Annotated in this window: 114 protein-coding genes, 1 tRNA gene and 1 riboswitch (2 of these 116 running past the window's edge); of the genes, 72 read left to right on the plus strand and 43 right to left on the minus strand. The window is 71.1% G+C overall.

What is annotated here, in order from left to right; all coding sequences use genetic code 11:
• The 10 genes from siaA to otnI form a co-directional block, all read left to right on the plus strand.
• A protein-coding gene (gene siaA, locus LOC65_RS04125) for a biofilm regulation protein phosphatase SiaA (protein ID WP_009858047.1) crosses the window boundary here: on the plus strand, positions 1–824 show its 3' portion. The gene continues 1,168 nt to the left of window position 1, outside the view; the window shows 824 of its 1,992 coding nt (coding positions 1,169–1,992); its start codon lies off the left edge, out of view; it ends in the stop codon at positions 822–824.
• A gap of 11 nt (positions 825–835) precedes the next feature.
• Entirely contained in the window at positions 836–1,378 is a 543-nt protein-coding gene (gene siaB, locus LOC65_RS04130; RefSeq protein ID WP_009858046.1) for a biofilm regulation protein kinase SiaB, read from the plus strand.
• Positions 1,379–1,394: 16 nt separating this feature from the next.
• Entirely contained in the window at positions 1,395–1,778 is a 384-nt protein-coding gene (gene siaC / locus LOC65_RS04135; RefSeq protein WP_009858045.1) for a biofilm regulation phosphoprotein SiaC, read from the plus strand.
• Positions 1,765–2,562: a biofilm regulation diguanylate cyclase SiaD gene (gene siaD, locus LOC65_RS04140; protein WP_009858044.1), complete on the plus strand. Its 798-nt coding sequence runs from the start codon at positions 1,765–1,767 to the stop codon at positions 2,560–2,562. Before siaC ends, siaD begins: the two co-directional genes overlap by 14 nt.
• A 108-nt stretch (positions 2,563–2,670) precedes the next feature.
• Positions 2,671–3,444, plus strand: a complete 774-nt coding sequence (locus LOC65_RS04145; RefSeq protein WP_230246741.1) for a FadR/GntR family transcriptional regulator — start codon at positions 2,671–2,673, stop codon at positions 3,442–3,444.
• 308 nt (positions 3,445–3,752) lie between these two features.
• On the plus strand, positions 3,753–5,117 hold the full coding sequence (locus LOC65_RS04150; protein WP_230246742.1) for a GntP family transporter: 1,365 nt from the start codon (positions 3,753–3,755) through the stop codon (positions 5,115–5,117).
• 59 nt (positions 5,118–5,176) lie between these two features.
• Positions 5,177–6,079: an L-threonate dehydrogenase gene (gene ltnD, locus LOC65_RS04155; RefSeq protein WP_230246743.1), complete on the plus strand. Its 903-nt coding sequence runs from the start codon at positions 5,177–5,179 to the stop codon at positions 6,077–6,079.
• Positions 6,076–7,350: a 3-oxo-tetronate kinase gene (gene otnK / locus LOC65_RS04160; protein ID WP_230246744.1), complete on the plus strand. Its 1,275-nt coding sequence runs from the start codon at positions 6,076–6,078 to the stop codon at positions 7,348–7,350. Before ltnD ends, otnK begins: the two co-directional genes overlap by 4 nt.
• A gap of 5 nt (positions 7,351–7,355) precedes the next feature.
• Complete coding sequence (locus LOC65_RS04165; RefSeq protein WP_230246745.1) at positions 7,356–8,039, plus strand: aldolase; 684 nt, start codon at positions 7,356–7,358, stop codon at positions 8,037–8,039.
• Between the two features lie 33 nt (positions 8,040–8,072).
• On the plus strand, positions 8,073–8,873 hold the full coding sequence (gene otnI / locus LOC65_RS04170; RefSeq protein ID WP_230246746.1) for a 2-oxo-tetronate isomerase: 801 nt from the start codon (positions 8,073–8,075) through the stop codon (positions 8,871–8,873).
• A 40-nt stretch (positions 8,874–8,913) separates the two neighbouring features.
• Here the strand turns inward: otnI and LOC65_RS04175 are convergent, their stop codons facing one another.
• The 5 genes from LOC65_RS04175 to LOC65_RS04195 form a co-directional block, all read right to left on the minus strand.
• On the minus strand, positions 8,914–10,155 hold the full coding sequence (locus tag LOC65_RS04175; RefSeq protein WP_230246747.1) for a glycerophosphodiester phosphodiesterase family protein: 1,242 nt from the start codon (positions 10,153–10,155) through the stop codon (positions 8,914–8,916).
• Positions 10,156–10,252: 97 nt separating this feature from the next.
• Complete coding sequence (gene mutL / locus LOC65_RS04180; RefSeq protein WP_230246748.1) at positions 10,253–12,151, minus strand: DNA mismatch repair endonuclease MutL; 1,899 nt, start codon at positions 12,149–12,151, stop codon at positions 10,253–10,255.
• Positions 12,148–12,609, minus strand: a complete 462-nt coding sequence (locus tag LOC65_RS04185; protein WP_009857666.1) for a hypothetical protein — start codon at positions 12,607–12,609, stop codon at positions 12,148–12,150. Before LOC65_RS04185 ends, mutL begins: the two co-directional genes overlap by 4 nt.
• Positions 12,610–12,759: 150 nt before the next feature.
• Positions 12,760–13,101: a hypothetical protein gene (locus LOC65_RS04190; protein WP_009857667.1), complete on the minus strand. Its 342-nt coding sequence runs from the start codon at positions 13,099–13,101 to the stop codon at positions 12,760–12,762.
• Positions 13,102–13,106: 5 nt separating this feature from the next.
• Entirely contained in the window at positions 13,107–14,903 is a 1,797-nt protein-coding gene (locus LOC65_RS04195) for an ATP-binding protein (protein ID WP_164962761.1), read from the minus strand.
• A gap of 39 nt (positions 14,904–14,942) precedes the next feature.
• Here LOC65_RS04195 and LOC65_RS04200 point away from each other — a divergent pair, with 39 nt between their 5' ends.
• Positions 14,943–15,593: a DedA family protein gene (locus tag LOC65_RS04200; RefSeq protein ID WP_009857669.1), complete on the plus strand. Its 651-nt coding sequence runs from the start codon at positions 14,943–14,945 to the stop codon at positions 15,591–15,593.
• A gap of 1 nt (position 15,594) precedes the next feature.
• Here LOC65_RS04200 and LOC65_RS04205 read toward each other — a convergent pair whose 3' ends face one another.
• Both LOC65_RS04205 and tsaE read right to left on the minus strand, forming a co-directional pair.
• Positions 15,595–16,941 carry an N-acetylmuramoyl-L-alanine amidase gene (locus LOC65_RS04205; RefSeq protein ID WP_009857670.1) on the minus strand — a complete coding sequence of 449 codons (1,347 nt, stop codon included), beginning with the start codon at positions 16,939–16,941 and terminating at the stop codon, positions 15,595–15,597.
• Complete coding sequence (gene tsaE / locus LOC65_RS04210; RefSeq protein WP_009857671.1) at positions 16,938–17,468, minus strand: tRNA (adenosine(37)-N6)-threonylcarbamoyltransferase complex ATPase subunit type 1 TsaE; 531 nt, start codon at positions 17,466–17,468, stop codon at positions 16,938–16,940. Before tsaE ends, LOC65_RS04205 begins: the two co-directional genes overlap by 4 nt.
• On the opposite strand from tsaE, the gene queG reads away from it, so the two are divergent.
• A complete protein-coding gene (gene queG, locus LOC65_RS04215; protein ID WP_230246749.1) occupies positions 17,406–18,566 on the plus strand; it encodes a tRNA epoxyqueuosine(34) reductase QueG in 1,161 nt (386 codons plus the stop codon). The genes tsaE and queG overlap by 63 nt on opposite strands.
• Here the strand turns inward: queG and LOC65_RS04220 are convergent.
• The gene (locus tag LOC65_RS04220) at positions 18,479–19,381 is read right to left on the minus strand and encodes an AEC family transporter (RefSeq protein ID WP_164962759.1); all 903 of its coding nucleotides are present in this window, start codon (positions 19,379–19,381) and stop codon (positions 18,479–18,481) included. The genes queG and LOC65_RS04220 overlap by 88 nt on opposite strands.
• A gap of 84 nt (positions 19,382–19,465) precedes the next feature.
• Here LOC65_RS04220 and LOC65_RS04225 point away from each other — a divergent pair, with 84 nt between their 5' ends.
• Genes LOC65_RS04225 through xerD form a run of 3 tightly spaced genes read left to right on the plus strand, consistent with a single transcriptional unit; the run spans position 19,466 to position 22,019 of the window.
• The gene (locus LOC65_RS04225; RefSeq protein WP_009857674.1) at positions 19,466–20,062 is read left to right on the plus strand and encodes a chalcone isomerase family protein; all 597 of its coding nucleotides are present in this window, start codon (positions 19,466–19,468) and stop codon (positions 20,060–20,062) included.
• A 59-nt stretch (positions 20,063–20,121) separates the two neighbouring features.
• Positions 20,122–21,090 carry a tripartite tricarboxylate transporter substrate binding protein BugE gene (locus LOC65_RS04230; RefSeq protein WP_230246750.1) on the plus strand — a complete coding sequence of 323 codons (969 nt, stop codon included), beginning with the start codon at positions 20,122–20,124 and terminating at the stop codon, positions 21,088–21,090.
• Positions 21,087–22,019 (plus strand): site-specific tyrosine recombinase XerD, encoded by a 933-nt coding sequence (gene xerD / locus LOC65_RS04235; protein WP_009857676.1) that lies wholly within the window; start codon positions 21,087–21,089, stop codon positions 22,017–22,019. The genes LOC65_RS04230 and xerD overlap by 4 nt, the downstream gene beginning before the upstream one ends.
• A 3-nt stretch (positions 22,020–22,022) precedes the next feature.
• Here the strand turns inward: xerD and LOC65_RS04240 are convergent, their stop codons facing one another.
• Complete coding sequence (locus tag LOC65_RS04240; protein WP_009857677.1) at positions 22,023–22,490, minus strand: Lrp/AsnC family transcriptional regulator; 468 nt, start codon at positions 22,488–22,490, stop codon at positions 22,023–22,025.
• 106 nt (positions 22,491–22,596) lie between these two features.
• Between LOC65_RS04240 and rocD the strand changes: the two genes are divergently transcribed.
• On the plus strand, positions 22,597–23,829 hold the full coding sequence (gene rocD, locus LOC65_RS04245) for an ornithine--oxo-acid transaminase (protein ID WP_230246751.1): 1,233 nt from the start codon (positions 22,597–22,599) through the stop codon (positions 23,827–23,829).
• A gap of 94 nt (positions 23,830–23,923) precedes the next feature.
• Here rocD and LOC65_RS04250 read toward each other — a convergent pair whose 3' ends face one another.
• A complete protein-coding gene (locus LOC65_RS04250; RefSeq protein ID WP_009857679.1) occupies positions 23,924–24,877 on the minus strand; it encodes a porin in 954 nt (317 codons plus the stop codon).
• Positions 24,878–25,073: 196 nt separating this feature from the next.
• Here LOC65_RS04250 and LOC65_RS04255 point away from each other — a divergent pair, with 196 nt between their 5' ends.
• Positions 25,074–25,673, plus strand: coding sequence for a MarC family protein (locus LOC65_RS04255; protein ID WP_029718905.1), 600 nt, complete (start codon positions 25,074–25,076; stop codon positions 25,671–25,673).
• A gap of 63 nt (positions 25,674–25,736) precedes the next feature.
• Here the strand turns inward: LOC65_RS04255 and LOC65_RS04260 are convergent, their stop codons facing one another.
• The 3 genes from LOC65_RS04260 to LOC65_RS04270 all read right to left on the minus strand — a co-directional run bounded on the left by LOC65_RS04260 (position 25,737) and on the right by LOC65_RS04270 (position 28,937).
• A complete protein-coding gene (locus LOC65_RS04260; RefSeq protein ID WP_009857681.1) occupies positions 25,737–26,489 on the minus strand; it encodes an amino acid ABC transporter permease in 753 nt (250 codons plus the stop codon).
• 12 nt (positions 26,490–26,501) lie between these two features.
• The gene (locus LOC65_RS04265) at positions 26,502–27,359 is read right to left on the minus strand and encodes a basic amino acid ABC transporter substrate-binding protein (RefSeq protein ID WP_230246752.1); all 858 of its coding nucleotides are present in this window, start codon (positions 27,357–27,359) and stop codon (positions 26,502–26,504) included.
• An 81-nt stretch (positions 27,360–27,440) separates the two neighbouring features.
• On the minus strand, positions 27,441–28,937 hold the full coding sequence (locus LOC65_RS04270) for a M81 family metallopeptidase (RefSeq protein WP_230246753.1): 1,497 nt from the start codon (positions 28,935–28,937) through the stop codon (positions 27,441–27,443).
• Positions 28,938–29,033: 96 nt separating this feature from the next.
• On the opposite strand from LOC65_RS04270, the gene LOC65_RS04275 reads away from it, so the two are divergent.
• Both LOC65_RS04275 and LOC65_RS04280 read left to right on the plus strand, forming a co-directional pair.
• Entirely contained in the window at positions 29,034–29,558 is a 525-nt protein-coding gene (locus LOC65_RS04275; protein ID WP_009857684.1) for a gamma carbonic anhydrase family protein, read from the plus strand.
• Positions 29,558–30,514 (plus strand): Hsp33 family molecular chaperone HslO, encoded by a 957-nt coding sequence (locus LOC65_RS04280; RefSeq protein WP_230246754.1) that lies wholly within the window; start codon positions 29,558–29,560, stop codon positions 30,512–30,514. Before LOC65_RS04275 ends, LOC65_RS04280 begins: the two co-directional genes overlap by 1 nt.
• A 9-nt stretch (positions 30,515–30,523) precedes the next feature.
• Here LOC65_RS04280 and LOC65_RS04285 read toward each other — a convergent pair whose 3' ends face one another.
• The 7 genes from LOC65_RS04285 to LOC65_RS04315 are packed head-to-tail and all read right to left on the minus strand — an operon-like array spanning position 30,524 to position 36,268.
• Positions 30,524–31,189 (minus strand): AAA family ATPase, encoded by a 666-nt coding sequence (locus LOC65_RS04285; protein WP_009857686.1) that lies wholly within the window; start codon positions 31,187–31,189, stop codon positions 30,524–30,526.
• Complete coding sequence (gene pnuC, locus LOC65_RS04290) at positions 31,179–31,820, minus strand: nicotinamide riboside transporter PnuC (protein ID WP_230246755.1); 642 nt, start codon at positions 31,818–31,820, stop codon at positions 31,179–31,181. The genes LOC65_RS04285 and pnuC overlap by 11 nt, the downstream gene beginning before the upstream one ends.
• Before the next feature lie 13 nt (positions 31,821–31,833).
• Positions 31,834–32,112 (minus strand): cell division protein FtsB, encoded by a 279-nt coding sequence (ftsB, locus tag LOC65_RS04295; RefSeq protein ID WP_009857688.1) that lies wholly within the window; start codon positions 32,110–32,112, stop codon positions 31,834–31,836.
• A gap of 4 nt (positions 32,113–32,116) precedes the next feature.
• Entirely contained in the window at positions 32,117–33,400 is a 1,284-nt protein-coding gene (gene eno / locus LOC65_RS04300) for a phosphopyruvate hydratase (RefSeq protein WP_164962751.1), read from the minus strand.
• Positions 33,401–33,435: 35 nt separating this feature from the next.
• Positions 33,436–33,744 carry a DUF1330 domain-containing protein gene (locus LOC65_RS04305; RefSeq protein WP_164962750.1) on the minus strand — a complete coding sequence of 103 codons (309 nt, stop codon included), beginning with the start codon at positions 33,742–33,744 and terminating at the stop codon, positions 33,436–33,438.
• Between the two features lie 8 nt (positions 33,745–33,752).
• The gene (kdsA, locus tag LOC65_RS04310) at positions 33,753–34,610 is read right to left on the minus strand and encodes a 3-deoxy-8-phosphooctulonate synthase (protein WP_230246756.1); all 858 of its coding nucleotides are present in this window, start codon (positions 34,608–34,610) and stop codon (positions 33,753–33,755) included.
• Positions 34,607–36,268 carry a CTP synthase gene (locus LOC65_RS04315; protein ID WP_009857692.1) on the minus strand — a complete coding sequence of 554 codons (1,662 nt, stop codon included), beginning with the start codon at positions 36,266–36,268 and terminating at the stop codon, positions 34,607–34,609. The genes kdsA and LOC65_RS04315 overlap by 4 nt, the downstream gene beginning before the upstream one ends.
• 132 nt (positions 36,269–36,400) lie before the next feature.
• Positions 36,401–36,653: riboswitch (cobalamin riboswitch) on the plus strand.
• A 152-nt stretch (positions 36,654–36,805) separates the two neighbouring features.
• Between LOC65_RS04315 and LOC65_RS04320 the strand changes: the two genes are divergently transcribed.
• The 10 genes from LOC65_RS04320 to LOC65_RS04365 all read left to right on the plus strand — a co-directional run bounded on the left by LOC65_RS04320 (position 36,806) and on the right by LOC65_RS04365 (position 46,068).
• Positions 36,806–38,656, plus strand: a complete 1,851-nt coding sequence (locus tag LOC65_RS04320; protein WP_230246757.1) for a TonB-dependent siderophore receptor — start codon at positions 36,806–36,808, stop codon at positions 38,654–38,656.
• 22 nt (positions 38,657–38,678) lie between these two features.
• The gene (locus LOC65_RS04325) at positions 38,679–39,227 is read left to right on the plus strand and encodes a bifunctional adenosylcobinamide kinase/adenosylcobinamide-phosphate guanylyltransferase (RefSeq protein ID WP_230246758.1); all 549 of its coding nucleotides are present in this window, start codon (positions 38,679–38,681) and stop codon (positions 39,225–39,227) included.
• Positions 39,224–40,087 (plus strand): ABC transporter substrate-binding protein, encoded by an 864-nt coding sequence (locus LOC65_RS04330; protein WP_009857695.1) that lies wholly within the window; start codon positions 39,224–39,226, stop codon positions 40,085–40,087. The genes LOC65_RS04325 and LOC65_RS04330 overlap by 4 nt, the downstream gene beginning before the upstream one ends.
• A complete protein-coding gene (locus LOC65_RS04335; RefSeq protein WP_230246759.1) occupies positions 40,084–41,109 on the plus strand; it encodes an iron ABC transporter permease in 1,026 nt (341 codons plus the stop codon). Before LOC65_RS04330 ends, LOC65_RS04335 begins: the two co-directional genes overlap by 4 nt.
• Entirely contained in the window at positions 41,106–41,864 is a 759-nt protein-coding gene (locus LOC65_RS04340) for an ABC transporter ATP-binding protein (protein WP_009857697.1), read from the plus strand. The genes LOC65_RS04335 and LOC65_RS04340 overlap by 4 nt, the downstream gene beginning before the upstream one ends.
• 10 nt (positions 41,865–41,874) lie before the next feature.
• Positions 41,875–43,347 carry a cobyric acid synthase gene (locus tag LOC65_RS04345; RefSeq protein ID WP_230246760.1) on the plus strand — a complete coding sequence of 491 codons (1,473 nt, stop codon included), beginning with the start codon at positions 41,875–41,877 and terminating at the stop codon, positions 43,345–43,347.
• A gap of 129 nt (positions 43,348–43,476) precedes the next feature.
• Positions 43,477–44,505 (plus strand): nicotinate-nucleotide--dimethylbenzimidazole phosphoribosyltransferase, encoded by a 1,029-nt coding sequence (gene cobT, locus LOC65_RS04350; protein WP_230246761.1) that lies wholly within the window; start codon positions 43,477–43,479, stop codon positions 44,503–44,505.
• Entirely contained in the window at positions 44,495–45,280 is a 786-nt protein-coding gene (locus LOC65_RS04355; protein WP_009857700.1) for an adenosylcobinamide-GDP ribazoletransferase, read from the plus strand. The genes cobT and LOC65_RS04355 overlap by 11 nt, the downstream gene beginning before the upstream one ends.
• Complete coding sequence (locus tag LOC65_RS04360) at positions 45,273–45,809, plus strand: histidine phosphatase family protein (protein WP_029718903.1); 537 nt, start codon at positions 45,273–45,275, stop codon at positions 45,807–45,809. Before LOC65_RS04355 ends, LOC65_RS04360 begins: the two co-directional genes overlap by 8 nt.
• Positions 45,810–45,918: 109 nt before the next feature.
• Entirely contained in the window at positions 45,919–46,068 is a 150-nt protein-coding gene (locus tag LOC65_RS04365; RefSeq protein ID WP_009857702.1) for a hypothetical protein, read from the plus strand.
• A gap of 5 nt (positions 46,069–46,073) precedes the next feature.
• Here LOC65_RS04365 and LOC65_RS04370 read toward each other — a convergent pair whose 3' ends face one another.
• The 5 genes from LOC65_RS04370 to LOC65_RS04390 all read right to left on the minus strand — a co-directional run bounded on the left by LOC65_RS04370 (position 46,074) and on the right by LOC65_RS04390 (position 52,529).
• Complete coding sequence (locus LOC65_RS04370) at positions 46,074–46,469, minus strand: PPC domain-containing DNA-binding protein (RefSeq protein WP_230246762.1); 396 nt, start codon at positions 46,467–46,469, stop codon at positions 46,074–46,076.
• Complete coding sequence (locus tag LOC65_RS04375; RefSeq protein ID WP_230246763.1) at positions 46,466–47,281, minus strand: alpha/beta fold hydrolase; 816 nt, start codon at positions 47,279–47,281, stop codon at positions 46,466–46,468. Before LOC65_RS04375 ends, LOC65_RS04370 begins: the two co-directional genes overlap by 4 nt.
• 474 nt (positions 47,282–47,755) lie before the next feature.
• The gene (locus tag LOC65_RS04380) at positions 47,756–48,580 is read right to left on the minus strand and encodes a proteasome-type protease (RefSeq protein WP_164962741.1); all 825 of its coding nucleotides are present in this window, start codon (positions 48,578–48,580) and stop codon (positions 47,756–47,758) included.
• Positions 48,581–48,867: 287 nt separating this feature from the next.
• Positions 48,868–51,465: a DNA mismatch repair protein MutS gene (gene mutS, locus LOC65_RS04385; RefSeq protein ID WP_230246764.1), complete on the minus strand. Its 2,598-nt coding sequence runs from the start codon at positions 51,463–51,465 to the stop codon at positions 48,868–48,870.
• A gap of 95 nt (positions 51,466–51,560) precedes the next feature.
• Positions 51,561–52,529: an inositol monophosphatase family protein gene (locus tag LOC65_RS04390; protein WP_009857707.1), complete on the minus strand. Its 969-nt coding sequence runs from the start codon at positions 52,527–52,529 to the stop codon at positions 51,561–51,563.
• 113 nt (positions 52,530–52,642) lie between these two features.
• On the opposite strand from LOC65_RS04390, the gene LOC65_RS04395 reads away from it, so the two are divergent.
• Positions 52,643–53,365, plus strand: a complete 723-nt coding sequence (locus LOC65_RS04395) for an RNA methyltransferase (protein ID WP_230246765.1) — start codon at positions 52,643–52,645, stop codon at positions 53,363–53,365.
• Positions 53,366–53,384: 19 nt separating this feature from the next.
• The gene (gene cysE / locus LOC65_RS04400) at positions 53,385–54,164 is read left to right on the plus strand and encodes a serine O-acetyltransferase (RefSeq protein ID WP_009857709.1); all 780 of its coding nucleotides are present in this window, start codon (positions 53,385–53,387) and stop codon (positions 54,162–54,164) included.
• 176 nt (positions 54,165–54,340) lie between these two features.
• On the opposite strand, the gene mog is transcribed toward cysE, so the two are convergent.
• Complete coding sequence (gene mog / locus LOC65_RS04405; protein WP_230246766.1) at positions 54,341–54,934, minus strand: molybdopterin adenylyltransferase; 594 nt, start codon at positions 54,932–54,934, stop codon at positions 54,341–54,343.
• Positions 54,931–55,488 (minus strand): ribosome biogenesis factor YjgA, encoded by a 558-nt coding sequence (gene yjgA / locus LOC65_RS04410; protein WP_009857711.1) that lies wholly within the window; start codon positions 55,486–55,488, stop codon positions 54,931–54,933. The genes mog and yjgA overlap by 4 nt, the downstream gene beginning before the upstream one ends.
• Before the next feature lie 91 nt (positions 55,489–55,579).
• Here yjgA and pmbA point away from each other — a divergent pair, with 91 nt between their 5' ends.
• Together pmbA and LOC65_RS04420 are read left to right on the plus strand one after the other, a co-directional pair.
• Positions 55,580–56,959 (plus strand): metalloprotease PmbA, encoded by a 1,380-nt coding sequence (pmbA, locus tag LOC65_RS04415; protein ID WP_230246767.1) that lies wholly within the window; start codon positions 55,580–55,582, stop codon positions 56,957–56,959.
• A 125-nt stretch (positions 56,960–57,084) separates the two neighbouring features.
• Complete coding sequence (locus tag LOC65_RS04420; RefSeq protein ID WP_009857713.1) at positions 57,085–58,167, plus strand: TRAP transporter substrate-binding protein; 1,083 nt, start codon at positions 57,085–57,087, stop codon at positions 58,165–58,167.
• A 106-nt stretch (positions 58,168–58,273) separates the two neighbouring features.
• On the opposite strand, the gene LOC65_RS04425 is transcribed toward LOC65_RS04420, so the two are convergent.
• The 6 genes from LOC65_RS04425 to ybiB all read right to left on the minus strand — a co-directional run bounded on the left by LOC65_RS04425 (position 58,274) and on the right by ybiB (position 62,858).
• The gene (locus LOC65_RS04425) at positions 58,274–59,965 is read right to left on the minus strand and encodes a TRAP transporter large permease subunit (RefSeq protein ID WP_050801768.1); all 1,692 of its coding nucleotides are present in this window, start codon (positions 59,963–59,965) and stop codon (positions 58,274–58,276) included.
• Positions 59,965–60,558 (minus strand): TRAP transporter small permease subunit, encoded by a 594-nt coding sequence (locus tag LOC65_RS04430; protein ID WP_009857715.1) that lies wholly within the window; start codon positions 60,556–60,558, stop codon positions 59,965–59,967. Before LOC65_RS04430 ends, LOC65_RS04425 begins: the two co-directional genes overlap by 1 nt.
• Before the next feature lie 94 nt (positions 60,559–60,652).
• A complete protein-coding gene (locus LOC65_RS04435; protein ID WP_029718867.1) occupies positions 60,653–60,997 on the minus strand; it encodes a TIGR01244 family sulfur transferase in 345 nt (114 codons plus the stop codon).
• Between the two features lie 4 nt (positions 60,998–61,001).
• The gene (locus tag LOC65_RS04440) at positions 61,002–61,448 is read right to left on the minus strand and encodes a GatB/YqeY domain-containing protein (protein WP_230246768.1); all 447 of its coding nucleotides are present in this window, start codon (positions 61,446–61,448) and stop codon (positions 61,002–61,004) included.
• An 82-nt stretch (positions 61,449–61,530) separates the two neighbouring features.
• On the minus strand, positions 61,531–61,743 hold the full coding sequence (rpsU, locus tag LOC65_RS04445; RefSeq protein WP_009857718.1) for a 30S ribosomal protein S21: 213 nt from the start codon (positions 61,741–61,743) through the stop codon (positions 61,531–61,533).
• Between the two features lie 155 nt (positions 61,744–61,898).
• Positions 61,899–62,858, minus strand: coding sequence for a DNA-binding protein YbiB (ybiB, locus tag LOC65_RS04450; RefSeq protein WP_230246769.1), 960 nt, complete (start codon positions 62,856–62,858; stop codon positions 61,899–61,901).
• 278 nt (positions 62,859–63,136) lie between these two features.
• Between ybiB and LOC65_RS04455 the strand changes: the two genes are divergently transcribed.
• Positions 63,137–64,135: a sensor domain-containing diguanylate cyclase gene (locus LOC65_RS04455; protein ID WP_009857720.1), complete on the plus strand. Its 999-nt coding sequence runs from the start codon at positions 63,137–63,139 to the stop codon at positions 64,133–64,135.
• Positions 64,136–64,145: 10 nt separating this feature from the next.
• Here LOC65_RS04455 and LOC65_RS04460 read toward each other — a convergent pair whose 3' ends face one another.
• The 8 genes from LOC65_RS04460 to LOC65_RS04495 form a co-directional block, all read right to left on the minus strand.
• Positions 64,146–64,958: a sulfite exporter TauE/SafE family protein gene (locus tag LOC65_RS04460; RefSeq protein ID WP_230246770.1), complete on the minus strand. Its 813-nt coding sequence runs from the start codon at positions 64,956–64,958 to the stop codon at positions 64,146–64,148.
• A 7-nt stretch (positions 64,959–64,965) separates the two neighbouring features.
• Positions 64,966–65,430: an EVE domain-containing protein gene (locus tag LOC65_RS04465; RefSeq protein ID WP_230246771.1), complete on the minus strand. Its 465-nt coding sequence runs from the start codon at positions 65,428–65,430 to the stop codon at positions 64,966–64,968.
• A gap of 269 nt (positions 65,431–65,699) precedes the next feature.
• Positions 65,700–66,044, minus strand: a complete 345-nt coding sequence (locus LOC65_RS04470) for a cell division protein ZapA (RefSeq protein WP_009857723.1) — start codon at positions 66,042–66,044, stop codon at positions 65,700–65,702.
• Positions 66,041–66,274 carry a hypothetical protein gene (locus tag LOC65_RS04475; RefSeq protein WP_009857724.1) on the minus strand — a complete coding sequence of 78 codons (234 nt, stop codon included), beginning with the start codon at positions 66,272–66,274 and terminating at the stop codon, positions 66,041–66,043. The genes LOC65_RS04470 and LOC65_RS04475 overlap by 4 nt, the downstream gene beginning before the upstream one ends.
• Positions 66,275–66,283: 9 nt before the next feature.
• Entirely contained in the window at positions 66,284–66,928 is a 645-nt protein-coding gene (gene nth, locus LOC65_RS04480; RefSeq protein WP_230246772.1) for an endonuclease III, read from the minus strand.
• Positions 66,928–67,587, minus strand: a complete 660-nt coding sequence (gene rsxB / locus LOC65_RS04485) for an electron transport complex subunit RsxB (RefSeq protein WP_230246773.1) — start codon at positions 67,585–67,587, stop codon at positions 66,928–66,930. Before rsxB ends, nth begins: the two co-directional genes overlap by 1 nt.
• Positions 67,588–67,594: 7 nt before the next feature.
• Entirely contained in the window at positions 67,595–68,860 is a 1,266-nt protein-coding gene (locus tag LOC65_RS04490; protein WP_009857727.1) for a polyhydroxyalkanoate depolymerase, read from the minus strand.
• 138 nt (positions 68,861–68,998) lie between these two features.
• Positions 68,999–70,201, minus strand: coding sequence for an amino acid aminotransferase (locus tag LOC65_RS04495; protein WP_230246774.1), 1,203 nt, complete (start codon positions 70,199–70,201; stop codon positions 68,999–69,001).
• 113 nt (positions 70,202–70,314) lie between these two features.
• On the opposite strand from LOC65_RS04495, the gene uvrB reads away from it, so the two are divergent.
• The 35 genes from uvrB to LOC65_RS04670 all read left to right on the plus strand — a co-directional run bounded on the left by uvrB (position 70,315) and on the right by LOC65_RS04670 (position 103,715).
• Positions 70,315–72,426: an excinuclease ABC subunit UvrB gene (gene uvrB, locus LOC65_RS04500; protein WP_164962734.1), complete on the plus strand. Its 2,112-nt coding sequence runs from the start codon at positions 70,315–70,317 to the stop codon at positions 72,424–72,426.
• Entirely contained in the window at positions 72,423–72,914 is a 492-nt protein-coding gene (locus LOC65_RS04505; RefSeq protein WP_230246775.1) for a low molecular weight protein-tyrosine-phosphatase, read from the plus strand. The genes uvrB and LOC65_RS04505 overlap by 4 nt, the downstream gene beginning before the upstream one ends.
• A 115-nt stretch (positions 72,915–73,029) precedes the next feature.
• Positions 73,030–73,563, plus strand: a complete 534-nt coding sequence (gene iscR / locus LOC65_RS04510) for a Fe-S cluster assembly transcriptional regulator IscR (protein ID WP_009857731.1) — start codon at positions 73,030–73,032, stop codon at positions 73,561–73,563.
• A gap of 5 nt (positions 73,564–73,568) precedes the next feature.
• Positions 73,569–74,783 (plus strand): IscS subfamily cysteine desulfurase, encoded by a 1,215-nt coding sequence (locus LOC65_RS04515; RefSeq protein ID WP_009857732.1) that lies wholly within the window; start codon positions 73,569–73,571, stop codon positions 74,781–74,783.
• Positions 74,784–74,807: 24 nt separating this feature from the next.
• Positions 74,808–75,212: a Fe-S cluster assembly scaffold IscU gene (gene iscU / locus LOC65_RS04520; RefSeq protein WP_164962732.1), complete on the plus strand. Its 405-nt coding sequence runs from the start codon at positions 74,808–74,810 to the stop codon at positions 75,210–75,212.
• 7 nt (positions 75,213–75,219) lie between these two features.
• Positions 75,220–75,543: an iron-sulfur cluster assembly protein IscA gene (gene iscA / locus LOC65_RS04525; protein ID WP_009857734.1), complete on the plus strand. Its 324-nt coding sequence runs from the start codon at positions 75,220–75,222 to the stop codon at positions 75,541–75,543.
• A 64-nt stretch (positions 75,544–75,607) separates the two neighbouring features.
• Entirely contained in the window at positions 75,608–76,081 is a 474-nt protein-coding gene (locus LOC65_RS04530; RefSeq protein ID WP_009857735.1) for a GNAT family N-acetyltransferase, read from the plus strand.
• Positions 76,078–76,602 (plus strand): Fe-S protein assembly co-chaperone HscB, encoded by a 525-nt coding sequence (gene hscB, locus LOC65_RS04535; RefSeq protein WP_014427755.1) that lies wholly within the window; start codon positions 76,078–76,080, stop codon positions 76,600–76,602. Before LOC65_RS04530 ends, hscB begins: the two co-directional genes overlap by 4 nt.
• Positions 76,603–76,609: 7 nt before the next feature.
• Positions 76,610–78,469, plus strand: a complete 1,860-nt coding sequence (hscA, locus tag LOC65_RS04540; RefSeq protein ID WP_230246776.1) for a Fe-S protein assembly chaperone HscA — start codon at positions 76,610–76,612, stop codon at positions 78,467–78,469.
• Between the two features lie 179 nt (positions 78,470–78,648).
• A complete protein-coding gene (fdx, locus tag LOC65_RS04545; RefSeq protein WP_009857738.1) occupies positions 78,649–78,987 on the plus strand; it encodes an ISC system 2Fe-2S type ferredoxin in 339 nt (112 codons plus the stop codon).
• Between the two features lie 210 nt (positions 78,988–79,197).
• Complete coding sequence (gene tsaD, locus LOC65_RS04550; RefSeq protein ID WP_230246777.1) at positions 79,198–80,244, plus strand: tRNA (adenosine(37)-N6)-threonylcarbamoyltransferase complex transferase subunit TsaD; 1,047 nt, start codon at positions 79,198–79,200, stop codon at positions 80,242–80,244.
• An 87-nt stretch (positions 80,245–80,331) separates the two neighbouring features.
• Positions 80,332–81,618 (plus strand): branched-chain amino acid ABC transporter substrate-binding protein, encoded by a 1,287-nt coding sequence (locus LOC65_RS04555; RefSeq protein ID WP_164962730.1) that lies wholly within the window; start codon positions 80,332–80,334, stop codon positions 81,616–81,618.
• Positions 81,619–81,631: 13 nt separating this feature from the next.
• Positions 81,632–82,783, plus strand: a complete 1,152-nt coding sequence (locus tag LOC65_RS04560; RefSeq protein ID WP_230246778.1) for a pyridoxal phosphate-dependent aminotransferase — start codon at positions 81,632–81,634, stop codon at positions 82,781–82,783.
• A gap of 141 nt (positions 82,784–82,924) precedes the next feature.
• Positions 82,925–83,194 carry a 30S ribosomal protein S15 gene (gene rpsO / locus LOC65_RS04565; RefSeq protein WP_009857742.1) on the plus strand — a complete coding sequence of 90 codons (270 nt, stop codon included), beginning with the start codon at positions 82,925–82,927 and terminating at the stop codon, positions 83,192–83,194.
• Positions 83,195–83,344: 150 nt separating this feature from the next.
• A complete protein-coding gene (pnp, locus tag LOC65_RS04570; protein ID WP_230246779.1) occupies positions 83,345–85,645 on the plus strand; it encodes a polyribonucleotide nucleotidyltransferase in 2,301 nt (766 codons plus the stop codon).
• Between the two features lie 9 nt (positions 85,646–85,654).
• Positions 85,655–86,641 (plus strand): NAD(P)H-quinone oxidoreductase, encoded by a 987-nt coding sequence (locus tag LOC65_RS04575; protein WP_230246780.1) that lies wholly within the window; start codon positions 85,655–85,657, stop codon positions 86,639–86,641.
• A 23-nt stretch (positions 86,642–86,664) separates the two neighbouring features.
• Positions 86,665–87,405, plus strand: a complete 741-nt coding sequence (gene tpiA / locus LOC65_RS04580; protein WP_009857745.1) for a triose-phosphate isomerase — start codon at positions 86,665–86,667, stop codon at positions 87,403–87,405.
• 20 nt (positions 87,406–87,425) lie between these two features.
• Complete coding sequence (gene secG, locus LOC65_RS04585) at positions 87,426–87,809, plus strand: preprotein translocase subunit SecG (RefSeq protein ID WP_009857746.1); 384 nt, start codon at positions 87,426–87,428, stop codon at positions 87,807–87,809.
• Positions 87,810–87,931: 122 nt separating this feature from the next.
• A tRNA-Leu gene (locus LOC65_RS04590) sits at positions 87,932–88,016 on the plus strand.
• Positions 88,017–88,189: 173 nt separating this feature from the next.
• Positions 88,190–88,549: an NADH-quinone oxidoreductase subunit A gene (locus LOC65_RS04595; RefSeq protein ID WP_230246781.1), complete on the plus strand. Its 360-nt coding sequence runs from the start codon at positions 88,190–88,192 to the stop codon at positions 88,547–88,549.
• A gap of 24 nt (positions 88,550–88,573) precedes the next feature.
• A complete protein-coding gene (locus LOC65_RS04600; protein WP_009857748.1) occupies positions 88,574–89,050 on the plus strand; it encodes an NADH-quinone oxidoreductase subunit B family protein in 477 nt (158 codons plus the stop codon).
• A 16-nt stretch (positions 89,051–89,066) separates the two neighbouring features.
• On the plus strand, positions 89,067–89,666 hold the full coding sequence (locus LOC65_RS04605) for an NADH-quinone oxidoreductase subunit C (RefSeq protein ID WP_230246782.1): 600 nt from the start codon (positions 89,067–89,069) through the stop codon (positions 89,664–89,666).
• A complete protein-coding gene (locus LOC65_RS04610) occupies positions 89,666–90,919 on the plus strand; it encodes an NADH-quinone oxidoreductase subunit D (protein WP_009857750.1) in 1,254 nt (417 codons plus the stop codon). Before LOC65_RS04605 ends, LOC65_RS04610 begins: the two co-directional genes overlap by 1 nt.
• The gene (gene nuoE / locus LOC65_RS04615; protein WP_009857751.1) at positions 90,916–91,401 is read left to right on the plus strand and encodes an NAD(P)H-dependent oxidoreductase subunit E; all 486 of its coding nucleotides are present in this window, start codon (positions 90,916–90,918) and stop codon (positions 91,399–91,401) included. Before LOC65_RS04610 ends, nuoE begins: the two co-directional genes overlap by 4 nt.
• The gene (nuoF, locus tag LOC65_RS04620; protein WP_009857752.1) at positions 91,398–92,744 is read left to right on the plus strand and encodes an NADH-quinone oxidoreductase subunit NuoF; all 1,347 of its coding nucleotides are present in this window, start codon (positions 91,398–91,400) and stop codon (positions 92,742–92,744) included. Before nuoE ends, nuoF begins: the two co-directional genes overlap by 4 nt.
• 7 nt (positions 92,745–92,751) lie before the next feature.
• Positions 92,752–95,076 (plus strand): NADH-quinone oxidoreductase subunit NuoG, encoded by a 2,325-nt coding sequence (nuoG, locus tag LOC65_RS04625; protein WP_009857753.1) that lies wholly within the window; start codon positions 92,752–92,754, stop codon positions 95,074–95,076.
• 2 nt (positions 95,077–95,078) lie between these two features.
• Complete coding sequence (gene nuoH, locus LOC65_RS04630; RefSeq protein WP_009857754.1) at positions 95,079–96,140, plus strand: NADH-quinone oxidoreductase subunit NuoH; 1,062 nt, start codon at positions 95,079–95,081, stop codon at positions 96,138–96,140.
• A gap of 8 nt (positions 96,141–96,148) precedes the next feature.
• A complete protein-coding gene (nuoI, locus tag LOC65_RS04635; RefSeq protein WP_009857755.1) occupies positions 96,149–96,646 on the plus strand; it encodes an NADH-quinone oxidoreductase subunit NuoI in 498 nt (165 codons plus the stop codon).
• 4 nt (positions 96,647–96,650) lie between these two features.
• Positions 96,651–97,283, plus strand: a complete 633-nt coding sequence (locus tag LOC65_RS04640) for an NADH-quinone oxidoreductase subunit J (RefSeq protein WP_009857756.1) — start codon at positions 96,651–96,653, stop codon at positions 97,281–97,283.
• Positions 97,280–97,597 (plus strand): NADH-quinone oxidoreductase subunit NuoK, encoded by a 318-nt coding sequence (gene nuoK / locus LOC65_RS04645; protein WP_009857757.1) that lies wholly within the window; start codon positions 97,280–97,282, stop codon positions 97,595–97,597. The genes LOC65_RS04640 and nuoK overlap by 4 nt, the downstream gene beginning before the upstream one ends.
• Positions 97,598–97,605: 8 nt before the next feature.
• Positions 97,606–99,636, plus strand: a complete 2,031-nt coding sequence (gene nuoL / locus LOC65_RS04650) for an NADH-quinone oxidoreductase subunit L (RefSeq protein ID WP_230246783.1) — start codon at positions 97,606–97,608, stop codon at positions 99,634–99,636.
• Positions 99,637–99,665: 29 nt separating this feature from the next.
• Entirely contained in the window at positions 99,666–101,141 is a 1,476-nt protein-coding gene (locus LOC65_RS04655; protein ID WP_009857759.1) for an NADH-quinone oxidoreductase subunit M, read from the plus strand.
• A gap of 13 nt (positions 101,142–101,154) precedes the next feature.
• Positions 101,155–102,648: an NADH-quinone oxidoreductase subunit NuoN gene (nuoN, locus tag LOC65_RS04660; protein WP_230246784.1), complete on the plus strand. Its 1,494-nt coding sequence runs from the start codon at positions 101,155–101,157 to the stop codon at positions 102,646–102,648.
• A gap of 10 nt (positions 102,649–102,658) precedes the next feature.
• Positions 102,659–103,264: an NUDIX hydrolase gene (locus LOC65_RS04665; RefSeq protein ID WP_230246785.1), complete on the plus strand. Its 606-nt coding sequence runs from the start codon at positions 102,659–102,661 to the stop codon at positions 103,262–103,264.
• Positions 103,265–103,274: 10 nt separating this feature from the next.
• Entirely contained in the window at positions 103,275–103,715 is a 441-nt protein-coding gene (locus LOC65_RS04670) for a DUF1178 family protein (protein ID WP_009857762.1), read from the plus strand.
• An 18-nt stretch (positions 103,716–103,733) separates the two neighbouring features.
• Here LOC65_RS04670 and LOC65_RS04675 read toward each other — a convergent pair whose 3' ends face one another.
• Both LOC65_RS04675 and LOC65_RS04680 read right to left on the minus strand, forming a co-directional pair.
• Positions 103,734–105,140, minus strand: coding sequence for an FAD-binding oxidoreductase (locus tag LOC65_RS04675; protein ID WP_230246786.1), 1,407 nt, complete (start codon positions 105,138–105,140; stop codon positions 103,734–103,736).
• Complete coding sequence (locus LOC65_RS04680; RefSeq protein ID WP_009857764.1) at positions 105,137–105,529, minus strand: DUF2069 domain-containing protein; 393 nt, start codon at positions 105,527–105,529, stop codon at positions 105,137–105,139. Before LOC65_RS04680 ends, LOC65_RS04675 begins: the two co-directional genes overlap by 4 nt.
• An 18-nt stretch (positions 105,530–105,547) precedes the next feature.
• On the opposite strand from LOC65_RS04680, the gene LOC65_RS04685 reads away from it, so the two are divergent.
• The 3 genes from LOC65_RS04685 to LOC65_RS04695 all read left to right on the plus strand — a co-directional run.
• Positions 105,548–106,786, plus strand: a complete 1,239-nt coding sequence (locus LOC65_RS04685; protein ID WP_009857765.1) for a YihY family inner membrane protein — start codon at positions 105,548–105,550, stop codon at positions 106,784–106,786.
• A gap of 103 nt (positions 106,787–106,889) precedes the next feature.
• On the plus strand, positions 106,890–108,404 hold the full coding sequence (locus tag LOC65_RS04690; protein ID WP_230246787.1) for an amidase: 1,515 nt from the start codon (positions 106,890–106,892) through the stop codon (positions 108,402–108,404).
• Between the two features lie 154 nt (positions 108,405–108,558).
• A protein-coding gene (locus LOC65_RS04695) for an ExeM/NucH family extracellular endonuclease (protein ID WP_164962721.1) crosses the window boundary here: on the plus strand, positions 108,559–109,952 show its 5' end (the start). Its footprint extends 1,402 nt past the window's final position; 1,394 of the gene's 2,796 nt are visible here — the first part of the coding sequence; its start codon is at positions 108,559–108,561; its stop codon lies beyond the right edge, outside the window.

A 109,952-nucleotide genomic window follows, 5' to 3' on the forward strand; every position in this document is an offset into this window, starting at 1 on the left:
ACCTGGAGGCCGAGGTCCGCCAGCGCACCGAGGCGCTGGAGGCCGCCAACCGCGACATGCGCGCGGCGCACCAGAAGATCAGCGACTCGATCGACTACGCCAGCCTGATCCAGCGCGCCATCCTGCCGGCGCGCCAGCTCACGCAGCAGCTCGGCGAGCACCACTTCGTGCTCTGGCGCCCGCGCGACGTCGTCGGCGGCGACTTCTACGTCTTCCGCAGCGAGGGCCCGCGCTATCTGGTGGGCGTCGTCGACTGCGCCGGCCACGGCGTGCCCGGCGCGCTGATGACGATGCTGGCGCGTGCGGCGCTGGACCACGCGATGAACCAGACCGGCATCGCCTCGCCGGCCCGGGTGCTGCGCCACACCGACGCGGCGATGCGTGCGATGCTCCAGGACTGCCCGCTGCCGCGCGCCATTGCCACCAACATGGACGCCGGCCTGGTCTTCGTCGACCTGGAGAACCGCCGCATGGTCTATGCCGGAGCCAAGATCCCGCTGTACTGGAGCGATGGCGAGAGCGTCTCCAGCGTGCCGGGCGGGCGCCGCGCGATCGGCGACCGCCGCCAGGGCGAGTACGACGACGTCGAGGTGCCGCTGCTGCCCGGCACCACCTACACGCTGGTCACCGACGGCTACCTCGACCAGGCCGGCGGCGACCACGGCTTCGGCTTCGGCAATGCGCGTTTCGCGCAGCTGCTGCGCGAGGTCGCCGGCCGGCCGCTGCGCGAGCAGGCCGAGGCCCTGGAGCAGGCGCTGGCCGCCTACCAGGGCCCGCACGCCCAGCGCGACGACATCACCCTCCTGTCCTTCCGTTTCGATTGAGCCGCATCCCCATGGAATCCATCGACCTGTTCGGCCTCAGAGAGCACTTCAACCGCAGCCGCATCCTGCTGTGCTTCAACGGCCCGATCTCGCGCAGCTTGATCGAGGAGATCGGCAACGCGCTGAAGAACTACCTGCAGGCCGACCAGGCGCACCCGTCGTCGGCGATGGACGTGTTCGCGGTCTACATCGAGCTGACGCAGAACATCCGCCACTACGCCGCCAGCCGCCAGTACGACGAACTGGCGGGGGCGGCCACCGTCGTCGTCGCGCGCGACGAGAATGGCGGTTACGCCGTGCAGGCCGGCAACCTGGTCGAGCAGGCCGACGGCGAGGCGCTGCTCGAGCGCGTGACGGCGCTGGCGGCGATGGACAAGGCCCAGCTGAAGGCCGCGTACAAGGAACAGCTGCGCCGGCCGCGTGCGGCCGACGCGGTGTCCGGCGCCGGCCTCGGGCTGATCGACGTCGCGCGCAAGTCGGCGGCGCCGCTGGCGGCGTCGCTGTCGCCGGCCGGCGACGGCAAGGCATTCTTCAGCCTGCGGGCGGTGATCTGAAGCAGACGAGACGACGATGAAAGAGCTGCACATCCAGGGGGGCAACTCGACCCCCGAAATCCAGGGCGACTGGGAGCGGGGCGTCCTGGCGATGCGCGGGGACTCCTATCCCGAGAATTCCTTCGAGTTCTTCGGCGAGGTGATCCAGTGGCTCGAGGACTATCTCGGCCAGGACGGCCGGCCGCTGCAGCTGGAGCTGCGCCTGGTCTACATGAACACCAGCTCGGTCAAGGCGATGATGGACATCTTCGACCTGTGCGAGGACGCCTTCGGCAAGGGCCGCGAGGTGCGCGTGAGCTGGTACTACGACCCGCGCAACGACCGCGTCTTCGACCTCGCCGAGGAGTTCCGGGAGGACTGCAGCTTCCCCTTCGAGATCCTGGCCGATGGCGGCGCCTAAGTCCCTGCCGGACGACGTCGTCCTGGTCTCGCGCATCGAGGCCCTGCTGGCCGACCCGGCGCTCGAGCACGACCCGCTGCGCGAGCCGCTGGCGCAGCTGCTGGGCCATTTCCAGACCCAGCGCGAACGGCTGGAGCGCCTGGTGCGCATCTCCGACAGCTACCACCACGTCGCGCGCGAGCAGCGCCTGAGCCTGGTCGAGCAGTACGACAAGCAGGTGCGCCGGCTGGAGAAGCTGGTGCGCATCTCCGACCGCTACCAGAACAGCCTGCGCGACCTGAGCCTGGCGCTGCGCGACGCCGCGATGCGCGACCCGCTGACCGGCCTGGGCAACCGGCGCTTCCTGATGGAGCGGCTGCGCGAGGAAGGCGAGCGCACCCAGCGCCTGGGCCGCGGCTTCGCCGTGGCCATCATGGATGTCGACCACTTCAAGGCGGTCAACGATGCGCACGGCCACGAGACCGGCGACAGCGTGCTGCAGGTCATCGCCCAGGCGGTGGAGTCGGGCGTGCGCCGCTACGACCACTGCGGGCGCTGGGGCGGCGAGGAGTTCCTGATGCTGCTGCCCGAGACGCCGCTGGAGGCGGCGCGCGCCATCGTCGAGCGCATCCGCCAGGCGATCGCCGACATCGACCACGTCGGCGAGGTGCGCGTCTCGCTGACGGCCAGCTTCGGGCTGGCCGAGCACCGTGACGGCGAGGACTTCTCGGCCACCATCAACCGTGCCGACCAGGCGCTCTACGCGGCCAAGGCCGCCGGGCGCAACCGCGTCGAAAGCGCCTGATCCAGCGCCGGGCGGCGCCGGCTGCGCCGCAGACGCTGCGGTACAGTGAGGTTCAGTTCGCAGGCTGCGTCGTGGCCGGCCGCTGCGGCCCACCGAGGCATTCCCTCCATGTCGGTTTCCTTTTCCACGATCAGACCCGGCTTGAGGCTGGCCGACCAGGTCGCCAGCGCGCTCGAGGCCGAGATCCGCTCCGGCGGCCTGGCCGCGGGCCAGAAGCTGCCGACCGAGCAGGCGCTGGTGCAGCAGTTCGGCGTCAGCCGCACCGTCGTGCGCGAGGCCGTGCAGCGGCTGAAGTCGCGTGGCCTCGTCGATTCGCGCCAGGGCAGCGGTGTCTACGTGCTGGCCGCCGGCTGCGAGCCGCTGAGCTTCGACCCGACCGAAGCGGCGTCGCGCGAGGCGGTGCTGCAGATCATCGAGCTGCGCCGCGCGCTCGAGGCCGAGGTCGCCGAACTCGCCGCGCAGCGGCGCACGCCGGCGCAGGCTCGGGCGATCCGCGTGGCGCTGCAGGCCATCGCCGACGCGGTGGCGAGCGGCGGCGACGGCGCCGTCGAGGACGTGCGTTTCCACCGCGCGATCGGCGAGGCCGCCGGCAACCCGTTCCTGATCCGCACGCTGGACTACCTTGCCCAGTTCCTGCAAGGCGTGACGCGCGTGACACGTGCCAACGAATCGCGCCACCGCGAGTTCGCCGAGCAGGTCAAGCAGGAGCACGAGGCGGTCGTGCAGGCCATCGAAGCCGGCGACGCGCCGGCGGCACGCCACGCCGCCGCGCAGCACATGAACAACGCGATGCTGCGACTGCAGCACGCCGATGCCAGCTTCTGGCGGCAGGACGGCGCGCGCCTGGCAGCGGCGCTGGTGCCGACGACGATGCCGGCCTGAGCCGCGCGCCGCGGCGCCGGTGGCCGCCTCGAACGCCGTCCGGCGCGCTGTACCTGCGTGGTTCCCGACGGCCCCGCAGGAGGGCGCCGAGCCCTGGTGGCGCCGGCCGAAGACGGCTTTTTGCACCCGATGAGGGCGGAAGCCGCCGCGGCGGCTTCAAGCCTGTGCTTCCGGGTTAACCCCAGGTTGAAACTTGTCTGAAATTTGTAGGATGACCATATGAACTGATTGGTTCATGGCGCCGGCCCAGACGTCGCAGACGCGGTCGCACCTTCCCCACACTCCAAGCGCCCGAGGAGACAAACCGCATGTCCACCCCCATCCTGCTCGGCATCGGCGCGGCCGGCATCGCCCTGCTGCTGCTGATGATCATCCGCTGGCAGGTCCACGCTTTCGTCGCGATGATGCTGGTCAGCCTGCTCGTCGCCCTGGCCGTCGGCATGCCGATCGGCGACATCATCAGCACGCTGATCGCCGGCATGGGCGGCACGCTGGGCAGCGTCGCGATCCTCGTCGCGCTGGGTGCGATGCTCGGCCGCATGATCGAGGTCTCCGGCGGCGCCGCGAACCTCGCCGGCCGCTTCACGCAGATCCTCGGCCCGAAGCGCGTGCCGGCGGCGCTGACCGCGGCGGCGCTGGTGCTGGCCATCCCCGTCTTCTTCGACGTCGGCTTCATCATCCTGGTGCCCATCGTCTACGGCTTCTGCAAGGCCGCGAAGGTGGACCCGGTGAAGTTCGGCCTGCCGGTGGCCGGCATCATGCTGGCGGTGCACGTCGTCGTGCCGCCGCATCCGGGCATCGTCGGCGGCTCCGCGGTGCTGAGTGCCGACGTCGGCTGGGTCACGATCTTCGGTCTGCTGATCTGCCTGCCGCTGGGCGTGCTGGCGCAGGTCGTCGCCAAGTGGCTCAACCGCCGCCGCTACGAGATGCTGCCGACCACCGCCGAACAGTTCGCCAGGTTCGGCGCCGAAGCCGAACCCGGCACCGCCAAGCTGCATGCCCCGGGCGTCGGTGTCGTGCTGACGCTGATCCTGGTGCCGCTGGCGCTGATCATGATCGGCACCACCGGCGCGACGCTGCTGCCCAAGGGCGACCCGGTGCGCAACGTGCTGGCCTTCATCGGCGCGCCGATCTTCGCGCTGATGGTCGCCATCGGCCTGTCGTTCTGGCTGGTCGCGCGCCGCCTCGGCTGGAGCATGGCGCGCACCAACGAGGTCATGGAGTCCGCGCTGCCGCCGGCGGCGACCGTGATCCTGGTCACCGGCGCCGGCGGCGTGTTCGCCAAGGTGCTGACGGCCAGCGGCATCGGCGCCGCGCTGTCGACCAGCATCGCCGCGGCGCACCTGCCGCTGATCCTCGCCGGCTTCGTCATCTCGCTGGTGCTGCGCGCCGCGCAGGGCTCGGCGACGGTGGCCATCCTCACCACCTGCGGCCTGCTGGCCGAGGCCATCACCGGCGGCGGCTACAGCCCGCTGCAGGTGGCGCTGCTGACGGTGGCCATCGGCTTCGGCGGCCTGGGCCTGTCGCACGTCAACGACTCCGGCTTCTGGATCGTCACGCGCTACCTGGGCCTCTCGGTCGCCGACGGCCTGCGCAGCTGGACGGTGCTGACCACCGTGCTCGGCGTCGCCGGCTTCCTGCTCACCTGCGGCCTGTGGGCGGTGCTGGCCTGAGCCGGTACGCCATCCGCCGCGTTTCGTCCTCACGGACTTCCTGAACGGATCTGACTGCCATGACGACTCGCAATGTCGGCGTGATCGGCCTCGGCGCCATGGGCGTGGGCATCGCCCGGACGCTACGCCGCAACGGTTTCAACGTGCACGTCTGCGACGTGCGTCCCGGCGTCGCCGACGCCTTCGCCCGTGAAGGCGGCGTCGCCGGCGCCAACCCGGCGGCGCTGGCCGCGGCCTGCGACACGCTGGTGTCGGTGGTCGTCAACGCCGCGCAGACCGAGGCCGTGCTGTTCGGCGAAGGCGGCGCCGCCGCGGCGATGCGCCCGGGCTCGACCTTCATCATGTGCTCGACGGTCGACCCGAACTGGTCGATCGCGCTCGAAGCCAGGCTCGAAGCCGCCGGCATCCACTACATCGACGCGCCGATCTCCGGCGGCGCCGCCAAGGCCGCCGCCGGCCAGATGACGATGATGACCTCGGCCAGGCCCGCGGCCTACGCCGCCGCCGGTGCCGTGCTCGACGGCATGGCCGGCAAGGTCTACCGCCTGGGCGACAAGGCCGGCGCCGGCTCCAAGGTGAAGATCATCAACCAGTTGCTGGCCGGCGTGCACATCGCCGCCGCCGCCGAGGCGATGGCGCTGGGCCTGCGCGAAGGCGTCGACGCCGCCGCGATCTACGAGGTCATCACGCACAGCGCCGGCAACAGCTGGATGTTCGAGAACCGCATGGCGCACGTGCTGGCCGGCGACTTCACGCCGCTGTCGGCGGTCGACATCTTCGTCAAGGACCTGGGCCTGGTGCTCGACACGGCGCGTGCGAGCAAGTTCCCGCTGCCGCTGGCGGCCACCGCGCACCAGATGTTCATGCAGGCCTCGACCGCCGGCTTCGCCAACGAAGACGACAGCGCGGTGATCAAGATCTTCCCGGGCATCACGCTGCCGGCGAAGAAGGAGGCGCCGTGAGCACCCGCCTCAAGCTCGGCTGCATCGCCGACGACTCGACCGGCGCCACCGACCTGGCGAACAACCTCGTGCGCGCCGGCATGCGCGTCGTGCAGACGATCGGCGTGCCGCCCGGGCCGCTGGACGCCGACGTCGACGCCGTCGTCGTGGCGCTGAAGTCGCGCACCATCGCGCCCGAGGACGCGGTGGCGCAGTCGGTCGCCGCGCTCACCTGGCTGCAGGCGCAGGGCGCGACGCAGTTCTATTTCAAGTACTGCTCGACCTTCGACAGCACGGCGCGCGGCAACATCGGCCCGGTCACCGAGGCGCTGATGGACGCGCTGGACGTGCCGTTCACGATCGCCACGCCGGCCTTCCCGGAGAACCAGCGCACGGTCTTCAAGGGCCACCTCTTCGTCGGCGACCTGCTGCTCAGCGACAGCGGCATGAAGGACCACCCGCTGACGCCGATGACCGACGCCAACCTCGTGCGTGTGCTGCAGGCGCAGTGCAAGCGCAAGGTCGGGCTGATCGACTACCAGGTGGTGGGGCAGGGCGCCGACGCGGTGCGGGCGCGCATCGCCGAGCTGAAGGCCCAGGGCGTGGCGATCGCCATCGTCGACGCCGTCTCCAACGCCGACCTGCTGCGTTTGGCGCCGGCGCTGGCCGAGCTGCCGCTGCTGACCGCGGGCTCCGGCGTCGCGATCGGTCTGCCGGGCAACCACGGCCTGGCGCCGTCGTCGCGGGCGGCCGAGCTGCCGCCGGCCGAAGGGCTGCAGGCCGTGGTCTCGGGCAGCTGCTCGCTGGCGACCAACCGCCAGGTGCTGGACTTCATCCGTTCGGGCCGGCCGGCGCTGGCGATCGACCCGCTGCGCATCGCCGCCGGCGAGGACGTCGCCACCAAGGCCCTGGCCTGGGCCGGCGAACACCTGGCCAGCGGCCCGGTGCTGGTCTATTCGACCGCCGAACCAGGCGCGGTGCGCGCCATCCAGGCCAGGCTCGGCGTCGAGCAGGCCGGCGGCCTGGTCGAGCAGACGATCGCGCGCATCGCACGGGGCCTGGTCGAGGCCGGCGTGCGCCAGCTCGTCGTCGCCGGCGGCGAGACCTCGGGCGCCTGCGTGCAGGCGCTGGGCATCGCCCAGCTGCGCATCGGCGGCCAGATCGACCCCGGCGTGCCCTGGTGCCACGCGCTCAGCCCGGCGGCGCCCGGCGGCCTGCACCTGGCGCTGAAGTCGGGCAACTTCGGCACCGACGACTTCTTCACCAAGGCCTTCGCGCGATTGCAAGGCTGAGCACGATGGCCACGCCCTTCCTCGACGAAGACCTCGCACGCGCCGAGATCTGCCGCGTCGGCCGCAGCCTGTTCGAGCGCGGCTACGTGCACGCCACGGCCGGCAACATCAGCGTGCGCCTGGCCGACGGCTACCTGATCACGCCGACCGACGCCTGCCTGGGCACGCTGGAGCCGGCGCGGCTGGCGCGGCTGGACGCCGAGGGCCGGCAGACCGGCGGCGACCGCGGCAGCAAGACCATCGTGCTGCACCGGCGCATCTACGCCGCCAGCGAAGCGACGGCGCACCCGGCGCGCTGCATCATCCACACCCACGGCACGCACCTCGTCGCGCGCTCGCTGCAGGCCGAGGGGGAAGCCGAGCTGCTGCCGCCGATCACGCCGTACTTCGTCATGAAGGTGGGCCATGTGCCGCACATCGACTACCAGCGCCCCGGCGCACCCGAGGCCGCCGACGCGGTGGCCGAGGCGATCACGCGCTACGCCGCCGCCGGCCGGCCGATCCGCGCCGTGATGCTGGCCCGGCTGGGCCCCAACGTCTGGCACGACAGCCCGGCCGCGGCGATGGCGGTGCTCGAGGAGCTCGAGGAGACCGCGCGCCTGGCGCTGCTGGTGCCCGAGGCCCTCGCCCGCCCGCTGGACGAGGCCCGCATCCAGACCCTGCGCGACAGCTTCGGCGCCTCCTGGTGAGGCGTCTTCCCTCCTGAACCCCACGAGCCCACCATGCCCCGTTTCGCCGCCAACCTGTCGATGCTCTACAACGAGCACGACTTCCTCGACCGCTTCGCCGCCGCCGCACGCGACGGCTTCAAGGGTGTCGAGTACCTCTTCCCCTACGCGTACACGACCGAACAGCTCGCCGCTCAGCTGAAGGCCCACGGCCTGCAGCAGGTGCTGTTCAACGCGCCTCCCGGCGACTGGGACGCCGGCGAGCGCGGCATCGCCTGCCTGCCCGGGCGCGAAGCCGAGTTCCGCGACGGCATCGCCCAGGCGCTGGCCTACGCGGTGGCGCTCGGCTGCCCGCGCATCCACGTGATGGCCGGCCTGGTGCCGGCCGGCCAGACGCGCGAGGCGCTGCGGGCGACCTACGTCGCCAACGTCGCCTACGCCGCCGCCGAGGCGGCCAAGCTGGGCATCAACGTGCTGATCGAGCCGATCAACGAACGCGACATGCCGGGCTTCTTCCTGAACCGCCAGGACCAGGCCCACGCCATCGTCGCCGAGGTCGGCGCGGCCAACCTGAAGGTGCAGATGGACCTGTACCACTGCCAGATCGTCGAAGGCGACCTGGCGGCCAAGATCCGCCAGTGGCTGCCCACCGGCCAGGTCGGCCACTTCCAGATCGCCGGCGTGCCGACGCGCCACGAGCCGGACGTGGGCGAGATCCACCATCCCTACCTGTTCGCGCTGATCGACGAACTCGGCTGGGACGGCTGGATCGGCTGCGAATACCGCCCGGCCCGCGGCGCGGTGCCGGGCGGCACCTCCGACGGCCTGGGCTGGATGAAGCCTTACCTGGCCTGAAGAGGGCCACGGGCGCCGGCCGCGCCGGCGCCCGCAGGTCTCACTTCATGCAGTTGGCGTAGAAGGCCGGCGTCGCCGGCCAGTCGCTGAAGATGCCGCGGATGCCGACCTCACGCGCCAGCACGTCGAGCACGAGCAACATGTCGCCTTCGCGTTTGATGGCGCTGTCGAAGCTCTGGTAGTAGAAGCCGTTGCCGCCGTCGGCCAGGATGCCCGAGCGCTCCAGCGTCCAGGTGATGATGTCCAGCCCGGCGGCCTTGGCGTCCCGGGCGTACTGCGAGGGCACGATGTTGCCGGCGGCGTCGGTGGTGAGCAGCGCGAAGGTCGGCGGCGCGACGATGTTGATGCCCTGGGCCTTGTAGCCGGCCAGTTCGGCCGCGCTCGGCAGGTCGGCCACGGTCTCGGCGTCGTCCAGGTAGACCGCCTGGCGGCCGTAGGCGGTGTTCTTCACCCAGTACTGCACGTCGGGCAGGTAGAAGGACTGCGGGAACACGCGCGCCGGCGGCACCTTGGCGGCCTTGTACTCGTCGACCAGCTTCTGCGCGTAGGCTTCCTGCGTGAAGCCGTCGAAGGGCATCGCCACCGCCGGGTATTTCAGCTCCGGCGTCATCTTCACGCCCAGCTGCTTGAACAGCTCGATGCTCTCGGCGTGCGTCATCAGCGTGCCGCTGGTCGGGCCCGAATACAGGTCGGTGCGCCAGCCCGGCGTGCCGGCCATGTACTCGGCGACGGTGCGCGCCTTCGGGTTGTAGCCGTCCATCTTGCCGCGCAGCGTCTTGAACTCGGCCAGCGTCAGCTCGCTGGTGCGGCAGCTCGCGCTGGCCGGCGTCAGCAGGTTGCCGGCGCCGTCGAAGGTCGCCGGCGTGAACGGCTTGACGCACTTGGCCGCCAGCGGCGTGGCCAGGATGTTGGTCGTCGTGTGCAGGTCGTCCTGGGCGTGGCGGCAGACGAGCTGCTTGTCCCGCGTGAACACGACGTCGCACTCGACGATGCCGGCGCCGCTGCGCGCGGCGGCGATGTAGCTCTCGCGCGTGTGCTCGGGGAACTGCAGCGCGGCGCCGCGGTGGCCGATCGCGAAGTCGTGGCGCGTGTAGGCCTTGCGGCTGGCGGCGCAGGCCTGCAGCGCGGTCTTCAGCGCGCCGTCGGCCATGTCGTCGACGAGGAAGAAGGGCCGCGGCCCCAGTTGCACCGTCGGCGGGACGACGGCGGACGGTGCGGCCTGGGCGGCCAGCGTGGTGAGGGCCAGCGTGGCGGCGGCCAGCGCGCGGATCGGCGTGTGCATCGGACTCTCTCCTGGGGTGGTCGTTGTCGCCGGCTCCAGGGCCGGCCGGCGCGACGCTAGGGGCCGTGCATGGCGGCGCCGTGACCGGCACAAGTCGTTACCGGCCGCGCAGGAAGAGGGCGTCCAGCTCCTTCATCGTCAGCTGGCGCCAGGTCGGCCGGCCGTGGTTGCAGGTGTCGGCGCGTTCGGTGGCCTCCATCTGGCGCAGCAGCGCGTCCATCTCGGGCAGCGTCAGCCGGCGGTTGGCGCGCACCGCGCCGTGGCAGGCCATCGTCGCCAGCAGCTCGTCGCGCGAACGTTCGACGGCGCGGCTGGCGCCGGTCTGCTCGAACTCGGCGAGCACCGAGCGCGCGAGTTCGGCGACGTCGGCGTCCGGCAGCGCCGCCGGGCGGCTGCGCACGACCAGCGTCGAGGCCGACAGCGGCGCGACGTCCAGGCCCAGCGCCAGCAGTGAATCGCGTTCGGCCTCGGCGGTGGCGACCTCGGCGGCCGTGGCGGCGAAGCTCACCGGCAGCAGCAGCGGCTGCGCCGGCAGCGCCGCCGCCGACGACGCGGCCTGCTTCAGGCGTTCGTAGACGATGCGTTCGTGCGCGGCGTGCATGTCGACGACGACCAGCCCGTGGGCGTTGCGCGCCAGCACGTAGACGCCGCCGACCTGGCCGATCGCTTCGCCCAGCGGGTGCGCGGCCGGGGCTGCCTCGGGCAGCGAGGGCGCCGGGGCCGGGCGTTCGGTCGTCACGGTCTCGGCCGCGGCCGGCGGCCGCAGCGCCGCCCAGGCCTGCAGCCCGCCGCTGCCGACCGGCGTCGTGCGCGGGCCGGGGTCGCGCCAGGCGGCCGGTGCGGGCGACGGCGGCGCCACGTCGCGCGCCACCAGCGGCAGCGGCGGCTGCCAGCTCGGGCGCGGTGGTGCGGTCGGCGGCGCCACGGCCGCCGCGGGTGTGTCGGCGATGTCGGGCCCCGCGGCCGCGGGCTCTGGGCTGGGCTCCGGCACCGCCGCCGCGCGGGTGCCGGCCAGCGTGTCCACCAGCGCACGCTGCACCGCCTGGTGTACCGCACGCCCGTCGCGGAAACGCACCTCGATCTTCGTCGGGTGCACGTTGACGTCGACGAGTTCGGGCTCGATCTGCAGGAACAGCGCGTAGGCCGGCTGCTTGCTGCCGTGCAGCTGGTCCTCGTAGGCGGCGCGCACGGCGTGCGAGACGAGGCGGTCGCGCACGTAGCGGCCGTTGACGAACAGGTACTGCAGGTCGGTGCGGCTGCGCGCCGCCTCGGGCTGGCCGGCGCGGCCCCACAGCTGCAGCGGCCCGGCGGCGGCCTCCAGCGGCCGGCTGGCGGTGATGAAGTCGCGCCCCAGCACGTCGCCCAGGCGCTGCTCGGCACCGGCGGCGCGCCACTGCGCGACGGCGCGGCCTTCGTGCCAGACGGCGAAACCGACGTCGGGCCGCGCCAGCGCGTGGCGGCGCACGGCATTCAGGGCGTGGGCGAGCTCGGTGGCCTCGCTCTTCAGGAACTTGCGCCGCGCCGGCGTCGAGAAGAACAGCTCGTGCACCTCGACCGTCGTGCCCTGGGCGCGTGCCGCCGGTTGCAGCTCGCCGCTGCGTGCGTCGACACGCCAGCCGTGCGCTGCGTCGGCGCTCCGGCTGGTGATCGCCATCTCGGATACCGACGCGATCGCGGCCAGCGCCTCGCCGCGGAAACCCATCGTGCGCACCGACTCCAGCTCGCCCAGCGAGCCGATCTTGCTCGTCGCGTGGCGCTTCAGCGCCAGCGGCAGCTCCTCCATCGGGATGCCGCAGCCGTCGTCCTCGACGACGATGCTGCGCACGCCGCCGGCGGCCAGGCGCACGACGATGGCACGTGCGCCGGCGTCCAGCGCGTTGTCGACCAGCTCGCGCACCACCGAGGCCGGGCGCTCGACGACCTCGCCGGCGGCGATCTGGCTGACGAGTTCGTCGGGCAGTTCGCGGATCGGACGGCGGGCGGGTGGGGCGGTCATCCGCGCGGATTGTAGGCAGCGGCCCCGGCGCGGCCTTCGGGGCGGCAGTCGCGGCGCAGCAGCTTGAGTGCCAGTTCGGCGCGCAGCGCGTCGACGCGGCTGCGGGTGGCGAACACGCTCAGCTCGCGGCCGTCGGCCGCGGTGGCGACGAGCTCGAAGCGCCGGGCGCCGTCGCTGGCGCGCAGCTGGGGGTCGGCGCCGGACAGCGGCAGCACGAAGAGCTCGTCGACACCGAACAGGCGGCGGCGTTCGGCGTGCAGCGTGCAGTCCGGCCGCAGCCGGAAGCGCCAGTCGACCTCCGACGCGGCCGCGGCGGCGGCTTCGTTGAGGGCCTGCAGCCGGCCGGGCTGGTCGAGGCGGATCAGGTCGGGGGTCGGGGCGTCGGTGTTCGGATAGCCGTCGGTGCAGGCGGCGAGGGCCAGGGCCAGCGCGGCGGCGGCCAGGAAACGAGTGCGCATCGGGAGCTGCCGGGCAAGCGGCAGGGCAGGACGTTCGGACGGCCCCGCGAAGGCGGGGCGGCGGCGTCGGTGCAGCGCCAGGGTCGTGCGCGTGTCCGCGCTCGAGCCTGGGGCTGGCGAGCCGGACCCGGCGGCCCCGCTCGCCGCGTCTCAGGCGCGCGGCGGTTTGAAGCGGCTGTCCTGCGGCGCGTCGGGATGGCGCCGGTCCGGTGGCGGCGGGCTGCGCCGGGCGCCCGTGGCCGGCGGCGCCGGCAGCGGCGCGGCGTCGGGCAGCCTGTCGGCCGGCGGCAGTTCGCCGCTCCAGGCCGACTGGGCCGGGGTGTCGTCCAGGTGGTGTTCGGCGACCGTGCCTTCGTCGGGCAGCGCGGCCGGCGCCGCCTGGGTGTCGCCGCCCGGCCCGCCGGCCGCGACGGCGTCGCCCTGCGTCGAGACCCCGGCCCAGGCCAGCGTCAGCACCAGCAGCAGCGCGAGCAGCCGCCGGACCAGCGGCATGCGGCTCACAGCCATTGTTTGAGCAGCGCGCGCAGCTGCTCGCGCGTGTAGGGCTTGGACAGGTGCGCGTCCATGCCGGCGGCCAACGACAGCGCGGCGTCCTCGTCGAAGGCGTTGGCCGTCAGCGCGACGATCGGCACACGCGCCAGCCGCAGCCGCGCCTCACGCTCGCGGATGCGCTGCGTGGCCTCGTAGCCGTCGAGCACCGGCATCTGGATGTCCATCAGCACCAGGTCGAAGTGCTCGCGGTCGATGGTCTCCAGCGCCTGCTGGCCGTCCTCGGCCTCGACGACGTCCAGGCCGCAGCTCTTGAGCATCTCGGCGGCGATCAGGCGATTCACCGGGTTGTCCTCGACCAGCAGCACGCGGCCCTGCAGCGTCGGGGCGGCGTCCAGCGGCATCAGGCCGGAGTCCGGGGCCGCCGCGTTCACGAAACCCGGGTCCGGCCCCGGCGGCAGCGCCAGCGTGAACGAGAAGCGCGAGCCCCGGCCTTCGACGCTGTCGACCGTGATGCGTCCGCCCATCGCGGCGACGATGCGCTGGCTGATCGACAGCCCCAGCCCGGTGCCGCCGTGGCTGCGGCTGCGCGTCGCGTCGACCTGCGAGAAGGGCTGGAACAGCTTGGGCACGGCCTGGGCCGGGATGCCGATGCCGGTGTCCGCGACCTCGAAGCGCACGCCGCACATCCCCGGCGGCGCCGGCGCGCGCGACAGCCGCAGCGTCACGCCGCCGCGTTCGGTGAACTTGATGCCGTTGCCCACGAGGTTCAGCAGCACCTGCTTGAGCCGCGAGGCGTCGCCGACGACGGCGTCGGGCACGTCGGCCTCGATCTGCAGGTCGACCTTCAGCCCGCGCTGCTCGGCGGTGGAGCGCAGCAGCGCCGCGGCCGAGGCCGCGACGGCGTGCATCGACATCGGCGTCGGGTCGAGCTTGAGCTTGCCCGACTCGATCGTCGAATGGTCGAGCACGTCGTCGATGATGCACAGCAGCGACTCGCCGGAGGCCACCGCGGTGCGCACCAGGGCGCGCTGGCGCTTGTCCAGCGGCGTGTCGCGCATCAGGTCGAGCGCGCCGAGGATGCCGTTCATCGGCGTGCGCATCTCGTGGCTCATCGTCGCCAGGAACTGCGACTTGGCGATGCTCGCGGCGTCGGCCGCCTGCTTGGCGCGCTGCAGCGTGGTGTTGACGGCCTCGGCCTCGAGGCCGCGGCGCAGCGACTCGGTGACCGTGGTGCGCAGCTCGCGCGAGGCGTTGAGCATGGCCAGGCCGTACAGCGGCGCGATCGCCGCCAGCGCCGCCGAGCGCACCGGGTCCAGCACCAGGCTGACGACGACGATCGAGCCGACCTGCAGCAGCGTCAGCCAGGTGAACGAACGCCCGGCCATGGCCATGAACTGCGCCGAGTAGGCGATCGAGCCGCAGACCATCACCAGGTACAGCGTGCGTGCGGTCTCGTCGAGCGCCGGATAGACGGTGAAGGTGCAGAGCGCCCACATCAGCCCGACGGCGGCCGCCGAGACGTCGAGCCATTGCACGACGCGGGCCGTCTCGGCGTCGCTGCGCGGCGGCTCGCTGGCGTGGCGCCGCGCCAGCTGCAGGCGCATCAGCGCCGCGACGCCGCCGACGGCCGCCGCCACGCCACCGGCCAGCGGCCGCCCGCCCAGCCAGCCGAGCAGCACGACGAGCGCCATCGCCGCCAGCAGCATCCAGATGCTGCGGGTGGCGTTGCGCAGCGCCGTGTGCAGCAGCCTGCGACGAACGGCGCTGTCGATGTCCGTCGACGGCTGATCCTCGTTACCCATCCGGCAGCGAGCATAACCAGCCGTTGATAATCCGGTGCCATGGAAGTTGTGCAATGGTTGGTCGACTTCATCCTTCACGTCGACGTGCACCTGGCGGCGTTCGTGCAGGCCTACGGAGCGTGGGTGTACGCGCTGCTGTTCGCGATCATCTTCGTGGAGACCGGCGTCGTCGTGATGCCGTTCCTGCCCGGTGACTCGCTGCTGTTCGTCGTCGGCGCCCTCTGCGGCGCCGGGGTCATGAACCTGCCGCTGGCGATGGGGCTGCTGATCGCCGCGGCGGTGCTGGGCAACCAGTGCAACTACACGATCGGCCGCTTCGTCGGGCCGCGGGTCTTCGGCTGGAACGAGTCGCGCTTCTTCAACCGCAGCGCGTTCGACCGCACGCATGCGTTTTACGAACGTTACGGCGGCTTCACGCTGATCGCCGGCCGCTTCATGCCCTTCGTGCGGACCTTCGCGCCCTTCGTCGCCGGCGTGGCGCAGATGTCGCGCAGCAAGTTCACGCTGTTCGACGTCAGCGGCGCGCTGCTGTGGGTCGGCGGGCTGACGACGGCCGGCTACCTGTTCGGCAACCTGCCCTGGGTGAAGGACAACCTCAGCACCATCATCTGGGCGATGATCCTCGTGCCCGGCCTGTTCGTGCTCTACGGCGCCTGGAAGTCGCGGCGCGCCGCGCCCGGCGCCGCCTGAATCAGAGCGAACGCTGCCGCGCCAGCGGCGGGTTCTTCGCGAAGTAGCGGCGGATGCCGGTGGCCAGCGCGTCGACGAGGCGCGCGCGGTAGCCGGCGTCGCGCAGCAGACCTTCCTCCTCCGGGTTCGAGATGAACGCCGTCTCGACCAGGATCGACGGGATGTCGGGGGCCTTCAGCACCGCGAAGCCGGCCTGCTCGACGTCCTTCTTGTGCAGGCGGCCGACGCGGTCCAGCCGCGACAGCACCTCGCGGCCGAGCTTCAGGCTGTCCTTGATCTGCGCCGTCGTGCTCATGTCCAGCAGCGCCTGACGCACCTGGGCGTCGCGCACGGAGGCGACGTTGACGCCGCCGACGCGGTCGGCCGCGTTCTCGCGCTGCGCCATCCAGCGTGCCGCGGTGCTGGACGCGCCCTTGGTCGACAGCGCGAAGACGCTCGCGCCGCGCGCCTCGGGGCGCATGAAGGCGTCGGCATGGATCGAGACGAACAGGTCGGCCTGCACGCGCCGCGCCTTGCGCACGCGCTCGTGCAGCGGCACGAAGAAGTCGGCGTCGCGCGTCATCATCACGCGCATGCCGGGCACGGCGTTGAGCTTGTCGCGCAGCGCCAGGCCGACGGCGAGCACGACGTCCTTCTCGCGCAGCCCGGTCGGGCCGATCGCGCCCGGGTCCTCGCCGCCGTGGCCGGGGTCCAGCGCGACGATGATCAGGCGGTCGACGCGGCGGCGTTCGGCGTCGGTCGGCGGTGCCTCCTTCTCGGGGGCGGGGGTCTGCAGCGGCGGCACCGGCGCCGGCGGCCGGCTCGGCGTCGGCTGCGGCAGGCCGGGTTTGTCGACGCGGGCGATCAGTTCGCCCAACGCGTCTTCCACCGCCTTGGCCGCGTCGCGCTCGGCGGACTCCTTCTCGCGGATCAGCGCCAGCAGCGGGTCGGTCTCGGCCTTGGGGTAGAGGTCGAAGACCAGCCGGTGCTGGTAGGCCGCCACCGGGGCGAGCGTGAACTGCTGCGGCGCCACCGTCTGCTTCAGGTCGAGCACCAGACGCACCACCCGCGCCTGGAACTGGCCGACACGCACGCCGGCGATGTACGGGTCGTCGGGGCGGATCTTGCCGACGATGTCGCGCAGCAGCGGGCTGAGCTCCAGGCCCTCGAGGTCGATGACCAGGCGTTCGGGCGCCTCGGTGACGAAGTGGCGCGCCACCAGCGGGCCGTCGGACTCGATCGTCAGCCGGGTGTAGTCGGCCGCCGGCCAGACGCGCACCGCGACGATGCCGGCGCCCCAGGCGATGCCGGGGGCCGTCAGCAGCAGCACGAGCTGCCCGGCGCCGGCGACCAGGCGGCGGCGCCTCATGCGAGCAGCGCGCGCCCGCGCGCGGTGCAGGCCTCGACGGTGACGAGGCGGCGTTCGTCGTCCTGCGGCGCGATCGCCAGCCGCAGGTCGGGCGGCGGCAGCACCGCACGCGCCTTCTCGGGCCACTCGGCGATCTTCAGCCCGGGGCGGGCGAAGACGTCGCGGAACCCGGCGTCCTCCCACTCGCGCGGGTCGTCGAAGCGGTAGAAGTCGAAGTGCGAGACCGCCAGCCCGTCCGGCAGGACGTAGGGCTCGACGACGGCGTAGGTGGGGCTCTTGATGCGCCCGGCGACGCCCAGCGCACGCAGCAGCTGGCGCACGAAGGTGGTCTTGCCGGCGCCGAGCGGGCCGTCGAGTTCGAGGTAGGCGTCGCGGAGTTCGGGCCGCGCGGCGAGCGCGGCGGCCCAGGCGGCACAAGCGGCCTCGTCGGGCCAGGTGACGAGGCGGCTCTCTAGAATCGTCGGATGCGAACCGAACGACACGTCGACGGGCCCTCCGTGCTCGCACGACTGCGGATCTGGGCGCATGAGGCGGGATTCTCCCAGATCGGCGTGGCCGACATCGACCTGGCCTCGGCCGAGCCGGGCCTGCTGGCCTGGCTGGAGGCCGGCTTCCACGGTTCGATGGCCTACATGGCCGCCCACGGCCTGAAGCGTGCGCGCCCGGCCGAGCTGGTGCCGGGCACGGTGCGCGTGATCACCGCGCGCATGGACTACCTGCCGCGCGACCTGGCCCAGGACTGGCGCGAGGCCGAGCAGCGCCGGCTGGCGGCGCCCGGCGAGGCGGTGATCTCGGTCTACGCCCGCGGCCGCGACTATCACAAGGTGCTGCGCACACGGCTGCAGCGCCTGGCCGACCGGCTGGCGGCCGAGATCGGGCCTTTCGGCCACCGCGTCTTCGTCGATTCGGCGCCGGTGCTGGAGGTCGAGCTCGCCTCGCGCAGCGGCATCGGCTGGCGCGGCAAACACACGCTGACGCTGTCGCGCGACGCCGGCTCCACCTTCTTCCTCGGCGAGATCTACGTCGACCTGGCGCTGCCGGTCACGGCGGCCGAAGCGCCGCACTGCGGCCGCTGCACGGCCTGCCTGGACGCCTGCCCGACGCAGGCCATCGTCGCGCCATGGCGCGTCGACGCGCGGCGCTGCATCAGCTACCTGACGATCGAGACCGACGAGCCGATCCCGGTCGAGCTGCGGCCGGCGCTCGGCCAGCGCGTCTACGGCTGCGACGACTGCCAGACCGCCTGCCCGTGGAACAAGTACGCGCGCCGCGCGGCCGTGCCCGACTTCGACTGGCGTGCCGACCTCGCGGCGCCGACGCTGCTGGCGCTGTGGTCCTGGGGCGAGGCCGAGTTCCTGAGACGCACCGAAGGCAGCCCGATCCGCCGCATCGGCTGGCGACGCTGGCGGCGCAACCTGGCGGTGGCCGCCGGCAACAGCCTGCGCGCCGCCGATGACCCGGCGTTGGCCGCGGCGCTGGCCGCCGGGCGCGACGCCGCCGGCGAACTCGTCGCCGAACACGTCGACTGGGCGCTGGCTCAGCGCAGCGCGGCCAGCGCCGCCAGCGCCAGCGGCAGCCCGGCCATCGCGACCAGCGTCGACAGCGTCACCAGGCCGGCGACGTAGCCGCCGTGCCCGCCCATGCGCGTGGCCAGCACGTAGGCGCTGGACGCGGTGGGCAGCGCGGCGAAGGCGACCACCGTCGCCTGCTGGCCCGGCGGCAGGTCCAGCCCGATGACGATCGCCAGCGCCAGCGCCGGCAGCGCCAGGTGGCGGATCGCCAGCAGCGCGGCAGCCAGCTTCGGCCCTTCGCGCAGGGCGCCGAACTGCAGCCCGGCGCCGACGGCCATCAGGCCGATCGGCACTGCCGCCGAACCGACACGCCCCAGCGCGCCGGTCAGCAGCTCGGGCAGCCGCAATCCCAGCAGGTTGAACACCAGCCCTGAGGCGGTGGCCAGGATCAGCGGGTTGCGCAGCAGCTCGCGTGCGTAGCCGTGGCCGCCGTGGCGTGCCAGCGGCCAGACCGCGGCGATGTTGCACAGCGGCACGCACAGCGAGATCAGCAGCGCCGTCCAGGCCACGCCGTCGGCGCCGGCGATGCGTGCCGCGACCGCCAGGCCGACGTAGGAGTTGAAGCGGAACGCCGTCTGCGCGCCCGAGGCGTGCAGCCGGGCGTCGACGCCCGGCGCATGCGCCAGCGCATAGGCCAGCACGACGCCGGCGGCGACGATGGCCAGCCCGCTGCCGGCCAGCGGCAGCATCGCGCCCAGCGACAGCGGCTCGCGCACGATGCTGCCGAACAGCAGCGCCGGGAACAGCACGTAGTAGACGAGGCGCTCGGCACCGTCCCAGACGCCGCGCCCCAGCGGCGTGTGGCGGCAGATCAGGTAGCCGGCGACGATCAGCAGGAAATCGGGGGCGAGCAGCAGCAGGTCGGGCATCGGAGGCGCAGTGTGCCAGCGCCCCGGTCGGCGGCGGGACTTGCCGCGGCGTTGTACAAAGGGCCGATGATTCCCCGGACGACGATGAACGAACAACGCCGCCTTCTGCTCGCCGCCGCCGCCGCTGGCGGCCTGCTGCTCGTGCGACCGGCGGCTGCGCAGCTGACGATCGCCGGCCAGACCTTCCCGGCGACGATGCACGTCGGCGGGGCCGACCTCGTGCTCAACGGCGTCGGCACGCGTTCGGTGGCCTGGATCGACGGCTATGCCGCGGGGCTCTACCTGAGCCGCCGCGCGAGCACCGTGCCCGAGGTGCTGGCCGCGCCCGGCGCCAAGCGCATCCAGCTGCGCATGCTGCAGACCGCGCCGGCCAAGGAGTTCGTCAAGGCCATCGACAAGGGCTTCCGGCGCAACACGCCGCCGGCCGAGCAGCCGGCGTTGGCCCAGCGCCAGGCGGACTTCAACGCCCAGGTGCTGGCCACCGGCCAGGTCAAGAAGGGCGACGTCGTGAACCTGGACTACCTGCCCGGGCGTGGCCTCGTGTTCTCGATGAACGGCAGAGCCGGGGGGGCCGACCTGCCCGGCGAGGACCTGTACGCCGCGGTGTTGCGGATCTTTCTCGGTGTTCGCCCCGTGGACGAGCGGCTGAAGGCCGGATTGCTCGGACAGCCGCCGCGTTGATCACCCACAATCGGCCGCAGACCCCGTTCCCACCCAACCGACGAATGGAGACTGCCCGCATGAAGAGAAGAACGCTGTCCGCGCTGTTCCTGGCCTGCCTGGCCGCACCGCTGGCTGCCTGGGCCCAGGGCTATCCGGCCAAGCCGGTCAAGCTGGTCGTGCCGTTCGCGCCCGGCGGCACGACGGACATCATCGCGCGCACCGTGGCCGACAAGATCACGCCGGCGCTGGGCCAGACCATGGTCGTCGAGAACAAGGCCGGTGGCGGCGGCATCATCGGCGCCAACGACACCGCGAAGGCCCAGCCCGACGGCTACGCGCTGGGCGTCGCCACCGTGTCCTCGGTGGCCTCGAATCCGGCGATCAACCCGAAGGTGCCGTACAACCCGCTGACCGACTTCACGCCGATCATCAACATCGCGGCCACGCCCAACGTCATCGTCGTGCACCCGAGCTTCCCGGCGCGTGACTACAAGGGATTTCTCGCCGAGCTGAAGAAGAACCCGGGCAAGTACAGCTACTCGAGCTCGGGCACCGGCGGCATCGGCCACCTGCAGACCGAACTGTTCAAGAGCCTTGCCGGCGTCTTCATCACCCACATCCCGTACCGCGGCGCCGGCCCGGCGCTCAACGACACGGTGGCCGGGCAGGTGCAGATCATGTTCGACAACCTGCCGTCGGCGCTGCCGTTCATCAAGGACGGCCGGCTGATCGCGATCGTCGTCGCCGCGCCGCAGCGCCTGGCGGTGCTGCCCAACGTGCCGACCTTCAAGGAAGTCGGCCTGGAGCCGGTGAACCGCATGGCCTTCTACGGCGTCTACGGGCCGAAGAACCTGCCCAAGGACGTCGTCGACAAGATCCACGCCGCGGTGAAGACGACCGTGATGCTGCCCGAGGTGAAGAAGCGCATCGAGGACACCGGCTCGCTGATCGTCGCCAACAGCCCGAAGGAGTTCGGCGATCAGATCAAGGCCGAGTACGAGGTCTACAAGAAGGTCGTGCAGTCGGCCAAGCTGACGCTGGAGTGAGCGCCGAGCCCGTCGACGCGCCGGCCGGTGCCGAGGCGGCCGCCAGTGCCGCCTCGATCGACCGTTTCGTCGACGCGCTGTGGATCGAGGACGGGCTGGCGCCGCTGACGCTGGCCGCCTACCGCCGCGACCTGACGCTGTACGCCGGCTGGCTGGCACGCCGCCACGCCAAGCGCCTGGACGACAGCCGCGAGGCCGACCTGCTGGCCTACATCGCCGAACGACACACGGCGACGCGCGCGACGACGGCCAACCGCCGGCTCACCGTCTTCAAGCGTTACTTCCGCTGGGCGCTGCGCGAGCACCTCGTCGCCGCCGACCCGACGCTGCGCCTGCAGTCGGCGCGCCAGCCGCTGCGGGTGCCCAAGAGCCTGAGCGAGCGCCAGGTCGAGGCGCTGCTGGCCGCGCCCGAGACCGACACCGCGCTCGGCCTGCGCGACCGCGCGATGCTCGAGCTGATGTACGGCAGCGGGCTGCGTGTCAGCGAGCTCGTCGGCCTGAAGAGCGTGCACCTGGGGCTGGCCGAAGGCGTGCTGCGTGTCGTCGGCAAGGGCTCCAAGGAACGCATCGTGCCGTTCGGCGAGGAGGCGCACGGCTGGCTCCAACGCTATCTCGGCGAGGCCCGCGCGGCGATCCTCGGCGGCCAGGCCAGCGACGCGCTCTTCGTCACCGCGCGCGGCGGCGCGATGACGCGCCAGGCCTTCTGGCTGCTGGTCAAGAAGTACGCGCGCGCGGCCGGCATCCTCGTGCCGCTGTCGCCGCACACGCTGCGCCACGCCTTCGCGACCCATCTGCTGAACCACGGCGCCGACCTGCGCGCGGTGCAGATGCTGCTGGGCCACGCCGACATCGGCACGACGACGATCTACACCCACGTCGCGCGCGAGCGGCTGCGCCAGCTGCACGCACGACACCATCCGCGCGGTTGACGTTCAGCCGTCGGTCGGCAGCGGCGCCTGCGGCTTGATCTCCTCCAGGCAGATCATCGAGCGCACGTCGTCGACGCCGGGGATCTGCATCAGCCGGTCGGTCAGGAACTGCGACAGCGCCTTCAGGTCGTGTGCGACGACCTTCAGCAGGTAGTCGCAGTCGCCGCTGACGGTGTGGCACTCGAGGATCTGCGGGAAGTCGCGGATGCGCGCCTCGATGTCGCGCACGCGATCGAAGGCGCCGCCGTGGATGTTCAGGCTGACGAAGGCGGTGACGCCGTAGCCCAGCGCGGCGGCGTCGACACGCGCACCGTAGCCGCGCAGCACGCCGCGTTCCTCCAGCGCGCGCGTGCGCCGCAGGCATTGCGGCGCCGACAGGTGCACGCGGGTGGCGAGCTCGACGTTGGAGACGCGGCCGTCGCGCTGTAGCTCGGCGACGATCTTGCGGTCGATAGCGTCAAGATCGGTCACGGTGCATCCTTTCAGTCGATCTGGAGAAAGAATCTTGCATCGAAACGGCTTTGCCACGCAGCATCTGGAAAGCACATTTCCTCGCTGCCTGGGCACAGTGTGGTGCATGAACGACCGTCTGCACCCCACCGCGATCCGGCCGTCGCCGATCGAACTCGAGGCGCGTTTCGGCGCGCACAACTACCACCCGCTGCCGGTCGTGCTGACGCGCGGCGAGGGCGTCTGGCTGCGCGACACCGAGGGCCGGCGCTATCTGGACATGATGAGCGCGTACTCGGCCGTCAGCTTCGGTCACGGCCATCCGGTGCTGGTGGCGGCGCTCACCGAACAGGCGGCGCGGCTGGCCGTGACCTCGCGCGCGTTTCACAGCGACCGGCTCGGGCCCTTCCTGGAACGCCTGTGCACGCTGACCGGCATGGACCGTGCGCTGCCGATGAACAGCGGCGCCGAGGCCGTCGAGACGGCGCTGAAGGCGGCGCGCAAGTGGGGCTACAAGGTCAAGGGCATCCCGGACGGCCGGGCGCGCATCGTCGTCGCCGCCGGCAACTTTGCCGGTCGCACGACGACCATCGTCGGCTTCTCCAGCGAAGCCCAGTACCGCGACGGCTTCGGCCCGTTCGCGCCGGGTTTCGATACGGTGCCGTTCGGCGACCTCGCGGCGCTGGAGGCGGCGATCGGAGAACACACTTGCGCCGTGCTGCTCGAGCCGATCCAGGGCGAGGCCGGCATCGTCGTGCCGCCACCGGGCTACCTGCGCGCCGCACGCGAGCTCTGCACGCGCCGCAACGTGCTGCTGCTCTGCGACGAGATCCAGACCGGGCTCGGCCGCACCGGCCGGCGCCTGGCGGTCGACCACGAGGACGTCGTGCCCGACGGTCTGACGCTGGGCAAGGCGCTCGGCGGCGGCCTGCTGCCGGTCAGCGCCTTCCTCGCGCGCGAGGACGTGATGGCGCAGTTCACGCCGGGCGACCACGGCAGCACCTTCGGCGGCAACCCGCTGGCTGCGGCGGTCGGGCTGGCGGCGCTGGATCTGCTGGAACGCGAACGGCTGGCCGAACGTGCGGCGGCGATGGGTGAACGCCTGATCGGCGCGCTGCAGGCCCTGGCGCACCCGGCGGTGCGGGAGGTGCGTGGTCGCGGCTTGCTCGTCGGCGTCGAACTCGCGCCCGGTTTCGCCTCGGCGCGTGCCGTCTGCGAAGCGCTGATGGCCCAGGGCGTGCTGACCAAGGACACGCACGGCACCGTCGTGCGGCTGGCGCCACCGCTGGTCATCGATGCGCCGCAGATCGACTTCGCCGTCGCGGCTTTCGCCCGCGCGCTGAAGGCCTGCGGCGGCTGAGTCGGGGGTCTGGCCCGCCGCGGCTGTCACGCCGCGAGCGGGCAAGAAAAAAGCCGGTCTTGCGACCGGCTTTTGACTGACGGTTGGAAACCGATCAGAAGTTGTGGCGGATGCCGACGCCGAACGAGCGCGGATCCTTGCCGAAGTCGACTTCCGTGCCGTAGGCGGCGCCGCTGTCGTTGTTGATGGCGGTGTAGAAGGCGTAGACCTTGGTGCGCTTCGACAGGTTGTAGTTGTAGCCCAGCGTGTACTGGACGGCGCCGCTCTTGCTGACGTCATCCCAGTCGTCGGCCCAGCCGACGTTCACGTGGAACTCGCTGGCACCCAGCGTGTACTGGACCGCGCCACGGATCGAGTTGCGCTTGCCGATGTCCTTGCTGTCGGCCAGCTGGTAGTAGCCGCCCAGGGTGATGGCGCCCAGTTCGTACAGGCCACGCAGCGCGACTTGCTTGTCGCCGTAGTCGTTCTCGTCGTAGCCGGCACCCAGGTGCAGCGGGCCGGCGTCGTAGTTGACGGCGGCTTGCCAGGTCTTGGTGAAGGGCTTGTTGACGTCTTCGTCGGCCGAGTAGGCGAACTCGGCGGTCAGGCCACCGAACGACGGGGTCAGGTAGGCGACCGTGTTCTTCGGCTGGCTGGCAGCGGCGTAGAACGCATCGGCCGAGGTGCCGGTGTCGTGGTTGTGCAGGCTGACGTAGTCGGCCGTGGCGTAGTACGCCGGGCTGGTGATGCGGCCGGCGCGGACGGTACCGTACGGCGTTTCCAGGCCCACGAACGCGTCGCCGGACCAGAACTCGTCGGCGGCGACACCGGTGTCGCTGGCGAAGCGGTGCTCGATCAGGAACAGGGCCTTCAGGCCGCCGCCCAGATCTTCCGTGCCCTTGAAGCCCAGGCGCGAGGCGACGTTGTTCAGAACCGTCTTCGAGTCAGCCGAGTCGATGTTCTTCTGGTTCTCGACCGTCGTGTTCAGGCGGCCGTAGATCGTGACGTTGCTTTGCGCGAACGCGGCCGTCGAGGCCAGGCACGCGAGAGCGATCAGGGTGCGCTTCATAGTCGTTTCGTCCTTTACGTTAGACCCCGAAGCTCTTCATGAAGTCTGTCTCCGGGGTTCGCCGCAAGTCTACGACCCCGCCTCGGGCAAACCCGGTGCACCCCTGTCATATGGCGGCTTCGTGACGCCCGATTGCGGCTTTCGCGCAACAGCGGAGCGCGGCGTGACCGTCTTCGGCGGCGGCGACAATGGCGCCATGGATCACGACTTTCTCTCGGCTTTCGTTCTGCTGCTGCTGGTGCTCGACCCCTTCGGCAGCCTGCCGATCTTCATCTCGGTGTTGCGTGGCGTGGACCCGGCACGCCGCCGTCTCGTCGCCATCCGCGAAGCGACGATCGCCTTCCTGGTGCTCGCGGCCTTCATGGTCGGCGGCCAGGCCTTCCTGTCGCTGATGCGGCTGTCCGAGCGTTCGCTGGAGGTCGCCGGCGGCGTCATCCTGCTGATCATCGCGGTGCGCATGATCTTCGCCACCGGCGGCGAGGTCTACGCGGCCGACGGCCGCGGGCGCGAGCCGTTCATCTTCCCGCTGGCGGTGCCGCTGCTGGCCGGGCCGTCGGCGATGGCCACCGTGCTGCTGCTGGCCTCGCGCCAGCCGGACAACATGGCGCAGTGGTTCGGCGCGCTGACCGCGGCGATGCTGGTCTCGGGCGTCGTGCTGCTGGCTGCCGACCGCATCCGCAACCTGCTCGGCTCGTCGATGGTCGCGGCGATCGAGAAGCTGATGGGCCTGGTGCTGACCGCGGTGGCGATCGAGATGATCCTCGCCGGCCTCAAGCGCTACTTCTTCGAGACCTGAACGCGGGCAGGAAAAAGGCCGGCGGCCCCGAAGGGCGGCCGGCCTGCATGCCGTGACGGCGCGTCAGCGTCCGCGCAGATGCGCGGGGGCTTCCAGGCGCTTGGCCAGCAGCGACAGCGTCAGCGTCAGCACCAGGTACATCGCGGAGATCGCGAGGTAGGGCTCCCAGTAGCGCGAGTACGCCCCGGCCACGGTGCGTGCCGCCAGCGCGAGCTCGGCCAGGCCGATGGCGGACACCAGCGACGAGTCCTTGATCAGCGTGACGCCCTCGTTCACCAGCGCCGGCACCATGCGCCGGAAGGCCTGCGGCAGGACGACGTAGCGCATCGCCTGCGCGTGCGTCAGCCCGACGCTGTAGGCGGCCTGCGTCTGCCCGCGGTGGATCGACAGGATCCCCGCGCGGAAGATCTCGCTGATGTACGCCCCGGCGTTGAGGCTCAGCGCGACGCAGCCGGACAGGAAGGCGCCGTGTTCCTGGCGGAACATGCGTGCCGTCTCGCCCGAGATCAGCAGGCCGTGGTCGGGATGCACCAGCGCCGGCATCAGCGCGAAGTGCACCAGCAGGATCTGCACGAACAGCGGCGTGCCGCGGAAGAACGTGACGTAGGCGAGCGTGATGCCGCGGGCCGCGCGCAACAGCAGGGCCAGCGGACGTGATGTCGGTTGGGGCGCGTCGGCCGAGCTGCTCACCAGCCCGAACAGCACCCCCAGGATCAACCCGGCGCCGATGGCGACCAGCGTGAGCTTGATCGTCATCAGCAGGCCGCTGGCGAACAGCGGCCCGTAGCCGGCGAGGATCTCCCAGCGAAGATCCATCGCCGTCCCGGATCAGTTCGACGCAGCCGACGCCGGCGCTTCAGCCTTGGCCGGCGGCGCGCCGAAGTACTTGGTGTAGATCTGGTCGTAGGTGCCGTCGGCCTTGATGCCGGCGAGACCCTGGTTGATCATCTCGAGCACCGCGGTGTTGCCCTTCTTGACGGCGATGCCGTACTGCTCCGGCGCGAACTCGGTGTCGCTGATGGTCTTGAACTTGGCGCCCGGGTTGTTGGCGACGTGGTGGATCACGACGCCGTTGTCGGCGACGACCGCGTCGACACCGCCCGACTCAAGCTCCTTCAGCGCCAGCGGCGTCGACTCGAAGCGCTTGATGTTCGTGCTGGTCTTGCCCTGCAGCTTGGTGACGGCTTCGTCGCCGGTGGTGCCGGTCTGCACGCCGACCTTCAGCTTCTTCAGGTCGGCGAACTTGGTGACCTTGCTGTTGTCGCGCACGGCGATCAGCTGGGCGGCGTCGAAGTAGGCGTCGCTGAAGTCCAGCGTCTGCTTGCGCTCGTCGGTGATCGTCACCGCCGAGATGACGATGTCGCGGTCACCCTGGCCCAGGGAATTGAAGATGCCTTCCCAGGGGGTGTTGATGAACTTGACCTCGAAGCCGGCCTTGGCGGCGATGGCCTTCAGCACGTCGATGTCGAAGCCGACGATCTCGCCCTTCTCGTCCTGGCTCTCGAACGGAGCGTAGGCGGCGTCGGTGCCGACCGCGTAGACGGTGGGCGCGGGGGCCGGGGCGGGCGCCGAAGCTGCCGGTTCGACGGCAGCCGGCTCCTCCTTCTTGCCGCAGGCGGCGAGCACGATGCCGGCCGCGAGAACCGCGGCCGTCTGCAGGAAGCGACGGGTCGTAATCTGGGTCATGGGGTTGGGACAGGAAGGGTTGAGGCCCGCGAAGTGTACTCGTGGGTCCGCTGCTTTTTTCAGCACGAGGCGCGTGCCAAATCAAGGGCGGCGCGCGATGTCCTGCGGCAGACGGGTCCAGTCGAGCTCGGTCGGATCGGCGGGCATGGGCCCGGGCGCACGAGCGACGACGATGCGCGAGGCGATCGTCGTGAACGCGGCCCGGAAGTGCACCGAGCTCTTCACGACAAGCAGTTTCAGTGCCCGCGGCTCGACACCGAGGAAACGGCACAGCGCCTCGTCGATCAACTGGCCCTTGCCGCTGGTGACGAGCACGCGCACGCCGTCGACGTCCAGGCAGGTGCAGGGGCCCAGGTGCACGGTGTTGCCGGCGGTCATCGGGCCGTGCAGCGCGACCTCGCCGTCGTGCAGCGCGAGCACGGTGGTGCGGACCTGCACCGGCGGCTCGCTGTCGCGCCCGTCGGCGCAGCGCACGCTGCGGCCGAGCGTCAGCTCCAGCCCCGCGCCGACGCCGGCGGCGTGCGCGGCACGCGCCGCCTCGGGGTCGTGCATCAGCCCGAGCGCCACCGCACCGGGATAGCGCCGGCCGGCACCGGCGTCGAGCAGCGCGTGCAGCAGCCCGGTGGTGTTGGCGTCGGCGCCGGCGCCGGGGTTGTCCTGGGTGTCGGCGATGACCACCGGCCGCTCGGCGTGGCGCGCGGCGCGCAGCGCCTCGGCGACGGCCTCGCGGGCATCGGGCAGCTCGACGGCGAACTCCTCGCGCGCGTCGATCAGGTTCTCGGCCAGCGCCATCACGTTGGCCTCGACGGTCTCGGCGTCGCGGCCGTGACCGAAGACCACCGGCCCGCAGTGCGGCACGTCGGCCGCCGGGAAGCCGAAGGCCAGGCCGAGGTGCACGCCGCTCTGCGCCTCCAGCGTCGCCAGGTCGGCCATCACGCCGGCCGCCGGCTCGACCCGCGTGCACTGGGCGTTGATCGGCAGCAGGAACGGCAGGCGGCGGGACCGCGTGACGAAGGCTCCGCCCGAGACGCGTTCGGCCAGCAGCCCCGCGGCGCGCGCGCCGGTCTCGGCCATGTCGACGTGCGGATAGGTGCGGAACACGGTCAGCGCGTCGGCGTGGCGCAGCAGTCGCGCGCCGACGTTGGCGTGCAGGTCCAGGCTGGCGACGATCGGCACTGCCGGGCCGACGACGGCGCGCAGGCGTTCGAGCAGTTCGCCTTCGCAGTCGTCGACGTGCTCGGCGACGGCGGCGCCGTGCAGGTCGAGGTAGACGGCGTCGAAGCCGCCGCCGCGCGCGTCGTCGAGCAGCATGGCGGCCAGACGCTCGAAGGCGTCGTGCGTGACCTGGGCCGACGGCGCCGCGCCGGCCCAGATCGACGGCAGCAGCGTCCAGCCGCGCTCGCGCGCGTCGGCGATGAAGCCGGCCATCGGCAGCGAGGTCGGCGCCAGGCGCTCGAGCATCGCCTCGCCGCGTGTGAACTCGGGGAAGGCGTCGCCGGCCAGGAAGGCCGGCCAGCCGGCCTTCGTCGGCGCGAAGGTGTTGGTCTCGTGCTGGAAACCGGCGACGAGGACCCGCATCAGGCCGTCGCCCGCAGCGTCAGGTCTGCCAAGGCCCCCAAGGTGTCGAGATGCTGCGTCATCCTTAAAATTGTGCCCTTTGCCTGGAGTGCCGCCTTGGCCGTCTACCGCCTCGGGGACGCCGTCCCCCGCATCGATGCGACGGCCTGGGTGGCCGAGACGGCCACCGTGATCGGCCGCGTCGCGCTCGAACCCGGCGCCAGCGTCTGGTACGGCGCCGTGCTGCGCGGCGACAACGACTGGATCACCGTCGGCCGCGACAGCAACGTGCAGGACGGCAGCGTGCTGCACACCGACGCCGGCATCCCGCTGGTGATCGGCGAGCGCGTGACGATCGGCCACAAGGTCGTGCTGCACGGCTGCACGATCGGCGACGGCTCGCTGGTCGGCATGGGCGCGGTGCTGCTCAACGGCGCACGCATCGGGGCCGGCTGCATCGTCGGCGCCGGGGCGCTGGTCACCGAAGGCAAGGAGTTTGCGGACGGCTCGCTGATCGTCGGCGCGCCGGCCAGGGTGGTGCGCACGCTGACGCCGGAACAATCGGCCCGGCTGGCGCTGTCCGCCGCACATTACGTGAACAACGCGGCTCGCCACCGCGACCAACTGGAGCGAATCGGCTGATGTCCGACCTGACCAAATTCCTGTTCGAAGGCCTGCCGGTGCGCGGCATGCTGGTGCGTCTGGGCGAAGGCTGGCGCGAGATGCTGGCGCGGCGCGAAGCCGCCGGCGGCTACCCGCGCCCGGTGCGCGAACTGCTCGGCGAGATGTCGGCCGCGGCGGTGCTGATGCAGGCCAACATCAAGTTCAACGGCGCGCTGGTGCTGCAGATCTCCGGCGACGGGCCGGTCCAGCTGGCGGTGGCCGAGGTGCAGCCCGACCTGGCCTTTCGCGCCACCGCGACGCTGACCGGCGAGGTCGCCGACGACGCCCGCCTGGAGGCACTGGTCAACGTGCACGGCCAGGGCCGCTGCGCGATCACGCTGGACCCCAAGGACCGCCTGCCGGGCCAGCAGCCCTACCAGGGCGTCGTGCCGCTGCACGGCGACCGCCGCGAGCCGCTGCAGAAGGTCTCCGAGGTGCTGGAGCACTACATGCTGCAGTCCGAGCAGCTCGACACCCGCCTCGTGCTCGCCGCCGACGACATGACCGCTGCCGGCCTGCTGATCCAGCGCCTGCCGGTCGAAGGCGAGGGCAATCTCGCCGGCCGCCGCAACGAGGACGACATCGGCCTCAGCGAAGCCTTCGACCGCATCGCGACGCTGGCCGCCACGCTGACGCGCGAGGAACTGCTGACGCTGCCCGCCGAGCGCATCCTGCATCGGCTCTTCTGGGAGGAGACGCTGCGGGTCTTCGAGCCGCTCGCGCCGCGTTTCGCCTGCAGCTGCTCGCGCGAGCGCGTCAGCGAGATGCTGAAGACCCTGGGCCGCGAGGAGAGCGCCTCGCTGATCGAGGAGCGCGGCGAGGTCGAGGTCGGTTGCCAGTTCTGCGGCCAGCACTACCGCTTCGACGCCGTCGACGTCGGCGAGATGTTCACGCCGCAGCGCGACCAGCCGCCGTCCACCGGCACGATGCAGTAGGCGCCGGCCTCAGCCGCGCCGTGCGGCGTGTTCGCAGGCCGGGTCGTCGCAGAGTTCGCAGCGCCAGGGGCGGTCGGCCGCGTCGCGGCCGGCCAGGCGCGTGAACAGGCCGCGGCGCGGCGCGGCACGCTCGCGCAGCAGCGGCGCCAGCGCGTCGAGCGCGTTCTCCAGGCGTTCATCGCCGTCGCCGCAGACCAGCGCCCAGGCGAGGCCGTGGCGCGCCATCAGTTCGCGCAGCGTCGTGTCGACCGGGATCCGCACCTGCGGGCCGTCGCGCTGCAGGCCGTCGGCCACCCAGGGCAGGTCCAGCGCGGTCAGCAGCGTCGCGCCGCAGCGCTCGCGCTGCCAGGCGCAGGCTTCGGCGTCGAGCGTGTCGTCGCCGAACAGCAGCCGGCTGTAGACCGCGGTCATCAGCGGCGTCGTGTCGGCGACAACGACGTCGGCGCCGGCCGCGGCGGCCTCGATCGTGTCGCGCTGGGCGCGTGCGATCGCGGCCTGCTCGTCGGCGCGCGGCGTGCGGCCGCGGGTCTCGCACCAGCTGCGCAGATGCTCGGGCACCCAGGCGCAGACCAGGCCGGTCTCGGCTTCGATGCGTGCGGCCAGCGTCTGCGCCAGCACCGTCTTGCCGGTGCTCTCGGCGCCGACGATGGCGACGATCAGCGTGTCAGCGGCCACGGTGCTCCTGCGCCAGGCGGTGCCAGGCGCGCCAGCCGAAGGCCGCCATCACCGCGAACACCGCGTACAGCAGCACCGTCAGCCACAGCCCCTTGACGGCGAAAAGCACGACGCTGACGACGTTGACCGCGATCCACACCGGCCAGTTCTCGACCAGCTTGCGGCCGAGCAGAAGCTGGCCGGCGACGCTGCCGACGGTGGGCAAGGCGTCCAGCCAGGGCACGTCGCTGTCGGTGGCGTGGTCCAGCAGCAGCGCCAGCGCCGGCCAGGCCAGCGCGGTGGCGAGCAGCGCACGCCGCCGCGCCGCCGGCGTCAGCCGGTGAACGACCAGCGGGCCGCCGTCGTCGCCGCGGCCGCGCAGCCACTGCCACCAGCCCCAGAAGGCCACGGCGATGAAGAAGAACTGCAGCGAGGCTTCGCCGTAGAGGCGGCTGTCGGCGAACAGCAACGCGTACAGCAGCGAGCTGGCGATCGCCAGCGGCCAGGCCAGCGGGTTCACGCGCAGGTTGCACAGCACCATCCAGACGCCGAGCGCGAAGGCCACGACCTCCAGCCACGTCACCGGGCTGCCCAGCAGCGTGAAGGCCACGCGCAGCAGCGGCTGCGCGGGCGCGAGGACCGCTTCGATCACGTCGGGGACCGTCTCAGCGCCGGGGCGGCGCCACCTGCACCAGGATCTCGTCGGGCTTGACCATGCCGAGTTCGGCGCGTGCCTTCTCCTCGACCATCTCCAGCCCTTCCTTCAGGTCGCTGACCTCGGCTTCCAGGCGCGCGTTGCGCTCGCGCGCCTGGTCGTTGGCCGCCTGCTGGGCGGCCAGCTGGGTGCGCAGGCTCATCGTGTAGGGAACGCTCGAGCGGCCGAACCAGAGGTCGGCCTGAACGGCGGCGAGCAGCCCCGCCAGCACGAAACTGAGCCAGCGCAAGGGCTCAGCGCAGGTTGTAGAACGCCGAGCGGCCCGGGTACGAGGCGATCTCGCCGAGGTCTTCCTCGATGCGCAGCAGCTGGTTGTACTTGGCGATGCGGTCGCTGCGCGACATCGAGCCGGTCTTGATCTGGCCGGCGTTGGTGCCCACGGCGATGTCGGCGATCGTCGAGTCCTCGGTCTCGCCCGAACGGTGGCTGATGACGGCGGTGTAGCCCGCGCGCTTGGCCATCTCGATGGCCGAGAAGGTCTCGGTCAGCGTGCCGATCTGGTTGATCTTGATGAGGATGGAGTTGGCGATGCCCTTGCGGATGCCTTCCTCGAGGATCTTGGTGTTGGTGACGAACAGGTCGTCGCCGACGAGCTGCAGCTTGCCGCCCAGACGCTCGGTCAGCAGCTTCCAGCCGTCCCAGTCGCCTTCGTGCATGCCGTCCTCGATCGAGATGATCGGGTACTTGTCGGCCCAGGTGGCGAGCATGTCGGTCCACTCGCCGGCCGACAGCACCAGGCCTTCGCCGTCGAGGTGGTACTTGCCGTCCTTGTAGAACTCGCTGGCGGCGCAGTCCAGGCCCAGCGCGATCTGCTCGCCCGGGGTGTAGCCGGCCTTGTCGATGGCTTCCAGGATGAGCTGGATCGCGGCCTCGTGGTTGGCGACGTTCGGCGCGAAGCCGCCTTCGTCGCCCACCGACGTCGGCATGCCCTTGGCGTCGATGATCTTCTTCAGCGCGTGGAAGACCTCGGCACCGTAGCGGATGGCTTCACGGAAGGTCGGCGCGCCGACCGGCAGGATCATGAACTCCTGCAGGTCGAGGTTGTTGTTGGCGTGGGCGCCGCCGTTGATGACGTTCATCATCGGCACCGGCAGGCTCATGCGGCCCATGCCGCCGAAATAGCGGTACAGCGGCAGGCCCGATTCCTCGGCCGCGGCACGCGCGACGGCCATGCTGACGGCCAGCGTCGCGTTGGCGCCCAGGCGGCCCTTGTTCTCGGTGCCGTCCAGATCGACCAGGGTCTTGTCCAGGAAGGCCTGCTCGCTGGCGTCCAGGCCCAGCACGGCTTCGCTGATCTCGGTGTTGATGTGCTCGACGGCGCGCAGCACGCCCTTGCCGAGGTAGCGACCCTTGTCGCCGTCACGCAGCTCGATCGCCTCGCGGCTGCCGGTGGACGCGCCCGAGGGCACGGCCGCACGGCCCATCGTGCCGCTTTCCAGCAGCACGTCGCACTCGACGGTGGGGTTGCCGCGGCTGTCGAGGATCTCTCGGCCGACGATGTCGACGATCGCACTCATGGGAGCTGCCTTTCTTTTCTGGAGGATCTCTGTGCTCAGACCGGGGCGTCCACGCCTTCGACGAGCACCATGTTGAAGTAGTCGGTGGCGCCCTGACGGTGGGCGCGCGCGGCACGATACATCTGGCCGTCGTAGAAGGCCTTGGCCGCCTCGTAGCTGGGGAAACGCAGCATCGCCACGCGCGCCGGGTTCCAATCGCCCTCGAGGCACTCGTGGCGGCCGCCGCGCACGAGGTATTCGCCCCCGGCGGCCTTCACCGCCGCCGGCGCCTCGGCCATGTACTGCTTGTAGCGCTCGGGGTCGCTGATCTTCATCTCGACCAGCAGGTACGCGGGGGCGGACATGGCCGGGCTCAGCAGCTGAAGTCGTTCTCGAGCAGCGGCTGCTGCTTGACGACGCGGTCGATGGCGACGAGCTGCTCCAGCAGCGCCTTCATGTGCTTCAACGGCACCGCGTTCGGGCCGTCGGACATCGCGTTCGCCGGGTCCGGGTGCGTCTCCATGAAGAGGCCGGCGACACCGACGCCGACCGCCGCGCGCGAGAGCACCGGCACGAACTCGCGCTGGCCGCCCGAGCTGGTGCCCTGGCCGCCGGGCAGCTGCACGCTGTGCGTGGCGTCGAAGACCACCGGCGCGCCGGTCTCGCGCATGATCGCCAGGCTGCGCATGTCCGAGACGAGGTTGTTGTAGCCGAAGCTCGCGCCGCGTTCGCAGACCGTGAACAGGTCCTCGGCCAGGCCCTTCTCGCGCGCCGCGGCGCGGGCCTTGTCGACGACGTTCTTCATGTCGTGCGGGGCGAGGAACTGGCCCTTCTTGATGTTCACCGGCTTGCCGCACTGGGCGACGGCGCGGATGAAATCGGTCTGGCGGCAGAGGAAGGCCGGCGTCTGCAGCATGTCGACGACGGCGGCGACCTGCGGCGCCTCGGCTTCGGTGTGCACGTCGGTCAGCACCGGCACGCCGAGTTCGCGGCGCACCTTGGCCAGGATCTCCAGCCCGCGTTCCATGCCCGGGCCGCGGAAGGAGCTGCCGCTGGAGCGGTTGGCCTTGTCGTAGCTGGACTTGAAGATGAACGGGATGCCCAGCGCCGAGGTGATCTCCTTCAGGCGCCCGGCGACGTCCATCTGGAGCTGCTCGCTCTCGACGACGCAGGGGCCGGAGATCAGGAAGAAGGGCCGGTCGATGCCGACCTCGAAACCGCAGAGCTTCATGCGACTGCCTTTTGCGCGACGCCTTCGCCGCGCCGCGCCTGGTGGTCCAGCGCCGCCTTGACGTAGCTGGAGAACAGCGGGTGCCCGCCCCAGGGCGTGCTCTTGAACTCGGGGTGGAACTGCACGCCCATGAACCACGGGTGGCGGTCCTGCGGCAGCTCGACGATCTCGGTCAGCTGCTCGCGCTGCGTCAGCGCGCTGATGACGAGGCCGGCGGCCTGCAGCCGGTCGAGGTAGTTGACGTTGGCCTCGTAGCGGTGGCGGTGGCGCTCGGTGACGACCGGGCCGTAGATCTGGTAGGCCAGCGTGCCGGGCTTGACGTCCGAGCTCTGCGCGCCCAGGCGCATCGTGCCGCCGAGGTCGGAGCTGGCGCTGCGCTTCTGGATCGAGCCGTCGCGGTCCTGCCACTCCTCGATCAGCGCGATCACCGGGTGCGGCGTCTGCGGCGCGAACTCGGTGCTGTTGGCGTTCTCCAGGCCGGCGACGTGGCGCGCGTACTCGATCGTCGCGACCTGCATGCCCAGGCAGATGCCGAGGTAGGGCAGGCGGTGCTCGCGGGCGAACTTGGCGGCCAGGATCTTGCCCTCGACGCCGCGCTGGCCGAAGCCGCCGGGCACGAGGATCGCGTCGTACTGCGCCAGCTGCGAGACGTTGTGCTCGTCCAGCGTCTCGGCGTCGACGTACTCGATGTCGACCTTGGCGTGGTTGTGGATGCCGGCGTGGCGCAGCGCCTCGTTGAGCGACTTGTACGAGTCCGACAGGTCGGTGTACTTGCCGCACATCGCGATCGTCACGCGGTTCTGCGGGTGCTCGACCTCCTGCACCAGCGTGTCCCAGCGGCGCAGGTCGGCGGGCTTGGTCAGCAGCTGCAGCTTCATGCAGATCAGCTCGTCCAGGCCCTGCTCGTGCAGCACGCGCGGCACCTTGTAGATCGTGTCGACGTCGGGCATCGAGATCACGCCGTGCTGAGGCACGTTCGTGAACAGGCTGATCTTCTCGCGCTCGTCGTCGGGGATGCGGCGGTCGGCGCGGCACAGCAGCGCGTCGGGCTGGATGCCGATCTCGCGCAGCTTCTGCACCGTGTGCTGCGTCGGCTTGGTCTTCAGCTCGCCGGCGGCGGCGATCCACGGCACGTAGGTCAGGTGCACGAAGGCGGTGTTCGCCGGGCCGAGCTTCAGGCTCAGCTGGCGCACGGCCTCCAGGAAGGGCAGCGACTCGATGTCGCCGACCGTGCCGCCGATCTCGACGATCGCGACGTCGACGTCGACGGCCCCGCGGCGCACGTAGTCCTGGATCTCGTTGGTGACGTGCGGGATCACCTGCACCGTCTTGCCGAGATAGTCGCCGCGGCGCTCCTTCTCGAGCACGCTCTTGTAGATCTGCCCGGTCGTGAAGTTGTTCGTGCGCTTCATCCGCGTGGTGATGAAACGCTCGTAGTGGCCGAGGTCGAGGTCGGTCTCGGCGCCGTCATCGGTGACGAACACCTCGCCGTGCTGGAACGGGCTCATCGTGCCCGGGTCGACGTTGAGGTACGGATCCAGCTTGATCAGGGTGACCTTCAGACCTCGCGACTCGAGGATCGCCGCCAGCGAGGCTGCCGCGATCCCCTTGCCGAGGGAGGACACCACGCCGCCGGTGACGAAGACGAACTTGGTCATGTCGCGTGGGGCACATGCGCAAGGCGCTGTGCCCAGGTGGTAAAGCGTGATTATAGGCGGCGCCCCCTGCCGTTCCCCGGTGCGCCGGCGCGCCGCTCGGGCGTGTCGCCGCGCCCCCCGGCGGTGCTAGACTTCGCGCCGCTTGCATCAGGTGCCCTCTTGCACGGCAGGTGTCGGAGGGTTGAACGGGAAGCCGGTGCGCGGCGCGTCCACGATGACGCGCGGCAATTCCGGCGCTGCCCCCGCAACGGTCGGCGAGGTGCGGTCAGCAATGCAGCCACTGGTCCAGCGAGGACTGGGAAGGCGCTGACGGCTTCGGTCCACGGTCAAACCGTCGGACCGGCACTCGCGAGCCCGGATACCGGCCCGATGCCAGGGATGCCGGCGTCGCGGTGGGCGGCGCGCACGAACCCCCGCGGCCCGGAGTCCGTCTTGACGTCCGCCGGCTCGGGTGACATCGGGCGTGCCGCGTTCCAGGACGGCGGCTTGACTCATCGCTGGTCCGCACGGGGTGTGCGGCTGGAGGCCCGCTTGTCCATGTCCTGTTTCGACCGCCGCACCGTCGTCGCGGTCGCCTGTTCGTTTGTCGCCGCCACCGCGGCGGCGCAATCGTCCGAAACCATCGTCGTCACCGGCTCGCGCGAGCCGCTGACCGTCTCGCGGCTGGCCGCCGACGTCGTCGTGATCGACGGCGACACGCTGCGTGCCTCGGGCGCCACGTCGCTGGCCGACCTGCTGCGCGAGCAGGCCGGCGTGCAGCTGTCGCGCAGCGGCGGCCCCGGCGGCGCCACCTCGGTGATGATCCGCGGCGCCTCGGGCAGCCAGACCGTCGTGCTGGTCGATGGCGTGCGCATCGGCTCGGCGACGCTGGCCGACCCGTCGGTGCAGGCGCTGCCGCTGGCGCAGATCGAGCGTGTCGAGGTGCTGCGCGGCCCCGGCTCCAGCCTCTACGGCGCCGACGCCGTCGGGGGTGTCATCAACATCGTCACGCGCCGCGCCGACGCCGGCCTGCGTTTCGACGCCGCCGCCGCGTTCGGCGGCCGCGGCGCACGCGAGCTGTCGGCCGGTGCCAGCGGCAGCTTCGGCGCCTGGGACTTCGCCGCGTCGCTGGCCCGGCAGCACGACGATGGCGACAGCGCGCTGCGCCCCGGCGATCCGTACGGCAACTACAACGCCGACGACGACGGCTACACGCGCGACAGCGGCCAGGCACGCATCGGTTTCACGCCGGCGCCGGGCCACCGCATCGGCCTGTCGCTGCTGCGCAGCCGGCTGGAAACCCAGATCGACAGCACCGAGTACGCGCCGCCGAACTACGCCCCCGACAACACGCCGGACTTCCGCGACCAGCTCGACGTCGACGCCACCGCGCTCGACTGGCGCGGCACGCTCGCGCCGGGCCTGGTTGCGACACTGCGGGTCGACCGCGCGGTCGACGAGTCGCGTAGCGGCGAGGCGGTGGTCTACCGTTACCGCACCACGCGTGACCACGCGCTCGCGCAGTTGGCTTGGGAGACCGGCGTCGCCGGCCAGATCGTCGCCGCCGTCGAGCGTCTGGAAGAAGACGCCAAGACCGACAGCTACCGCGGTGATCGCGACACCGACAGTGCCGTGCTGTCCTGGACGGGCAGCGCCGGCCGTTACTCGTGGCAGGCCGACCTGCGCCGTGACGACAGCTCAGACTACGGCGCCCAAACCACCGGCCGCCTGGGCGGCAGCTTCGCGCTGACGCCCGCCTGGCGCTTGCGTGCGCTGGCCGGCAACAGCTTCCGCGCGCCGTCGTTCAACGACTTGCTGTACCCCGGCTACGGCGTGCCGGGCATCAAGCCGGAACGCGGGCGCAGCGTCGAGTTCGGCGTCGAGTGGGCCGCCGATGGCGACCGCGCCGCCCTGACGGTCTTCCGCAACCGGCTGAAGAACCTGATCGGGCCGGCCAAGGGCAGCCTGTGTCCTGACGACCCCCTCTACGCTTTTGGCTGCGTCGCCAACACTTCCCGCGCCCGTCTGCAGGGCGCGACGCTGTCGGGCGCCAAGGCGCTGGGCGACTGGTCGCTGCGCGCCCAGGTCGACTTCCTCGACGCCAAGAACGAGGACACCGGCGCCCGCCTGACGCGCCGTGCGGCGCACCAGGAGACGCTGGGCCTCGACTGGCGCCACGGCGTCTGGAACGCCGGGGCCAGCGTGCTGCACGTCGGCGCCCGGCCCGACAGCCGCGAACTCGGCGCCGAGACCACGCTGGACCTGAAGGCCGGCTGGCGCTTCGCCAAGGGCTGGACGCTGGAGAGCCGGCTGCTGAACGCGACCGACGAGAACCTCGAGCCCTCGGCCTACTACCGCGGCCCGGCCCGGCAGTTCTGGCTCGGCCTGCGCTACGAAGGCGGCGTCTGACGCCGCACACCCGGGGCGGACGATGCACGAGCTGATCCTCGGCGGCGCCAAGAGCGGCAAGTCGCGCTGCGCCGAAACACGCGCGGCGCACTGGCTCGCGCTGCCGGGGCACGGCGCCGTGCTCGTCGCCACCGCGATGGCCGGCGACGACGAGATGCGCGCACGCATCGAGCGTCACCGCGCCGACCGTGCCGCCCGCGTGCCGGGGCTGGCCACGCGCGAGGAGCCGCGTGCGCTGGCCGCCGTGCTGCGCGAGGAGTCGCTGCCCGGGCGCATGGTCGTCGTCGACTGCCTGACGCTGTGGCTCACCGGCCTGCTGATGCCGCTGGACGGCGCGCCGGTCGACGACCCGGCGGCCGAGGTCAACGCGCTCGTCGACGCGCTGGCCGCCGCGCGCGGCCCGGTGGTGCTCGTGTCCAACGAGATCGGCCTGGGCGTGACGCCGATGTCGCGCCAGGCGCGGCGCTTCGTCGACGAACTCGGCCGGCTGCACCAGCGCGTGGCCGTGGCCAGCACCCGCGTGACGCTGATGGTCGCCGGGCTGGAACTGCCGCTGAAGGGGCCGCGATGAAGCCGGTGCGCCGTCTGCTCCTGCTGCTGGCGCTGTGCGCCGGCGCCGCGACGGCCGCCGAGCCGCCGCGCGACGACCGCGGCGTGGCCTGGCAGGGCGGGCCGCCGCAGCGCATCGTCAGCCTGCTGCCCTCGCTGACCGAGACCGTCTGCGCGCTCGGCGCCTGCGCGCGCCTGGTCGGCGTCGACCGCTATTCCGACTGGCCGGCGCAGGTGAACGCGCTGCCCCGCCTGGGCGGGCTGGACGACGCCAGCGTCGAGCGCATCGTCGCGCTGCGCCCCGAACTCGTGCTCGCCGCGCGTTCGGCGCGGGTTGCCGAACGCCTGGAGGCGCTGGGGCTGAAGGTGATGGTCTTCGACTCGGACTCCCACGCCCAGGTGCGCCACTCGACCGATGCGCTGGCGCGTGTGCTCGGCCAGCCGCAGCGCGCGGCGCAGCTCTGGGCCTCGATCCACCGCGACGAGGCGGCGGCCGCGGCGCGCATCCCGCCGCGGCTGCGCGGGCGCAGCGTCTATTTCGAGGTCGACTCGACGCCGTACGCCGCCGGCCCCGGCTCGTTCATCGGTGAGACGCTGCAGCGCCTGGGGCTGCGCAACGTCGTGCCGGCCGAGTACGGCGCCTTCCCGCGCCTGAACCCCGAGTTCCTCGTGCGCAAGTCGCCGGACCTCGTGATGGCGGAGGATCGTGCGCTCGCGACGATGGCCGAGCGCCCGGGCTGGCACACGCTGCGCGCGCTGAAGGACGGCCAGGCCTGCGGCTTCGAGCGCGAGCGCTACCTGCTGCTGATCCGTCCCGGCCCGCGCATGGGCGAGGCCGCGCTCGCCATCGCCGACTGCCTGGCCGGCCTGCCCGAGAAATGAACCCCGCGCTGGCCCTGGACCTGTCGCGCCGCCGCCGCCTGGTGGCGGGGCTGGCGCTGGCCGCGCTGGCGCTGTCGCTGCTCGGCCTGGCGGTCGGCAGCGAAGGCTGGAGCAGGCACTGGAGCGACGCCGACTCGGCGGTGCCGATGGAGCTGATCGTCGGCCAGATCCGCGCCCCGCGCACCATCGGTGCGCTGCTGGTCGGCGCGCTGCTGGGGCTGGCCGGCGCGATCGCGCAAGGGCTGTTCCGCAACCCGCTGGCCGATCCCTACCTGCTGGGCACCGGCTCGGGAGCCTCGCTGGCGGTGGTCGCGGTGCTCGCCGCCAGCGCCATCGGCGGCCATGCGCTGGCGCTGGGCAGCGTCGAGTGGCTGGCGCGCATCGGCCTCGTCGGCGCCGCCTTCGTCGGCGCGCTCGGCGGCGTGACGCTGACGCTGATGCTCGCCCGCGGCGCGCAGGAGCCGATGCGGCTGCTGCTGTCGGGCGTCGTCGTCGGCGTCGTGCTCGGCGCCGCCAGCGATCTGGTCACGACCTGGGTGCCCGACGCGTTGCGCGGCAAGCAGAGTTTCATGCTCGGCTCGACCGGCTTCCTCGGCTGGCAGAGCGTGGCGCTGCTGGCCGTCGGCCTGGCGCTGGCGCTGCCGCCGGCCTGGCGCCTGGCGCGCGCGCTCGACGCGCTGGGCCTGGGCGAGGAGAGCGCCGCCAGCCTGGGGCTGGCGCTGCCGCGGCTGCGCCTGCTGCTGGTCGTGCTGCTGGCGCTGTGCACCGCGCTGGCGGTGTCGCAGGCCGGGCTGGTCGGTTTCGTCGGCCTGGTCTCGCCGCACCTGGTGCGCCGTTTCGCGCCGGCGCCGCAGCGTTTCATGCTGCCGGCCAGCGCCGCGGCCGGCGGCGTGCTGATGCTCGGCGCCGACGTGCTCGCCCGCGGGCTGATCGCGCCGCAGGAGCTGCCGGTCGGCGTGCTGACCGCGGTGCTCGGCGGCGGCTACCTGCTGTGGCTGCTGCACAAGCGGGGCGTGCGGTGAACCTGATCGCGGCCGACGTCGGCGCGCGGCTGGGCGCGCGCGAGGTGCTGTCCGGTGTCAGCTGCGTGCTGCAGCCCGGCTGGACGACGATCGTCGGCCCCAACGGCGCCGGCAAGTCGACGCTGCTGCGCGTGCTCGCCGGGCTGCTGCCGTACCAGCGTGGCACCGTCGAGCTCGACGGCCGGCCGCTGGGCGACTGGGCGCCGCGTGAACGCGCGCTGCGCCTGGCCTGGCTGGCGCAGGCCGGCGAGGCCAGCGGCGACCTGACGGTGCGCGACACCGTGATGCTCGGCCGGCTGCCGCACCTCGGCCTGCTCGGCACCGCCGGCCCTCGCGACGAGGCCGCCGTCGACGCGGCGATGGATGCCACCGAGTGCCGCGACTGGCAGTTCCGGCGCCTGCAGCAGCTCTCCGGCGGCGAGCGCCAGCGTGTGCTGCTGGCGCGTGCGCTGGCCACCGAGGCGCCGGTGCTGCTGCTCGACGAGCCGACCACGCACCTCGACGCGCCGCACCAGGTGGCGCTCGCAAAGCTGTTCCGCCGGCTCGGAAGCACCCACACGGTGGTCAGCGTGCTGCATGATCTGCCGCTGGCGCTGCACGCCGATCGGCTGCTGGTGCTGTGCGGCGGACGCGTGCTCGCCCACGGCAGCCATGACGACCCGGTCGTGCACGCTGCACTCGTCGACGCCTTCGGCGGCGCGGTGCGCATCGACCGCAGCGGCGCCCGGGCCATGGCGCTGCCAGACCTGGGATAAGCGATTCGTGATGGAAAAGAAGGCTAGGGCGCTGATCGTCTGGGGCACGACCAGCGGTGCCGGGAAAAGCTGGTTGGCCACCGCCTTGTGCCGCTGGGCCGCCCGCCGCGGTGTCGACGTCGCGCCGTTCAAGGCGCAGAACATGAGCAACAACGCGCGTGTCGTGCCGGCGCTGGACGGCGGCTGGGGCGAGATCGGCGCGGCGCAGTACTTCCAGGCGCTGGCCGCCGGGCTGGCGCCGTCGGTCGAGCACAACCCGGTGCTGCTCAAGCCCGAGCGCGACACCGCCAGCCAGGTGCTGCTGCACGGGCGCGTCGAGCCGGGGCTGTCGCGCGCCGGCTGGCGCGAACGCAGCGAGCTGCTGGCCGCGACCGCGCGCGACAGCCTGGAGCGGCTGCAGCGCCGCCACGAGCTGCTGATCATCGAAGGCGCCGGCTCGCCGGCCGAGACCAACCTGGCGCCGCACGACTACGTCAACCTGCAGACCGCGCGCTGGGCCGAGGCGCAGGCGCTGCTGGTCACCGACATCGACCGCGGCGGCGCCTTCGCGCACCTGTTCGGCACCTGGGCACTGCTGCCCGAGGACCTGAAGCCTCAGCTCGCCGGCTTCGTGCTCAACCGCTTCCGCGGCGACCCGTCGCTGCTGGCGCCGGCGCCGCAGCAGCTGGAGGACCGCACCGGCGTGCCGACGCTGGCCGTCGTGCCGATGTGGCGCGACCACGGCCTGCCCGAGGAGGACGGCATGCTGCACGACGCGCCGCAGGGCCGCGGCGCGGCGCGCCGGCGCGTCGCCATCGTCGCCTACCCGCACATCAGCAACCTCGACGAGTTCCAGCCGCTGGCGCGCATCGACGGTCTGCGCCTGCTGTGGGCGCGCGACGCCGCGGCGCTGGAAGGCGTGGACTGCATCATCCTGCCGGGCTCCAAGCAGGTCAGCGGCGATCTGGCCTGGCTGCGCCGGCACGGCCTCGACGCGGCGATCGCCCGCCACGCCGCCGCCGGCGGGCCGGTGCTGGGCGTCTGCGGCGGGCTGCAGATGCTGGGCCAGACGCTGGCCGACCCCGAGGGCCACGACGGCGACGTCGGTTTCTCGGCGCCGGGGCTGGGCCTGCTGCCGCTGGCCACCGGCTTCGTCGCCGACAAGCACGTGCAGCCGGCGCGGGTGCGTTTCGGTGCCGCCGACGGTGCCTGGGGCGCGCTGGCCGGCGTCGATGCCGCCGGCTACGAGATCCACTGCGGCCGCACGGTGGCGCTGTCCGACGCCGCGCGGCCGGTGCTGCACGACCCGGCGGGCCAGCCGATCGGCTGGCAGCGCGGCAACGTGCTGGGCGTCTACGCGCATGGCCTGTTCGAGTCGCCGAACGTGCTGCGGGCGCTGTACGGCGACACCGTGCCGACGCTGCAGAGCGTCTTCGAAGGCCTGGCCGACCACGTCGAGGCGGCGTTCACGCCCGGCACTCTCGAAAGGCTGCTGCTGGGTTGAGATCGGCGGCGCCGTGGCCTCGCAGGGCGGCCGGCGTCGTGTCCACCTGTCCTGTGTCATGCGCGGCGGCGGCCCGATGTCCGCCGGCCGCTGCTTCCATCGTCGTGCCGCCTCGGCGGCCTGTGCTCCATGAACTTCTCCGTCCCCGACTTCCAAGACTCCGAACTCGCCGCGCGCGTGCAGCACCGGCTCGACCAGAAAACCAAGCCGCAGGGCTCGCTCGGCCGCATCGAGACCGTCGCGCTGCAGATGGCGCTGGTGCAGGGCCGCGAGAACCCGCGCCTGGACGCGCCGCAGCTGGTCATCTTCGCCGGTGACCACGGCATCGCCGCGCAGGGCGTGTCTGCCTTCCCGCAGGAAGTGACGGTGCAGATGGTGTACAACATGCTGGCCGGCGGCGCCGCGATCTCGGTGCTGGCGCGCCAGCACGGCCTGGCGCTGACGGTGCTGGACTGCGGCGTGAAGGAGGACTTCGCGCCGGCGCCCGGCCTCGTGGCGTCCAAGTGCTGCCACGGCAGCGCCGACAGCACCGTCGCCCCGGCGCTGACCGAGGCCCAGTGCGAGGCCGCGATCGCCAACGGCGCGGCCTTCGTGCGCGACCTGCCGGGCAACGTGCTGCTGCTCGGCGAGATGGGCATCGCCAACACCTCGCCGGCGGCGCTGCTGATGGCGCGCCTGACCGGGCTGTCGATCGAGCAGTGCGCCGGCCGCGGCACCGGTCTGGACCCGGCCGGCGTCGCCCACAAGCTGGCGGTGCTGCAGCGGGCGCTGGACCGCCACCCCGACGCGACGACGCCGATGGCCGCGCTGGCGGCGCTCGGCGGCCCGGAGATCGCGACCATGGTCGGCGCCGTGCTGCAGGCCGCGGCGCTGCGCCGCCTGATCGTCGTCGACGGCTTCATCACCACCTCGGCGGTGGCGGTGGCCGCGGCGATCGAGCCGCGCATCCTCGGCGCCTGCGTGTTCTCGCACGGCTCGGCCGAGAACGGCCACGGCCGATGGCTGCAGCTGCTGGGCGCGCGCCCGCTGGTCGACCTGGGCCTGCGCCTTGGCGAAGGCTCGGGCGCGGCGCTGGCCTGGCCGCTGATCAAGTCGGCCGAGCTGATCTTGGCCGAGATGGCGAGCTTCGAATCGGCGCAGGTCAGCAGTGCTGCATGAGCTGAGGCTGTTCTTCGTCGCGCTGCAATTCATGACGCGCGTGCCGGTGCCGGCCTGGGTGGGCTGGCGGCCGGAGCTGATGCACGCCAGCTCGCGCTACTACCCGGCCGTCGGCCTGGTGGTCGGCGGCTTCGGCGCCGCGGTGCTGTGGTTCGCGGCGCCGCTGTGGCCGGCGCCGGTGGCCATCGGGCTGTCGATGGCGGCCACCGTCTGGATGACCGGCGCCTTCCACGAGGACGGGCTGGCCGACACCTGCGACGCGCTGGGTGGCGCGGTGAGCCGCGAGAAGGCGCTCACGATCATGAAGGACTCGCGCATCGGCAGCTACGGCGCCTGCGCTCTGGTGGCCGTGCTCGGCCTGAAGGCCGCGGCGCTGCACGGGCTGGCGACACGCGACTTCCTCGCCACGCTGGCCATCCTGCCGCTGGCGCACGCCTGGTCGCGTGCGGTGCCGGTGCTGATGCTGCGCCTGCTGAGCTACGCCGGCGACCTGGAGCACGCCAAGTCCAAGCCGCTGGCGCAGAAGGCGAGCGCCGGCACGCTGTTCGTCGTCGTGGCGTGGTGTGCCGCTGCCGGCGCCGCCGCGGTGCTGTGGCGGCTGGACCTGGCGCACACGACGCTGGCGGCGCTGGTCGTCGGTGCGGTGACGCTGTGGATGGCGCGCTGGCTGGCGCGCCGCCTGGGCGGCTACACCGGCGACACGCTGGGCGCGGCGCAGCAGTTCGCCGAGCTCGGCGTCTACCTCGCCTTCCTGGCGGGCATGCAGCATGGCTGAGCTCTGGGCCTGGCGACATCCGCGTGTGGCCGGCGCCGCCGGCCGCTGCCTGGGCCGCACCGACCTGCCGGTCGACCGGCGCCGCGCCAAACGTCTGGCGCACCGCATCCGCGCCGCGGCGCGCCGCCACGGCCTGCCGCGGGCGGTGACGGTGTCGCCGCTGGCACGCTGCCGCGAGGTCGGCCGCTGGCTGGCGCTCTGGGGCTGGAAGGTCGACGTCGACGCCGGCCTCGCCGAGCTCGACTTCGGCGCCTGGGACGGACAGCGCTGGAGCGACATCGCCTGGCCCGAGGTCGAGGCCTGGCAGAACGACCTGTGGCGCTACGCGCCCGGCGGCGGCGAGACGCTGCAGGCGCTGACGGCGCGGGTGCACGGCTGGGCCGGTGCGGTGCAGGGCGTGCGCCTGGTCGTCGGCCACGCCGGCTGGCTGAACGCGCTGCGCGCCGTGCCGCGCGGCGCCACCGGCTTTGCCGCACGCGACTGGCCGGCGCCGCCGCGCCACGGCGAGTGTGTCGTCTGGCGGGGCTGAAAACGCAGTTCATCGGCCGCGCTGCGCAGTTCGTCGCACGCGGCTCGCGGCGGCCGGGGGCGCTGCCTAGAGTTCACTCCATCGACAACGTCACCCGATGGAGAGCGAAATGAAAGACAGCTTCGTTGCCCGTGCCGCCGCCTTCGGTCTGGCCGCGATGATGACCTTCGGCGTGCTCGGCAGCGTGGACTTCCTGGCCACGCCGCAGACCACCGCCTCGGCCGGCCAGCTGGCCGCCGCGCCGGCGCCGCGCGCCTGAGGCGTTCAGCGCCGCCGCACCACCAGTTCCGCGTAGCCCGTCGCCGTGTCGGGCTCGCGAGAAAACGCCCAGTCGGGCAGCAGCACGAGCAACACCTCGGCCGTCGTCAGCACGATGGCCCCGTAGCCCAGATGGCCGCCGAGCACGCGGCCGGTGGCGTCGCAGACGCTGGCATGCAGGTGCGACGCCCCGGGCGCCACGCTGCCAGCCAGCGTCAGCAGCTCGACGCTGCCTTCGGGCCGCACCGTCGTCTCGGCGCCGGCCAGCCGCAGCACTGCGGGCTGCAGGCTGCCGATGCCCTGCAGCACGAAGCCGGCTTCGGCGCCGTGTTCGGCCAGCGCCGCTTCCAGCGCACGCCGCAGGTCGGCGCCGGGCGGCAGCCGCAGCGGCAGCGTCTTCATGCCGCTTCGGCCGCGGCCAGGCGCGCCAGCACCGCGTCGGCCACGGCCAGCGGCTGCTCCATCGGCACCAGGTGCGTGCCGGCGATCCACTCGACCTGGCCGCGGGTGATCGCGCGTGTCGCCGCCATGCCGACCTGGCGCACTTCCAGCGATTGCGTGCCGCCGATGAAGGCCACCGGGCAGCGCGGCGGATGCCGGTGCACCAGCTCGCCCAGGTGGTGCGGCAGCGTGTTGTAGAAGCGTGTCTCGACGTCGCGGTGGAAGGCCAGGCGCACGCCGCCGGCCGGGTCGGGCTCGGTGCCATGGGCGATGTAGTCGGCCAGCACACGCGGGTCCCAGCGTGCGAACACCGCCTTCTTCGCGAAGTGCTCCAGCGCCGCCTCGGCCGAGGGCCAGTGCTGGCGCCGGGCCTTGGACACCTTGCCGGGCGAGATGCGGCCGATCAGCTTCGTCGCCTTGGCGACCTGCACGCTGTGCGCACGCCAGCCGGCGAGCACCGGCGAGTCGAGCATCACCACCGAGGCGGCGAGCTCGGGCCGCCGGCAGGCCGCCATCAGGCTCAGGTAGCCGCCCAGCGAATGGCCGACGAAGTGCACGCGCCGGCCCGGCGCCGCCTCGTCGACGAAGTCCAGCAGTTGGCGCGCGATGTGCGGCCAGTTGCCGGTGACCGGGTAGCGCGGGTCGTGGCCGACCTTGGGCAGCGCCAGCACCTCGTGCCCGGCGGCGCGCCAGTGCGCGAACAGCACGCCGTAGGTGCCGGCCGGGAAGCCGTTGGCGTGCGAAAAGACGATCGTGGAGTGCTCCGTGGCCATCAGCAGTTCTCGTGGACGGCGAATGATCGTCGACAACCGGGACGCGGAGCACGTCTCCGGCGGGACAGTCGCGATCGCCTGGCTCGGAGCCCCGGGGTCAGGTCTCAGGAGACCTGACCCCGCCTGTCCCGGCTCGTGTCGCCTCTCGGGGACAGGTCGCCATCGGCGACCAGGGGGAGCGGCGTTGTTGACGCGCCTGACCGGGGAGCCCCGGGGTCAGGTCTCAGGAGACCTGACCCCGCCTGTCCCGGCTCGTGTCGCCCCTCGGGGACAGGTCGCCATCGGCGACCAGGGGGCAGCGGCGTTGTTAACGCGCCTGACCGGATCCGGGTCTCCCGGTCCGGTCAGGAAGCCCCCTCGGGGGGCCGAGCCCGGACGTGAGCCGTCCGGTGGACGGCTCACGCCTGTCGAGGGGCGGGGCCACTGGCCCCGCGCGGCCTGCAAGGCGCCGCCAGGCGGCCGGGGGCCCAAGGTTCAGACGATCCTCTCTCCGGGGTGCGTGATTTTCCGCATCGGCTCGTAGCGCGAATGGCGCGCCAGCAGCGGGTGCGCGGTGTCGCCGCCGTCCCAGCGCGGGTCGTCGATCGACTCGAAGACCTCGCGCAGGCGCTGGCCCCAGGTGCTGCGGATCATGCGGAAGTACGGGTTCTGCTCGTCGATGCAGACGTGGTCGCCCGAGGACAGCGCGCCGGCGCGGTAGACCATCAGGTCCAGCGGCAGGCCGACCGAGAGGTTGGACTTCAGCGTCGAGTCCATCGACACCAGCGCGCACTTGGCGGCTTCGTCCAGCGGCGTGGACGGCGTCAGCACGCGGTCGAGGATGGGCTTGCCGTACTTGCTCTCGCCGATCTGGAAGAAGCAGGTCTCGCGCGTGGCCTCGATGAAGTTGCCGGCCGAGTAGACCAGGAACATGCGCATCGCCTCGCCGCCGATCTGGCCGCCGAAGATCATGCTGGTGTTGAAGTCGACACCGGCGGCCTTCAGCGACGGGCCGTCCTGCTGGTAGACGCGGCGCACGGCGGCGCCGAGCACGCGCGTGGCGTCGAACATGCTGCGCGCGTTCCAGATCGTCAGCGGTTCCTCGTCGCCGTTGTCCAGCTTCTCGACCTGCAGGATCTCGCGCACGCTCTGGCTGATGCTCAGGTTGCCGGCCGACAGCATCACCATGAAGCGGTCGCCGGGGCGCTCGTAGATCATCATCTTGCGATAGGTGCTGATCTGGTCGAGGCCCGCGTTGGTGCGCGAGTCGGAGAGGAAGACGAGCCCGGCTTCGAGCCGGATGCCGACGCAGTAAGTCATCGGAGGGGGCGGGCGGTTTCGCCCGTGGAGGTGATGCGACGAAGGCCGCAAGCGTAGCAGCGGCCGGGGGTGCCGGGGTCGGGGCCAGTATGGGGGCCAGTATGGGGGCCAGTATGGGGGCCAGTATGGGGGCCAGTATGGGGGCCAGTATGGGGTCAGGTCCCGAGGGACCTGACCCCATCGCCGCCCGAGTGACCCCATCGCCGCCGACCCCATCGCCGCCATCGCCGTGACCCCATCGCCGAGGCGCCGCCAGGAACGGCCCGCCGGGCCGTCCACGTCCGGCCTCAGCCGAGCAGCGCCTTCAGCCGGTACAGCGCGTCCAGCGCCTCGCGCGGCGCCAGGCGGTCGGGGTCGATCGCGGCCAGCGCCGCTTCCACCGCCGAAGGCTCGGGCGCTGCCGCGGCCGGCGGCGGCGCGAACAGGTCCACCTGCGCGTGGCCGGCCTGGGCCTTGGCTTCCAGCGCCTCCAGCGTCGCCCGTGCCTGGCGGATCACCGTCGCCGGCATGCCGGCCAGGCGCGCGACCTGCACGCCGTAGCTGCGGCTCGCCGGGCCGGGTTCGATCTGGTGCAGGAAGACGATGTCGTGGCCGCTCTCGACGGCGCCGACGTGCAGGTTCAGCGCGCGTTCGTGCTCGGCCGGGAACTCGGTGAGCTCGAAGTAGTGCGTCGCGAACAGCGTGAAGCTGCGGTTGCGGTCGTGCAGCTGGGTCGCGATGGCCGCGGCCAGCGCCAGGCCGTCGAAGGTGCTGGTGCCGCGGCCGATCTCGTCCATCAGCACCAGGCTGTGCTCGGTGGCGGTGTGCACGATGGCCGCGGCCTCGGTCATCTCCAGCATGAAGGTCGACTGCGCGTTGGCCAGGTCGTCGGCGGCGCCGATGCGGGTGTGGATCGCGTCGACCGGGCCCAGCCGGCAGGCGCTGGCCGGCACGTACGAGCCCATCGCCGCCAGGAGCACGATCAGCGCCACCTGGCGCATGAAGGTGCTCTTGCCGCCCATGTTGGGGCCGGTGATGACGAGCAGCCTGGTCTTCGCGTCGAGCCGGCAGTGGTTGGCGATGAACGGCCCGGCGCCGGTCTCGCGCAGCCGCGCCTCGACGACCGGGTGGCGGCCGGCCTCGATCTCGATGCAGGGGAAGGGCACGAACTCGGGCCGGCACCAGCCCAGCGCCGCGGCACGTTCGGCCAGCGTTGCCAGCGCGTCCAGCGAAGCCAGCGCCCGCGCCAGCGCGGTCAGCGGCGGCAGCAGCGGCTGCAGCGCGTCGAGCACCTGCTCGTAGATCCACTTTTCGCGCGCCAGCGCACGTTCCTGCGCCGACAGCGCCTTGTCCTCGAAGGCCTTCAGCTCGGGCGTGATGTAGCGCTCGGCGTTCTTCAGCGTCTGGCGGCGCTGGTAGTCGGCCGGCACCTTGTCGCGGCCGGAGCTGGTGACCTCGATGTAGAAGCCGTGCACCTTGTTGAACTGCACGCGCAGGTTGCCGATGCCGGTGCGCGCACGTTCGCGCGCCTCCAGGTCGAGCAGGAAGGCGTCGCAGTTCTGGCTGATCGCGCGCAGCTCGTCGAGCTCGGCGTCGACGCCGGCGGCGATGACACCGCCGTCGCGCAGCATCACTGCCGGCTCCTCGGCGATCGCCGACAGCACGTTGGCGATGCCGTCGTCGGGCGCCAGCGCGGCGTCGAACTCGGCCAGCAGCGGCGCGCCGGCCGGCACCGCGCCGCGCAGCGCCGGCAGGCCCAGCAGCGTCGCACGCAGCCCCGACAGCTCGCGCGGGCGCACCTGGCGCAGCGCGATGCGCGCGGTGATGCGCTCGACGTCGCTGACGCCGCGCAGCGCGTCGCGCAGCGGCTCGTAGCCCTGGTCCAGCAGGCAGGCGATGGCTTCGTGGCGCGCGCGCGCCTCGCTGCGGTCGCGCTGCGGGTGCGTCAGCCAGTGGCGCAGCCGGCGGCTGCCCATGCCGGTGCGGCAGGTGTCCAAGAGCGACAGCAGCGTCGGGCTGTCCTCGCCACGCAGCGTCTGCACCAGCTCGAGGTTGCGGTGCGTAGCCGGCGGCAGCTCGATCAGCTCGCTGGAACGCGGCACGGCGACGCTGCGCAGATGCGCCAGCGCGCGGCCCTGGGTATGTTCGGCAAAACTCAGCAGCGCCGCGGCGGCGGCGTGCGCGACCTTCAGCTCCTGGGCGCCGAAGCCGGCCAGCGTCGCGACCTGCAGCTGCTCGCGCAGCTTGCGTTCGCCCAAAGCCGACTCGAACTGCCAGGCCGGGCGCGCCGTGCGCGCGCAAGGCGCCTGGGCGAGTGCTGCCGGCAGCTCGCCGCTGCCGTCGTGCAGCAGCTCGGCCGGCTGCAGCCGCGCCAGCCAGCCGGCGAGTTCACGCTCGCTGCATTCGGTGAGCCCGAGCTCGCCGCTGGCCAGGCCCAGCCAGGCCAGGCCCCAGGCGTTGCGCTGGCGGTGCACGGCCAGCAGCAGCGTGTCGCTGCGTTCGGCCAGCAGCTCGCTGTCGGTCACCGTGCCCGGCGTGACGACACGCACCACCTTGCGTTCGACCGGCCCCTTGGCGGCACCGACCTCGCCGACCTGCTCGGCGATCGCCACCGCCTCGCCCAGCTTCAGCAGCCGCGCGAGATAGGCGTCGACCGAATGCACCGGCACGCCGGCCATCACCACCGGCTCGCCGGCGCTCTGGCCGCGCGTCGTCAGCGTGATGTCCAGCAGCCGGTTGGCCTTGCGCGCGTCGTCGTAGAAGAGCTCGTAGAAATCGCCCATCCGGTAGAAGACGAGCGTGTCCGGAAACTCCGCTTTGATCCGTAGATACTGGACCATCATGGGCGTGTGACCCGAGAAATCGGGCGCGGCGGGGGCGGAGGCGGTCGGGGTGTCGGCGGACATGCGGTGGGGGCGCTGAAACGACAGCCGCCGGCTCGCGTGAGCGGCCGGCGGCGCGGGGATTCACGGGGCGGGGCGCCAGAGGCGCCGCCGCGGCCTCACATCGGCGCGTCGCCGGGCTTGGCCAGGTCGGCCTTGCGGATGCGCGTCGGGCGCTTCTTCTCGGCCGGGGCGGCCGGCGTCGGCGCGGCCGCGGCGACGAAGGCGTCGGTCGCGTCGGGCTGGGCGGCGGCGGTGGCCGGCGCGGCCTCGGGTTCCTTGATGACGCGGGTGTACGGCGCCAGGATCTGCACCAGCTGGCCGTAGACCTTCGGGTTGCCGGCGACGACCTCGCGCTGATAGAGGAAGTCGGCTTCGCCGGTGAAGTTGCCGATCAGGCCGCCGGCCTCGGTGATGATCAGCGAGCCCGCGGCGATGTCCCAGGGGCTCAGCCCGGTCTCGAAGAAGCCGTCGTAATGGCCGGCGGCGACGTAGCACAGGTCCAGCGCGGCAGCACCCGGGCGGCGCAGGCCGGCGCAGCTCTGCATCACCTCCTCGAACATCTTCACGTAGCGCTTGAAGTTGTCGCCCTTGCGGAACGGGAAGCCGGTTCCGACCAGCGAGTCCGACAGCCGCGTGCGCTTGGAGACCCGCAGGCGGCGGTCGTTGAGGTAGGCGCCGCGGCCGCGCGAGGCGTAGAACAGGTCGTTGCGCGTCGGGTCGTAGACGACGGCCTGCTGCACCTGGCCGCGGTGGGCCAGCGCGATCGACACCGCGTAGACCGGGAAGCCGTGCAGGAAGTTGGTCGTGCCGTCCAGCGGGTCGATGATCCAGACGAACTCGCTGTCGCGCGAGCCGTGTTCGCGGCCCGACTCCTCGGCCAGGATGCCGTGGCCCGGATAGGCCTCCAGCAGGGTCTCGATGATGACCTGCTCGGCCGCACGGTCGACCTCGGTGACGAAGTCGTTCGGGCCCTTGCTGCCGACCTTCAGCACGTCCAGGTCGAGCGCCGCCCGGTTGATGATGGACCCTGCCGCGCGGGCCGCCTTCACGGCGATGTTGAGCATGGGATGGATCGCGGTCGACATGGGCAGGGCCTGTTCGTAGGGGAGTGGGGGCGGGACGGGATGAAAGAGCGGTGCACGCCGGGCCGGCGACAATGCGCGCCCCGCAGCGTGTGCAACCCGGCATTTTAACGGTGATGACCGACCCGACCCGATTCGTTCTCGTGGAAACCAGCCATGCCGGCAACGTCGGCGCGGCCGCGCGTGCGATGAAGGTGATGGGCTTCACGGATCTGGTGCTCGTGCGCCCGCGCTGGGCCGACGTGCTGCAGCGCGAGGAGACGCTGGCGATGGCCAGCGGCGCCACCGACGTGCTGGCCGGCGCGCGCATCGTCGCCACGCTGGCCGAGGCGCTGGACGGCGTCACGCACGCCTGCGCGACGGCGATGACGCCGCGCGACTTCGGCCCGCCGACGGCGGCGCCGCGCCCGCACTTCGCCGAGCTGGCCGCACGCGGCGATGACCGCGTGGCTTTCGTCTTCGGCCCCGAGCGCACGGGGCTGGCCAACGACGACGTCTACCGCTGCCACGTCTGCCTCTCGATCCCGACGCATCCCGACTACGGCTCGCTGAACCTGGCCCAGGCGGTGCAGATCCTGGCCTACGACTGGCGCCAGGCGCAAGGCGGCTTCCCGGTCGTCGCACGCACCGCCGACCCGCGCCTGGCCGACGCCGCCGCGGTGCAGGGCGTGCTCGAGCACTGGCAGCGCACGCTGGTCGAGATCGGTTTCCTCGACCCCGAGGCGCCGAAGAAGCTGTTGCCGCGGCTCAACCAACTGGCCAACCGTATGCGCCTGACGCATGAAGAAGTGCAGATCCTGCGAGGGATCGCACGTGCAGCTACACTGAAACGCGACTGATTCCCCCGGAGCCCACCCCATGTTCGCCCGTCTGCGTGAGGACATCGCCTGCATCCGCGAGCGCGATCCCGCCGCCCGTTCGACGTGGGAGGTGCTGACCTGTTACCCGGGTCTGCACGCGCTGGTGATGCACCGCCGCGCGCACTGGTGCTGGACGCACGGCCTGCGCTGGCTGGCGCGTTTCATCTCTCACGTCTCGCGCTGGGCCACCGGCATCGAGATCCACCCCGGCGCCAAGATCGGCCGCCGGGTGTTCATCGACCACGGCATGGGCCTGGTGATCGGCGAGACCGCCGAGGTCGGCGACGAGTGCACGCTGTATCACGGCGTGACGCTGGGCGGCACCTCGCTGGAGCGCGGCGCCAAGCGCCATCCGACGCTGGGCCGCGGTGTCATCGTCGCCGCCGGCGCCAAGGTGCTGGGCGGCTTCACCGTCGGTGACGGCGCGCGTGTCGGCTCCAATGCCGTGCTGCTGCAGCCGGTGCCGCCGGGCGCCACCGCGGTCGGCATCCCGGCGCGCATCGTCGTCAAGAACGCCGACGCCGAGCGCGAGGAACGCGCCGCGCGCCTGGGCTTCTCGGCCTACGGCGTGACGCAGGGCGACGACCCGGTGTCGCTGGCGATGAAGGGGCTGATCGACAGCGCCTCGGGCCACGAGCACCAGATCGCGCTGCTCTGGCAGGCGATCGAGAAGCTCGCCGCCCGCTCGCGCGAGCTGCCGGCCGCCGACTGCGTGCCGCAGGACGCGCACACCACCGAGCGTTTCGACGCCGACCGGCTGAACCGCCTGGTCAAGTAGCGCCGCATGGCCGGCGGATGCCGGGGTCACGGATGCCGGGGTCAGGATGCCGGGGTCAGGTCCTGCGGGACCTGACCCCTATTCATCCGTGACGCCGCCGAAGCCCGGGGTCAGGTCCCACAGGACCTGACCCCGTCTTCCGTGGGACCTGACCCCGTCTTCCGGTCTCCAGTCGTTCAGCTGTCTGAAGCCGGCCGCTGCGCCGACTTCGGCCGGAAGGCCGCGCAGCGCGCCGGGTCCGTCTCGAGGTACGGCCCGCCGATCAGGTCGATGCAGTAGGGCACCGCGGCGAAGATGCCGCGCACCGGCGGCGTGGCCTGCGGCAGGCCTTCCAGCGTCTCGGCGATCGCCTTGGGCTGGCCCGGCAGGTTGAGGATCAGCGCCTGGCCGCGCACCACCGCCGTCTGGCGCGACAGGATCGCCGTCGGCACGAAGGCCAGGCTGATCTGGCGCATCTGCTCGCCGAAGCCGGGCAGCTCGCGGTCCGCGACGTCGAGTGTCGCCTCGGGTGTCACGTCGCGCGGCGCCGGGCCGGTGCCGCCGGTGGTCAGCACCAGAGCGCAGCCGCGTTCGTCGACCAGTTCACGCAGCGTCGCGGCGATCAGCGGCCGTTCGTCGGGGATCAGCCGCTCCTCCCACTCGACCGGGTTGCGCAGCGCCGCCGACAGCCAGGCGCGCAGCGCCGGCAGGCCCTTGTCCTCGTAGACGCCGGACGAGGCCCGGTCGCTGATCGAGACCAGGCCGATGCGCACGCTGTCCTGAGCGCTCATGCCGGGATCTCGATGAAGGGTTTGAGGAACTGGAACAGCTCGCGGAAGTTCTTCGTCTGGCGCTGCTCGACGCTGGCCGCGGCGTCGCGGCGCGCGGCGCGCACGAGGCTGCGCAGACGCTGCACGTCGGTCTCGGGGTGGGCCTGAACCCAGCGGTCGAGCGCCGCGTCGTCGGCGATCAGCTCGGCGCGCCAGCGTTCGGCCTCGTGCAGCTTCAGCGTCTCGCGCGCCGAGCCCAGCGCGGCGGCGGCGACGGCCTCGCGCAGCACCTCCTCGTCGGCCGAGCGCATCAGCTTGCCGATGTACTGCATCTGGCGGCGCCGCCCCTCGTGCGAGCGCGTGCGGCGGTACTCCTCGATCGCGTCGCGCAAGGCTTCGGGCATCTCGACGGCGGCCAGGCGCTCGTCGGACAGCGCGGCGACCTGCTCGCCGAGGGTCTGCAGCTCGTGCGACTTCTGCTTGAGCTGGGTCTTGCTGGGGCGGTCGTCGTCGGCGTCGGTGCCGCCGCCGTAGGGGAGTTCGAGGCCGCGGTGCGGTGCTGCGCGTCGGGTCATCGCGGACAGGGTCTTGGAAGCGGGCCGGTATCATAGTCGGGCGCCTCCTTTCTCCGCTTTCCGAGCCGATTCCGGCCCGTTCCTCCCCACGATGACGACCTCCAGCGCCCCCGGCTTCGCCTACCGCCGCGACCAGTTCCAGCAGATCGTCGACGACGTTCTCACCCAGGCGAAGAAGCTCGGGGCCAGCGACGCCGGCGTCGAGGTCTCCGAAGGCGTGGGCCTGTCGGTGTCGGTGCGCATGGGCGAGCTCGAGAACGTCGAGCGCAACCAGGACAAGTCGCTGGGCGTCAGCGTCTACCTCGGCCACCGCCGCGGCAACGCCAGCACCTCCGACTTCTCGCCCGCGGCGATCTCGCGCACCGTGCAGGCGGCTTACGACATCGCCCGCTTCACCGCCGAGGACCCGGTCGCCGGCCTGCCTGACGAGCAGGATCTGGCCACCGCCGACGAGGCCGCGCGCGACCTCGACCTGTTCCACCCCTGGGACATCGACGCTGCCGGCGCCGCCGAGCTGGCGCGGCGCTGCGAGGCCGCGGCCTTCGCCGTCGACCGCCGCATCACCAACTCCGAGGGCGCCGGCGTCTCGGCGCAGCAGTCGCACTTCTGGGCCGGCAACACGCGCGGGTTCCGCGGCGGCTACGCGAGTTCGCGCCACTACCTGTCGGTCGCGCCGATCGCCTCGCTGCCGGGCCGTCGCCACGACATGCAGCGCGACGCCTGGTACAGCTCGATGCGCAACGCCGCCGAGCTGGCCTCGCCCGAGGCCGTCGGCCGTTACGCCGCCGAACGCGCGCTGTCGCGGCTGAAGTCGCGCCGCGTCGCCACCGCCGAGGTGCCGGTGCTGTTCGAGTCGGCGGTCGCCGCCGGCCTGCTGGGGGCCTACGTGCAGGCCACCTCGGGCGGCGCGCTGTACCGCAAGGCCAGCTTCCTGCACGGCTGCCTGGGCGAGAAGGTGCTGCCGGCGCACGTCGACATCGTCGAGGACCCGCACGCCGCCAAGGGCAAGGGCAGCGCGCCCTTCGACGACGAAGGCGTGCGCACCACCGGCCGCCGCGTCGTCGACGCCGGCGTCGTGCAGGGTTACTTCCTGTCGAGCTACTCGGCGCGCAAGCTGGGCCTGCGCACCACCGGCAACGCCGGCGGCTCGCACAACCTGGCGATGAGCAGCCGGCTGACGCAGCCCGGCGACGACCTCGACACGATGCTGCGCCGCCTGGGCCGCGGCCTGTTCGTCACCGAGCTGATGGGCCAGGGCGTCAACTACGTCACCGGCGACTACTCGCGCGGCGCTGCCGGCTTCTGGGTCGAGGACGGCCGCATCGCCTTCCCGGTGCACGAGGTGACGATCGCCGGCAACCTGCGCGAGATGCTCGCCGGCATCGTCGCCATCGGCTCGGACGTCTACGAGCAGGGCAGCAAGTCGGTCGGCTCGGTGCTGCTGGACCGCATGAAGCTGGCCGGCGCCTGACGCTGTTGCGCCGCCGCACGGCGCGCGCTGCCGAACGGGAAAACCCCTCGGAGACCCAGGGGGGTGCTGCCTAGAATCCTGCGCACCCGAACCTCTCACCGCTGTCGGGATCAGGAGACACTTTCATGGAACGTCGTTCCTTCGTCCGAGGCGCCGGCCTGGCCGGCGTGCTCGCCGCCGGCACCGCGCCGGCCATCGTTCACGCGCAGAGCACGATCCGCTGGCGCCTGGCGTCGAGCTTCCCGAAGTCGCTCGACACCATCTTCGGTGCCGCCGAACTGTTCGCCAAGCGCGTCGGCGAGATGTCGGGCGGCAAGTTCCAGATCTCGGTGCACGCCGGCGGCGAGCTGATGCCCGCGTTCGGCGTCGTCGACGGCGTGCAGAACGGCACCGTCGAGATGGCGCACACGGCGCCGTACTACTTCGTCGGCAAGGACATCACCTTCGCGCTCGGCACGGCGATCCCGTTCGGCCTGAACTCGCGCCAGATGACCGCCTGGATGTACCAGGGCAACGGCCTGACGCTGATGCGCGAGTTCTACGCCAACTACAACATCATCAGCTTCCCCGGCGGCAACACCGGCGCCCAGATGGGCGGCTGGTTCCGCAAGCCGATCACCAAGCTGGCCGACCTGAAGGGCCTGCGCCTGCGCACCGTGGGCGTCACCGGCCAGGTGATGGAGCGCCTGGGCGTCGTCGTGCAGGCGCTGCCCGGCGCTGAGATCTACCAGGCGCTGGAGAAGGGCACGATCGACGCCGCCGAGTGGGTCGGCCCCTACGACGACCTGAAGCTGGGCTTCAACAAGGTCGCGCCGCACTACGCCTACCCGGCCTGGTGGGAAGGCGGCCCGCAGCTGGACTTCTTCATCAACACCAAGGCCTTTGGCGGCCTGCCGGCCGAGTACAAGGCGATGATCCAGGCGGCGGCCTCCGAGGCCCACGTCGACATGCAGGCCCGGTACGACGCGCGCAACCCGAACGCGCTGCGCCAGCTGGTGGCCGGCGGCACCAAGCTGTTCCGCTTCCCGAAGGACACGATGGACGAGGCCTTCAAGCAGGCGATGGCGCTGTACGCCGAGATCTCGGCCAAGAACCCGGCCTGGAAGAAGGTCTACACCGACTTCTCCAAGTTCCGCAGCGAGCAGAACCTCTGGTACCGCTTCGCCGAGGCCGGCTTCGACAGCTACATGCAGTCGCAGAAGGTCTGACGCGCGAGGCCGGGTCAGGGCGTCGCGCCCACGCTCCGGCGGCCAGGATGCAAGGGGTCAGGTCCCGTGGGACCTGACCCCTTTTCACTGTGGGACCTGACCCCTTTCATTCTTGTTGCCCCGGCGCGCTGGCCGGCGGTGCGCCGAACAGCTCGTCCAGGTTCTCGGTGCTCTGGTCGCGGTCCTCGGCCGGCGGCTGGGCCTCGATGACGACGCCGCTGGTGTCCAGCGCGGCCTTCTTGTCCAGCCCGCCGGAGACCAGGTTCGGGAAGGCGATGACCAGCGCCACCATGATGATCTGGATGATCACGAACGGGATCGCGCCGCGGTAGATCTGGCCCGTGGTCACGCGGCCGATGCGCCGGCCGGTCGGCCGGTCGACGTAGTCCTCGGCCGGCGCCACGCTGCGCAGGTAGAACAGCGCGAAACCGAACGGCGGGTGCATGAACGAGGTCTGCATGTTCAGCGCCAGCAGCACGCCCAGCCAGACGAGGTCGATGCCCAGCTTGTCGGCCACCGGCGCCAGCAGCGGCACGACGATGAACGCGAGCTCGAAGTAGTCGAGGAAGAACGCGAGCACGAAGATCAGCACGTTCACCGCGATCAGGAAGCCGGTCTGGCCGCCCGGCAGGCCGGTGAGCAGCTTCTCCACCCAGTGCGGGCCCTCGACGCCCTGGAAGGTCAGGCTGAAGACCGTCGAGCCGATCAGGATGAACATGACGAAGCACGAGAGCTTCATCGTCGTGTCCATCGCCTGGCGCAGCAGCGGCAGCGACAGCCGCCGGCGCACCACCGCCATCGCCAGCGCGCCGACGGCGCCCATCGCGCCGCCTTCGGTCGGCGTGGCGATGCCCAGGAAGATCGTGCCCAGCACCAGGAAGATCAGCGCCAGCGGCGGGATCAGCACGAAGGTCACGCGCTCGGCCATCTGCGACAGCAGCCGCGCGCGCACGACGCGGTTGAGCACCGCCAGCACGAAGGCGGTGCCGACGCCGACCGACATCGACAGCACGATCAGCTCGTCGGTCGGCATGCTGTCGGGGCGGGTGTGGGCGAAGGCCAGCGCCGCGGCCAGCGAGACCAGCGCCAGCACGCCCAGCGAGCGCAGCCCGGAGCGGCCGTCGTCCTCGCGGATCGTGCGCGCCTCGGGCGGCAGCGCCGGCACGGCGGCCGGCCGCAGGAAGGCGATGCCGACGACGTAGAGCACGTACAGCCCGGTGAGCAGGAAGCCGGGGATGAAGGCGCCCTTGTACATGTCGCCGACGCTGCGGCCGAGCTGGTCGGCCATGATGATCAGCACCAGCGACGGCGGGATGATCTGCGCCAGCGTGCCCGACGCGGCGATGACGCCGCTGGCCACGCGCCGGTCGTAGCCGTAGCGCAGCATGATCGGCAGCGAGATCAGCCCCATCGAGATCACCGACGCGGCGACGACGCCGGTGGTCGCCGCGAGCATCGCGCCGACGAGGATCACCGCGAAGGCCAGGCCGCCGCGGATCGGCCCGAACAGCTGGCCGATGGTGTCGAGCAGGTCCTCGGCCATGCCCGAGCGCTCGAGGATCAGCCCCATGAAGGTGAAGAACGGCACCGCCAGCAGCGTGTCGTTTTGCAGGATGCCGAAGATGCGCAGCGGCAGCGCCTGCATCAGCGACGACGGCAGCAGGCCGAGCTCGATGCCGATGAAGCCGAAGGCCAGCCCGCAGGCAGCCAGCGAGAACGCGACCGAGTAGCCTGCCAGCAGGAACAGCACCAGGCCCGCGAACATGATCGGGGCCATGTTGGCCGAGAGGAACTCGATCACTTCTTCGCTCCATCGGCCTGCTGGCGCAGGAAGGCGGCCAGTTCCTCCTCGTCGCTGCGGCTCTTGCCGCGCCGGCCCGGGTCATCGGCCAGCCCGCGCAGGAAGGCGATGCGCTTGATGAACTCGGACACGCCCTGCAGCAGCAGCAGCGTGAAGCCGGCAGGCACCAGCGCGTAGACCGGCCAGCGGATCAGGCCGCCGGCGTTGGACGACATCTCGCCGGTCTCGTAGGCCTTGATGACCAGCGGCAGCACCAGGTCGATGACGAGCAGGCCGAAGGGCATCAGGAAGAGCACGATGCAGACCGCCTCGACCACGACCTGCGTGCGGCGCTGGAAGCGGCCGAGCACGACGTCGATGCGCACGTGCTCCTGGCGCAGCATCGTGTAGCCCGCGGCGAGCAGGAACACCGCGGCGAACAGATACCACTGGATCTCGAGGAAGGCGTTCGAGCTGACGGCGAAGGCCTTGCGCGCGACGGCGTTGGTGGCGCTGATCAGCACCATCACCAGCACGAGCCAGGCGAGGTGGCGGCCGACGAACTCGTTGATCGCGTCGATGAGCCTTGAGAGGCGGAGTAGGGCGGACACGTTGTCTCCAGTGGCGGGCGCTCGCCGCCGCTCGCGTCCGGCGAGGCGGACGCCCGGGGATGCCGGTGGCGGGTGCGGCCGGTTGCGGCCGCGCTCAGCCGGCCGTGGCCAGCTGGTACAGCCTTGCCGAGCGGCTGCCGGAGCGGCAGAACATCAGCAGCGGCCGCGGCAGTTCGCGCAGCAGCGCGGCGCAGGCCGCGATCTCTTCGGGCGACTGGTAGCCGCCGGCGACCGGCAGGTGCCGGTACTCCAACCCCGCCGCGCGGGCCGCGGTCTCGATCTCCGCGCTGGTGGGTTGACCGGGCCCGTGCTCGTGGTCGGGCCGGTTGTTGATGACGCTGCGGAACCCGGCGCGGGCCGCCTCGGCCATCGCTTCCGGGGGGAGTTGGGGAGCGACGTAGACGTCTGGGGCGATCGCGCGCAGGGCTGGGGCGTTCATGCCCCTACTTTGCCAGAGCCTGCTTGACCGCGGCGGACACCAGCGCCATTTCCGCCTTCCCCGCGAGACGGGTCTTGGCGGCGGCCATCACGCGGCCCATGTCGCCGGGGCCGGCGGCGCCGAGCTCGGCCACCAGCGCCGCGATCTCGGCACCAATCTGCTCGGCCGACAGGCGCTGCGGCACGTAGGCCTCGAGCACCGTGATCTCGGCGCTCTCCTTGGCCACGAGGTCCGGCCGGCCGCCCTGCTCGAAGGCGACGACCGAGTCCTTGCGCTGCTTGATCAGCTTGTCGGCGATGGCGATGACGGCGGCATCGTCCAGCACCACGCGCTCGTCGACCTCGCGCTGCTTGATCGCCGCCTGCAGCATGCGGATCGTCGACAGGCGTTCGCTGTCCTTGGCCCGCATCGCGGCCTTCATGTCTTCGCTGATCCGTTCCTTCAGGCTCATCGTCTTCTTTCGTCGGACAAAAAGGAAAAGCCCGCTGCGGCGTCCCGCGCGGGCTGTTCGTTGTGGCGCGCGGCCGAAGCTCTTAGTAGAGCTTCTTCGGCAGCTGCATGCTGCGCACGCGCTTGAAATGACGCTTCACCGCGGCGGCCTTCTTGCGCTTGCGCTCGGCCGTGGGCTTCTCGTAGAACTCGCGCGCGCGCAGTTCGGTCAGCAGACCGATCTTTTCGATGGTGCGCTTGAAGCGGCGCAGGGCAACGTCGAACGGCTCGTTCTCTTTGACGCGGATGGTGGTCATGTAAGCAGGGATCCCGTGTGGTGTGTGCGCTCGGTGTCTCGGCGGTTCTGGGCTGACCCAGGCGAACCGAGATCGACACGCTAGGTGTTTGCCAGCAAAGCGCGCGATTCTAGCCTGTTCTGGCGGCGCTTGCCAAGCTGGTGATGACGCGGGCCTCAAGCGCCGGCGGCCTCGCGCGCGAGGCGCGGCTCCTGCAGCTCGTCGAGCGCGCCGAGGATGCAGGCCACCTGCCGGGCCAGCGGCGCCGGGGCCGGCTTCTCGCCGCTGAGCACCGACTGGATGTACAGCGCGGTGGTCGCGGCGTCGATCTCGCGCGGCAGCACCGGCAGCTCGGTCACCACGCCCTCGTGCGCCGGCAGCGACCATTCGCTGCGCAGCTGGCCGCCGATCCAGGTCTCCATGCGCGGCTGCCGGCGCGGGTCGGCGGCCGCCTCGCCTTCGGTGCCGCGCAGCAGCATCACGTCGACACGCTCGCGCTGCGCCCAGGCGCCCAGCAGCGCCCCGAACTCGGGGTGCGTGAAACTCGCCAGGCGCAGCACGCGCGCGCCGGTGCAGGGGTTGAGCATCTTGGCGATCGTGTGGCCGCTGTTGCGCAGGCCGACGCTCCAGCGCACGTCCAGCAGGCGCTGCAGCGCCGGGCTCAGCGTCGCCGTGGCGAGGTAGGCGGGCTCGTGCCGCGCCCAGAAGGCGTGCACGTCGCCCTCGTCCTGGGCGACCGGCATGCCCAGGTCGTGGAAGATCGTCGCCGTCGTCACGCGCGCCGGATCGTGGCCGACGCCATGCACGAGCACGCGCGCGCCTTCCTGGGCCAGCGTCATCGCCAGCAGCGGCGTCAGGTTGGGCAGGCGCCTGGCGCCGTTGTAGCTGGGGATCACGACGACCGGCCCGTCGGCGTGGAAGCTCGTCAGCCGGGCCTGGGCCGCCGCCAGGAAGCCGACCAGCTCGTCGAGCGTCTCGCCCTTCATGCGCATCGCCAGCGCGAAGGCGCCGATCTCCAGGTCGGACGCCTCGCCGTCCAGCACCGCGCCCATCAGCGCCTCGGCGGCGTCGGCCGACAGCGAACGCGCGCCGGCAGCGCCACGTCCGATCTCCTTCAGATAGCCCGCGATGCCCATGGTCTGGTGTCTCCCTAAGTCGGTTTCGCAAGTTCCGGACCGATTTCGGCGCGGAACCCGGGCGTCATCGAGCGGATTGGGGACCCGCCGGAACGCCGCGGCAATCCGGCCCGACACGGGGGCACCTCGCTCCGGTGCCAGGGGGGTGTTGGCCTGACTGCCCTGTCCGGGGGGCCGACGCTCAAGCTAGGGGTCCGCTTGCGCCAGAATTGGTGCTTTGCTTGTCGCGCGCTTTTTGTGTCTGCGACCTGCAATCACCGTCCAACCTCCATTTGCCCATGTCCGATGTGATCGATGCCGGCCTTGCCGACGCCCGCGTGCCCGCGGCGCTGGCCTTGCTGCTGGACGCCTGGATGCAGCGCGAGGGTGCGCTGGCCGGCATCAAGGATGCGGCGAGCGGCCGATACGAGTACGCCAACGACGCGCTGCTGCGCTTCCTCGGTCGCGAAGCCCAGGCGGTGATCGGCCACACCGACGCCGAACTGTTCGACGCGCCGGTCGTCGGCGCCTTGCGTGCCGCCGACCAGTCGGCCCTGATGCATGGCGCGCCGTTCAGCAGCGAGCACCGCATCGAGCGCGACGGCCGCCGCCACGACTTCTCGGTGCTGCGTGTCGTCGACGAGCGCGACGGCCAGCGGCGCATCGCCAGCCTGTGGATCGACCTGGCGCCGCTGCATCAGCAGCAGGCGCAGCTGGCCACCGCGCTGGCGCAGATCGAGCAGCTGCAGAAGGCCAACGAGTCGCTGCGCCGCGAACTCGCCGACCAGGCGCTGCGCGACCCGGCCTCGGGCCTGTACACCCGCGCCCATTTCGAGGACCAGCTGCGCCGCGAGGTCGACCTGTCCACGCGCGAGCACCGCGAGTTCTCGATCGTCTTCATCGAGCTCGATCCGCTGTCCGACCCGGTGCGTGCGCTCGGCGAGGCCGCGCACAAGCGCATCCTCGAGGCCCTGGGCCGGCTGCTGCGCAGCGGCACGCGGGCGATGGACGCCTCCTGCCGGCTCGACGACCGCCGCTTCGCGGTGCTGCTGTCGGGCGTCGGCCTGGCGACCGCGCACTCGCGCATGGAAGGCATCCGCCGCCAGTGCGCGGCGCAGATCGTCGTGCTCGACGGCCGCGAGATGTCCTTCACCGTGTCGATGGGCGTGGCCAGCTTCCCGCACACCGCGCACAGCCGCGACGAGCTGCTGTCGGCCTGCGAGACCGCCATCGCCGAGGCGCGCCGCCGCGGCGGCAACCACGTCACGCTGGCGGCGATCCCGTTCGAGCCGCGCTGAGCGCGCGGCCTCAGGCGAAGGCCCGCGTGGCCATGTAGCCCGCGAGCGCGAACAGCATCAGCGCGAAGATGCGCCGCAGCCGGCGCTGGTCCATGCGCTGCGCCGCGCGTGCGCCCAGCGGCGCCAGCGTCACGCTGGCCACCGAGACGATCGCCAGCGCCGGCAGGTACAGGTAGCCGAAGGCGCCCGGCAGCGCCGGCGGCAGGTCGCGCCCGGCGATCAGGTAGCCGGCGACGTTGGCCAGCGCGATCGGGAAACCGAGCGCGGCGCTGGTTGCGATCGCCTGGCGCAGCGGCACGTTGCACCAGCTCATGAACGGCACCGACAGAAAGCCGCCGCCGGCGCCCAGCAGCCCGGACACCAGCCCGATGCCCGAGCCGACCGCTGCCTGACCCGCCGCGCCGGGCATCGTGCGCGTCGGCCGCGGTTGCGTGCCGCGCAGCATCTGCAGCGCCGAGAAACCGATGAAGACGGCGAAGAACAGCGCCAGCCCGCGGCCCTTGGCCAGCGCGAAGACGCCGGCGCCCGAGACCAGGCCGCCGAGCACGATGCCCGGCGCGATGCCGCGCACGTAGTCCCAGCGCACCGCGCCGTGGCGGTGGTGGGCGCGCATGCTCGACAGCGAGGTGAAGACGATGGTCGCCATCGAGGTCGCGATCGCCATCTTCACCGCCAGGCCAGCCTCGACGCCGCGGTGCGACAGGATGGCGGTCAGGAAGGGCACCATCGTCATGCCACCGCCGACACCCAGCAGCCCGGCGACGAAGCCGGTGGCGATGCCGAGCGCGATCAGCTCGGCGACGAGCAGGACGCCGAAGTCCACGCCGGCGTCAGCGTTCGAGCCGGGCCAGCACGGCGGCCCATTCGGCGTCGTCGACCTCGGTGATCGACAGCCGGTTGCCCGGCTGCAGCACGCGCATCGTCGCCAGTTCGGGCGCCTGGCGCATCTCGCGCAGGCTCAAGAGCCGCGTCTTGCGCACCAGTTCGACCTCGACCTGCAGCCAGCGTGGTTGGTCGCGCGTGCTCTTCGGGTCGTGATACGGGCTCGCCGGGTCGAACTGGGTCTCGTCGGGCACCGCGGGGCCGCTCACGCGCGCCAGCCCGGCGATGCCCGGTTCGGCGCAGGACGAGTGATAGAAGAGCACGTCGTCGCCCGGGCGCATCGCGTCGCGCATGAAGTTGCGCGCCTGGTAGCTGCGCACGCCGGTCCAGGGCAGGTGCCGGCCGGGCGCGGCGGCGAGGTCGTCGATCGAGACCTCGTCGGGCTCGCTCTTCATCAGCCAGTGGCGCGCCATGCGAGGGACCGTCGCGGGGAGACCGGGAACATCGGGAAGGGTGTCCGCCGCGCGCTCGGGGGTCGCATTCCTGAAGAACCCATGGGGAACGTTCAGGTGGGCGAGGTCAGCCAAGCTTCGGGCTCATCTGACGCGAGACGTTCACACCAGCGAGGCGATGTTCCAAGCCCATGGTCAAAGACCATCGGATCGAGGAAATCTAGACCCGCGCACGCGCGACGGACGCTGCCATTCTAGTCGGCCGACTCGCGGCCCGAAGGCGAAAAGGGCTACAGAAGATGCCCGTCTTCACCCAGTGCCGCGTCGAGGCGGCGCACCAGGGCGTCGATCGCCTCGGTGTCGGCCGCGGACGTCGCCGTGGCGGCTTCCGGTTGCGGCGCGGGTGCCGGAGCCGGGGCGGGCGCCGCTGCGTTGCCGCGTTCGGCGATCTGGTAGGCCAGGTTGAGGGCCGCGAGCACGGCGATGCGTTCGCGCGCCTTGACCTTGCCGGCGTCGCGGATCGCGCTCATCTCGCGGTCGACCGCGGCGACGGCGGCGGCGAGCAGCGCCTCGCCGCCTTCGGGACAGCCGAGGATGTAACCCTGGCCGAGGATCGTGACTTCGACCTGCTTCATGCGCCTTCTCCGGGCGCCGGCGCTGCAGGTGCCGCCGGCGGCGTGGCCGGCAGGCGCTCGATCAGCGCGTCGATGCGCGCGCGTGCCGCGGCCAGCCGCGACACGAGGCTGTCGCGCTCGGCGGTCACCGCGGCCAGCCGGGCCTCGAGCAGCGCGTTGGAGCGCTTGAGTTCCTCGTGCCGCAACACGAGACGGTCGACGCGCTCGCTCAGATCCTGCAGGTTGCCCATCTTCGACGCCTATCCCTCCGCGGGCATTGTAGAAGCAGCGCTGTCGCACCAGCGGCGCACCGCGCAGCGTTCGCACTGCGGCCGCCGCGCCTGGCAGACGTAGCGGCCGTGCAGGATCAGCCAGTGGTGCGCGTCGACGGCGTACCTCGGCGGCACGCGTTCCAGCAGCTTCAGCTCGATGGCCAGCGGGGTCTTGCCCGGCGCCAGCCCGGTGCGGTTGGCGACGCGGAAGATGTGCGTGTCCACCGCCATCGTCGGCTCGCCGAAGGCGACGTTGAGCACGACGTTGGCTGTCTTGCGGCCGACGCCGGGCAGCGCCTCCAGCGCCTCGCGCGAGCGCGGCACCTCGCCGCCGTGCTGCTCGACGAGGATGCGGCAGGTCTGGATCAGGTTCTTCGCCTTGGTGCGGAACAGGCCGATCGTTCGGATCGACTCGGTGACCTGGTCCAGCCCCAGATCCAGCAAACGCTGCGGTGTCGGTGCCAGCGCGAACAGGCGCTTCGTCGCCTTGTTGACGCCGACGTCGGTGGCTTGCGCCGACAGCAGCACCGCACACAGCAGCTCGAAGACGCTGGTGAACTCGAGCTCGGTCTGCGGCGACGGGTTGGCCGCGGCCAGCGTCGCGAAGAAGGGCTCGATCGCGTCGTCGTGCATCAGGCTTCCTGGCGCCGGGCGCGTGCACGCGCCAGCGCGGCTTCGATGACGGCACGTTTGCGGTCGATCGCCGCCGGATCGGTGAGCCGGGTCTGGTTCGGCAGGTCGGCGAGTTTGGCCGCGGCCTTGGCGGCCAGGCGCTCGTCGTTCTCGCGCTTCTCACGTTCCAGCCGCGTGCGCCGGGCGGTGTAGCGCGAGCGGGCCTCGTCGGCCTGCGCGGCGCTCCAGGCGCCCCAGCCGCTGGCGCCGGGCGTGGCTTCGACCATCGTGATGCAGTCGACCGGGCAGGCGGGCAGGCACAGACCGCAGCCGGTGCACAGTGCGTCGATGACGGTGTGCATGCGCTTGTTCGCACCGACGATGCAGTCCACCGGGCAGGCCTTGAGGCACAGCGTGCAGCCGATGCACCAGCTCTCGTCGACGACGGCCAGGCCGCGCGGGCCTTCGGCGCCGTGTGTCGGGTCCAGCGGACGGGCTTCGACGCCCAGCAGCGCGGCCAGCCGCGCGACACCTTCGGCGCCGCCGGGCGGGCAGCGGTCGAGGGTGGCGCTGCCGGCGGCCAGCGCCTCGGCGTACGTGCGGCAGTCGGCGTAGCCGCAGCGCGTGCACTGCGTCTGCGGCAGGGCGGCGTCGAGTCGGTCGGCGAGGGCGGCGGTCACCGCCCGATTATCGGGCGGCCGCGCGCGGTGCCGGCTTGTCGAAGCGGGCGATGAAGCCGCGCACCTCCGGGTAGACCTTCTCGCGCCAGCGCCGGCCCGAGAAGATGCCGTAGTGGCCGGCGCCTTCGACGTCGTAATGGAACTGGCGCGTGCGCGGGATGCCGGAGCACAGGTCGTGCGCGGCACGCGTCTGGCCGGCGCCGGAGATGTCGTCGAGCTGGCCTTCGACGGTCAGCAGCGCCGTCGTCGTGATGTCCTGCGGCCTCACCCGCTGCCCGTGCACGTCCCAGGTGCCGTTGACCAGCGCGAAGTCCTGGAACACGGTCTTGATCGTGTCGAGGTAGTACTCGGCCGGCATGTCGAGCACGGCGTTGTACTCGTCGTAGAACTTGCGGTGGGCGTCGGCGCTGTCCTCGTCGCCGCGCACGAGGTCGAGGAAGTAGTCGTAGTGGCTGCTGACGTGGCGGTCGGGGTTCATCGCGACGAAGCCCGAGTGCTGCAGGAAGCCGGGGTAGACGGCGCGTCCGGCGCCCGGGTAGTTGCTCGGCACTCGGTAGATGACGTTGGCCTCGAACCAGGCGTGGCTCTTGTTCATCGCCAGGTTGTTCACCGCGGTCGGGCTGCGGCGGGCGTCGATCGGGCCGCCCATCATCGTCATCGTGCGCGGCGTCGCCTCGCCGCCGCTGGCCAGCAGCGACACCGCGGCCAGCACCGGCACGGTCGGCTGGCAGACCGAGATGACGTGCACGTTCGGGCCGATCAGGCGGATGAAGTCCTGCACGTAGGCGACGTAGTCGGCGAGATGGAACGGGCCTTCGTCGGCCGGCACCATGCGTGCGTCGGTCCAGTCGGTGATGAACACCTTGTGGTCGTGCAGCAGGCTGGTGACGGTGTCGCGCAGCAGCGTCGAGTGGTGGCCCGACAGCGGCGCGACGACGAGCACCGTCGGCTGCGTCTTCATGCGCGCCAGCGCGTGCGGGTCGTCGCTGAAACGCTTGAAGCGCAGCAGCCGGCAGAAGGGCCTGGCCAGCGCCACCTGCTCCTGCACCGCGACGGCGACGCCGTCGACGGTGGCCGAGGTGATGCCGAACTCGGGCTTCTCGTATTCCTTGGCCAGCCGGTGCAGCAGGTCGAAACCGGCCGACACGCGCTGCGCCATCGGCGTGTGCGCGAACGGTGACAGCGGGTGGTCGTAGAGCTTGGCGGTGGCGGCCGCGAACTCCGCGAACGGCGCCATCAGCGCTCGCTGCGTCTCGTACAGGTGATACAGCATGCTCGTCTCCGTCCTCGCGGCCTGCATTGTGCAGTGCAGCAATAGTAGTCGGTCAACGAGCATCCTGCCGCGCCGGACGGCAGGGGGAAACGCGGAAAACGCTTGGGTTCCGGCCGGTTGTCACCGGCCGGAGGGGCGTCAGGCGACCTTGGCGATCGCCGTGGCGACGGCGTCGATGTTCTTGCTGTTCAGCGCGGCGACGCAGATGCGGCCCGAATCGACGCCGTAGACGCCGAATTCGCTGCGCAGGCGCTGCATCTGCTCGGCCGACAGGCCGGAGTAGCTGAACATGCCCTTCTGGCGCGTGATGTAGGACAGGTCACCCGCCACGCCGGCGGCGGCCAGCTTCTCGACCAGCGCGGCGCGCATCGCGCGGATGCGCAGGCGCATGCCGGCCAGCTCTTCCTCCCACTGCGCACGCAGCGCCGGCGTCGTCAGCACGGTGGCGACGATCTGGGCGCCGAAGGTCGGCGGGTTGGAGTAGTTGGTGCGGATGACGATCTTCAGCTGCGACAGCACGCGCGTGGTCTCGTCGCGGTCGGCGCAGACGACGCTGAGCGCGCCGACCCGTTCACCGTAGAGCGAGAAGCTCTTGGAGAACGAGGTCGAGACGAGGAACTGCAGGCCGCTGGCGACGAACTGGCCGATGACCGCGCCGTCCTCGGCGATGCCTTCGCCGAAGCCCTGGTAGGCCATGTCGAGGAAGGGCACCAGGCCGGCGGCCTGGCAGGCGGCGACGACTTCGGTCCACTGCGCCGGCGTCAGGTCGCAGCCGGTCGGGTTGTGGCAGCAGGCGTGCAGCACGACGATGGTGCCGGCCGGCGCGGCCTTCAGCGCCGCGAGCATCGCGTCGAAGCGGATGCCGCGCGTCGCGGCGTCGTAGTACGGGTAGGTCGAGACCTCGAAGCCGGCGTTGCTGAACAGCGCGCGGTGGTTTTCCCAGCTCGGGTCGCTGATCAGCACGCGCGCGGCGGGGTTCAGCTTCTTCAGCAGGTCGGCGCCGACCTTCAGGCCGCCGGTGCCGCCCAGCGCCTGCACGGTGGCCACGCGGCCGGCCTGCAGCACCTCGCTGCCTTCGCCGAACACCAGGCCCTGCACGGCCTTGTCGTAGGCGGCGATGCCGTCGATCGGCAGGTAGCCCTTCGGCTTGGTGGCTTCGAGCAGCTGCTTCTCGGCCGCGGCCACGCAGGCCAGCACCGGCAGCTTGCCGTTGTCGTCGAAGTAGACGCCCACGCCCAGGTTCACCTTGGCCGGGTTCGGATCGGCGGCGAACTGTTCGTTGAGACCGAGGATCGGGTCGCGCGGGGCCATCTGGACGGCGGCGAACACGGAGGCGGACATGGCGGATTCCTGAGGAGTGGCGGGGCGGACGGGGCGGCCGGCAGACAGTTCGCGGCTGCGTTACCCTCTGCGGTTGCCCTCGAATTCTAGATGTCCGCCACCAGGTTTCCCCGATGACCGAAGACACCGACGTCGCGACGGAGCCCGCCCGGGGCGAGTTCGTCACGTTTGCCGATTCCCCGTTCCAGCTCTTCCAGCCGTATCCGCCGGCCGGTGACCAGCCGACCGCGATCAACCAGCTCGTCGAAGGCGTGCACGACGGCCTGAGCTACCAGACGCTGCTGGGCGTCACCGGCTCGGGCAAGACCTTCACGATGGCCAACGTCATCGCCCGGCTGGGCCGGCCGGCGATCGTCTTCGCGCCGAACAAGACGCTGGCCGCGCAGCTGTACAGCGAGTTCCGCGAGTTCTTCCCGAAGAACGCCGTCGAGTACTTCGTCAGCTACTACGACTACTACCAGCCCGAGGCCTACGTGCCGCAGCGCGACCTGTTCATCGAGAAGGACAGCGCGATCAACGAGCACATCGAGCAGATGCGGCTGTCGGCCACGAAGAGCATCCTCGAGCGCCGCGACGTCGTCATCGTCGCCACCGTCAGCGCGATCTACGGCATCGGCAAGCCCGAGGACTACACGCAGATGCGGCTCATCGTGCGCGTCGGCGACAAGATGGGCCAGCGCGACGTCATCGCCCGGCTGGTGGCCATGCAGTACACGCGCAACGAGATCGACTTCGGCCGCGGCAGCTTCCGCGTGCGCGGCGACACGATCGACGTCTTCCCGGCCGAACACAGCGAGCTGGCGCTGCGCATCGAGCTCTTCGACGACGAGATCGAGTCGCTGGCGCTGCTGGACCCGCTGACCGGCCGCGTGCGCCAGAAGGTGCCGCGGTTCGTCATCTACCCGTCCAGCCACTACGTGACGCCGCGCGAGCAGGTGCTCCGCGCCGTCGACGGCATCAAGGCCGAGCTGCGCGAGCGTGTCGACTTCTTCGTCAAGAACGGCAAGCTCGTCGAGGCCCAGCGTGTCGAGCAGCGCACGCGCTTCGACGTCGAGATGCTGCAGGAGGTCGGCCACTGCAAGGGCATCGAGAACTACACCCGCCACCTGTCGGGCGCCGCGCCGGGCGAGCCGCCGTCGACGCTGGTCGACTACCTGCCGCGCGACGCGATCATGTTCCTCGACGAGAGCCACGTGCTGATCGGCCAGTTCGGCGGCATGTACAACGGCGACCGCGCGCGCAAGACGACGCTGGTCGAGTACGGCTTCCGCCTGCCCAGCGCGCTGGACAACCGCCCGCTGCGCTTCGAGGAGTTCGAGCGCCGCATGCGCCAGGCGGTGTTCGTCACCGCGACGCCGGCCGACTACGAGAAGACGCATTCCGGCCAGGTCGTCGAGCAGGTCGTGCGTCCGACCGGCCTCGTCGACCCCGAGGTCGAGGTGCGTCCGGCCTCGACCCAGGTCGACGACGTGCTGCAGGAGATCCGCGAGCGGGTCGACGTCAACGAGCGTGTGCTGATCACGACGCTGACCAAGCGCATGGCCGAGCAGCTGACCGACTACCTGTCGGACAACGGCGTCAAGGTGCGCTACCTGCACAGCGACATCGACACCGTCGAGCGCGTGGAGATCCTGCGCGACCTGCGCCTGGGCCTGTTCGACGTGCTCGTCGGCATCAACCTGCTGCGCGAAGGCCTGGACCTGCCCGAGGTGAGCCTGGTGGCCATCCTCGACGCCGACAAGGAAGGTTTTTTGCGTGCCGAGCGCAGTCTGATCCAGACCATCGGCCGCGCGGCGCGCAACGCGCGCGGCAAGGCCATCCTCTACGCCGACAAGATCACCGACTCGATGCGCCGCGCCATCGACGAGACCGAGCGGCGGCGCGCCAAGCAGATCGCGCACAACGAGGCGATGGGCATCGTGCCGCGCACGGTCAACAAGAGGATCCGCGACCTGATCGACGGCGTCGTCAGCGACAAGACCGCCAAGGACGAGTTGCAGTCGGCGCAGGCGGCCGCCGAGGTCGAGGCGATGTCCGAGAAGGACCTGGGCAAGCGCATCAAGGCGCTGGAGAAGCAGATGCTCGAACACGCGCGCAACCTCGAGTTCGAGAAGGCGGCGCGGGTGCGCGACCAGCTCGCGCTGCTGCGCGAGCAGGCCTTCGGCGCCGACGGCCACGATGTCAACGTGGTTCCGCTTGACGCCGCGCGCGGAGGCGCTCGATGACCCCGGCGCCGAACAGCATCTTGTTGGTCTGCATGGGCAACATCTGCCGTTCGCCGACTGCCGAGGGCGTGCTGCGTGCCAAGCTCGATGCCGCCGGGCTCGCGAAGCGGCTGCGAGTCGACTCGGCCGGCACCCACGGTTATCACGCCGGCGAGGCGCCGGATCCACGCGCCGTGCGCCACGCGGCTGCGCGGGGTTACGATCTCGCCCGGCTGCGGGCCCGGAAGGTCGAGCGCGAGGACTTCTCGCGCTTCGACTGGATCCTCGCGATGGACGAGGACAACCTGGCCCGGCTGAGGCAGATCGCACCCGACGACGCCCGCGCCGACCTCGGGTTGCTCATGGAGCACGCACTGCAGCATGCAGTCGTGCGCGAGGTGCCGGACCCGTATTACGGGTCGGCAGCGGGTTTCGAACGTGTTCTCGATCTGGTCGAGGACGCGTGCGACGGGATCGTCGCCCGCCTGCTGCGCGCGCAGTCCACGTGACGGCGCCGCCCCAAGCTTGACCAAATTGGTTGGTCTCAGCTATACTTGAGCAATCTAGTCGGGATCGCTCTACGGGGAAACCCGCGATCGCCGACGCCTTCGTAAGGAGACATCCATGAGACTGACCACCAAAGGCCGCTTCGCCGTCACCGCGATGATCGACCTCGCGCTGCGCTCGCACAGCGGCCCGGTGGCGCTGGCGGCCATCAGCCAGCGGCAGCAGATTTCGCTGTCCTACCTGGAGCAGCTGTTCGGCAAGCTGCGCCGCCATGAACTGGTCGAGAGCACGCGCGGCCCGGGCGGCGGTTATTCGCTGGGCCGTGGCGCCGACGAGATCACCGTCGCCGACATCATCGTCGCTGTCGACGAGCCGATCGACGCCACCGGCTGCGGCGGCAAGGAAAACTGCCACGGCGACGACGGCGGCCGCTGCATGACGCACGACCTCTGGGCGAGCCTGAACAACAAGATGATCGAGTACCTCGACTCGATCTCGCTGAAGAAGCTCGTCGACGAGCAGATCGCCAAGGGCGTCTCGGTCGAGGAAGCGCCGATCAAGCGCGCGATCTCCTCGCAGCCGGTCGTCAAGCCGATCAAGGTCACCGCGCCGAACTCGGTCTTCGCGTTCGGCAGTTCCTTCACCAAGTAAGCGACATGACCCCGCATTTCCCGATCTACATGGATTACGGCGCGACGACGCCGGTGGACCCGCGCGTCGTCGACGTGATGATCCCGTGGCTGCGCGAGCACTTCGGCAACCCGGCGTCTCGCAGTCATGCCTGGGGCTGGGAAGCGGAAGAGGCGGTGGAGAAGGCGCGTGCGCAGGTCGCTTCGCTGATCAAGGCCGACCCGCGCGAGATCGTCTGGACCTCGGGTGCCACCGAGAGCAACAACCTCGCGATCAAGGGCGCGGCGCACTTCTACGCCTCGCGCGGCAAGCACCTGATCACCGTGAAGACCGAGCACAAGGCGGTGCTCGACACGATGCGCGAGCTGGAGCGCCAGGGTTTCGAGGTCACCTACCTCGACGTCCAGGAGGATGGCCTGCTCGACCTGGAGCGCTTCAAGGCGGCGCTGCGCCCGGACACGATCCTCGTGTCGGTGATGTTCGTGAACAACGAGATCGGCGTGATCCAGGACATCCCGGAGATCGGCCGCCTCTGCCGCGAGCGCGGCATCATCTTCCACGTCGACGCCGCGCAGGCCACCGGCAAGGTGGCGATCGACCTCGGCACGCTGCCGGTCGACCTGATGAGCCTGGCCTCGCACAAGAGCTACGGCCCGAAGGGCATCGGCGCGCTGTACGTGCGCCGCAAGCCGCGCGTGCGGCTGGAAGCCCAGATGCACGGCGGCGGTCACGAGCGCGGCATGCGCTCGGGCACGCTGCCCACGCACCAGATCGTCGGCATGGGCGAGGCCTTCGCGATCGCCGAGGCCGAGATGGGCACCGAGAGCGAGCGCATCCGCATGCTGCAGAAGCGCCTGCTCGACGGCATCGCCGACATCGAGCAGGTCTTCATCAACGGCGACCTCGAGCGCCGCGTGCCGCACAACGTCAACGCCAGCTTCAACTTCGTCGAGGGCGAGTCGCTGATCATGGGCATCAAGGGCATCGCGGTGTCCTCGGGCTCGGCCTGCACCTCGGCCAGCCTGGAGCCCAGCTACGTGCTGCGTGCGCTGGGCCGCAGCGACGAGCTGGCGCACTCCAGCCTGCGCATGACGATCGGCCGCTTCACGACCGAAGCGGAGATCGACTACGCGGTGGCGACGCTGAAGGACCGCGTCGCCAAGCTGCGCGAGCTGTCGCCCCTCTGGGACATGTACAAGGACGGCGTCGACCTGAGCACGATCCAGTGGTCTGCGCACTGAACGGATAGAACCAGGAGAACTCACATGGCCTACAGCGACAAGGTCGTCGACCACTACGAGAACCCGCGCAACGTGGGTGGCTTCGAGAAGGGTGACGAGACGGTGGGCACCGGCATGGTCGGCGCCCCGGCCTGCGGCGACGTGATGAAGCTGCAGATCAAGGTCGACCCGAGCACCGGGCTGATCGAGGACGCGCGTTTCAAGACCTACGGCTGCGGCTCGGCGATCGCGTCGAGCTCGCTGGTCACCGAATGGGTCAAGGGCAAGACGCTGGACCAGGCGCTGGAGATCAAGAACACCGACATCGCCGAGGAACTGGCGCTGCCGCCGGTGAAGATCCACTGCTCGATCCTCGCCGAGGACGCGATCAAGGCCGCGGTCCAGGACTACAAGGCCAAACACGGCGAAGCCGTGGCGACGCAGCCGTAAGGGGATCATGTCGATCACTCTGACCGAAGCGGCGGCCCGCCACGTCACGCGTTATCTCGGCCGCCGCGGCAAGGGCGTCGGCGTGCGCCTGGGCGTCAAGACGACGGGCTGCTCGGGCCTGGCCTACAAGCTGGAGTACGCCGACGAGGTGGGCGCCGAGGACATCGTCTTCGAGGACCACGGCGTCAAGGTGCTCGTCGACCCGAAGAGCCTGCCCTACCTGGACGGCACGCAGCTGGACTTCGTGCGCGAAGGCCTCAACGAAGGCTTCAAGTTCCACAACCCTCGCGAACGCGACCGTTGCGGCTGCGGCGAGTCCTTCCGCGTCTGACCGACAATACCGGGTTGCCCCGAGTCCGGCGCGGCCCTCGTGGCCGCGCTTTGCCTTGCACGCGATGCTGACCATCCGCCCCGAACGCCCCGACCAGCCCGAGGTCGCCGCGCTGCTCGAGCAGCTCGACGCCTATCTCGCGTCGCTGTACCCGCCGGAGGCCAACCACATCCTCGACGTGCAGGCGCTGCTGGCGCCGGACGTGTACTTCCAGGTCGCGCGCCGCGCCGGCCGGCTGGTCGGCATCGGCGCCTTCCGCCGCATGCCCGGCGAGACGGCCACCGCGGGCGAGCCCTATGGCGAGATCAAGCGCATGTTCGTGCCGCCGGCCGAACGCGGCCAGCGCATCGCCGAGAAGCTGCTGAACTCGCTGGAAGACCGGCTGCGCACCGAGAGCTACCGCTGGGCGCTGCTGGAGACCGGCGTCGACCAGCACGAGGCGATTCGTCTTTACGAGCGCTGCGGCTACGTGCGCCGCGGCGCTTTCGCCGGCTACCCCGACAACGGCCTCTCGGCCTTCTACGCCAAGGCGCTATGAAGCTCGACGACGACGATTTCACGCTGCTGGGCCTGCCGCGCCGCCATGCCGTCGACCGCGCCGCGCTCGACGCCGCCTGGCGCCGGCTGCAGGGCGAGGTGCACCCCGACCGCTTTGCCGCCCAGGGCGCCGCCGCGCAGCGCGTGGCGATGCAGTGGGCGGTGCGTGTCAACGAGGCCTACCAGCGCCTGAAGGACCCGCTGGCGCGCGCCGCCTACCTCTGCGAGCTGCGTGGCGCCGCCGTCGACGCCGAACGCAACACGGCGATGCCGACCTCGTTCCTGATGCAGCAGATGCAGTGGCGCGAAGCGCTGGAAGAAGCCGCCGACCTGGCCGCCGTCGAGGCGCTGGACGCCGAGGTCGCCGCCGCCGAACGGGCGCTGCTGGCCGACGTCGAGCGCCGCCTCGACACCGAGGATGACGCCGCCGCGGCTGCCGCCGACGTGCGTGCGCTGATGTTCGTGAACCGTTTCCGCCAGGACATCGAGCGCCGCCTCGACGCCCTGGACCCGACCCGCTGAAGAGCCGATGGCGCTGCTGCAGATCTCCGAACCGGGCGCGACGCCCGACCCGCACCAGCGGCGAATCGCCGTCGGCATCGACCTGGGCACGACGCATTCGCTCGTCGCCTCGCTGCGCCATGGCGTGCCCGAGTGCCTGCCCGACGACCAGGGCCGCGTGCTGCTGCCGTCGGCGGTGCGTTACCTGGACGGCGGCGGTCGCCGCATCGGCTGGGACGCGCTGGCCGCGGCCGCCGAGGACCCCGAGAACACCGTCGTCTCGGCCAAGCGCCTGATGGGCCGCCGCCTGGCCGACCTGCAGGGCACGGCGGGCAAGCTGCCGTACCGCTTCGTCGACACGCCGGGCATGGTGGCCATCGCCACGCGTGACGGCGAGAAGACGCCGGTCGAGGTCTCGGCCGAGATCCTGGCGGCGCTGCGCCAGCGTGCCGAGGACTCGTTCGACGACGAGATCTTCGGCGCCGTCATCACCGTGCCGGCCTATTTCGACGACGCCCAGCGCCAGGCGACCAAGGCTGCAGCGCAACTCGCCGGCTTGAACGTGCTGCGCCTGATCAGCGAGCCGACCGCGGCTGCCGTCGCCTACGGCCTGGACCAGGGGAGCGAAGGCCTGTACGCCGTCTACGACCTGGGCGGCGGCACCTTCGACCTGTCGCTGCTGCGCCTGAACCGCGGCGTCTTCGAGGTCGTCGCCACCGGCGGCGACGCGGCGCTGGGCGGCGACGACGTCGACCACGCGCTGGCCGACTGGGCGCTGGCGCAGGCCGGTGTCGCGGCGGTGTCGCCGCAGGACAAACGCGCCGCGCTGGTCGCCGCGCGTGCCGCCAAGGAGGCGTTGAGCGCCGCCGAGAGCGCCACCTGGCGCGCCACCATCGGCGGCGCCGAACACGCCGTCGAACTGACGCGCAGCCAGCTCGAGACGCTGGCGCGGCCGCTGGTCGAGCGCACGCTGGCGCTGGTGCGCAAGGTGCTGCGCGACGCCCGCGTCACGCGCGAGGAGGTGCAGGGCGTGGTGATGGTCGGCGGCGCGACGCGCATGCCGCTGGTGCGCACCGCGGTCGGCGAACTCTTCGGCCGCGAGGTGTTGACCAACCTGAACCCCGACGAGGTCGTCGCGCTGGGCGCGGCGGTGCAGGCCAACGCGCTGGCCGGCAATGCCGGCGACGGCGAGCTGCTGCTGCTCGACGTGATCGCGCTGTCGCTGGGGCTGGAGACGATGGGCGGCCTGGTCGAGCGCATCGTCGAGCGCAACACGACGATCCCGGTGGCCAAGGCGCAGGACTTCACGACCTTCAAGGACGGCCAGACGGCGATGGCGATCCACGTCGTCCAGGGCGAACGCGACCTCGTCTCCGAGTGCCGCTCGCTGGCGCGTTTCGAGCTGCGTGGCATCCCGCCGATGGCCGCCGGCGCGGCGCGCATCCGCGTCACCTTCCAGGTCGACGCCGACGGCCTGCTCAGCGTCTCGGCGCGCGAGCAGGGCTCGGGCGTCGAGGCCAGCGTCGTCGTCAAGCCCAGCTACGGCCTGGACGACGGCCAGATCGCGCGCATGCTGCAGGAAGGTTTCACGCACGCCGCCGACGACATGGCCGCACGCGCGCTGCGCGAGGCCCAGGTCGAAGCCGAACGCATGGTGCTGGCCACGCGTGCCGCGCTCGACGCCGACGGCGCGCTGCTGTCGCCCGAGGAGCGTGCCGAGATCGACACGCTGATCGCCGACACGCTGGCGATCGCCGCCGGCAGCGACGCCGCGGCGATCGAAGCTGCCGTCAAGGCGCTGGCCGACGGCACCGAAGCCTTCGCCGCCGCGCGCATGAACCAAGGCATCCGGCAAGCCTTGTCCGGCCGCCGCGTCGAAGATGTTTGACCCCCGGCCGTCTGGCGGCCGCCCCCCGAGGGGGCTCCGAACCCGACCGGGAGACCCGGATCGGGTTCGGCCCGTTTGCCATCGCCGCTCCCCCTGGCCGCCTGCGGCAGCCTGTCCCCGTGGGGTGTCCTTTGCCCGCTCCTTGCAGCGGCGACTTCCATTCGCGCTGGACCACTGACATGCCCGTCATCCGCATCCTTCCCCACCCCGAGTACTGCCCCGAAGGCAAGACCGTCGAGGCGCCGGCCGGCACCTCGATCTGCGAGGCGCTGCTGGACAACGGCGTCGAGATCGAGCACGCCTGCGAGATGAGCTGCGCCTGCACCACCTGCCACGTCGTCGTGAAGGAGGGCTTCGCGTCGCTGGGCGAACTCGACGAGACCGAGGAAGACCTGCTCGACCGCGCCTGGGGGCTGCAGCCGACCTCGCGGCTGAGCTGCCAGGCCATCCTGTCGAACCAGGACGTGACGGTCGAGATCCCGCGCTACTCGATCAACCACGCGCGCGAGAAGCACTGAGCCGGAGCACCGCGCCCCGCGTCGGTGCCAGGGTCTTGCCGCCAAACGAAAAAAAAAACCTCCCCGGCGCGAGCCGGAGAGGTGGGTATAAAGGGCCTGTTGCCCTGCTGAGGAGATAGACAGACACCCGACGGAGGTGTCGCTTCATCTCACGCAAGCACCGTGCCAGCACATCGGGAGGCGCGCACCAGCGCCTCGACACTGCCCGCCATGATCGTTCTCGGATTCGAGTCTTCCTGCGACGAGACCGGCGTCGCGCTGGTCGAGACCCGGCCCGGCGCCGCGCCGCGCCTGCTCGGCGAAGCGCTGCACAGCCAGGCCGAGATGCACGCCGAGTACGGCGGCGTCGTGCCCGAACTGGCCTCGCGTGACCACATCCGCCGCGTGCTGCCGCTGGCGCGCCAAGTGCTCGCCGAATCGGGGCGCACGCTCGCCGAGGTCGACCTCGTCGCCTACACGCGCGGCCCGGGGCTGGCCGGCGCGCTGCTGGTCGGCGCCGGCGTCGCCGTCGCGCTCGGCGCCGCGCTCGGCCGGCCGACCTTCGGCGTGCACCATCTCGAAGGCCACCTGCTGTCGCCTTTCCTCGCCGACCCGGCGCCCGAGTTCCCCTTCGTCGCGCTGCTCGTGTCGGGTGGCCACACGCAGCTGATGCGCGTCGACGCCGTCGGCTCGTACGAGCTGCTCGGCGAGACCATCGACGATGCCGCCGGCGAAGCCTTCGACAAGAGCGCCAAGCTGCTCGGTCTGGGCTACCCCGGCGGGCCGGCGCTGTCGCGGCTGGCCGAGTTCGGTGACGCCACGGCTTTCGCGCTGCCGCGGCCGCTGCTGCACAGCGGCGACCTCGACTTCTCGTTCGCCGGCCTCAAGACCGCGGTGATGACGCAGCAGCGCAAGCTGGGCCCTAACGTCTGCGAGCAGTCGCGTGCCGATCTGGCGGCGTCGACGCAGGCGGCGATCGTCGACGTGCTGTCGGCCAAGGCGCTGCGTGCGCTGAAGGCCAGCGGCACGAAGCGCCTCGTCGTCGCCGGCGGCGTCGGCGCCAACCGCCGGCTGCGCGAGACGCTGGACGCCGGCGCGAAGAAGCTCGGCGCGCGTGTCTTCTACCCGCCGCTGGCGCTGTGCACCGACAACGGCGCGATGATCGCGATGGCCGCGGCGATGCGGCTGGAGCGCGGTCTGGCGCAGGGCAGCACCGACGGCGCCTTCGACGTGCGGCCGCGCTGGCCGCTGGACGAGCTCTCGGCAGCGGCCTCCTAGAATCCCGCTTCCGCCCCGGCGCGCCGCCCGCGCGCGACGGTCTCCGGGCGGGCGCGCCGCGCCCGCCGCCAGCCGAACGTCTCCGCGATGAACCCCTCCTCCCTGACGCGCCGCGCCTGGCTCGCGCTCGCCGCCGCCGGCCTGGCCGCCCCGCTGCACGCGCAACCCCAGGCCGCGCCGATCAAGATCGCGCTGATCGAGGGCCTCTCGGGCGCCTTCGCCAACGCCGGTGACGCCGTCGCACGCAACATCCAGTGGGCCGTCGAACGTGTCAACGCACGGGGCGGCGTGCGCCTGCCCGGCGGCGCGCGGCCGCTGGAGCTGGTGCGCCTGGACAGCAAGGGTTCGACCGAGGAGGCGCTGTCGCTGCTGCGCGCGGCGCTGGACCAGCGCATCGCCTTCGTGCTGCAGGGCAACAGCTCGGCCACCGCGGCGGCGCTGATCGACGCGCTGGACAAGCACAACGCACGCGAGCCCGACCGGCGCGCGATCTTCCTCAACTACTCGGCCGTCGACCCGGCGCTGACCAACGAACGCTGCAGCTTCTGGCACTTCCGCTTCGACGCCCACGCCGACATGCGGCTGGCGGCACTGACCGACGTGCTGCAGGGCGACCGCGCCGTGAAGAAGGTCTACCTGATCGGCCAGGACTACAGCTTCGGCCAGCACGTCAACCGCAAGGCGCGCGAGATGATCGCCGCCAAACGCCCCGACATCGAGATCGTCGGCGACGAGCTGCACCCGATGGGCCGGGTGAAGGACTTCATCCCCTACGCCACGAAAATCAAGACCAGCGGCGCGCAGGCGGTGCTGACCGGCAACTGGGGCAACGACCTGACGCTGCTGGTGCGCGCGCTGCGCGAGGTGGGCAGCGACGCCAAGCTCTACACCTTCTACGGCAACGCGCTCGGCGCGCCGGCCGCGGTGGGCGACGCCGGCATCGGTTCGGTGCTGGCGGTGGCCGAGTGGCACCCCAACGTCGGCGGCGCGCCGGCCGAGGCCTTCTATGCCGCGTTCCGCAAACGTTTCCCGGACCCGCGCGAGGACTACGTGCACGCGCGCATGCAGGTGCTCGTCGAGATGCTGGCCGCGGCGATCGAACGTGCACGCGGCACCGAGGCCGCCGCGGTGGCGCGTGCGCTCGAAGGCCTGAGCTACGACGGCGCCACGCTCGGCGGCCTGCACCGCGCGACGATGCGCGCCGAGGACCACCAGCTGCAGCAGCCGCTGGTCGTCAGCGTGATGGAACGCGCCGGCACGCGCGACGTGCCGCACGACGTCGAAGGCTCGGGCTACGGCTTCAGGACGCTGCGCCGCCTGGACGCCGCAGCTGTCGCCCAGCCCAGCACCTGCCGCATGAACCGCCCCCGCTGACGCCGAGACCCCGATGCGCGACACCATCCAGACCCTGCCGGCTTCCAAGATCCGCGAAGTCGCCAACGCCGGCCTGGGCCGCGACGATGTGCTCGCCTTCTGGTTCGGCGAAAGCGACGAGGTCACGCCCGAACCGGTGCGGCGGGCCGCGGCACGCTCGCTCGAAGCCGGCGAGACCTTCTATTCGCACAACCTCGGCCTGCCCGAGCTGCGCGAGGCGATCGCCGCCTACGCCAGCGCGCTGCACGGCCCGGTCGACGCCGGCCGCATCGCCGTCACGTCCTCGGGCGTCAACGCGCTGATGCTGGCGATGCAGCTGCTGGTCGGTGCCGGCGACGAGGTCGTCGCCGTCGTGCCGGTCTGGCCCAACCTGACGGCGCAGCCGGAGATCCTGGGCGCCACCGTCACCCGCGTGCCGCTGCGGCCGCAGGGCGGGCGCTGGGCGCTGGACCTGGACGAGCTGCTGGCGCGTGTCACCGAACGCAGCCGCGTGCTGCTGGTCAACGCGCCGAACAACCCGACCGGCTGGACGCTGACACGCGCCGAGCAGCAGGCGATCCTCGAGCACTGCCGCAGGACGGGCACCTGGATCGTCGCCGACGAGGTCTACGAGCGCCTGGTCTTCGACGGTGGCGCCCGGGCGGCACCGAGCTTCCTGGACATCGCTGGCGACGGCGACCGGCTGGTCGTCGTGCACAGCTTCAGCAAGAGCTTCCTGATGACCGGCTGGCGCCTGGGCTGGCTGGTGCTGCCGGCCGGCCACCACGACGGCATCGGCAAGCTGCTGGAGTTCAACAGCTCCTGCGCGCCGGTCTTCGTGCAGCGCGGCGGCCTGGCGGCGCTGGGCATCGCCGAGAGCTTCGTGCCCGGGCTCGTCGGGCGCCTGCGCGGCTGCCGCGACCGGCTCGTCGCCGGGCTGCAGGCGCTGCCCGGCGTCACGGTGGCTTCGCCGCCGGGCGGCATGTACGCCTTCTTCCGCGTCGAGGGCCGCGACGACTCGCTGGCCTTCGCCAAGGCGCTGGTGCGCGACCACGGCCTGGGTCTGGCGCCGGGCGCGGCCTTCGGCCCGGAAGGCGAGGGCTGGTTGCGCTGGTGCTTCGCGTCCAAGGACCCGGCACGGCTGGATGCGGGTCTGGAACGGCTGGCGGCCGCGATCCGTCTATAATCGCGTGTTCCGCTGGTTTCGGCCGGCGGGATCCACGCACGGCACCGGTCGGTTTCACTGGTGATCCGCAAGTCCGCAACACGGAAACCGCAGCCAGCGCCAACGGCCTGGGCGGTCTCCACTCGTCAAGAGGAAACGCCCATGTCCCTCGATATCGCGAAGAAGGCCGAGATCGTCGCGGCCAACGCCCGTGGCGCCAACGACACCGGCTCCCCCGAAGTCCAGGTCGCGCTGCTGACCGCTCGCATCAACGAGCTGACCCCGCACTTCAAGCAGCACCTGAAGGACCACCACGGCCGCCGCGGCCTGCTGAAGATGGTCAACCAGCGCAAGCGCCTGCTGGCCTACCTGAAGGACCGTGCGCCCGATCGCTACACCGCGCTGATCGCCAAGCTGGGCCTTCGCAAGTAAGAATCGGATCGGGGGCGCCGCGCCGCGGCGGCCCCGTCTTCCCAGGTTTCTCCAACCGGGCACGGACGCAGCCGTGTCATTCCAACGACGCCTCGAACAGGGTTTCACTGGAATGGCATCGCGCCGGCCCAACACCGAAAGGCAATGCCCATGAGCATGTTCAACAAGGTCACGAAGAGCTTCCAATGGGGCTCGCACCAGGTCACGATGGAAACGGGCGAGATCGCCCGCCAGTCCACCGGCGCCGTCGTCGTCAGCGTCGACGACACCGTCGTGCTGGCCACCGTGGTCGCCAAGTCCGACGCCAAGGCCGGCCAGGACTTCTTCCCGCTGACCGTCGACTACATCGAGAAGACCTACGCCGCCGGCAAGATCCCCGGCAGCTTCTTCAAGCGTGAAGGCCGCCCGAGCGAACTCGAGACGCTGACCTCGCGCCTGATCGACCGCCCGATCCGTCCGCTGTTCCCCGAAGGCTTCTACAACGAAGTCCAGGTCGTCATCCACGTGCTGAGCCTGAACCCCGAGGTCCAGGCCGACATCCCGGCGATGATCGCGACCAGCGCCGCGCTGTCGATCAGCGGCATCCCGTTCAACGGCCCGATCGGCGCCGCGCGCGTCGGCTACGTCAACGGCGAGTACGTGCTCAACCCGAGCGCCGCCCAGCTGGTCGACAGCCAGATGGACCTCGTCGTCGCCGGCACCGAAGCCGCCGTGCTGATGGTCGAGTCCGAGGCCACCGGCCTGTCCGAGGAAGTGATGCTCGGCGCCGTCGTCTTCGGCCACGACCAGGGCAAGATCGCGATCGCCGCGATCAACGAGCTGGTGCGCGAAGCCGGCAAGCCGGCCTGGGACTGGCAGCCGCCGGCCAAGGACGAGGCCTTCATCGCCAAGGTCACCGCGCTGGCCGAGGAGCCGCTGCGCGCCGCCTACCAGATCCGCAGCAAGCAGGCCCGCACCCAGGCCACGCGTGCCGTCGGCGCCAGCGTGCAGGCCGCGCTGAAGGAAGAGGGCGTCGCCTTCGACCCGGTCGCCGTCGACAACCTGCTGTTCGAGATCGAGGCGCGCATCGTGCGCGGCCAGATCCTGGCCGGCGAGCCGCGCATCGACGGCCGCGACACGCGCACCGTGCGCCCGATCGAGATCCGCTCCAGCGTGTTGCCGCGCACCCACGGCTCGGCGCTGTTCACGCGTGGCGAGACGCAGGCGCTGGTCGCCGCGACGCTGGGCACCGAACGCGACGCGCAGCGCATCGACGCGCTGGCCGGCGAGTTCGAGGACCGCTTCATGCTGCACTACAACATGCCCCCGTTCGCCACCGGCGAGACGGGTCGCGTGGGCAGCCCCAAGCGCCGCGAGATCGGCCACGGCCGCCTGGCCAAGCGCGCGCTGGTCGCCGTGCTGCCGAACAAGGACGAGTTCCCGTACACGATGCGCGTGGTCTCGGAGATCACCGAGTCCAACGGTTCGTCGTCGATGGCCTCGGTCTGCGGCGGCTGCCTGTCGCTGCTGGACGCCGGCGTGCCGCTGAAGGCGCACGTCGCCGGCATCGCGATGGGCCTGATCAAGGAAGGCAACCGCTTTGCCGTGCTGACCGACATCCTCGGTGACGAGGATCACCTCGGCGACATGGACTTCAAGGTGGCCGGCACCGCCAGCGGCATCACGGCGCTGCAGATGGACATCAAGATCCAGGGCATCACCAAGGAGATCATGCAGGTCGCCCTGGCGCAGGCCAAGGAAGCGCGTCTGCACATCCTGGGCAAGATGGTCGAGGCCGTCGGCGGCGCCAAGGCCGAGGTGAGCCAGTTCGCCCCGCGCCTGTACACGATGAAGATCAACCCGGAGAAGATCCGCGACGTCATCGGCAAGGGTGGCGCGACGATCCGGGCGCTGACCGACGAGACCGGCTGCACGATCGACATCGGCGAAGACGGCACGATCACGATCGCCAGCACCGACGCTGACAAGGCCGCCTTCGCGCAGAAGCGCATCGAGGAGATCACGGCCGAGGCCGAGATCGGCAAGGTCTACGAAGGCCCGATCACCAAGATCCTGGACTTCGGCGCCCTGGTCAACATCCTGCCGGGCAAGGACGGCCTGCTGCACATCAGCCAGATCGCCCACCAGCGTGTCGAGAAGGTCACCGACTTCCTCGAAGAAGGCCAGGTCATCAAGGTCAAGGTGCTCGAGACCGACGAGAAGGGCCGCATCAAGCTCAGCATGAAGGCGCTGCTCGACAAGCCGGAAGGCTACGTCGAGGAAGAGCGCCCGCGCCGCGAGCGCAGCGAGCGGGGTGACCGTGGCGATCGTGGTCCGCGCCGCGAGCGTGAACCCCGCGAGCCGCGTGAACCGCGCGAGCCGCGGGCCGAGGCGGCTCCGGCCGCCGACGCGCCGGCCGCCGAGGCGCCGGCTCCGGAGCAGGGCGCCGAGCGCGCGCCCGGCCAGGAGTAAGCCGCAGCGATGCGTGCTGTCGAGATCAGCCGTTTCGGCCGGCCCGAGGTGCTGCAGATCGTGCAGCGCCCGGCGCCGGTGCCGGCGGCCGGCGAGCTGCTGATCGCGGTGCAGGCTTCGGGCGTCAACCGCCCGGACGTGCTGCAGCGCCGCGGCCACTACCCGCCGCCGCCGGGCGCTTCCGACCTTCCCGGTCTGGAGGTCGCCGGGACGGTGCTCGACGGTGCGCCCGAGGATCTCGCGGCCGCGGGGCTGGCGATCGGCGACGCGGTCTGTGCGCTGGTCGCCGGCGGCGGTTATGCCGAGCAGTGCGCCGCTCCGGCGGCGCAGTGCCTGCCGGTGCCGCGCGGGCTGACGATGGTCGAGGCGGCGAGCCTGCCCGAGACCTTCTTCACCGTCTGGCAGAACGTGTTCGCCCTGTCGCGCCTGGCGCGTGGCGAGACGCTGCTGGTGCAAGGCGGCACGAGCGGCATCGGCGTCACCGCGATCCAGCTCGCCAAGGCCTTCGGCGCGCAGGTGATCGTCACCGCCGGCAGCGACGACAAGTGCGCCGCCGCGCGGGCGATCGGTGCCGACCACGCGATCAACTACCGCACGCAGGACTTCGCCGCCGAAGCCAATCGCCTGACCGATGGCCGCGGCGTCGACGTCGTGCTCGACATGGTCGCCGGCGACTACGTCGCGCGCGAGGTCGAGTGCCTGGCGGTCGACGGCCGCCTGGCGATCATCGCGGTCCTGGGCGGCACGGCCAGCGCTTTCGACGCCGGCCAGGTGCTGCGCAAGCGCATCACGATCACCGGCTCGACGCTGCGTGCGCGCAGCGTCGGCTACAAGGCCGGCCTGGCACGCGCGCTACGCGAGCAGGTCTGGCCCTTGCTGGAGACCGGCGCCGTCAAGCCGGTCGTGCATCGCGTGTTTCCGGCGGCCGAGGCGGCCGCGGCGCACGCGCTGATGGAATCCGGTTCGCACGTCGGCAAGATCGTGCTGAGCTGGTGAACCCCTTCTCGAGGACTCCCAAGATGCGACGCAAGCTCGTGGTGGGCAACTGGAAGATGCATGGCAGCCGCCCGGCGAACGCCGAGCTGCTGGCCGCGCTGATGGCCGGCCGCCCTTACGCCGCTGACGTGGCGGTCTGCGTGCCCCACGTGTTCCTGTCCGAAACCGCGGCGACGCTGGCCGGCACGGACCTGCGCTGGGGCGCGCAGGACGTCTCCGAGCACGAGCAGGGCGCCTACACCGGCGAGGTGTCGGCGGCGATGCTGGCCGAATGCGGCTGCCGCTACGCCATCGTCGGCCACTCGGAGCGCCGCGCCTACCACGCCGAGAGCGACGCCGTCGTCGCGCGCAAGGCGCAGGCGGCGCTGGCGCGCGGCGTCACGCCGATCGTCTGTGTCGGCGAGACGCTGGAGCAGCGTGACGCCGGCGAGACCGAGGCTGTCGTCAAGCGCCAGCTCTCGGCGGTGATCCACCAGCTGACGCACTGCGCCAGCGAGATCGTCGTTGCCTACGAGCCCGTCTGGGCCATCGGCACCGGCCGCACCGCGACGCCCGAGCAGGCGCAGGCGGTGCACGCGGTGCTGCGTGCGCAGCTGCAGGCCGCCACCGGCCGCGGCCAGACGATGCGCATCCTCTACGGCGGCAGCGTCAAGGCGGACAACGCCGCGACGCTGTTCGCGCAACCCGACATCGACGGCGGGCTGATCGGCGGTGCCTCGCTGAAGGCCGCCGACTTCATCGCGATCTGCCGCGCCGCGGCCTGAGTATTTCCCGGAGTTTTCCCATGCACATCTGGATGAACCTCATCCTCGTCCTGCAGATCCTGTCGGCCCTGGCGATGATCGGCCTCGTGCTGATCCAGCACGGCAAGGGCGCCGACATGGGCGCCTCGTTCGGTGGCGGCTCCTCGGGCAGCCTGTTCGGCGCCACCGGCAGCGCGAACTTCCTGTCGCGCTCGACGGCGGCCTGCGCGACGCTCTTCTTCTGCTGCACGCTGGCACTGGCCTTCATGTCCAACAGCGTGCGAGGCCCGTCCCAGGAGCGCGGCAGCGTTCTCGACCGCGCGGCGCCCACGGCCCCGGCCGAACCCAGCGCGCCGGCCACCGGTGCGATTCCGGGTGCGCTGACCCCGGCGGCGCCGGCCTCCGGCGCGACCGGTGCGAATTGAGCGCGACTGAATCGTCTGTAAGGCTTTACGAGAAAGAAACCGCGAATCGATATAGAATGCGTCTTTGTCTGGTGAGCGACCCTCATGCCAACCAGACAGTAAGCGCCAGAGTTTGACGTCTTGCCGACGTGGTGAAATTGGTAGACACGCTATCTTGAGGGGGTAGTGGCGAAAGCTGTGCGAGTTCGAGTCTCGCCGTCGGCACCAAAGACCGAGTGACGTGTTGTCCGGAGGTGGTCCAAGCATCCGGCAACGCCGCCCCGAGGAGCAATCCGAACGGGCGAGAAGCGCGCCCGTCGGGCAGTCGTGTAGGCTGTTCGAGGCGCGTTTTTTTTCGACCTGACAGAACCTGACGGGACTCTGACTAGGATCAAAGAAACATGGACATCCAGGCCTACCTCCCCGTCATCCTGTTCGTGCTCGTCGGCCTTGCCGTCGGCGTCGCGCCACAGGTCCTCGGCTTCATCTTCGGCCCCAACCGGCCGGACGTCGAGAAGAACAGCCCGTACGAATGCGGGTTCGAGGCCTTCGAGGACGCACACATGAAGTTCGACGTGCGCTACTACCTCGTCGCCATCCTCTTCATCCTCTTCGATCTCGAGATCGCTTTCCTCTTCCCCTGGGCCGTCGCCCTGCACGACATCGGCGCGACCGGGTTCTGGGCGATGATGCTGTTCCTCGGCATCCTCGTCGTCGGCTTCGTCTACGAGTGGAAGAAAGGCGCGCTGGACTGGGACTGAACCCGGCCGGCTGGGAGACACGCTATGGGAATCGAAGGCGTCATCAAGGAAGGCTTCGTCACCACCTCGGTGGACAAGCTGATCAACTGGTCCAAGACCGGATCGCTGTGGCCGATGACCTTCGGCCTCGCCTGCTGCGCCATCGAGATGATGCACGCCGGCGCCGCGCGATACGACATGGACCGCTTCGGCATGCTGTTCCGGCCCAGTCCGCGGCAGAGCGACCTGATGATCGTCGCCGGCACGCTGTGCAACAAGATGGCGCCGGCGCTGCGCAAGGTCTACGACCAGATGGCCGAGCCGCGCTGGGTGCTGAGCATGGGCTCCTGTGCCAACGGCGGCGGCTACTACCACTACAGCTACTCCGTCGTGCGCGGCTGCGACCGCATCGTTCCGGTGGATGTCTACGTGCCGGGCTGCCCGCCGACGGCCGAGGCGCTGCTGTACGGGATCATGCAGCTGCAGAGCAAGATCCGACGCGAAAACACCATCGCGCGCTGACCGCGCGATCCGCACGATGAGCATCCGACTCGACCTCCTGCAGAGCGCCCTCGAAAGCGCGCTGGCCGGCAAGATCCGCACGTCCGTGCGCGCGCTCGGCGAGATCACCATCACCGTCGGCGCCGCCGACTACCTGGACGTCGCGCGCACGCTGCGCGACATGCCCGAACTGCGCTTCGAGCAGCTCGTCGACCTCTGCGGCGTCGACTACTCGGACTACCGCAACCAGCCCTGGGACGGCCCGCGCTTCTGCGTCGTCTCGCACCTGCTGTCGGTGACGCACAACTGGCGCCTGCGCCTGAAGGTCTTCTGCCCCGACGACGACCTGCCCGTGGTGGCTTCGGTCAACGACATCTGGGGCTCGGCCAACTGGTTCGAGCGCGAGGCCTTCGACCTCTACGGCATCGTCTTCGAGGGCCACCTCGACCTGCGCCGCATCCTCACCGACTACGGCTTCATCGGTCACCCGATGCGCAAGGACTTCCCGACCACCGGCAACGTCGAGATGCGCTACGACCCCGAGAAGAAGCGCGTGATCTACCAGCCGGTGACGATCGAGCCGCGCGAGATCATTCCGCGCGTCGTGCGCGAGGACAACTACGGCGGGCTGCACTGATGGCCGAGATCAAGAACTACACGCTGAACTTCGGCCCGCAGCACCCGGCCGCGCACGGGGTGCTGCGCCTCGTGCTCGAGCTCGACGGCGAGGTCATCCAGCGCGCCGACCCGCACATCGGCCTGCTGCACCGCGCCACCGAGAAGCTCGCCGAGACCAAGACCTACCTGCAGAACCTGCCGTACATGGACCGTCTCGACTACGTGTCGATGATGGTCAACGAGCAGGCCTACTGCCTGGCGGTCGAGAAGCTGCTGGGCATCGAGGTGCCGCTGCGCGCCAAGTACATCCGCACGATGTACGCCGAACTCACGCGCCTGCTCAACCACCTGCTGTGGCTGGGCACGCACGCCATGGACTGCGGCGCGATGAACGTCTTCCTCTACGCCTTCCGCGAGCGCGAGGACATCTTCGACATGTACGAGGCGGTGTCGGGCGCACGCATGCACGCGGCCTACTTCCGTCCGGGCGGCGTCTACCGCGACCTGCCGGACGCGATGCCGCAGTACACGTTCAGCAAGATCCGCAACGAGCGCGCGCTCAAGGAGCTCAACGCCAACCGCCAGGGCTCGCTGCTCGACTTCATCGAGGACTTCGTCAAGCGTTTCCCCAGCCGCGTCGACGACTACGAGACGCTGCTCACCGACAACCGCATCTGGAAGCAGCGCACCGTCGGCATCGGGGTCGTCACCCCCGAGCGCGCGCTGAACCTGGGCTTCTCCGGCCCGATGCTGCGCGGCTCGGGCATCGCCTGGGACCTGCGCAAGCAGCAGCCCTACGACGCCTACGACCGCGTCGACTTCGACATCCCGGTCGGCGTGAAGGGCGACACCTACGACCGCTATCTCGTCCGCATGGAGGAGATGCGCCAGTCCAACCGCATCGTGCAGCAGTGCGTGGACTGGCTGCGCGCGAACCCCGGCCCGGTCATCACCGACAACCACAAGGTCGCGCCGCCGGCCCGCGTGGACATGAAGGCCAACATGGAAGAGCTGATCCACCACTTCAAGCTCTTCAGCGAAGGCATGCACGTCCCCGAGGGCGAGGCCTATGCCACCGTCGAGCACCCCAAGGGCGAGTTCGGCATCTACCTGATCAGCGACGGGGCGAACAAGCCCTACCGCATGAAGATCCGTCCGCCGGGTTTCGTGCATCTGGCCGCGCTCGACGAGCTCGCGCGCGGCCACATGCTCGCCGACGCGGTCGCGATCATCGGCACCATGGACATCGTGTTCGGCGAGGTCGATCGATGAATTTCTCCGAAGCCACGCTGGCGCGCTTCGCGCGCGAAGTGGCCAAGTTCCCCGCCGACCAGAAGCAGTCGGCCGTGATGGCCTGTCTGGCGATCGTCCAGCACGAGCAGGGCCACGTGTCGCAGGAAGCCGAGGAGGCGATCGCCGCCTACCTGGGCATGCCGGCGATCGCGGTCCACGAGGTCACGACCTTCTACAACATGTACAACCAGCGGCGCGTGGGCAAGTACAAGCTCAACGTCTGCACCAACCTGCCGTGCCAGCTGCGCCACGGCGAGCATGCGCTGGACCACGTCTGCAAGAAGCTCGGCGTCGAGCCCTACGGCACGACCGAGGACGGCCTGTTCACCGTCCAGCCCAGCGAGTGCCTGGGCGCCTGCGCCGACGCGCCGGTGATGCTCGTCAACGACCGCGAGATGCTGAGCTTCATGAGCGACGAGCGCCTCGACGAGCTGATCGAGACGCTGCGCAAGGAAGGATGAGCATGGTCGACCTGTCCAAGTTCAAGACCCGCGGTGTCGAGACCTGCTTCCACGGCCGGCACCTGCAGCCGCAGATCTACGCCGGCCTCGACGGCCGCAACTGGCGCCTGGCCGACTACGTCGCGCGCGGCGGCTACTCGGCGCTGAAGAAGATCCTGGGCGCCGACGGCGGCCCGGGCATGACGCCGGACCAGGTCATCGCCGAGGTCAAGCTGTCGGCACTGCGCGGCCGCGGCGGCGCGGGCTTCCCGACGGGGCTGAAGTGGAGCTTCATGCCGCGCCAGTTCCCCGGGCCGAAGTACCTGGTGTGCAACTCCGACGAGGGCGAGCCCGGCACCTGCAAGGACCGCGACATCCTCTCGTACAACCCGCACATCGTCATCGAAGGCATGTGCATCGCGGCCTACGCGATGGGCATCCGCACGGGCTACAACTACATCCACGGCGAGATCTTCGAGGTCTACCAGCGCTTCGAGGAGGCGCTGGACGAGGCGCGTGCCGCCGGTTTCCTCGGCGACAACATCCTCGGCTCGCAGCACAGCTTCCAGCTGCACGCCTTCCACGGCTTCGGCGCCTACATCTGCGGCGAGGAGACGGCGCTGCTCGAGTCGCTCGAAGGCAAGAAGGGCCAGCCGCGCTTCAAGCCGCCGTTCCCGGCGAGCTTCGGCCTGTACGGCAAGCCGACGACGATCAACAACACCGAGACCTTCGCCGCGGTGCCGTGGATCATCAACCACGGCGGCCAGGCCTACCTCGAGGTCGGCAAGCCGAACAACGGCGGCACGAAGATCTTCTCGGTGGTCGGCGACGTCGAGCGCCCGGGCAACTTCGAGATCCCGATGGGCACGCCCTTCGCCACGCTGCTGGAGATGGCCGGCGGCGTGAAGGGCGGGGCGCTGAAGGCGGTGATCCCCGGCGGCTCGTCGGCCCCGGTGCTGCCGGCCCGGGTGATGATGGACCTGACGATGGACTACGACGCCATCGCCAAGGCCGGCTCGATGCTGGGCTCGGGCGCCGTCATCGTCATGAACGACAAGCGCTGCATGGTCAGGAGCCTGATGCGCCTGTCCTACTTCTACCAGCACGAGAGCTGCGGCCAGTGCACGCCGTGCCGCGAGGGCACCGGCTGGCTGTGGCGCCTGGTGGAACGCATCGAGACCGGGAAGGGGCGCGCCGAGGACCTGGCGCTGCTCGACTCCGTCGCGGACAACATCAAGGGCCGCACGATCTGCGCCCTCGGTGACGCGGCTGCCATGCCCGTGCAGGGCATGCTGAAGCACTTCCGCGACGAATTCGCCTGGCACGTCGAACACAAGACCTGCATGGTCTCCCAGCACGCCTAGGGCTCGCATGATCGAACTCGAACTCGACGGGAAAAAGGTCCAGGTCGCCGAAGGCAGCATGGTCATGCATGCCGCCGACGCGGCCGGCACCTACGTTCCCCACTTCTGCTACCACAAGAAGCTCTCGATCGCGGCCAACTGCCGCATGTGCCTGGTCGAGATCGAGAAGGCCCCGAAGCCGATGCCGGCCTGCGCGACCCCGGTCACGCAGGGCATGGTGGTGCGCACCAACAGCGAGAAGGCCGTCCGCGCCCAGAAGGGCGTGATGGAGTTCCTGCTGATCAACCACCCGCTGGACTGCCCGATCTGCGACCAGGGCGGCGAGTGCCAGCTGCAGGACCTGTCGATGGGCTACGGCGGCTTCGCCTCGCGCTACAGCGAGGAGAAGCGCGTCGTCTTCCACAAGGACGTCGGCCCGCTGCTGTCGATGGAGGAGATGTCGCGCTGCATCCACTGCACGCGCTGCGTGCGCTTCGGCCAGGAGATCGCCGGGGTCATGGAGCTCGGCATGGTCCACCGCGGCGAGCACAGCGAGATCACGACGATGCTGGGCAACACCGTCGACAGCGAGCTCTCGGGCAACATGATCGACCTCTGCCCGGTCGGCGCGATCACCAGCAAGCCCTTCCGCTACCAGGCCCGGACCTGGGAGCTGTCGCGCCGCAAGAGCGTCAGCCCGCACGACAGCACCGGCGCCAACCTGATCGTCCAGGTCAAGGCCAACAAGGTGCTGCGCGTCGTCCCGTTCGAGAACGAGGACGTCAACGAGTGCTGGATCGCCGACCGTGACCGCTTCAGCTACGACGCGCTGAACAGCCCGTCGCGCCTGACCCGGCCGATGATCAAGCAGGGCGGCCAGTGGCAGGCCGTGGACTGGAACACCGCGCTGGGCTACGTCGCCGACGGCCTGAAGCGCGTCATCGCCGAGTTCGGCCCGCAAGGCGTCGGCGCGCTCGGCAGCGCGCACTCCACCGTCGAGGAACTGCACCTGCTGGCCAAGCTCGTGCGCGGCCTGGGCAGCCAGAGCGTCGACTTCCGCACTCGCCACGCCGACTTCGCCAACGTCGCGCCGGCCGGCCACGCGCGCTGGCTGGGCCTGCCGATCGCCGCGCTGACGACGCTGGACACGGTGTTCGTCGTCGGCTCCTTCCTGCGCAAGGACCACCCGCTGTTCGCGCAGCGCATCCGCCAGGCGGCGCGCCACGGGGCACGCGTCCATTCGCTGTCGGCGTCGCGCGAAGACTGGGCGATGCCGCTGGCCGGCCACCTGGCGGCGCTGCCGTCGGGCTGGCATGGCGCGCTGGCCGAAGTCGCTGCCGCGGTCGCCGCCGCCAAGGGCGTCGCCTCGCCGGTCGAGGCCCAGCCGGGCGAAGCCGCGCAGGCTGTCGCCGCCGCGCTCGTCGCCGGCGAACACAAGGCCGTGCTGCTGGGCAACGCCGCCGCGCAACACCCGCAGGCCTCGGCGCTGCTGGCGCTGGCGCAGTGGATCGGCCAGCACACCGGCGCCGCCGTCGGCTACCTCGGCGAGGCGGCCAACACCGTCGGCGCCCAGCTCGTCGGCGCGCTGCCGGGCGAAGGCGGGTTCAACGCCGGCCAGATGCTGTCGCAGCCGATGAAGGCGCTGATCGCGCTGAACCTCGAGCCGGTGCTTGACGCCGCCGACGCCGCCGCCGCGCGTGCCGCGCTGGGTGGCTCGGGGCTCGTCGTCTCGCTGTCGCCGTTCGAGGACGCGATGGCCGACGTCGCCGACGTCATGCTGCCGATCGCGCCGTTCACCGAGACCGCCGGCAGCTTCGTCAACGCCGAAGGCCGGCTGCAGAGCTTCCAGGGCGTCGTGCGCCCGCTGGGCGACACGCGTCCGGCCTGGAAGGTGCTGCGCGTGCTCGGCAACCTGCTCGGACTGCCGGGCTTCGATCACGACAGCGCCGAGGCCGTGCGCGCCGAGGCGCTGGGCGACCCGGCCACGATCGCCGCGCGTCTGGACAACACGCCGGCCGCCGCCACCGGCTCGCCGGTCGCGCGCGACGGCGCGCTCGAGCGTGTCGCCGACGTGCCGATCTACGCCACCGACTCGCTGGTGCGCCGCTCGGCGCCGCTGCAGCGCAGCGCCGACGCGCGTGTGCCGCCGGTCGGCCTGCCGTCGTCGCTGTGGCGCCAGCTCGCTCTCGCCAAGGGCGACAAGGTGCTGGTCGCGCAGGGGCAGGGCGCTGCCGTGCTCGCCGCGCGTGAGGAGCCCTGGCTGGCCGACGGCGCCGTGCGCGTGGCCGCCGGCCACCCGGACACCGTCGCGCTGGGCGCGATGTTCGGCCCGATCACGGTGGAGAAGGCCTGACCATGCTGGACTCGCTGAACCAATACGGCACCGCCGCGCTCGGCCCCGGCGGCTGGCTGGTGGTCTGGACGCTGCTGAAGATCGTCGTCCTGGTGCTGCCGCTGATGGGCTGCGTCGCCTACCTGACGCTGTGGGAGCGCAAGGGCATCGGCTTCACGCAGATCCGCCTCGGCCCCAACCGCGTCGGCCCGGGCGGCCTGCTGCAGCCGATCGCCGACGCGGTCAAGCTGATCTTCAAGGAGATCATCCGTCCGTCCGCGGCGAGCAAGGGCCTGTTCTTCCTCGGCCCGATCATGACGATCACGCCGGCGCTGGCGGCCTGGGCGGTGATCCCGTTCGGCCCGGAGACGGTGCTGGCCAACGTCAACGCCGGCCTGCTGCTGCTGCTGGCGATCACCTCGATCGAGGTCTACGGCGTCATCATCGCCGGCTGGGCGTCGAACTCGAAGTACGCCTTCCTCGGCGCGCTGCGCGCGTCGGCGCAGATGGTCAGCTACGAGATCGCGATGGGTTTCGCGCTCGTCGTCGTGGTGATGGTCTCGGGCACGCTGAACCTCGGCGAGATCGTCGCCGCGCAGGGCCGCGGCCTGGGCGTGGACAACGGCGCCAACCTGCTGTCGTGGAACTGGCTGCCGCTGCTGCCGATCTTCTTCGTCTTCTTCATCGCCGGCCTGGCCGAGACCAACCGCGCGCCGTTCGACGTCGTCGAGGGCGAGTCCGAGATCGTCGCCGGCCACATGATCGAGTACTCGGGGATGTCGTTCGCGATGTTCTTCCTGGCCGAGTACGCGAACATGATCCTGGTGAGCACGATGACCGTCGTGCTGTTCCTCGGCGGCTGGCTGCCCCCGTTCGCCTTCCTCGACTTCCTCCCCGGCTGGTTCTGGCTGGTCGCCAAGGTCTTCGTCGTCGTGACGATGTTCCTGTGGGTGCGCGCGACGCTGCCGCGCTTCCGCTACGACCAGATCATGCGCCTGGGCTGGAAGGTCTTCATTCCGGTGACCCTGGTCTGGCTGGTCGTGATCGGCCTGTGGATCCAGTCGCCGTTCAACATCTGGAAGTGAGGTCGACGATGCCCAACGCCTCCGCCATCAAGGACGTGCTGTCGAGCTTCATGCTCGCCGAGATCTTCAAGGGCATGGCGCTGACCGGCAGGCACTTCCTGTCCAAGGCGATCACGATCCAGTATCCCGAGGAGAAGACGCCGCTTTCGCCGCGCTTTCGCGGCCTGCACGCGCTGCGCCGCTACGAGAACGGCGAGGAGCGCTGCATCGCCTGCAAGCTCTGCGAGGCGGTGTGCCCGGCGATGGCGATCACGATCGAGAGCGACGTGCGCGCCGACGGCACGCGCCGCACGACGCGCTACGACATCGACCTGACGAAGTGCATCTTCTGCGGCTTCTGCGAGGAGAGCTGCCCGGTCGACTCGATCGTCGAGACGCACATCTTCGAGTACCACGGCGAAAAGCGCGGCGACCTGTACTTCACGAAGGACATGCTGCTGGCCGTCGGTGACCGCTACGAGAAGGAAGTCGCGGCCAACCGCGAGGCGGACGCTCCCTACCGCTGAGAACATGAACACGACCACGGCGCTCTTCTATCTCTTCTCCGCGGTGCTGCTGTTCGCCGCGCTGCGCGTGATCACCGCGCGCAGCACGGTGCATGGCGTGCTCTACCTCGTGCTCGCCTTCTTCAACGCGGCCTGCATCTGGATGCTGCTGCAGGCCGAGTTCCTGGCCATCGTGCTGGTGCTGGTCTACGTCGGCGCAGTGATGGTGCTGTTCCTGTTCGTCGTCATGATGCTGGACATCAACAGCGAATCGGTGCGCACCGGCTTCTGGAAGCACTTCCCGCTGGCCGGCATGGTCGGCGCGGTCATCGCGCTGGAGATGTCGCTGGTGCTGCTGCGCGGCTTCCAGCCGGCGCAGGCGCCCGAGCTGACGGCGCAGGCGCTGGAGATGGGCAACACCCGGCTGCTGGGCATCGAGCTCTACACGCACTACCTGTACCCGCTGCAGCTGGCGGCCGTGCTGCTGCTGGTGGCCATCGTCGCCGCGATCGCGCTGACGCTGCGCCACCGCAAGGACAGCCGCCGCGTCGACCCGGCCATGGCGGTGCGCGTCAAGCGCGCCGACCGCGTGCGCCTGGTCAAGGTGCCCACGGTCAAGGCCGACGCCGCGACCGACAACAAGGAAGGCCAAGCATGAGCCTCGGACCGATCACGCTCGGCCACTACCTGTCGCTGGGCGCCATCCTGTTCGCGCTGTCGGTCATCGGCATCTTCATGAACCGGCGCAACCTGATCGTGCTGCTGATGGCCATCGAGCTGATGCTGCTGGCCGTCAACCTGAACTTCGTCGCCTTCTCGCACTACCTGGGCGACATGGCGGGCCAGATCTTCGTGTTCTTCATCCTGACCGTCGCCGCCGCCGAGTCGGCGATCGGCCTGGCGATCCTCGTCGTGCTGTTCCGCAACCGCGCGTCGATCAACGTCGAGGAACTCGACGAACTGAAGGGTTGACGACAGACATGGCAGCGACTCTCTCGCAAAACCTCCTGCTCGCCGTCCCGCTCGCGCCGCTGGTCGGTGCGCTCGTCGCGGGCCTGGCCGGCAAGGCGGTCGGCCGCCGCGGCGCGCACACGGTGACGATCCTCGGCGTGCTGATCTCGTTCATCTGCTCGGCCATCGTGCTGAAGGCCGTGGCGATGGACGGCGCACGCTTCGCCGGCACGATCTACGAATGGGCCGTCGTCGGCGGCCTGAGGATGGAAGTCGGCTTCCTCGTCGACGGCCTCACGGCGATGATGATGTGCGTCGTGACCTTCGTGTCGCTGATGGTGCACGTCTACACCATCGGCTACATGGAAGAGGACCCGGGCTACCAGCGCTTCTTCTCGTACATCTCGCTGTTCACCTTCTCGATGCTCATGCTGGTCATGAGCAACAACTTCCTGCAGCTGTTCTTCGGCTGGGAGGCGGTGGGCCTGGTGAGCTACCTGCTGATCGGCTTCTGGTTCAAGAAGCCGAGCGCGACCTTCGCCAACATGAAGGCCTTCCTGGTCAACCGGGTCGGCGACTTCGGCTTCATCCTGGGCATCGGCCTGATCGTCGCCTACGCCGGCACGCTGGACTACGCCGAGGCCTTCGCCAAGGGCCCGGAGCTGGCCGCGCTGAGCTTCCCCGGCCAGGACTGGATGCTGATCACCGTGATCTGCATCTGCCTGTTCATCGGCGCGATGGGCAAGAGCGCGCAGTTCCCGCTGCACGTCTGGCTGCCCGACTCGATGGAAGGCCCGACCCCGATCTCGGCGCTGATCCACGCCGCGACGATGGTCACCGCCGGCATCTTCATGGTGGCGCGCATGTCGCCGCTGTTCGAGCTGTCGGACACGGCGCTGAACTTCGTGCTCGTGATCGGTTCGATCACCGCGCTGTTCATGGGCTTCCTGGGCATCATCCAGAACGACATCAAGCGGGTCGTCGCCTACTCGACCCTGTCGCAGCTGGGCTACATGACGGTGGCGCTGGGCGTGTCGGCGTATTCGGTGGCGGTGTTCCACCTGATGACGCACGCGTTCTTCAAGGCGCTGCTGTTCCTGGCCGCGGGCTCGGTGATCATCGGCATGCACCATGACCAGGACATCCGCAACATGGGCGGCCTGCGCAAGTACATGCCCATCACCTGGATCACCGCGCTGCTGGGCTCGCTGGCGCTGATCGGCACGCCGCTGTTCTCGGGCTTCTACTCCAAGGACAGCATCATCGAGGCGGTGCACGCCAGCACCTTGCCGGGCGCCGGCTTCGCGCTGTTCGCGGTCACGGCCGGTGTCTTCGTCACCGCGTTCTACTCGTTCCGGATGTACTTCCTCGTCTTCCACGGCGAGGAGCGTTTCCGCCACAAGCCCTTCCCGCCGGAGGACGACCACGCGCATGGCGATGACCACGGCCATGGCCACGACGCCACGCCGCACGAGTCGCCCTGGGTCGTGACCGCGCCGCTGCTGCTGCTGGCGCTGCCCTCGGTCGTGATCGGCTTCATGACCATCGGCCCGATGCTCTACGGCGACTTCTTCGCCGGCGCGATCTTCGTCGACGCTGCGAAGCACCCGGCGATGGCCGAGCTGGCCGAGAAGTGGCACGGCGCGACCGCGATGGCGCTGCATGGCCTGCAGACCGCGCCGTTCTGGCTGGCGCTGGCCGGTGTCGTCACCGCCTGGGTCTTCTACCTGAAGGCACCGCAGATCCCGGCCGCGCTGGACCGCACGCTCAAGCCGCTGCGCACCGTGCTCGAGAACAAGTACTACATGGACTGGTTCAACGAGCACGTGCTGGCCGCCGGCGCGCGCCTGCTGGGCACCGGTCTGTGGAAGGGGGGCGACGTCGGCCTGATCGACGGCGCGATCGTCAACGGCTCGGCCAAGACGGTGGGCCTGCTCGCCGGCGTGCTGCGCCGCGTGCAGACCGGTCACCTGTACTGGTACGCGCTCGTCATGCTGCTGGGCATCTTCGGCTTCATGACCTGGCGCCTGTGGCCGTTCCTCGGCGGCCTGACGGGCTGACTCGCGACCGCAATAGAAGAGAGCAAAGAATGGGTCTTCTGAGTCTCGCGATCTGGATGCCGATCGCCTTCGGGATCTTGCTGCTGGCCGTTGGCCGCGACAGCAATCCCCACCTCGCGCGCTGGATCGCTCTCGTCGGCGCGGTCGCCAGCTTCCTGGTGACGATCCCGCTGATCACCGGCTTCGACGCCGGCACGGCGGCGCTGCAGTACCAGGAGCTCGTGCCCTGGATCGAGCGCTTCAACGTCAACTACCACCTCGGTGTCGACGGGCTGTCGGTGTGGTTCGTGCCGCTGACGGCCTTCATCACCGTCATCGTCGTCATCGCCGGCTGGCAGGTCATCACCGACCGCGTGCCGCTGTACCTGGGCGCGTTCCTGGTCCTGTCGGGCCTGATGGTCGGCGTGTTCTCGGCTGCCGACGGCCTGCTGTTCTACGTCTTCTTCGAGGCCACCCTGATCCCGATGTACATCATCATCGGCGTCTGGGGCGGCGCACGCCGGGTCTATGCGGCGTTCAAGTTCTTCCTCTACACGCTGCTGGGCTCGCTGCTGATGCTCGTCGCGGTGGTCTACCTGTACTACCAGTCGGGTGGCAGCTTCGAGATCCAGGACTGGCACAAGCTGCCGCTGACGCTGACCGCGCAGACGCTGCTGTTCGTCGCCTTCTTCGCCGCGTTCTCGGTGAAGGTGCCGATGTGGCCGGTGCACACCTGGCTGCCCGACGCCCACGTCGAGGCGCCGACCGGCGGCTCGGTGGTGCTGGCGGCGATCATGCTGAAGCTGGGCGCCTACGGCTTCCTGCGCTTCTCGCTGCCGATCGCGCCCGACGCGGCGCGCGAGTACGCCTGGGTGATCATCACGCTGTCGCTGATCGCCGTGGTCTACATCGGCCTCGTCGCGCTGGTGCAGCGCGACATGAAGAAGCTGGTGGCCTACTCGTCGATCGCCCACATGGGCTTCGTGACGCTGGGCTTCTTCATCTTCAACGAGCTCGGCGTCACCGGCGCGATCGTGCAGATGATCTCGCACGGTTTCGTCTCCGGCGCGATGTTCCTGTGCATCGGCGTGCTCTACGACCGCGTGCACAGCCGCGAGATCTCGGCCTATGGCGGCGTCGTCAACACGATGCCCAAGTTCGCGGCCTTCGCGGTGCTGTTCGCGATGGCCAACTGCGGCCTGCCGGGCACCGCCGGCTTCGTCGGCGAGTGGATGGTCATCCTCGGCGCCGTGAAGCACAACTTCTGGGTCGCCGGCCTGGCCGCCACGACGCTGATCTTCGGCGCCGCGTACACGCTGTGGATGGTCAAGCGCGTCTACTTCGGCCCGGTGGCCAACGACCACGTCAAGGAACTGCAGGACATCGACGCCCGCGAGTTCCTGATGCTGGCCCTGCTGGCCGCCGCGGTGCTGTGGATGGGCCTGTATCCCAAGCCCTTCACCGAGGTGATGGACGTGTCGGTGAGCGAACTGCTCAAGCACGTTGCCGTCTCGAAGCTGCCCTGACCCGAGCCACGCGATGCAGAACCTGAACCCGATGAACTGGCTCGCCCTCCAGCCCGAGATCTGGCTGCTGGCGGCGATCTGCGTGATCGCGATCGCCGATCTCTTCATCACCGACCCCGAGCGCCGGCCGACCTTCTGGCTGACCCAGCTCGCGGTGCTGGTGTTCTCCGGCATGCACTTCGCGGCCTTCAACGGCGGCGAGACCACCTACGCGATGGGCGGCCAGGTCGTCACCGACCCGATGGGCCACCTGCTGGCCTTCTTCGCCGGCATCGCGATGCTCGCCACCGTGGCCTACGCGCGGCCGACGCTGGCCTCGCGCGACATGCTCAAGGGCGAGTTCTACGTGCTCGCGCTGATGGTGCTGCTGGGCATCTCGGTGATGACCTCGGCCAACAGCTTCCTCGTCGTCTACCTCGGCCTGGAGCTGATGAGCCTGTCGCTGTACGCGCTGGCCGCGCTGCGCCGCGACCACGCCGTCGCCACCGAGGCGGCGATGAAGTACTTCGTGCTCGGCGCGCTGGCCAGCGGCTTCCTGCTCTACGGCCTGTCGATGATGTACGGCGCCACCGGCTCGCTGGAGATCCCGCGTGTCTTCGAGCAGATCGCGACCAACCCGAACATCAACCGCGAGGTGCTGGTCTTCGGCGTCGTGTTCGTCGTCGCCGGCGTCGCCTTCAAGCTCGGCGCGGCGCCGTTCCACATGTGGGTGCCCGACGTCTACCAGGGCGCGCCGACCTCGGTGACGCTGCTGATCGGCGGCGCGCCCAAGTTCGCCGCCTTCGCGATCACGATCCGCCTGCTCGTCGAGGGCATGCTGGGCCTGGCGGTCGACTGGCAGCAGATGTTCATCGTGCTGGCGGTGGCCTCGCTGGTCGTCGGCAACGTCGTCGCCATCGCGCAGACCAACCTGAAGCGCATGCTGGCGTACTCGACGATCGCGCAGATGGGCTTCATCCTGCTCGGCATGTCGGCCGGCGTCGTCAGCGGCAACACGCTGTCGGCCGGCAACGCCTACAGCTCGTCGATGTTCTACGTCGTCGCCTACGTGCTGACGACGCTGGGCACCTTCGGCCTGATCATGGTGCTGTCGCGCCAGGGCTTCGAGAGCGAGCAGATCGAGGACCTCGCCGGCCTCGGCCGCCGCAGCCCGTGGATCGCCGGCGTGATGAGCATCTTCATGTTCTCGCTGGCCGGTCTGCCGCCGATGGTCGGCTTCTACGCCAAGCTCGCGGTGCTGCAGGCGATGGTGTCGACCAACGTCGAGGCCTACGTCTGGCTGGCGGTGTTCGCGGTGATGATGTCGCTGATCGGCGCGTTCTACTACCTGCGTGTCGTGAAGGTCATGTACTTCGACGAGCCCAAGCTCGCCGGCCCGGTGGGCCAGACCGCCGGCGTCAACGCGCTGCTCGCCGTCAACGGCCTGGCGGTGCTGGTCTTCGGCCTGCTGCCCGGCGGCCTGATGGCGATGTGCCGCGACGCGATCGTGAAGGCGCTGTCCAGCTGAGCCTCTCCCGATGAGCGACGAAACCGACGACGTCCACCTGCGCGAACGCCGCACCGGCGGGCGCACGCTGCTCGAAGGCGGTTTCCTCGAGGTGCATCGCGACGAGGTCGTGCTGCCCGACGGCAGCGCGGCCACGCGCGAGTACATCCGCCACCCGGGCGCGGTGGCCGTCGTGCCGCTGCTCGACGACGGCCGCGTCGTGCTGGTGCGCCAGTACCGCTACCCGATCGCCCGCTCGATCGTCGAGTTCCCGGCGGGCAAACGTGATGCCGGCGAGGACACGCTCGAATGCGCCCGCCGCGAGCTGCTCGAGGAGACGGGCTACCGCGCCCGCGAATGGGCCTTCGCCTGCGAGATCCACAACGCCGCCGCCTATTCCAGCGAGAGCATCTGGATCTACTTCGCGCGCGGTCTGGTCGCCGGCGAGCAGCAGCTCGACGACGGCGAGTTCGTCGAGGTGATGAAGCTCACCGAAGCCGAGCTCGACGCGCTGGCGATGGGCGACGGCCTGCCCGACGTGAAGACCCGCGTCGGCCTGCACTGGCTGCAGCGCTGGCGCGCCGGCGCCTGGCCGCTGGCCTGGATCCCCGACCCGGAACACGGCCCCAGCGCCTGAGCCCGCGACGATGAAGGTGCTCGACCTGCGCTGCGCGAACGGCCACCGCTTCGAGGGCTGGTTCGCCTCCGACGACGAGTTCATGGACCAGAACGGCCGTGGCCTCGTCGAGTGCCCGATCTGCGGCGACCACGTCGTCACGCGGCTGCCGAGCGCGCCGCGCTTGAACCTGTCGGGTGCCAAGGAGCCGCCGCCCGAGCCGCCCAAGGCCCCGGCCACCGACGCCGACCTGCAGGCCGCCTGGCTGGGCGCCGTGCGCCAGCTGCTCGCCGACACCGAGGACGTCGGCGAGCGTTTCGCCGAGGAGGCGCGGCGCATCCACTACGGCGAGAGCGAGAACCGCGGCATCCGCGGCCAGACCACGCCCGAGGAACGCCAGGCGCTGAACGAGGAGGGCATCGAGGTGCTCTCGCTGCCGCTGCCGGCGGCGCTGAAGGGGCCGTTGCAGTAGGCGGCCGCCCGACCAGCGTCAGAGAACGCGGCCGGGGTTCAGCAGGTTCTGCGGGTCCAGCGCGCCCTTGATCGCGCGCATCATCGCCAGCGCCACCGGCGACTTGCGTTCGGCGAGCTCCTCGCGCTTCAGCTGCCCGATGCCGTGTTCGGCCGAGATCGAGCCGCCGCAGGCCGTCACCGCGTCGTAGACGATGCGGTTGACCGCCGGCTCCTGCTCGGCCAGGAAACGCTTGGCGTCGCCGCCTTCGGGCGCCTGCACGTTGTAGTGCAGGTTGCCGTCGCCGAGGTGGCCGAAACACACCAGCCGCACGCCCGGGATCGCCGCGGCCAGCGTGGCGTCGGTGGCGGCGCAGAAGCCGGGAATGGCCGACACCGGCAGCGCGATGTCGTGCTTGATGTTCAGCCCTTCCTCGGCCTGGGCCAGCGGGATCGACTCGCGCAAGTGCCACATCGCATGCGACTGCGCCAGGTTGGCGGCCACCGCGGCGTCGCCGACGATGCCGTCTTCCAGCGCCGCGCCCAGCAGGGCCTCGAAACGCTCCTGCGCGGCGGCCTCGCCGTCGGTGTCGCTCTGCTCCAGCAGCACCGTCCACGGCGCACCGGGCAGCGGCCGCGGCAGCGCCGGGAAGTGCTTGGCCACCAGTTCCAGCGCGAAGCGGCCCATGACCTCGAAGCCGGTCAGCCCGGCGCCCAGCCGCGTGCGCGCCAGGTTCAGCAGCGCGACACAGTCGTCCAGGCTGTCGCAGGCGGCGAGTGCGGTCGTCACCGCCGCCGGCTGCGGGAACAGCTTCAGCGTCGCCGCGGTGATGATGCCCAGCGTGCCTTCGCTGCCGACGAAGAGGTCGCGCAGGTCGTAGCCGGTGTTGTCCTTGCGCAGGCCCGACAGCCCGTCCCAGACCTCGCCGGCCGCGGTGACGACCTCGAGCCCCAGGCTCAGCTCGCGCGCGTTGCCGAAGCGCAGCACCTGGGTGCCGCCGGCGTTGGCCGCGAGGTTGCCGCCGATCGTGCAGCTGCCTTCGGCCGCCAGGCTCAGCGGGAACAGCAGGCCCTGCGCGGCGGCCGCCTCCTGCACCGCCTGCAGCACGCAGCCGGCTTCGGCGGTCAGCGTCAGGTTGGCGGCGTCGATCGTGCGGATGCGGTTCAGCCGCTGCAGGTTGAGCAGCACCTGCGTGCCGCTGGCGTCGGGCACGCCGCCGCCGACCAGGCCGGTGTTGCCACCCTGCGGCACGATGGCCACGCCGGCCGCGGCGCAGGCGCGCACGACGGCCGCCACCTCGGCGGTGCTGCCCGGGCGCACGACGGCCAGCGCGCGGCCGCGCCAGCGGCGGCGCCAGTCGAGTTCATAGGCCGTCAGGTCGCCGTCGGTCAGCACCTGGGCCGCGCCGACCACCTCGCGCAGCGTCTGCAGCAGCCCCACATTCATGCCGCCGCCTTCACGCCGCGCAGCCGGCGGCGCACGTACAGCGAGCAGAAGACGAAGAGCACGATGCACAGCACCAGCTCGACGACGGCCATCGCCTGGCCGGCGCCGTGTTCGCTGGTCGAGCGCACCAGCGCCTCGGTGACGTAGAGCCACAGCGCCATGCTGACCCAGCGGAAGGTGTAGAGCCGGTGGCGCAGCATGCCGGGGATGGCGGCCACCAGCGGCAGCACCTTCAGCGCCAGCGTGCCGCTGCCGGTGGGCGCGATCCACAGCTCCCAGGCCAGGCCCTGCACGATCAGGGCGATCAGCGAGGCCAGGGCCAGCGCGCGGGTCTGCCGCACGGCGGCATCGGGAACGGCGGGGACGTCGGGGACGGCGGGGGAAACCATGCTGGCATCATATCCAGCATGAATCGTCTCTCGGCCGCAGCGATCGGCCGCCGTTTGCGTGCCCGCTGGCACGAGGCCGCCGCCGCGCTGCGCCAGTGGCCCTGGCTGGACACGCTGCGCACGCTGCGCCAGCGTTTCCGCGAAGACCGCCTCGGCCTCACCGCCAGCAGCCTGACCTTCACGACGCTGATCGCGCTGGTGCCGCTGGTCACGGTGATGCTGGCCGTGTTCACCGCCTTCCCGATCTTCGCCAAGTTCCAGATCGCGCTGGAGAAGTACTTCCTGCAGTCGCTGGTGCCCGACACGATCGCGCGGCCGGTGATGCGTGCGCTGACGCAGTTCGCGTCGCAGGCCAACCGCGCCGGCTCGGTGGGCCTGCTGTTCCTCGGCGCCACCGCGCTGGCGCTGATGCTGACGATCGACCGCACGCTCAACGCCATCTGGCGCGTGCGCCAGCCGCGGCCGATCGCCCAGCGGGTGCTGGTCTACTGGGCGGCGCTGACGCTCGGGCCGCTGGTCGTCGGCGTCAGCCTGTCGATGACGTCCTACGCGCTGTCGGCCTCGCGCGGGCTGGTCGGCGTGCTGCCCGGCGGCGTCAGCGCGGCGCTCAACGTCGCCGAGTTCGCGCTGCTGGCCGCGGCGCTGGCGGGGCTGTTCCGCTACGTGCCCAACACGACGGTGCGCTGGCAGCACGCCTGGGCCGGCGCGCTGTTCGTCGCCGTGGCCTTCGAGTTCGCCAAGGAAGGGCTGGCCTGGTACGTCGACAAGGTGCCGATGTACTCCTCGGTCTACGGCGCCTTCGCGTCGCTGCCGATCCTGCTGCTGTGGATCTACCTCAGCTGGGTCATCGTGCTGCTCGGCGCGGTCATCGCGGCCTACGCACCCAGCCTGCAGATGCGTGTCGTGCGCCGGCCGCCGACGGCGGGCCACCGCTTCGAGCTGGCCCTCGTCGTGCTGGGCGAACTGGCCGCCGCGCGCCGCGGGGCCGGCCACGGGCTGTCGCTGCCGGCGCTTTCCGAGCGCCTGCGTGCCGACCCGCTGGAGCTCGAGCCGGTGCTGGAGCTGCTGGCCGGCCTGGACTGGGTCGCGCGGCTCGACGAAGGCGGCACCGCGCGCCACGTGCTGCTCTGCGACCCCGACACCACCGCGGCCCTGCCGCTGCTCGACGCGCTGCTGGTCGCCCCGGCCGCCGCCACCGCGCCGTTCCGCCGCCGCGCGCGGCTGGAGGCGCTGACGCTGGCCGAACTGCTCGGGTGAGCCGTGCCGTCGGAACACCGGGGTCAGGTCCAGCGGGACCTGACCCCATCTTTCGCGGCCCTTTCCCGAATCCACCGTTTCAAGTTCCGAACCCCGGCCCCTGATGAATCCCGACACCCTGCTGGCGCTCAGCGCCGTCGAGCAACGCGCACTGATCGGGCGCGGCGAGCTCTCTCCCGTCGAGTTGCTGGACGCCAGCATCGCGCGCATCGAAGCGCTGAACCCCGGCGTCAACGCCATCTGCGCCACCGACTTCGCGCGTGCCCGCGCCGCCGCCCGCGCCGCCGAGGCCGCGGGGGCGCGCGGCGAGCCGCTGCCGCTGCTGCACGGCCTGCCGCTGGGCGTGAAGGACCTGCTCGACACCGCCGGCCTGCTGACGACCTGCGGCAACACCGCGATGCGCGGCTACGTCCCGCGCGAGGACCACGCGCTGGTCGCCCGGCTGCGCGCGGCCGGCGCCATCGTCGTCTGCAAGACCAACACGCCCGACCTGGGCGCCGGCGCGAACACGCGCAACGCCGTCTGGGGCGCGACCGGCAACCCCTTCGACCCGGCGTGCAGCGCCGGCGGCTCGTCGGGCGGCAGCGCCGTCGCGCTGGCCACCGGCATGGTGTCGCTGGCCACCGGCTCGGACACCGGCGGCTCGCTGCGCATCCCCGCCGCGTGGAGCGGCGTCGTCGGCATGCGGCCCAGCCCGGGCCTGGTCGCCGACCCGGCGCGCACGCTGGGCTGGTCGCCGCTGCCGGTGCTCGGGCCGATGGGGCGCTGCGTCGCCGACACCGCGCTGATGCTGTCGGCGATGGTCGGGCTGGACCGGCGCGACCCGCTGTCCGTCGAGGTCTCGCCGTCGGCCTTCTGGCCGCTGCCCGAGTGCGACCCGTCGACGCTGCGCGTGGGCTTCTGCGAGGACTTCGGCGGCCTGCCGCTGGACCCGGCGATCCGCCGCGTGCTGCGCGCACGCGTGGCGGCGCTGGCGCCGCAGGTCGCCCGTGTGGAGCCGGTCGAGCTGGACCTGGCCGACGCCGACCTGGCCTTCGACGTCGCGCGGGCCGAGGCCTTCGCCGCCGCGTTCGACGGCGTCGAGCCCGATCAGCTGGGCCCCAACCTGCGAGCCAACCTCGAGCTGGCGGGGGGCTGCACGCTCGCCGATCGGGCGCGTGCGCAGCGCGCGCAGACCCGCATCGCCCGGTCCTTCGCCGCGGCGCTGGAGCGCCTGGACCTGATCGTCGCTCCGGTGCTGCCGGTGTCGCCGCCGCCGTGGACGCAGCTCTACGTCGAGCGCGTCGACGGCCGCCGGCTCGACACCTACTACCGCTGGCTGGCCTGCTGTTACGGCGTGACGCTGGCCGCCCACCCGGCGCTGGCGCTGCCCGCCGGGCGCGACGAAGCCGGCATGCCGTTCGCGCTGCAGCTCGTCGGCCGTCGCCACGGCGACGCCACGCTGCTCGCCCAGGCCGCGGCGCTCGAACGTGTGCTCGCCGCCGACCCCGCCACCGCGCGCCCGCGCCCCGATCTTGCGCCGCTGGCCCGGCCGCGGCCCGAGCTGAAGGCCCTCGTCACCCACCCGCCGGTGCCCGAGGGCCTGCCCGGCAGCCCGGTCTTCGCGCCACCGGTCTGAGCCCCGCTTCCGACGGGGTCAGGTCTCGCTTTTGAACCCCCTCCCCGAAGGGACGCGCACTTCGGGGGGATGGCGCGGCGGCGGCAGGCCGCGTCACGGACGCTTCACGACGCCTGGATAGCGTGCCGCCCCATCACCTGAGGAGGGGCGTGATATGAACCAGCGTGTTTCGGCCGTCGCGGCGGCCATCGCAGCCTGGCTGGCGGCAGCGCCGGCCAGTGCCGGCGTCGTCATCAGCCAGGTCTACGGCGGCAACGGCAACGTCTTCGCCAACGACTACGTCGAGCTGTTCAACAACGGCCGCACGCCGGTGAGCCTGGACGGCTGGTCGGTCCAGTACGCCAGCGCCACCGGCACGGGCAGCTTCGCCGGCAACGGCGTGACGCTGCTCGGCGGCACGCTGCAGCCCGGCCGCTGGTATCTGGTGCAGCTGAGAGGCAGCAGCTCCGGCCCGACGCTGCCGGCGCCTGACGCCATCGGCAACACCGAGCTGTCGGCGAGCAACGGCAAGGTCGCGCTGCTGGACATCGCCACCGGCCTGGCCTGCAACGGCGGCTCCACCGCCTGCAGCGCCGAGCAGCAGGCGCACATCGTCGATCTCGTCGGCTACGGCAGCGCCAACTTCTACAAGGGCAGCGGCGCCGCGCCGGCGGCCAGCAGCAGCAGCGCGCTGCTGCGCAAGGCCGGCGGCTGCACCGACAGCGGCGACAACGCCAGCGACTTCGTCACCGGCACGCCGGCGCCGCGCAACAGCACCAGCGCGGCCACGGTCTGCAGCAACACGGGCGGCGGCGACGACACGGTGGCGTCGCGCCGCATCCCGGAGATCCAGGGCAGCGGCGAGCGCAGCCCCTTCGTCGGCCAGACGGTCAGGACCTCGGGTGTCGTCACCCGGCTGACGAACAACGGCTTCTTCCTGCAGGACGCCAGCGGCGACGGCGACACCGCCACCTCCGACGGCCTCTTCGTCTTCACCGGCAGCGCGCCGACGGTCTCCGCCGGCCAGCTGCTGCAGCTGACCGGCCAGGTCGCCGAGTTCGCCGCCGGCAGCGGCAGCGTCACCCAGCTGACGACGCCCAGCGCGATCACCCTGCTCGGCAGCGGCAGCATCACGCCGCTGCCGCTCGCGCTGCCGGTCGCCGGCGGGCTGGAGCGCTACGAAGGCATGCTGGTCACGCTGTCCGGCCCGCTGACGGTGGACCAGAACTACTTCCAGGCGCGTTACGGCCAGCTGACGCTGTCGGCCGGCGGCCGGCTGGAGACGCCGACCAACCGCCATCGCCCCGGCGCACAGGCCCAGGCGCTGGCCGCCGACAACGCCGCACGCCGCATCGTGCTGGACGACGGCAGCTCGGCACAGAACGTCAACCCGACGCCGTTCACCGGCCCCAACGGCGCGCTGCGCGCCGGCGACGTCATCGGCTCGATCACCGGTGTCATCGACTACGGCCTGTCGACCGCGACCAGCGGTGCCGGTGCGCCCAGCGACTACCGCATCCTGCCGCTGGACACGGGCGCATTGCGCTACACGACGGCCAACCCACGCCC

This window comes from Rubrivivax sp. JA1055, assembly GCF_020966565.1.
Classification (GTDB): domain Bacteria; phylum Pseudomonadota; class Gammaproteobacteria; order Burkholderiales; family Burkholderiaceae_C; genus Rubrivivax; species Rubrivivax benzoatilyticus.

Bases quoted from the DNA above. Each gene is read 5' to 3' on its own strand.
- LOC65_RS04320 (WP_230246757.1), top strand. From the start codon at position 36,806: ATGTCCTGTTTCGACCGCCGCACCGTCGTCGCGGTCGCCTGTTCGTTT.
- nuoE (WP_009857751.1), top strand. From the start codon at position 90,916: ATGAATTTCTCCGAAGCCACGCTGGCGCGCTTCGCGCGCGAAGTGGCC.
- LOC65_RS04560 (WP_230246778.1), top strand. From the start codon at position 81,632: ATGCGCGACACCATCCAGACCCTGCCGGCTTCCAAGATCCGCGAAGTC.
- kdsA (WP_230246756.1), bottom strand. From the start codon at position 34,610: ATGAAGCTCTGCGGTTTCGAGGTCGGCATCGACCGGCCCTTCTTCCTG.
- LOC65_RS04575 (WP_230246780.1), top strand. From the start codon at position 85,655: ATGCGTGCTGTCGAGATCAGCCGTTTCGGCCGGCCCGAGGTGCTGCAG.
- LOC65_RS04470 (WP_009857723.1), bottom strand. From the start codon at position 66,044: ATGAAGCAGGTCGAAGTCACGATCCTCGGCCAGGGTTACATCCTCGGC.
- LOC65_RS04265 (WP_230246752.1), bottom strand. From the start codon at position 27,359: ATGACCCAGATTACGACCCGTCGCTTCCTGCAGACGGCCGCGGTTCTC.
- LOC65_RS04675 (WP_230246786.1), bottom strand. From the start codon at position 105,140: ATGAATGTGGGGCTGCTGCAGACGCTGCGCGAGGTGGTCGGCGCGGCC.
- LOC65_RS04685 (WP_009857765.1), top strand. From the start codon at position 105,548: ATGAATCGTCTCTCGGCCGCAGCGATCGGCCGCCGTTTGCGTGCCCGC.
- LOC65_RS04200 (WP_009857669.1), top strand. From the start codon at position 14,943: ATGGAAGTTGTGCAATGGTTGGTCGACTTCATCCTTCACGTCGACGTG.
- LOC65_RS04475 (WP_009857724.1), bottom strand. From the start codon at position 66,274: ATGGGCAACCTGCAGGATCTGAGCGAGCGCGTCGACCGTCTCGTGTTG.
- LOC65_RS04220 (WP_164962759.1), bottom strand. From the start codon at position 19,381: ATGCCCGACCTGCTGCTGCTCGCCCCCGATTTCCTGCTGATCGTCGCC.
- otnI (WP_230246746.1), top strand. From the start codon at position 8,073: ATGCCCCGTTTCGCCGCCAACCTGTCGATGCTCTACAACGAGCACGAC.
- pnp (WP_230246779.1), top strand. From the start codon at position 83,345: ATGAGCATGTTCAACAAGGTCACGAAGAGCTTCCAATGGGGCTCGCAC.
- LOC65_RS04680 (WP_009857764.1), bottom strand. From the start codon at position 105,529: ATGGTTTCCCCCGCCGTCCCCGACGTCCCCGCCGTTCCCGATGCCGCC.
- nuoI (WP_009857755.1), top strand. From the start codon at position 96,149: ATGCCCAACGCCTCCGCCATCAAGGACGTGCTGTCGAGCTTCATGCTC.
- iscA (WP_009857734.1), top strand. From the start codon at position 75,220: ATGTCGATCACTCTGACCGAAGCGGCGGCCCGCCACGTCACGCGTTAT.
- nth (WP_230246772.1), bottom strand. From the start codon at position 66,928: ATGCACGACGACGCGATCGAGCCCTTCTTCGCGACGCTGGCCGCGGCC.
- LOC65_RS04440 (WP_230246768.1), bottom strand. From the start codon at position 61,448: ATGAGCCTGAAGGAACGGATCAGCGAAGACATGAAGGCCGCGATGCGG.
- LOC65_RS04185 (WP_009857666.1), bottom strand. From the start codon at position 12,609: ATGCGCACTCGTTTCCTGGCCGCCGCCGCGCTGGCCCTGGCCCTCGCC.
- LOC65_RS04305 (WP_164962750.1), bottom strand. From the start codon at position 33,744: ATGTCCGCCCCCGCGTACCTGCTGGTCGAGATGAAGATCAGCGACCCC.
- LOC65_RS04605 (WP_230246782.1), top strand. From the start codon at position 89,067: ATGAGCATCCGACTCGACCTCCTGCAGAGCGCCCTCGAAAGCGCGCTG.
- LOC65_RS04505 (WP_230246775.1), top strand. From the start codon at position 72,423: ATGACCCCGGCGCCGAACAGCATCTTGTTGGTCTGCATGGGCAACATC.
- eno (WP_164962751.1), bottom strand. From the start codon at position 33,400: ATGAGTGCGATCGTCGACATCGTCGGCCGAGAGATCCTCGACAGCCGC.
- LOC65_RS04640 (WP_009857756.1), top strand. From the start codon at position 96,651: ATGAACACGACCACGGCGCTCTTCTATCTCTTCTCCGCGGTGCTGCTG.
- LOC65_RS04490 (WP_009857727.1), bottom strand. From the start codon at position 68,860: ATGCTGTATCACCTGTACGAGACGCAGCGAGCGCTGATGGCGCCGTTC.
- LOC65_RS04515 (WP_009857732.1), top strand. From the start codon at position 73,569: ATGACCCCGCATTTCCCGATCTACATGGATTACGGCGCGACGACGCCG.
- rpsO (WP_009857742.1), top strand. From the start codon at position 82,925: ATGTCCCTCGATATCGCGAAGAAGGCCGAGATCGTCGCGGCCAACGCC.
- LOC65_RS04595 (WP_230246781.1), top strand. From the start codon at position 88,190: ATGGACATCCAGGCCTACCTCCCCGTCATCCTGTTCGTGCTCGTCGGC.
- LOC65_RS04365 (WP_009857702.1), top strand. From the start codon at position 45,919: ATGAAAGACAGCTTCGTTGCCCGTGCCGCCGCCTTCGGTCTGGCCGCG.
- yjgA (WP_009857711.1), bottom strand. From the start codon at position 55,488: ATGACCCGACGCGCAGCACCGCACCGCGGCCTCGAACTCCCCTACGGC.
- cobT (WP_230246761.1), top strand. From the start codon at position 43,477: ATGAACTTCTCCGTCCCCGACTTCCAAGACTCCGAACTCGCCGCGCGC.
- LOC65_RS04145 (WP_230246741.1), top strand. From the start codon at position 2,671: ATGTCGGTTTCCTTTTCCACGATCAGACCCGGCTTGAGGCTGGCCGAC.
- LOC65_RS04195 (WP_164962761.1), bottom strand. From the start codon at position 14,903: ATGGGTAACGAGGATCAGCCGTCGACGGACATCGACAGCGCCGTTCGT.
- LOC65_RS04225 (WP_009857674.1), top strand. From the start codon at position 19,466: ATGAACGAACAACGCCGCCTTCTGCTCGCCGCCGCCGCCGCTGGCGGC.
- pmbA (WP_230246767.1), top strand. From the start codon at position 55,580: ATGACGACCTCCAGCGCCCCCGGCTTCGCCTACCGCCGCGACCAGTTC.
- LOC65_RS04455 (WP_009857720.1), top strand. From the start codon at position 63,137: ATGTCCGATGTGATCGATGCCGGCCTTGCCGACGCCCGCGTGCCCGCG.
- tsaE (WP_009857671.1), bottom strand. From the start codon at position 17,468: ATGCGCCCAGATCCGCAGTCGTGCGAGCACGGAGGGCCCGTCGACGTG.
- mutS (WP_230246764.1), bottom strand. From the start codon at position 51,465: ATGTCCGCCGACACCCCGACCGCCTCCGCCCCCGCCGCGCCCGATTTC.
- LOC65_RS04335 (WP_230246759.1), top strand. From the start codon at position 40,084: ATGAACCCCGCGCTGGCCCTGGACCTGTCGCGCCGCCGCCGCCTGGTG.
- LOC65_RS04395 (WP_230246765.1), top strand. From the start codon at position 52,643: ATGACCGACCCGACCCGATTCGTTCTCGTGGAAACCAGCCATGCCGGC.
- rocD (WP_230246751.1), top strand. From the start codon at position 22,597: ATGAACGACCGTCTGCACCCCACCGCGATCCGGCCGTCGCCGATCGAA.
- nuoN (WP_230246784.1), top strand. From the start codon at position 101,155: ATGCAGAACCTGAACCCGATGAACTGGCTCGCCCTCCAGCCCGAGATC.
- LOC65_RS04530 (WP_009857735.1), top strand. From the start codon at position 75,608: ATGCTGACCATCCGCCCCGAACGCCCCGACCAGCCCGAGGTCGCCGCG.
- LOC65_RS04435 (WP_029718867.1), bottom strand. From the start codon at position 60,997: ATGAACGCCCCAGCCCTGCGCGCGATCGCCCCAGACGTCTACGTCGCT.
- LOC65_RS04255 (WP_029718905.1), top strand. From the start codon at position 25,074: ATGGATCACGACTTTCTCTCGGCTTTCGTTCTGCTGCTGCTGGTGCTC.
- LOC65_RS04165 (WP_230246745.1), top strand. From the start codon at position 7,356: ATGGCCACGCCCTTCCTCGACGAAGACCTCGCACGCGCCGAGATCTGC.
- LOC65_RS04495 (WP_230246774.1), bottom strand. From the start codon at position 70,201: ATGTCCGCCTCCGTGTTCGCCGCCGTCCAGATGGCCCCGCGCGACCCG.
- LOC65_RS04345 (WP_230246760.1), top strand. From the start codon at position 41,875: ATGGAAAAGAAGGCTAGGGCGCTGATCGTCTGGGGCACGACCAGCGGT.
- tpiA (WP_009857745.1), top strand. From the start codon at position 86,665: ATGCGACGCAAGCTCGTGGTGGGCAACTGGAAGATGCATGGCAGCCGC.
- LOC65_RS04260 (WP_009857681.1), bottom strand. From the start codon at position 26,489: ATGGATCTTCGCTGGGAGATCCTCGCCGGCTACGGGCCGCTGTTCGCC.
- LOC65_RS04665 (WP_230246785.1), top strand. From the start codon at position 102,659: ATGAGCGACGAAACCGACGACGTCCACCTGCGCGAACGCCGCACCGGC.
- LOC65_RS04380 (WP_164962741.1), bottom strand. From the start codon at position 48,580: ATGACTTACTGCGTCGGCATCCGGCTCGAAGCCGGGCTCGTCTTCCTC.
- LOC65_RS04270 (WP_230246753.1), bottom strand. From the start codon at position 28,937: ATGCGGGTCCTCGTCGCCGGTTTCCAGCACGAGACCAACACCTTCGCG.
- nuoF (WP_009857752.1), top strand. From the start codon at position 91,398: ATGAGCATGGTCGACCTGTCCAAGTTCAAGACCCGCGGTGTCGAGACC.
- LOC65_RS04670 (WP_009857762.1), top strand. From the start codon at position 103,275: ATGAAGGTGCTCGACCTGCGCTGCGCGAACGGCCACCGCTTCGAGGGC.
- LOC65_RS04555 (WP_164962730.1), top strand. From the start codon at position 80,332: ATGAACCCCTCCTCCCTGACGCGCCGCGCCTGGCTCGCGCTCGCCGCC.
- hscA (WP_230246776.1), top strand. From the start codon at position 76,610: ATGGCGCTGCTGCAGATCTCCGAACCGGGCGCGACGCCCGACCCGCAC.
- LOC65_RS04175 (WP_230246747.1), bottom strand. From the start codon at position 10,155: ATGCACACGCCGATCCGCGCGCTGGCCGCCGCCACGCTGGCCCTCACC.
- LOC65_RS04325 (WP_230246758.1), top strand. From the start codon at position 38,679: ATGCACGAGCTGATCCTCGGCGGCGCCAAGAGCGGCAAGTCGCGCTGC.
- nuoK (WP_009857757.1), top strand. From the start codon at position 97,280: ATGAGCCTCGGACCGATCACGCTCGGCCACTACCTGTCGCTGGGCGCC.
- LOC65_RS04420 (WP_009857713.1), top strand. From the start codon at position 57,085: ATGGAACGTCGTTCCTTCGTCCGAGGCGCCGGCCTGGCCGGCGTGCTC.
- fdx (WP_009857738.1), top strand. From the start codon at position 78,649: ATGCCCGTCATCCGCATCCTTCCCCACCCCGAGTACTGCCCCGAAGGC.
- ybiB (WP_230246769.1), bottom strand. From the start codon at position 62,858: ATGGGCATCGCGGGCTATCTGAAGGAGATCGGACGTGGCGCTGCCGGC.
- LOC65_RS04250 (WP_009857679.1), bottom strand. From the start codon at position 24,877: ATGAAGCGCACCCTGATCGCTCTCGCGTGCCTGGCCTCGACGGCCGCG.
- LOC65_RS04370 (WP_230246762.1), bottom strand. From the start codon at position 46,469: ATGAAGACGCTGCCGCTGCGGCTGCCGCCCGGCGCCGACCTGCGGCGT.
- LOC65_RS04610 (WP_009857750.1), top strand. From the start codon at position 89,666: ATGGCCGAGATCAAGAACTACACGCTGAACTTCGGCCCGCAGCACCCG.
- siaC (WP_009858045.1), top strand. From the start codon at position 1,395: ATGAAAGAGCTGCACATCCAGGGGGGCAACTCGACCCCCGAAATCCAG.
- nuoG (WP_009857753.1), top strand. From the start codon at position 92,752: ATGATCGAACTCGAACTCGACGGGAAAAAGGTCCAGGTCGCCGAAGGC.
- LOC65_RS04230 (WP_230246750.1), top strand. From the start codon at position 20,122: ATGAAGAGAAGAACGCTGTCCGCGCTGTTCCTGGCCTGCCTGGCCGCA.
- LOC65_RS04465 (WP_230246771.1), bottom strand. From the start codon at position 65,430: ATGGCGCGCCACTGGCTGATGAAGAGCGAGCCCGACGAGGTCTCGATC.
- LOC65_RS04690 (WP_230246787.1), top strand. From the start codon at position 106,890: ATGAATCCCGACACCCTGCTGGCGCTCAGCGCCGTCGAGCAACGCGCA.
- queG (WP_230246749.1), top strand. From the start codon at position 17,406: ATGCGAACCGAACGACACGTCGACGGGCCCTCCGTGCTCGCACGACTG.
- hscB (WP_014427755.1), top strand. From the start codon at position 76,078: ATGAAGCTCGACGACGACGATTTCACGCTGCTGGGCCTGCCGCGCCGC.
- LOC65_RS04150 (WP_230246742.1), top strand. From the start codon at position 3,753: ATGTCCACCCCCATCCTGCTCGGCATCGGCGCGGCCGGCATCGCCCTG.
- uvrB (WP_164962734.1), top strand. From the start codon at position 70,315: ATGACCGAAGACACCGACGTCGCGACGGAGCCCGCCCGGGGCGAGTTC.
- LOC65_RS04375 (WP_230246763.1), bottom strand. From the start codon at position 47,281: ATGGCCACGGAGCACTCCACGATCGTCTTTTCGCACGCCAACGGCTTC.
- LOC65_RS04655 (WP_009857759.1), top strand. From the start codon at position 99,666: ATGGGTCTTCTGAGTCTCGCGATCTGGATGCCGATCGCCTTCGGGATC.
- iscU (WP_164962732.1), top strand. From the start codon at position 74,808: ATGGCCTACAGCGACAAGGTCGTCGACCACTACGAGAACCCGCGCAAC.
- LOC65_RS04330 (WP_009857695.1), top strand. From the start codon at position 39,224: ATGAAGCCGGTGCGCCGTCTGCTCCTGCTGCTGGCGCTGTGCGCCGGC.
- tsaD (WP_230246777.1), top strand. From the start codon at position 79,198: ATGATCGTTCTCGGATTCGAGTCTTCCTGCGACGAGACCGGCGTCGCG.
- rpsU (WP_009857718.1), bottom strand. From the start codon at position 61,743: ATGACCACCATCCGCGTCAAAGAGAACGAGCCGTTCGACGTTGCCCTG.
- LOC65_RS04280 (WP_230246754.1), top strand. From the start codon at position 29,558: ATGTCCGACCTGACCAAATTCCTGTTCGAAGGCCTGCCGGTGCGCGGC.
- LOC65_RS04205 (WP_009857670.1), bottom strand. From the start codon at position 16,941: ATGAGGCGCCGCCGCCTGGTCGCCGGCGCCGGGCAGCTCGTGCTGCTG.
- LOC65_RS04315 (WP_009857692.1), bottom strand. From the start codon at position 36,268: ATGACCAAGTTCGTCTTCGTCACCGGCGGCGTGGTGTCCTCCCTCGGC.
- secG (WP_009857746.1), top strand. From the start codon at position 87,426: ATGCACATCTGGATGAACCTCATCCTCGTCCTGCAGATCCTGTCGGCC.
- LOC65_RS04600 (WP_009857748.1), top strand. From the start codon at position 88,574: ATGGGAATCGAAGGCGTCATCAAGGAAGGCTTCGTCACCACCTCGGTG.
- mog (WP_230246766.1), bottom strand. From the start codon at position 54,934: ATGAGCGCTCAGGACAGCGTGCGCATCGGCCTGGTCTCGATCAGCGAC.
- siaB (WP_009858046.1), top strand. From the start codon at position 836: ATGGAATCCATCGACCTGTTCGGCCTCAGAGAGCACTTCAACCGCAGC.
- siaD (WP_009858044.1), top strand. From the start codon at position 1,765: ATGGCGGCGCCTAAGTCCCTGCCGGACGACGTCGTCCTGGTCTCGCGC.
- LOC65_RS04190 (WP_009857667.1), bottom strand. From the start codon at position 13,101: ATGCCGCTGGTCCGGCGGCTGCTCGCGCTGCTGCTGGTGCTGACGCTG.
- mutL (WP_230246748.1), bottom strand. From the start codon at position 12,151: ATGACCGCCCCACCCGCCCGCCGTCCGATCCGCGAACTGCCCGACGAA.
- cysE (WP_009857709.1), top strand. From the start codon at position 53,385: ATGTTCGCCCGTCTGCGTGAGGACATCGCCTGCATCCGCGAGCGCGAT.
- nuoH (WP_009857754.1), top strand. From the start codon at position 95,079: ATGCTGGACTCGCTGAACCAATACGGCACCGCCGCGCTCGGCCCCGGC.
- nuoL (WP_230246783.1), top strand. From the start codon at position 97,606: ATGGCAGCGACTCTCTCGCAAAACCTCCTGCTCGCCGTCCCGCTCGCG.
- iscR (WP_009857731.1), top strand. From the start codon at position 73,030: ATGAGACTGACCACCAAAGGCCGCTTCGCCGTCACCGCGATGATCGAC.
- ltnD (WP_230246743.1), top strand. From the start codon at position 5,177: ATGACGACTCGCAATGTCGGCGTGATCGGCCTCGGCGCCATGGGCGTG.
- LOC65_RS04390 (WP_009857707.1), bottom strand. From the start codon at position 52,529: ATGTCGACCGCGATCCATCCCATGCTCAACATCGCCGTGAAGGCGGCC.
- LOC65_RS04360 (WP_029718903.1), top strand. From the start codon at position 45,273: ATGGCTGAGCTCTGGGCCTGGCGACATCCGCGTGTGGCCGGCGCCGCC.